Source organism: Microbacterium invictum (genome assembly GCF_034421375.1).
GTDB lineage: Bacteria > Actinomycetota > Actinomycetes > Actinomycetales > Microbacteriaceae > Microbacterium > Microbacterium invictum_A.
Genome location: NZ_CP139779.1, coordinates 1,814,122 through 1,929,115 on the forward strand (window position 1 = coordinate 1,814,122; position 114,994 = coordinate 1,929,115).

The 114,994-nt window shown below is 69.6% G+C and carries 103 protein-coding genes, 6 tRNA genes and 1 other RNA gene (2 of these 110 running past the window's edge); 70 read left to right on the forward strand and 40 right to left on the reverse strand.

Annotation, left to right across the window (positions count from 1 at the left end):
- Window positions 1–334, forward strand: partial view of an amidohydrolase gene (locus tag T9R20_RS08795; protein ID WP_322408922.1) — the final stretch only. It extends 1,172 nt beyond the left edge of the window; only the last 334 of its 1,506 coding nucleotides appear in the window; the start codon falls outside the window, past its left edge; it ends in the stop codon at window positions 332–334.
- 83 nt (window positions 335–417) lie between these two features.
- On the opposite strand, the gene T9R20_RS08800 is transcribed toward T9R20_RS08795, so the two are convergent.
- Entirely contained in the window at window positions 418–903 is a 486-nt protein-coding gene (locus T9R20_RS08800; RefSeq protein ID WP_322408923.1) for a DNA starvation/stationary phase protection protein, read from the reverse strand.
- 152 nt (window positions 904–1,055) lie between these two features.
- On the opposite strand from T9R20_RS08800, the gene T9R20_RS08805 reads away from it, so the two are divergent.
- The gene (locus tag T9R20_RS08805) at window positions 1,056–3,191 is read left to right on the forward strand and encodes an acyltransferase family protein (protein ID WP_322408924.1); all 2,136 of its coding nucleotides are present in this window, start codon (window positions 1,056–1,058) and stop codon (window positions 3,189–3,191) included.
- Window positions 3,192–3,230: 39 nt separating this feature from the next.
- Entirely contained in the window at window positions 3,231–3,770 is a 540-nt protein-coding gene (locus tag T9R20_RS08810; protein ID WP_322408925.1) for a gamma carbonic anhydrase family protein, read from the forward strand.
- 5 nt (window positions 3,771–3,775) lie between these two features.
- Here the strand turns inward: T9R20_RS08810 and T9R20_RS08815 are convergent.
- Window positions 3,776–3,849, reverse strand: a tRNA-Gly gene (locus T9R20_RS08815).
- Between the two features lie 128 nt (window positions 3,850–3,977).
- Here T9R20_RS08815 and T9R20_RS08820 point away from each other — a divergent pair.
- The 7 genes from T9R20_RS08820 (at window position 3,978) to T9R20_RS08850 (ending at window position 10,612) form a co-directional block, all read left to right on the forward strand.
- Window positions 3,978–4,054, forward strand: a tRNA-Pro gene (locus T9R20_RS08820).
- A gap of 70 nt (window positions 4,055–4,124) precedes the next feature.
- A complete protein-coding gene (gene tig, locus T9R20_RS08825; RefSeq protein ID WP_322408926.1) occupies window positions 4,125–5,558 on the forward strand; it encodes a trigger factor in 1,434 nt (477 codons plus the stop codon).
- Window positions 5,559–5,734: 176 nt separating this feature from the next.
- Window positions 5,735–6,325, forward strand: coding sequence for an ATP-dependent Clp protease proteolytic subunit (locus T9R20_RS08830; RefSeq protein WP_322408927.1), 591 nt, complete (start codon window positions 5,735–5,737; stop codon window positions 6,323–6,325).
- A gap of 29 nt (window positions 6,326–6,354) precedes the next feature.
- The gene (locus tag T9R20_RS08835) at window positions 6,355–7,038 is read left to right on the forward strand and encodes an ATP-dependent Clp protease proteolytic subunit (protein ID WP_322408929.1); all 684 of its coding nucleotides are present in this window, start codon (window positions 6,355–6,357) and stop codon (window positions 7,036–7,038) included.
- 144 nt (window positions 7,039–7,182) lie between these two features.
- Window positions 7,183–8,451 (forward strand): ATP-dependent Clp protease ATP-binding subunit ClpX, encoded by a 1,269-nt coding sequence (gene clpX, locus T9R20_RS08840; protein ID WP_322408930.1) that lies wholly within the window; start codon window positions 7,183–7,185, stop codon window positions 8,449–8,451.
- Window positions 8,452–8,467: 16 nt separating this feature from the next.
- Window positions 8,468–9,454 (forward strand): serine hydrolase domain-containing protein, encoded by a 987-nt coding sequence (locus tag T9R20_RS08845; protein WP_322408931.1) that lies wholly within the window; start codon window positions 8,468–8,470, stop codon window positions 9,452–9,454.
- Window positions 9,455–9,493: 39 nt separating this feature from the next.
- Window positions 9,494–10,612: an epoxide hydrolase gene (locus T9R20_RS08850; protein WP_322408932.1), complete on the forward strand. Its 1,119-nt coding sequence runs from the start codon at window positions 9,494–9,496 to the stop codon at window positions 10,610–10,612.
- A gap of 2 nt (window positions 10,613–10,614) precedes the next feature.
- On the opposite strand, the gene T9R20_RS08855 is transcribed toward T9R20_RS08850, so the two are convergent.
- Window positions 10,615–12,666, reverse strand: a complete 2,052-nt coding sequence (locus tag T9R20_RS08855) for a M3 family metallopeptidase (protein ID WP_322408933.1) — start codon at window positions 12,664–12,666, stop codon at window positions 10,615–10,617.
- A 91-nt stretch (window positions 12,667–12,757) separates the two neighbouring features.
- Here T9R20_RS08855 and T9R20_RS08860 point away from each other — a divergent pair, with 91 nt between their 5' ends.
- From T9R20_RS08860 to T9R20_RS08870, 3 genes are read left to right on the forward strand one after another with little or no spacing between them, the layout of a single operon-like run.
- A complete protein-coding gene (locus tag T9R20_RS08860; RefSeq protein WP_322408934.1) occupies window positions 12,758–13,393 on the forward strand; it encodes an ArsR/SmtB family transcription factor in 636 nt (211 codons plus the stop codon).
- A complete protein-coding gene (locus T9R20_RS08865) occupies window positions 13,390–13,599 on the forward strand; it encodes a hypothetical protein (RefSeq protein ID WP_322408936.1) in 210 nt (69 codons plus the stop codon). Before T9R20_RS08860 ends, T9R20_RS08865 begins: the two co-directional genes overlap by 4 nt.
- 25 nt (window positions 13,600–13,624) lie before the next feature.
- Window positions 13,625–14,914, forward strand: coding sequence for an MFS transporter (locus T9R20_RS08870; RefSeq protein ID WP_322408937.1), 1,290 nt, complete (start codon window positions 13,625–13,627; stop codon window positions 14,912–14,914).
- Here the strand turns inward: T9R20_RS08870 and T9R20_RS08875 are convergent.
- From T9R20_RS08875 to T9R20_RS08890, 4 genes are all read right to left on the reverse strand, one after another.
- Window positions 14,887–15,126: a hypothetical protein gene (locus tag T9R20_RS08875; protein WP_322408939.1), complete on the reverse strand. Its 240-nt coding sequence runs from the start codon at window positions 15,124–15,126 to the stop codon at window positions 14,887–14,889. The genes T9R20_RS08870 and T9R20_RS08875 overlap by 28 nt on opposite strands.
- 1 nt (window position 15,127) lies before the next feature.
- Window positions 15,128–17,698 (reverse strand): valine--tRNA ligase, encoded by a 2,571-nt coding sequence (gene valS, locus T9R20_RS08880; protein WP_322408940.1) that lies wholly within the window; start codon window positions 17,696–17,698, stop codon window positions 15,128–15,130.
- Between the two features lie 95 nt (window positions 17,699–17,793).
- Window positions 17,794–18,603 (reverse strand): MFS transporter, encoded by an 810-nt coding sequence (locus tag T9R20_RS08885; protein ID WP_322408941.1) that lies wholly within the window; start codon window positions 18,601–18,603, stop codon window positions 17,794–17,796.
- A gap of 60 nt (window positions 18,604–18,663) precedes the next feature.
- Window positions 18,664–19,140, reverse strand: coding sequence for an MFS transporter (locus T9R20_RS08890; RefSeq protein ID WP_322408943.1), 477 nt, complete (start codon window positions 19,138–19,140; stop codon window positions 18,664–18,666).
- 279 nt (window positions 19,141–19,419) lie between these two features.
- Between T9R20_RS08890 and ileS the strand changes: the two genes are divergently transcribed.
- From ileS to ndk, 4 genes are read left to right on the forward strand one after another with little or no spacing between them, the layout of a single operon-like run.
- Window positions 19,420–22,782, forward strand: a complete 3,363-nt coding sequence (gene ileS, locus T9R20_RS08895) for an isoleucine--tRNA ligase (protein WP_322408944.1) — start codon at window positions 19,420–19,422, stop codon at window positions 22,780–22,782.
- Entirely contained in the window at window positions 22,782–24,134 is a 1,353-nt protein-coding gene (locus T9R20_RS08900) for a folylpolyglutamate synthase/dihydrofolate synthase family protein (protein ID WP_322408945.1), read from the forward strand. The genes ileS and T9R20_RS08900 overlap by 1 nt, the downstream gene beginning before the upstream one ends.
- Window positions 24,110–24,550, forward strand: coding sequence for a DUF4233 domain-containing protein (locus tag T9R20_RS08905; protein ID WP_322408946.1), 441 nt, complete (start codon window positions 24,110–24,112; stop codon window positions 24,548–24,550). The genes T9R20_RS08900 and T9R20_RS08905 overlap by 25 nt, the downstream gene beginning before the upstream one ends.
- Window position 24,551: 1 nt before the next feature.
- The gene (gene ndk / locus T9R20_RS08910) at window positions 24,552–24,965 is read left to right on the forward strand and encodes a nucleoside-diphosphate kinase (RefSeq protein ID WP_322408948.1); all 414 of its coding nucleotides are present in this window, start codon (window positions 24,552–24,554) and stop codon (window positions 24,963–24,965) included.
- Here ndk and T9R20_RS08915 read toward each other — a convergent pair whose 3' ends face one another.
- Window positions 24,966–25,568: a vitamin K epoxide reductase family protein gene (locus T9R20_RS08915; RefSeq protein ID WP_322408950.1), complete on the reverse strand. Its 603-nt coding sequence runs from the start codon at window positions 25,566–25,568 to the stop codon at window positions 24,966–24,968.
- Between the two features lie 295 nt (window positions 25,569–25,863).
- Here T9R20_RS08915 and T9R20_RS08920 point away from each other — a divergent pair, with 295 nt between their 5' ends.
- Window positions 25,864–28,263, forward strand: a complete 2,400-nt coding sequence (locus T9R20_RS08920) for an Rne/Rng family ribonuclease (RefSeq protein ID WP_322408952.1) — start codon at window positions 25,864–25,866, stop codon at window positions 28,261–28,263.
- On the opposite strand, the gene T9R20_RS08925 is transcribed toward T9R20_RS08920, so the two are convergent.
- On the reverse strand, window positions 28,257–28,538 hold the full coding sequence (locus tag T9R20_RS08925; RefSeq protein WP_322408953.1) for a DUF4031 domain-containing protein: 282 nt from the start codon (window positions 28,536–28,538) through the stop codon (window positions 28,257–28,259). The two genes, T9R20_RS08920 and T9R20_RS08925, sit on opposite strands and share 7 nt — an antisense overlap.
- Window positions 28,539–28,695: 157 nt before the next feature.
- On the opposite strand from T9R20_RS08925, the gene rplU reads away from it, so the two are divergent.
- The 11 genes from rplU (at window position 28,696) to T9R20_RS08980 (ending at window position 36,501) form a co-directional block, all read left to right on the forward strand.
- A complete protein-coding gene (gene rplU / locus T9R20_RS08930) occupies window positions 28,696–29,004 on the forward strand; it encodes a 50S ribosomal protein L21 (protein WP_322408954.1) in 309 nt (102 codons plus the stop codon).
- An 18-nt stretch (window positions 29,005–29,022) separates the two neighbouring features.
- Window positions 29,023–29,277, forward strand: a complete 255-nt coding sequence (rpmA, locus tag T9R20_RS08935; protein WP_322408955.1) for a 50S ribosomal protein L27 — start codon at window positions 29,023–29,025, stop codon at window positions 29,275–29,277.
- A 94-nt stretch (window positions 29,278–29,371) separates the two neighbouring features.
- Window positions 29,372–30,877 carry a GTPase ObgE gene (obgE, locus tag T9R20_RS08940; protein ID WP_322408956.1) on the forward strand — a complete coding sequence of 502 codons (1,506 nt, stop codon included), beginning with the start codon at window positions 29,372–29,374 and terminating at the stop codon, window positions 30,875–30,877.
- Window positions 30,874–31,698, forward strand: a complete 825-nt coding sequence (gene proB, locus T9R20_RS08945; RefSeq protein ID WP_322408957.1) for a glutamate 5-kinase — start codon at window positions 30,874–30,876, stop codon at window positions 31,696–31,698. Before obgE ends, proB begins: the two co-directional genes overlap by 4 nt.
- A 110-nt stretch (window positions 31,699–31,808) precedes the next feature.
- Complete coding sequence (locus T9R20_RS08950) at window positions 31,809–33,035, forward strand: glutamate-5-semialdehyde dehydrogenase (protein WP_322412148.1); 1,227 nt, start codon at window positions 31,809–31,811, stop codon at window positions 33,033–33,035.
- A 48-nt stretch (window positions 33,036–33,083) separates the two neighbouring features.
- Window positions 33,084–33,311 carry a hypothetical protein gene (locus T9R20_RS08955; RefSeq protein ID WP_322408958.1) on the forward strand — a complete coding sequence of 76 codons (228 nt, stop codon included), beginning with the start codon at window positions 33,084–33,086 and terminating at the stop codon, window positions 33,309–33,311.
- Between the two features lie 9 nt (window positions 33,312–33,320).
- Window positions 33,321–33,917: a nicotinate-nucleotide adenylyltransferase gene (gene nadD / locus T9R20_RS08960; protein ID WP_322408960.1), complete on the forward strand. Its 597-nt coding sequence runs from the start codon at window positions 33,321–33,323 to the stop codon at window positions 33,915–33,917.
- The gene (locus T9R20_RS08965; RefSeq protein ID WP_322408962.1) at window positions 33,914–34,909 is read left to right on the forward strand and encodes a hypothetical protein; all 996 of its coding nucleotides are present in this window, start codon (window positions 33,914–33,916) and stop codon (window positions 34,907–34,909) included. Before nadD ends, T9R20_RS08965 begins: the two co-directional genes overlap by 4 nt.
- Before the next feature lie 23 nt (window positions 34,910–34,932).
- Window positions 34,933–35,310 carry a ribosome silencing factor gene (gene rsfS / locus T9R20_RS08970; RefSeq protein ID WP_416182975.1) on the forward strand — a complete coding sequence of 126 codons (378 nt, stop codon included), beginning with the start codon at window positions 34,933–34,935 and terminating at the stop codon, window positions 35,308–35,310.
- 42 nt (window positions 35,311–35,352) lie between these two features.
- Window positions 35,353–35,425 (forward strand) — tRNA-Ala (locus T9R20_RS08975).
- Between the two features lie 71 nt (window positions 35,426–35,496).
- Window positions 35,497–36,501, forward strand: a complete 1,005-nt coding sequence (locus T9R20_RS08980; RefSeq protein ID WP_322408966.1) for an epimerase — start codon at window positions 35,497–35,499, stop codon at window positions 36,499–36,501.
- On the opposite strand, the gene T9R20_RS08985 is transcribed toward T9R20_RS08980, so the two are convergent.
- Window positions 36,477–36,668, reverse strand: a complete 192-nt coding sequence (locus T9R20_RS08985; protein ID WP_322408968.1) for a hypothetical protein — start codon at window positions 36,666–36,668, stop codon at window positions 36,477–36,479. The genes T9R20_RS08980 and T9R20_RS08985 overlap by 25 nt on opposite strands.
- Window positions 36,669–37,033: 365 nt before the next feature.
- On the opposite strand from T9R20_RS08985, the gene T9R20_RS08990 reads away from it, so the two are divergent.
- Both T9R20_RS08990 and T9R20_RS08995 read left to right on the forward strand, forming a co-directional pair.
- A complete protein-coding gene (locus T9R20_RS08990) occupies window positions 37,034–38,203 on the forward strand; it encodes a PQQ-dependent sugar dehydrogenase (RefSeq protein ID WP_322408970.1) in 1,170 nt (389 codons plus the stop codon).
- A gap of 41 nt (window positions 38,204–38,244) precedes the next feature.
- On the forward strand, window positions 38,245–39,474 hold the full coding sequence (locus tag T9R20_RS08995; protein WP_322408971.1) for a glycoside hydrolase family 3 N-terminal domain-containing protein: 1,230 nt from the start codon (window positions 38,245–38,247) through the stop codon (window positions 39,472–39,474).
- Here the strand turns inward: T9R20_RS08995 and T9R20_RS09000 are convergent.
- Genes T9R20_RS09000 through T9R20_RS09015 form a run of 4 tightly spaced genes read right to left on the reverse strand, consistent with a single transcriptional unit; the run spans window position 39,357 to window position 42,813 of the window.
- Window positions 39,357–40,325, reverse strand: a complete 969-nt coding sequence (locus T9R20_RS09000) for a 3-methyladenine DNA glycosylase (protein ID WP_322408973.1) — start codon at window positions 40,323–40,325, stop codon at window positions 39,357–39,359. The two genes, T9R20_RS08995 and T9R20_RS09000, sit on opposite strands and share 118 nt — an antisense overlap.
- Entirely contained in the window at window positions 40,306–41,046 is a 741-nt protein-coding gene (locus T9R20_RS09005) for an SOS response-associated peptidase (protein WP_322408975.1), read from the reverse strand. The genes T9R20_RS09000 and T9R20_RS09005 overlap by 20 nt, the downstream gene beginning before the upstream one ends.
- A 44-nt stretch (window positions 41,047–41,090) precedes the next feature.
- Window positions 41,091–42,125, reverse strand: a complete 1,035-nt coding sequence (locus T9R20_RS09010) for an App1 family protein (RefSeq protein WP_322408977.1) — start codon at window positions 42,123–42,125, stop codon at window positions 41,091–41,093.
- A 4-nt stretch (window positions 42,126–42,129) separates the two neighbouring features.
- Window positions 42,130–42,813 (reverse strand): DedA family protein, encoded by a 684-nt coding sequence (locus tag T9R20_RS09015; RefSeq protein WP_322408979.1) that lies wholly within the window; start codon window positions 42,811–42,813, stop codon window positions 42,130–42,132.
- A 42-nt stretch (window positions 42,814–42,855) separates the two neighbouring features.
- Between T9R20_RS09015 and T9R20_RS09020 the strand changes: the two genes are divergently transcribed.
- From T9R20_RS09020 to holA, 5 genes are all read left to right on the forward strand, one after another.
- Window positions 42,856–44,193 (forward strand): anthranilate synthase component I family protein, encoded by a 1,338-nt coding sequence (locus T9R20_RS09020; RefSeq protein ID WP_322408980.1) that lies wholly within the window; start codon window positions 42,856–42,858, stop codon window positions 44,191–44,193.
- 99 nt (window positions 44,194–44,292) lie between these two features.
- Window positions 44,293–46,884, forward strand: a complete 2,592-nt coding sequence (gene leuS / locus T9R20_RS09025) for a leucine--tRNA ligase (protein ID WP_322408982.1) — start codon at window positions 44,293–44,295, stop codon at window positions 46,882–46,884.
- 102 nt (window positions 46,885–46,986) lie between these two features.
- Window positions 46,987–47,622 carry a ComEA family DNA-binding protein gene (locus tag T9R20_RS09030; RefSeq protein WP_322408984.1) on the forward strand — a complete coding sequence of 212 codons (636 nt, stop codon included), beginning with the start codon at window positions 46,987–46,989 and terminating at the stop codon, window positions 47,620–47,622.
- Window positions 47,619–50,027, forward strand: coding sequence for a ComEC/Rec2 family competence protein (locus tag T9R20_RS09035; protein ID WP_322408986.1), 2,409 nt, complete (start codon window positions 47,619–47,621; stop codon window positions 50,025–50,027). The genes T9R20_RS09030 and T9R20_RS09035 overlap by 4 nt, the downstream gene beginning before the upstream one ends.
- A 10-nt stretch (window positions 50,028–50,037) precedes the next feature.
- The gene (holA, locus tag T9R20_RS09040) at window positions 50,038–51,093 is read left to right on the forward strand and encodes a DNA polymerase III subunit delta (RefSeq protein WP_322408988.1); all 1,056 of its coding nucleotides are present in this window, start codon (window positions 50,038–50,040) and stop codon (window positions 51,091–51,093) included.
- A gap of 77 nt (window positions 51,094–51,170) precedes the next feature.
- Here holA and rpsT read toward each other — a convergent pair whose 3' ends face one another.
- From rpsT to T9R20_RS09055, 3 genes are all read right to left on the reverse strand, one after another.
- Window positions 51,171–51,431: a 30S ribosomal protein S20 gene (rpsT, locus tag T9R20_RS09045; RefSeq protein ID WP_322408990.1), complete on the reverse strand. Its 261-nt coding sequence runs from the start codon at window positions 51,429–51,431 to the stop codon at window positions 51,171–51,173.
- Between the two features lie 115 nt (window positions 51,432–51,546).
- Window positions 51,547–52,362, reverse strand: coding sequence for an alpha/beta hydrolase (locus tag T9R20_RS09050; protein ID WP_322408992.1), 816 nt, complete (start codon window positions 52,360–52,362; stop codon window positions 51,547–51,549).
- 88 nt (window positions 52,363–52,450) lie between these two features.
- On the reverse strand, window positions 52,451–56,716 hold the full coding sequence (locus T9R20_RS09055; RefSeq protein WP_322408993.1) for an ExeM/NucH family extracellular endonuclease: 4,266 nt from the start codon (window positions 56,714–56,716) through the stop codon (window positions 52,451–52,453).
- Window positions 56,717–57,044: 328 nt separating this feature from the next.
- On the opposite strand from T9R20_RS09055, the gene lepA reads away from it, so the two are divergent.
- The 12 genes from lepA to leuA all read left to right on the forward strand — a co-directional run bounded on the left by lepA (window position 57,045) and on the right by leuA (window position 69,836).
- Complete coding sequence (gene lepA / locus T9R20_RS09060) at window positions 57,045–58,892, forward strand: translation elongation factor 4 (RefSeq protein ID WP_322408994.1); 1,848 nt, start codon at window positions 57,045–57,047, stop codon at window positions 58,890–58,892.
- 10 nt (window positions 58,893–58,902) lie between these two features.
- A complete protein-coding gene (locus T9R20_RS09065) occupies window positions 58,903–59,553 on the forward strand; it encodes a DUF1990 family protein (protein WP_322408997.1) in 651 nt (216 codons plus the stop codon).
- A 2-nt stretch (window positions 59,554–59,555) separates the two neighbouring features.
- On the forward strand, window positions 59,556–60,767 hold the full coding sequence (hemW, locus tag T9R20_RS09070; RefSeq protein WP_322408999.1) for a radical SAM family heme chaperone HemW: 1,212 nt from the start codon (window positions 59,556–59,558) through the stop codon (window positions 60,765–60,767).
- 101 nt (window positions 60,768–60,868) lie between these two features.
- The gene (hrcA, locus tag T9R20_RS09075) at window positions 60,869–61,909 is read left to right on the forward strand and encodes a heat-inducible transcriptional repressor HrcA (protein WP_322409000.1); all 1,041 of its coding nucleotides are present in this window, start codon (window positions 60,869–60,871) and stop codon (window positions 61,907–61,909) included.
- Between the two features lie 49 nt (window positions 61,910–61,958).
- Entirely contained in the window at window positions 61,959–63,074 is a 1,116-nt protein-coding gene (gene dnaJ, locus T9R20_RS09080) for a molecular chaperone DnaJ (protein WP_322409001.1), read from the forward strand.
- Window positions 63,075–63,077: 3 nt separating this feature from the next.
- Complete coding sequence (locus T9R20_RS09085) at window positions 63,078–63,806, forward strand: 16S rRNA (uracil(1498)-N(3))-methyltransferase (RefSeq protein WP_322409003.1); 729 nt, start codon at window positions 63,078–63,080, stop codon at window positions 63,804–63,806.
- 23 nt (window positions 63,807–63,829) lie between these two features.
- The gene (locus T9R20_RS09090) at window positions 63,830–64,177 is read left to right on the forward strand and encodes an HIT domain-containing protein (protein WP_322409005.1); all 348 of its coding nucleotides are present in this window, start codon (window positions 63,830–63,832) and stop codon (window positions 64,175–64,177) included.
- Window positions 64,178–64,220: 43 nt separating this feature from the next.
- Window positions 64,221–65,249, forward strand: coding sequence for a PhoH family protein (locus tag T9R20_RS09095; protein ID WP_322412149.1), 1,029 nt, complete (start codon window positions 64,221–64,223; stop codon window positions 65,247–65,249).
- Window positions 65,246–65,716 (forward strand): rRNA maturation RNase YbeY, encoded by a 471-nt coding sequence (gene ybeY / locus T9R20_RS09100; RefSeq protein ID WP_322409007.1) that lies wholly within the window; start codon window positions 65,246–65,248, stop codon window positions 65,714–65,716. The genes T9R20_RS09095 and ybeY overlap by 4 nt, the downstream gene beginning before the upstream one ends.
- Window positions 65,713–67,026, forward strand: coding sequence for a hemolysin family protein (locus T9R20_RS09105; protein ID WP_322409009.1), 1,314 nt, complete (start codon window positions 65,713–65,715; stop codon window positions 67,024–67,026). Before ybeY ends, T9R20_RS09105 begins: the two co-directional genes overlap by 4 nt.
- A complete protein-coding gene (era, locus tag T9R20_RS09110) occupies window positions 67,023–67,940 on the forward strand; it encodes a GTPase Era (protein ID WP_322409010.1) in 918 nt (305 codons plus the stop codon). The genes T9R20_RS09105 and era overlap by 4 nt, the downstream gene beginning before the upstream one ends.
- Before the next feature lie 135 nt (window positions 67,941–68,075).
- Window positions 68,076–69,836, forward strand: a complete 1,761-nt coding sequence (leuA, locus tag T9R20_RS09115; RefSeq protein ID WP_322409012.1) for a 2-isopropylmalate synthase — start codon at window positions 68,076–68,078, stop codon at window positions 69,834–69,836.
- 7 nt (window positions 69,837–69,843) lie between these two features.
- Here leuA and T9R20_RS09120 read toward each other — a convergent pair whose 3' ends face one another.
- Window positions 69,844–70,530, reverse strand: a complete 687-nt coding sequence (locus T9R20_RS09120) for a trimeric intracellular cation channel family protein (protein ID WP_322409013.1) — start codon at window positions 70,528–70,530, stop codon at window positions 69,844–69,846.
- Window positions 70,531–70,566: 36 nt separating this feature from the next.
- Between T9R20_RS09120 and recO the strand changes: the two genes are divergently transcribed.
- Genes recO through T9R20_RS09135 form a run of 3 tightly spaced genes read left to right on the forward strand, consistent with a single transcriptional unit; the run spans window position 70,567 to window position 72,844 of the window.
- Entirely contained in the window at window positions 70,567–71,295 is a 729-nt protein-coding gene (recO, locus tag T9R20_RS09125) for a DNA repair protein RecO (RefSeq protein WP_322409014.1), read from the forward strand.
- Entirely contained in the window at window positions 71,292–72,119 is an 828-nt protein-coding gene (locus tag T9R20_RS09130) for an isoprenyl transferase (RefSeq protein WP_322409015.1), read from the forward strand. The genes recO and T9R20_RS09130 overlap by 4 nt, the downstream gene beginning before the upstream one ends.
- Window positions 72,120–72,148: 29 nt before the next feature.
- The gene (locus T9R20_RS09135; protein WP_322409016.1) at window positions 72,149–72,844 is read left to right on the forward strand and encodes a DsbA family oxidoreductase; all 696 of its coding nucleotides are present in this window, start codon (window positions 72,149–72,151) and stop codon (window positions 72,842–72,844) included.
- 22 nt (window positions 72,845–72,866) lie between these two features.
- Here the strand turns inward: T9R20_RS09135 and T9R20_RS09140 are convergent, their stop codons facing one another.
- Window positions 72,867–73,373 carry a glutathione peroxidase gene (locus tag T9R20_RS09140; protein ID WP_322409017.1) on the reverse strand — a complete coding sequence of 169 codons (507 nt, stop codon included), beginning with the start codon at window positions 73,371–73,373 and terminating at the stop codon, window positions 72,867–72,869.
- A gap of 57 nt (window positions 73,374–73,430) precedes the next feature.
- Here T9R20_RS09140 and dusB point away from each other — a divergent pair, with 57 nt between their 5' ends.
- The 5 genes from dusB to T9R20_RS09165 all read left to right on the forward strand — a co-directional run bounded on the left by dusB (window position 73,431) and on the right by T9R20_RS09165 (window position 78,828).
- Window positions 73,431–74,597: a tRNA dihydrouridine synthase DusB gene (dusB, locus tag T9R20_RS09145; protein ID WP_322409018.1), complete on the forward strand. Its 1,167-nt coding sequence runs from the start codon at window positions 73,431–73,433 to the stop codon at window positions 74,595–74,597.
- A 4-nt stretch (window positions 74,598–74,601) separates the two neighbouring features.
- Window positions 74,602–75,987 (forward strand): deoxyguanosinetriphosphate triphosphohydrolase, encoded by a 1,386-nt coding sequence (locus T9R20_RS09150; protein ID WP_322409019.1) that lies wholly within the window; start codon window positions 74,602–74,604, stop codon window positions 75,985–75,987.
- Window positions 75,987–77,861 (forward strand): DNA primase, encoded by a 1,875-nt coding sequence (dnaG, locus tag T9R20_RS09155; protein ID WP_322409020.1) that lies wholly within the window; start codon window positions 75,987–75,989, stop codon window positions 77,859–77,861. The genes T9R20_RS09150 and dnaG overlap by 1 nt, the downstream gene beginning before the upstream one ends.
- Before the next feature lie 44 nt (window positions 77,862–77,905).
- Window positions 77,906–78,691 (forward strand): ATP-binding cassette domain-containing protein, encoded by a 786-nt coding sequence (locus T9R20_RS09160; protein WP_322409021.1) that lies wholly within the window; start codon window positions 77,906–77,908, stop codon window positions 78,689–78,691.
- 64 nt (window positions 78,692–78,755) lie between these two features.
- Window positions 78,756–78,828: transfer RNA gene (locus T9R20_RS09165), tRNA-Asn, on the forward strand.
- Window positions 78,829–79,042: 214 nt separating this feature from the next.
- Here T9R20_RS09165 and def read toward each other — a convergent pair.
- Window positions 79,043–79,609, reverse strand: a complete 567-nt coding sequence (def, locus tag T9R20_RS09170) for a peptide deformylase (RefSeq protein ID WP_322409022.1) — start codon at window positions 79,607–79,609, stop codon at window positions 79,043–79,045.
- A gap of 42 nt (window positions 79,610–79,651) precedes the next feature.
- Here def and T9R20_RS09175 point away from each other — a divergent pair, with 42 nt between their 5' ends.
- A complete protein-coding gene (locus T9R20_RS09175; protein WP_322409023.1) occupies window positions 79,652–80,731 on the forward strand; it encodes a DMT family transporter in 1,080 nt (359 codons plus the stop codon).
- A 19-nt stretch (window positions 80,732–80,750) separates the two neighbouring features.
- On the opposite strand, the gene T9R20_RS09180 is transcribed toward T9R20_RS09175, so the two are convergent.
- Window positions 80,751–80,824, reverse strand: a tRNA-Ile gene (locus T9R20_RS09180).
- 35 nt (window positions 80,825–80,859) lie between these two features.
- Entirely contained in the window at window positions 80,860–82,896 is a 2,037-nt protein-coding gene (locus T9R20_RS09185; RefSeq protein WP_322409024.1) for a DUF262 domain-containing HNH endonuclease family protein, read from the reverse strand.
- 152 nt (window positions 82,897–83,048) lie between these two features.
- Between T9R20_RS09185 and T9R20_RS09190 the strand changes: the two genes are divergently transcribed.
- Together T9R20_RS09190 and T9R20_RS09195 are read left to right on the forward strand one after the other, a co-directional pair.
- The gene (locus tag T9R20_RS09190; protein ID WP_322409025.1) at window positions 83,049–83,822 is read left to right on the forward strand and encodes a hypothetical protein; all 774 of its coding nucleotides are present in this window, start codon (window positions 83,049–83,051) and stop codon (window positions 83,820–83,822) included.
- Between the two features lie 179 nt (window positions 83,823–84,001).
- Complete coding sequence (locus T9R20_RS09195; RefSeq protein WP_322409026.1) at window positions 84,002–84,505, forward strand: DUF3145 domain-containing protein; 504 nt, start codon at window positions 84,002–84,004, stop codon at window positions 84,503–84,505.
- A gap of 157 nt (window positions 84,506–84,662) precedes the next feature.
- Here T9R20_RS09195 and T9R20_RS09200 read toward each other — a convergent pair whose 3' ends face one another.
- The 9 genes from T9R20_RS09200 to T9R20_RS09240 all read right to left on the reverse strand — a co-directional run bounded on the left by T9R20_RS09200 (window position 84,663) and on the right by T9R20_RS09240 (window position 94,737).
- A complete protein-coding gene (locus T9R20_RS09200; RefSeq protein ID WP_322409027.1) occupies window positions 84,663–85,901 on the reverse strand; it encodes a beta-ketoacyl-[acyl-carrier-protein] synthase family protein in 1,239 nt (412 codons plus the stop codon).
- Between the two features lie 61 nt (window positions 85,902–85,962).
- Complete coding sequence (locus tag T9R20_RS09205; protein ID WP_322409028.1) at window positions 85,963–86,211, reverse strand: acyl carrier protein; 249 nt, start codon at window positions 86,209–86,211, stop codon at window positions 85,963–85,965.
- A 68-nt stretch (window positions 86,212–86,279) separates the two neighbouring features.
- Window positions 86,280–87,281, reverse strand: coding sequence for a beta-ketoacyl-ACP synthase III (locus T9R20_RS09210; RefSeq protein WP_322409029.1), 1,002 nt, complete (start codon window positions 87,279–87,281; stop codon window positions 86,280–86,282).
- Complete coding sequence (locus tag T9R20_RS09215; RefSeq protein WP_322409030.1) at window positions 87,278–88,192, reverse strand: ACP S-malonyltransferase; 915 nt, start codon at window positions 88,190–88,192, stop codon at window positions 87,278–87,280. Before T9R20_RS09215 ends, T9R20_RS09210 begins: the two co-directional genes overlap by 4 nt.
- 91 nt (window positions 88,193–88,283) lie before the next feature.
- Window positions 88,284–89,477 carry a helix-turn-helix domain-containing protein gene (locus tag T9R20_RS09220; protein WP_322409031.1) on the reverse strand — a complete coding sequence of 398 codons (1,194 nt, stop codon included), beginning with the start codon at window positions 89,475–89,477 and terminating at the stop codon, window positions 88,284–88,286.
- Between the two features lie 25 nt (window positions 89,478–89,502).
- A complete protein-coding gene (aceE, locus tag T9R20_RS09225) occupies window positions 89,503–92,229 on the reverse strand; it encodes a pyruvate dehydrogenase (acetyl-transferring), homodimeric type (RefSeq protein ID WP_322409032.1) in 2,727 nt (908 codons plus the stop codon).
- A 170-nt stretch (window positions 92,230–92,399) separates the two neighbouring features.
- Window positions 92,400–93,617: a M23 family metallopeptidase gene (locus T9R20_RS09230; RefSeq protein ID WP_322409033.1), complete on the reverse strand. Its 1,218-nt coding sequence runs from the start codon at window positions 93,615–93,617 to the stop codon at window positions 92,400–92,402.
- 49 nt (window positions 93,618–93,666) lie between these two features.
- A tRNA-Val gene (locus T9R20_RS09235) sits at window positions 93,667–93,739 on the reverse strand.
- A 32-nt stretch (window positions 93,740–93,771) separates the two neighbouring features.
- Window positions 93,772–94,737, reverse strand: a complete 966-nt coding sequence (locus T9R20_RS09240) for an LLM class F420-dependent oxidoreductase (protein WP_322409034.1) — start codon at window positions 94,735–94,737, stop codon at window positions 93,772–93,774.
- Between the two features lie 130 nt (window positions 94,738–94,867).
- Between T9R20_RS09240 and T9R20_RS09245 the strand changes: the two genes are divergently transcribed.
- From T9R20_RS09245 to rnpB, 3 genes are all read left to right on the forward strand, one after another.
- A complete protein-coding gene (locus tag T9R20_RS09245) occupies window positions 94,868–95,599 on the forward strand; it encodes a zinc ribbon domain-containing protein (RefSeq protein ID WP_322409035.1) in 732 nt (243 codons plus the stop codon).
- Between the two features lie 34 nt (window positions 95,600–95,633).
- Entirely contained in the window at window positions 95,634–97,367 is a 1,734-nt protein-coding gene (locus tag T9R20_RS09250; RefSeq protein WP_322409036.1) for a bifunctional 3'-5' exonuclease/DNA polymerase, read from the forward strand.
- Window positions 97,368–97,409: 42 nt separating this feature from the next.
- Window positions 97,410–97,770: RNase P RNA component class A (rnpB, locus tag T9R20_RS09255), an RNA gene on the forward strand.
- A gap of 27 nt (window positions 97,771–97,797) precedes the next feature.
- Here the strand turns inward: rnpB and T9R20_RS09260 are convergent.
- Complete coding sequence (locus tag T9R20_RS09260) at window positions 97,798–97,980, reverse strand: hypothetical protein (protein ID WP_322409037.1); 183 nt, start codon at window positions 97,978–97,980, stop codon at window positions 97,798–97,800.
- 96 nt (window positions 97,981–98,076) lie between these two features.
- Complete coding sequence (ppgK, locus tag T9R20_RS09265; RefSeq protein ID WP_322409038.1) at window positions 98,077–98,874, reverse strand: polyphosphate--glucose phosphotransferase; 798 nt, start codon at window positions 98,872–98,874, stop codon at window positions 98,077–98,079.
- A 78-nt stretch (window positions 98,875–98,952) separates the two neighbouring features.
- Here ppgK and T9R20_RS09270 point away from each other — a divergent pair, with 78 nt between their 5' ends.
- The 6 genes from T9R20_RS09270 (at window position 98,953) to T9R20_RS09295 (ending at window position 105,097) form a co-directional block, all read left to right on the forward strand.
- On the forward strand, window positions 98,953–99,174 hold the full coding sequence (locus T9R20_RS09270) for an SPOR domain-containing protein (RefSeq protein WP_322409039.1): 222 nt from the start codon (window positions 98,953–98,955) through the stop codon (window positions 99,172–99,174).
- A 63-nt stretch (window positions 99,175–99,237) separates the two neighbouring features.
- On the forward strand, window positions 99,238–100,575 hold the full coding sequence (gene glnA / locus T9R20_RS09275) for a type I glutamate--ammonia ligase (RefSeq protein WP_322409040.1): 1,338 nt from the start codon (window positions 99,238–99,240) through the stop codon (window positions 100,573–100,575).
- 7 nt (window positions 100,576–100,582) lie between these two features.
- Window positions 100,583–103,585, forward strand: coding sequence for a bifunctional [glutamine synthetase] adenylyltransferase/[glutamine synthetase]-adenylyl-L-tyrosine phosphorylase (locus T9R20_RS09280; RefSeq protein ID WP_322409041.1), 3,003 nt, complete (start codon window positions 100,583–100,585; stop codon window positions 103,583–103,585).
- A 58-nt stretch (window positions 103,586–103,643) separates the two neighbouring features.
- Window positions 103,644–103,856, forward strand: coding sequence for a three-helix bundle dimerization domain-containing protein (locus tag T9R20_RS09285; protein ID WP_322409042.1), 213 nt, complete (start codon window positions 103,644–103,646; stop codon window positions 103,854–103,856).
- A 24-nt stretch (window positions 103,857–103,880) separates the two neighbouring features.
- Window positions 103,881–104,555: a hypothetical protein gene (locus tag T9R20_RS09290; RefSeq protein ID WP_322409043.1), complete on the forward strand. Its 675-nt coding sequence runs from the start codon at window positions 103,881–103,883 to the stop codon at window positions 104,553–104,555.
- The gene (locus T9R20_RS09295) at window positions 104,552–105,097 is read left to right on the forward strand and encodes a hypothetical protein (RefSeq protein ID WP_322409044.1); all 546 of its coding nucleotides are present in this window, start codon (window positions 104,552–104,554) and stop codon (window positions 105,095–105,097) included. Before T9R20_RS09290 ends, T9R20_RS09295 begins: the two co-directional genes overlap by 4 nt.
- A gap of 437 nt (window positions 105,098–105,534) precedes the next feature.
- Here T9R20_RS09295 and T9R20_RS09300 read toward each other — a convergent pair whose 3' ends face one another.
- From T9R20_RS09300 to glnA (T9R20_RS09310), 3 genes are all read right to left on the reverse strand, one after another.
- Complete coding sequence (locus T9R20_RS09300) at window positions 105,535–106,881, reverse strand: hypothetical protein (RefSeq protein WP_322409045.1); 1,347 nt, start codon at window positions 106,879–106,881, stop codon at window positions 105,535–105,537.
- Between the two features lie 31 nt (window positions 106,882–106,912).
- Window positions 106,913–107,146, reverse strand: coding sequence for a hypothetical protein (locus T9R20_RS09305; protein WP_322409046.1), 234 nt, complete (start codon window positions 107,144–107,146; stop codon window positions 106,913–106,915).
- A 143-nt stretch (window positions 107,147–107,289) separates the two neighbouring features.
- Window positions 107,290–108,714, reverse strand: coding sequence for a type I glutamate--ammonia ligase (gene glnA / locus T9R20_RS09310; protein WP_124293277.1), 1,425 nt, complete (start codon window positions 108,712–108,714; stop codon window positions 107,290–107,292).
- A gap of 136 nt (window positions 108,715–108,850) precedes the next feature.
- Between glnA (T9R20_RS09310) and T9R20_RS09315 the strand changes: the two genes are divergently transcribed.
- Window positions 108,851–109,243 (forward strand): RDD family protein, encoded by a 393-nt coding sequence (locus T9R20_RS09315; protein WP_124293268.1) that lies wholly within the window; start codon window positions 108,851–108,853, stop codon window positions 109,241–109,243.
- Between the two features lie 19 nt (window positions 109,244–109,262).
- Here T9R20_RS09315 and T9R20_RS09320 read toward each other — a convergent pair whose 3' ends face one another.
- Window positions 109,263–109,973: a DUF4191 domain-containing protein gene (locus T9R20_RS09320; RefSeq protein ID WP_322409047.1), complete on the reverse strand. Its 711-nt coding sequence runs from the start codon at window positions 109,971–109,973 to the stop codon at window positions 109,263–109,265.
- 121 nt (window positions 109,974–110,094) lie between these two features.
- Between T9R20_RS09320 and T9R20_RS09325 the strand changes: the two genes are divergently transcribed.
- A complete protein-coding gene (locus T9R20_RS09325; protein WP_322409048.1) occupies window positions 110,095–111,420 on the forward strand; it encodes a hypothetical protein in 1,326 nt (441 codons plus the stop codon).
- 36 nt (window positions 111,421–111,456) lie between these two features.
- On the opposite strand, the gene sucB is transcribed toward T9R20_RS09325, so the two are convergent.
- From sucB to T9R20_RS09340, 3 genes are all read right to left on the reverse strand, one after another.
- Window positions 111,457–113,256 carry a 2-oxoglutarate dehydrogenase, E2 component, dihydrolipoamide succinyltransferase gene (sucB, locus tag T9R20_RS09330; protein WP_322409049.1) on the reverse strand — a complete coding sequence of 600 codons (1,800 nt, stop codon included), beginning with the start codon at window positions 113,254–113,256 and terminating at the stop codon, window positions 111,457–111,459.
- A 94-nt stretch (window positions 113,257–113,350) separates the two neighbouring features.
- A complete protein-coding gene (gene lpdA / locus T9R20_RS09335) occupies window positions 113,351–114,739 on the reverse strand; it encodes a dihydrolipoyl dehydrogenase (protein ID WP_322409050.1) in 1,389 nt (462 codons plus the stop codon).
- Window positions 114,736–114,994, reverse strand: the final stretch of a protein-coding gene (locus T9R20_RS09340) for a leucyl aminopeptidase (RefSeq protein WP_322409051.1). 1,214 nt of this gene lie beyond the right edge of the window; the window shows 259 of its 1,473 coding nt (coding positions 1,215–1,473); the start codon falls outside the window, past its right edge — the gene reads right to left on this strand; its stop codon occupies window positions 114,736–114,738. The genes lpdA and T9R20_RS09340 overlap by 4 nt, the downstream gene beginning before the upstream one ends.

Genomic DNA, 114,994 nt, shown 5'->3' on the forward strand with positions numbered 1-114,994 from the left:
TCCGCTCCGCGCCCTCGCCGACGCCGGCGCCACCCTGCTGTTCGGGTCGGATGCCCCGGTCTCGCCGTTGGACCCGTGGGCGGCGCTCGCGGCGGCCGTCCACCGGACGCGGGGAGGCCGGCCGGCGTGGCGCCCCGAGCAGGCACTGGATCCGGAGACGGCGCTGGCGGCGTCGACGCGCGGCGGGTCGACCGATCCGACAGCGGTCCGCCCCGGCGCTCCGGCCGACCTCGTCCTGTGCGAGACCGATCCGCTCGTCGCGTCCGAAAGCGAGATGCGCGGGATGTCGGTAAAGGCGACACTCCTCGCGGGTCGACTCACGCACCTGGGGTGAGCACCGATCCGACGCGCTTCCTCGGACACAGCCGAAGGCCCCGACCCTCCGAAGGGGAATCGGGGCCTGTCATGCCCGTGGGATCACTCCGCGAGGTGGGCGAAGAGGAACCAGCGGTCCTTCTCGAGCGTCTGCATGATCGCCAGCGCAACGTCCTGGCTGGTGAGGTCGACCTCGTCGAGCCCCTCGATCGCCGCCTTCACGTCGACGATCACGGCGTCCATGTCGGCGATCATGTCGCGCACGATCTCCTGCCACGGGGTGAACCCGGCGGGGACGGCGGTGGGCGCCACCTTCTGCGCGATGGTCGAGGTGCGGGCGTCGATCGGAAGGCCGAGGGCCACGATCCGCTCTGCGGCGTCGTCCGCGGCCTGCCGGGCGTGATCGACGATCTGATCGAGCAGCTCGTGGATGGCGATGAAGTTCGCGCCCCGCACGTTCCAGTGCGCCTGCTTGCCGTTCACGGCGAGGGCCTGCAGCCCCAGCACGACGGGGGCGAGGAACTGCGCCGAGCCGGCGGCGACCGTCGGATCTGCGGCGGTGGCGGGGGTGGTCTGAATGTCGGTCATTCTGTCGGCTCCCTTCGAACCGCCACACGGCGGTCCAGTGATGCCAACGCTAGTGCGCGCCCGCTATTCCGCAAGCAAGTGAAGGCTCGGCTAACCCGTCACACTGGCAGGTCGCTGAGCGAGGAGATGTCGCCAGGGGTTACCGTCTTACCGTGCCATCCGCCGATCCCGCCCTCGAACCGCGCCTGCCCGGCGGTACGGAGGACAGACGGCGCCGCCCGGCCGGGGGATCGCCCGAGCACGCCGAATCCGCCCGCTTCCTCCCGCACGTGCAGGGGCTGCGGGCGATCGCCGTCCTGTGTGTGGTGCTCTACCACTTCTGGCCGGGGCGGTTCCCCGGCGGCTACATCGGCGTGGACATCTTCTTCGTCATCTCGGGCTTCCTCATCACCTCGCATCTGATGCGCGAGCTCACCACCACCGGCACCGTGCGCCTCGGTCAGTTCTGGGCGCGCCGGGCGCGCCGGCTGCTCCCGGCCTCGCTGTTGGTGCTGCTCTTCTGCGCGCTGGTCGCGATGACGCCCTACCTCACCCCGACCTCGGCACTGCCGAACGAGGTGCGCGAGATCCTCGCCTCGACCTTCTACGTCGAGAACTGGTATCTCGCGATCACCTCCGCCGACTACCTCAACAACGGCGGCGAGCCCACCACGGTGCAGCACTACTGGTCGCTGTCCCTGGAGGAGCAGTTCTACGTCATCTGGCCGCTGCTGATGCTCTTGGCCGCGTGGGCGGCCGTGAAGTGGGTGCGCGGCGCCGTGCGTCGCAGCGTCATCACCGTCCTGGCGGTCGTGTCGGCCGCGTCCTTCGTCTTCTGCGTCGTCTTCACCATCACCGACCCGGCGCCGGCCTACTTCGTGACCTTCGGGCGGATGTGGCAGTTCGGAGTAGGCGCCCTGATCGCCCTCGTCCCGCTCCTGCGTCTGCGCTCCGCCGTGGCGAGCTTCGTCGCCGGCTGGGCGGGCATCGCCGCCCTCGTGTGGGCGACCTTCGCGTACGACGGACAGACCCCTTTCCCGGGGTACGCCGCTCTGGTGCCGACGCTGGGTGCAGGACTGATCATCGCGGCGTCGAACACCGACCGGTGGTGGTACCCCACCCGTGTGCTCTCGGTCCGACCCGCCCAGTTCGTCGGCGGGATCTCCTACTCCCTGTATCTGTGGCACTGGCCGCTCATCATCATCGCGCCGTCCGTGCCCTTCTGGGGGCTGACGATCTACCACCGCGTAGCCCTCCTCGCCCTGTGCTTCGTGCTGGCATGGCTGACGAAGACCTTCGTTGAGGATCCGTTCCGCAGCTGGAAGGTGCTCACCGCCCGACCTCCCCGAGTCACCCTGTGGGCCGCGCTCGCGGCGATGCTGCTGGTGGCCGGCACCGCCGGTGCCGCGTGGGCGGTGAATGCGCCGGCCTACAACGCCGGGGTGCGAGCCCTCGCCGAGCTGCGGGCGGACCCGCCGGAGTGCTTCGGCGCGGCATCCGTGCTGGACCCGGCGTGCGAGGAAGCGGCGGCGCCCGACACGATCCTGCCCGCGCCGGGCTTCGCGGGCGCCGACCGTCCCTCCGACGATCAGTGCTTCGTGCAGCTCAACGACGCGCGTCCGGTTTCGTGCGAGTTCGGATCGGACGCCGTCGACGCGCCGCGCGTCGCCCTGATCGGCGACAGTCACGCCTTCCAGCTGCTCCCCACTTTCGAGCGGATGGCGGAGCGCAACGGCTGGCATCTGACGACCTTCTTCAAGGGTGCCTGCCCGTGGAACACCACCCCGCTCTCGACGCCGGGCGCCTTCGGCGCAGCGTGCACCGAGTGGCGCGAGGGCGTCGCCTCGGCCCTCGCTGACCGCGAGATCGACGTCGTCTTCACCTCGGCCCTCGCGACGACGCCGTACTCGTCGGCCGGATTCGACTCCTCGCAGGACGCCGCCGTCGCGGGGTACCGCGAGGCGTGGAGCGAGATGATCGACCGCGGCACGCCCGTCGTGACCGTCGTCGACAACCCGGTGTGGGAGACCGACCCGAACAAGTGCCTGCGCACCCGCGATGCGTCCGAATGCGACGGCCTGCGCGCCGACGTGCTCGTCGCGGACGATCCGCTGCGCGAGGCCGCGGAGGGGATGGCGGGGGTCACGCTGCTGGACTTCACCGACGTCTTCTGCGATGACGAGGTGTGTCGCCCGGTCGTCGGCGGCGCGAACGTCTACCGCGACCAGGACCACCTGACCGTCACCTTCGCCGACACCCTCGAACCGTGGTACGAAGCGGCGATCCGCGACGCCCTGGCCGCACGGTGACCGGACCCGCGCCCACATGAGCCGTTTAGGCTCCCTGGCATGAGCATCGACCCGACGGCATCCGTCCTGGCACTCGGCGACGCGCGCCCGTCGCTTCACCCGTCGGTCTTCGTGGCCGCCGGCGCGCGCGTCGTCGGTGACGTGACACTGGGTGAGGGCGCGAGCGTCTGGTACAACGCCGTCCTCCGCGGCGACAGCGCCCCCATCACGATCGGTGCGGGCAGCAACCTGCAGGACAACGTGTCGGTGCACGTCGACGCCGATCACCCCGTCGTCCTCGGTGAGAACGTCTCGGTCGGGCACAACGCCGTCGTCCACGGCTGCTCGATCGGAGCCGATTCGCTCATCGGCATGGGGAGCGTCGTGCTCTCGGGGGTGCAGATCGGCGAAGGATGCCTCGTGGCGGCCGGCGCGGTCGTGCTCCAGGGAACGGTGGTGCCCGCCGGATCGCTCGTGGCGGGCGTGCCCGCGAAGGTCCGCCGCCCGCTCAGCGACGAGGAGCGGGCGGGCATCCGCCGGAACGCGGCGACCTACCGGGCGCACCTGTCGACCCACGAGGGCGCGGAACCCCGCGCCTGAAGCTGTGGAGGGGATGACGGGAATCGAACCCGCACCATCAGTTTGGAAGACTGAGGCTCTACCATTGAGCTACATCCCCGCGGCGGAACGATCCGCGGCTCGACCAGTCTAATGGACGCGCGAGGCGCCGCCTGTCGATGAGCCTTCCGGGAGTGTCGGCTAGACTGCAACAGGCCCGATCGGCGCACGCGTGCGTGCGCACCCGCCCGGGGCGTAGCTCAGCTTGGTAGAGCGCCCGCTTTGGGAGCGGGAGGCCGCAGGTTCAAATCCTGTCGCCCCGACCATCGGCCCCCCATCACGAAGACCTACGCCCACGCGTCCGCGTGCGGTGGCAGACGAGGAGAGACACAAGGCATGGTCACCACCACCGTCGAGAAGCTGAGCCCGACTCGCGTGAAGCTCCGCATCGCGGTCAGCCCGGAAGAGCTGAAGCCCAGCATCACCCACGCGTACGAGCACATCGCCCAGGACGTGCAGGTGCCCGGTTTCCGCAAGGGCAAGGTTCCGGCGCCGATCATCGACCAGCGCGTCGGTCGCACCGCCGTGCTCGAGCACGCCGTCAGCGAGGGGCTGGACGCGTTCTACCGCGAGGCCGTCACCGCGAACGAGATCCGCGTCATGGGACGTCCGAGCGCCGACGTGGTCGAGTGGCCCGACGCCAAGGACTTCAGCGGCGACCTGCTCGTCGACGTCGAGGTCGACGTGCGCCCCGAGTTCGACCTCCCCGCCTTCGAGGGCACGACGCTCGAGGTCGAGGCCGTCGAGGTCGACGAGACGGCGGTGGACGCCGAGCTCGACAAGCTGCGCTCGCGCTTCGGCACACTCGTGACCGTGGACCGCCCGGCCGCCACCGGCGACTTCGTCGAGCTCGACCTCATCGCCACGATCGAGGGCAACGAGGTCGATCGTGCCGAGGGCGTCTCGTACGAAGTCGGCTCCGGTGAGCTGCTGGAGGGCATCGACGAGGCCGTCGAGTCGCTCACCGCGGGGGAGGAGACGACCTTCCGCTCCACGCTGATCGGTGGCGACAACGCCGGCCAGGAGGCCGAGGTCGCCGTCACCGTCAAGGCCGTGAAGGAGCGCGAGCTTCCCGAGGCCGATGACGACTTCGCCCAGATGGCGTCGGAGTTCGACACGATCGCCGAGCTCCGCGACAGCCTGCGCGAGCGGGCCGGCGAGCAGTCGGTGTTCACCCAGGGCTCCGCCGCCCGGGACAAGCTCATCGAGACGCTCCTCGCCGACGCCGAGATCCCCGTGCCCGCGCAGCTCATCGAGGACGAGGTGCACAACCACCTCGAGGGCGAGGGTCGCCTCGAGGACGACGTCCACCGCGCCGAGGTCACCGAGGCCAGCGAGAAGCAGTTCCGCACCCAGATGCTGCTGGATGCCATCGTGGAGAAGTACGAGGTCCAGGTCTCGCAGGACGAGCTGACCCAGTACCTCATCCAGTCCTCCGCCCAGTACGGCATGTCGCCGCAGGACTTCATCAACGCGCTCCAGCAGGGCAACCAGCTGCCGGCGATGGTCGGCGAGGTCGCCCGCAACAAGGCCCTCGCCGTGGCGCTCGGGAAGGTCACCGTCGTCGACACCGCGGGCAAGACGGTGGACCTGACCGGGTTCGTCGCCGTCGACGACGAGGAGACCGCCGAGGACGAGGTCGTGGAAGAGGCGGAGGAGATCGCCGACGCCGCCGCCGAGGCCGACGAGGTCATCGCCGCCGAAGAGGCCGAGGTCCCGAAGAAGCCCGCACGGAAGAGTCGCGCGAAGAAGGCCGACACCGCCGAGTAGGCGTTCACGCTGACGCATGAGAGGGACGGATGCCCGCGGCATCCGTCCCTCTCTCGTGCGGTGCTACGGCTCTCCCGGGGAGTGCGACGCGCCCGATCTGCCGACGGCGAACACGGGCGGGGCGCGGGAGAGGCCCCGGTAGATTCGAGGACACGACCACGGAAACAGGAGTACACATGGCCGAACCACTTGTCGCGACGAGCGTCTTCGACAGGCTGCTGAGGGACCGGATCATCTGGCTGGGCTCGGAGGTGCGCGACGAGAACGCCAACGAGATCTGCGCGAAGATCCTCCTTCTCGCCGCGGAGGACTCCGAGAAGGACATCTACCTCTACATCAACTCGCCTGGTGGGTCGATCACGGCCGGCATGGCGATCTACGACACGATGCAGTTCGTGCCCAACGACATCGTCACCGTCGGGATCGGGATGGCCGCCTCGATGGGGCAGCTGCTCCTGACCGCCGGCACCAAGGGGAAGCGCTACATCACCCCCAACGCCCGCGTGCTGCTGCACCAGCCGCACGGTGGCTTCGGCGGTACGGCCAGCGACATCCAGACGCAGGCTCAGCTCATTCTCGACATGAAGAAGCGCCTCGCCGAGATCACGGCGAAGCAGACGGGCAAGACGGTCGAGCAGATCAACGCCGACGGTGACCGCGACCGGTGGTTCGGTGCCGAAGAGGCGCTCGAGTACGGCTTCGTCGACCACATCCGCGAGTCCGCCAGCGACGTCATCGGCGGCGGCGGCACCGCCACCGACAGCTGAACTCGAAGGCGAAAGAGAGAGAAGAAGGAATGCAGACCCCTACCTTCGGAGGCGCCCCGTCGGCGCCGCAGGGCCTTCAGATGCCCGGCAGCCGCTACGTCCTGCCCCAGTTCGAGGAGCGCACGGCCTACGGCTACAAGCGGCAGGACCCGTACAACAAGCTCTTCGAGGACCGCGTGATCTTCCTCGGCGTGCAGGTCGACGACGCGTCGGCCGATGACGTCATGGCCCAGCTCCTCGTCCTCGAGAGCCAGGATCCCGACCGCGACATCGTCATGTACATCAACTCGCCCGGTGGTTCCTTCACGGCCATGACGGCGATCTACGACACCATGCAGTACGTCTCGCCCCAGATCCAGACCGTCGTGCTCGGCCAGGCGGCCTCGGCCGCGGCCGTCCTGCTCGCCGCCGGCGCGCCAGGCAAGCGCCTCGCGCTGCCCAACGCGCGCATCCTCATCCACCAGCCGGCGATGGGGGAGGCCGGTCACGGGCAGGCCTCCGACATCGAGATCCAGGCGGCCGAGATCATGCGCATGCGCACCTGGCTCGAGCAGACCCTGGCGGCGCACTCGAACAAGTCCGTCGCAGAGGTGAACAAGGACATCGATCGCGACAAGATCCTGTCGGCCGAGGAGGCCGTCACCTATGGTCTGGTCGATCAGGTCCTCACCACGCGCAAGCGCACCGCGGGCGCCCCGGCGCTGACCCGCTGACCACCGCGATGACGCCTCCGCGCTTCGGCGACGGGGGCGTCATCGCGTTCACCTCGACTCAATCCCCGCGCATGTCCTCACCAGAGGTTAGGCTCGACGGAGACGGCGGGGAAGGCAACCCCGAGGCGACGAAGAGGAGCCGTGATGGCACGCATCGGTGAAAGCGCCGACCTGTTCAAGTGCTCTTTCTGCGGAAAGAGCCAGAAGCAGGTGCAACAGCTGATCGCCGGACCGGGCGTGTACATCTGCGACGAGTGCGTCGAGCTGTGCAACGAGATCATCGAAGAGCGGATGGCCGAGTCGTCCACGGGTGTCGTCTCGGAGTTCGACCTCCCCAAGCCCCGTGAGATCTTCTCCTTCCTCGAGGAGTACGTCGTCGGTCAGGACGACGCCAAGCGGGCCCTGTCGGTAGCCGTGTACAACCACTACAAGCGCGTTCGCGCACAGGGCACCCTCCAGCCCGCCGAGCAGCGCGCCGACGAGGTCGAGATCGCCAAGAGCAACATCCTGCTGCTCGGTCCGACCGGGTGCGGAAAGACTTATCTGGCGCAGACGCTCGCCAAGCGGCTGAACGTGCCGTTCGCCGTGGCCGACGCCACCGCCCTCACCGAGGCAGGCTATGTCGGCGAAGATGTCGAGAACATCCTCCTCAAGCTGCTGCAGGCGGCCGACTTCGACACCAAGCGCGCCGAGACCGGCATCATCTACATCGACGAGGTCGACAAGATCGCTCGCAAGGCGGAGAACCCGTCCATCACACGCGACGTCTCGGGCGAGGGCGTGCAGCAGGCCCTTCTGAAGATCCTCGAGGGCACGGTGGCCTCCGTACCGCCGCAGGGCGGCCGCAAGCACCCGCACCAGGAGTTCATCCAGATCGACACGACGAACGTGCTGTTCATCGTCGCGGGGGCGTTCGCCGGGCTCGAGGACATCATCTCCTCCCGCGTCGGCAAGCACGGCGTGGGGTTCGGTGCGCCCCTCCACAGCAAGGGGCAGGACCTCAACCTGTTCAGCGAGGTGCGTCCCGAAGACCTGCACAAGTTCGGCCTGATCCCCGAGTTCATCGGGCGCCTGCCCGTCGTCGCGTCCGTGAACCCACTGGACCAGACCGCTCTGATGGAGATCCTCACCGAGCCGAAGAACGCCCTCGTCAAGCAGTACCAGCGCATGTTCGAGCTGGACGGGGTGTCCCTCGAGTTCGACACCGAAGCCCTCGAGGCGATCGCCGACCTGGCCGTCGATCGGAAGACCGGTGCGCGTGGTCTGCGCGCGATCCTGGAAGACGTCCTCGGCCCGATCATGTTCGAGATCCCGTCGAGCGAGGACGTCGACAAGGTCATCGTCACCCGCGCCGCGGTCGAGGAGCGCGCCGCACCGACCTTCGTTCTGCGAGAGAAGCGCAAGAGCGCCTGATCCGCGGGTCGGCGCGATGCGCACTCCCCACCCGCTCATCGCGGACTATCACGGCGTCCTCAGTGTTCGGCGCGGCGACGCCGTGCTGGGAGAATGGGCCCGAGGATTCGCCGATCGCACATCGCAGACGCCGAACTCCGCGGCGACGCGCTTCGGGCTGGCCAGCGGCACGAAGATGTTCACCGCGACGCTCATCCTCACATTGGTCGGAGATCGAGCGCTCTTGCTGGACACGCCGGTCCGCGACATCCTCGGCAGAGACCTTCCGCTCGTGCCCTCCGACGTCACCGTCGATCACCTCCTCACCCACACCTCCGGCATCGGCGACTATCTCGACGAGGAGGTCGACGCTCTCGCCCCGTTGTCGATTCCCGTTCAGAAGCTCGACTCGACAGCGGCCTACCTTCCGCTTCTCGACGGACATCCCCCGAAGTTCGACGCGGGGGAGCGGTTCTCCTACTGCAACAGCGGCTACGTGCTCCTCGCCGTCATCGCAGAACGTGTCTGCGGCCAACACTTCGGCGACCTCGTCGGGAACCGCATCTTCCGGGTGGCCGACATGGCCGACTCCGGCTTTCCCCGATCCGATCAGCTCCCCGCGGTCACGGCGACCGGCTACCGGGATGACGGGCGGACGAACGTGTTCGCGCTGCCCGTCGTGGGATCGGGTGACGGCGGTGCGCATTCCACCGTCGCCGATCTGCACCGGTTCTGGGAGGCGCTCTCAGCCGGCCGCATCCTGGACCCGGCCCTGGCGCGGCTGCTCACCACACCGACGACGGCAGACGCCGACGACGGCCTCGGTTACGGGCGCGGGGTGTGGATCGACGGCGAGGATCTCGTCTTGGCGGGCGGTGACCACGGCGTGACCGCGGTCAGCCGGCGCCATCCCGGTTCCGGCACCACGGTCACCGGCCTGGCGAACGTCGCCGTGCCCACGTTCACGCGCACCCGTGACCTGATGGACGAGGTCCTCGGACGCAACCGTGATGGGGCCGACTGACGCGCGGAGTCTGTCGGAGGTCCCCGATACGGTCGAGCGATGACGATCATCCGACCCTTCGAGCTGCACGTGTCCGACGTCGAGCTGACAGATCTCCGACGCCGACTGAGGGACACCCGGCTGCTGCCCGACTCACCGCGGCGGATGACGTCGGGGATGACGGCGGCGTACCTCGGCGATCTGGTGGAGTCGTGGGCGGCCTTCGATTGGCGGGAACGGGAACGGTGGCTCAATCGCCATCCGCAGTTCACGGTGCAGATCGATGGCTGCCTGCTGCACTTCGCCCATCTTCGTTCGGCGCGAGCGGATGCGCCCGCGCTGCTGGTGATGCACGGGTGGCCTCACACGTTCGCTCTTCAGCTGGAGTTCGCCGATCTGCTCGACGACTTCCACGTCGTCCTCCCCAGCTTCCCTGGTTTCGCCTTCTCGACGCCGTACGAGGACCGACCCGTGGGCGAGCGCGAGCTCGCCGCCACCATGCACCGGCTCATGACCGAGGTGCTCGGTTACGAGCGCTACTTCACCTACGGCGAAGACGTGTCGACGAATGTCAACGAGTTGCTTGCGGCGACCCATCCCGAATCGGTCCAGGGGATCGTCGTCACGCACGCCCATTTCCCCACCCGTGAGGAGCGCGCTCACCTCACCGACGAGACGGAGCGTGCGTTCTTCTCGCGCATCGACGCCGATCACGGTCCTCACGGCGCATACGGTCATGTGCAGGCCACCAGGCCCGACACACTGGCCGTCGCGCTCAACGACTCGCCCGCCGGACTTCTGGCCTGGCTGATCGAGAAGATCGTCGAGTGGAGCGACACCCCCGCCGACGATCCGCGGACGGTCGAGCGGCGCATTTCTCGCGAACGGCTCTTGACCGAGGCGATGATCTATTGGGTCACGCAGAGCATAGGCACGTCGTTCCGTCCGTACTACGAGGGCGCTGACACACCCCACCCGATCCCGCCCATCGACGTGCCTGCCGCCGTGTTCATCCAGCGGCATGAGGCCGACTACCCCGAATCCCTCGCTCGCAGGTTCTACAACCATCTCCGGACGTTCGATCGGCTGACCGAGGGCGGGCATTTCGCGATCGCCGAAGTGCCCGCCTCGATGGCGGATCGGGTGCGCGCCTTCGCGAGGGAGCTCGGAGCGTTGTGAACTCAGGCGGTGAGACCGCGGCGTCGCAGCAGCGGTGCGATGTCGGCATCCCGACCGCGGAAGTCGCGATAGGCCTCGAGCGGATCCTTCGAACCGCCGACTCCGAGCAGCCGCTGCCGGAAGCGTGCGCCGTTGGCGCGGGTGAGCCCGCCGTTCTCTCGGAACCACTCCACCGTGTCGGCGTCGAGCACCTCACTCCAGATGTACGAGTAGTACCCGGCGCTGTAGCCGCCGGAGAAGACGTGGGCGAAGTACGTCGAGGAGTAGCGGGTCGGGACCGCGGGATCGTCCAGGCCGATCTCCGCCAGCGCTCCTGCTTCGAACTCGGCCACGTCGAGGTCCTCGGCCGCAGCGTCGGCTCCGAGCCGGTGCCAGGCCTGGTCGATCCAAGACGCCGCCAGGTATTCGCTGGTCGAGAAGCCCTGGTTGAAGGTCTCCGATGCGTGCAGTCGCTCGACGACATCCGCCGGAAGTGGCTCGTCGCTGTCGACGTGGCGCGCATAGGCGCTGAGGATCTCCGGCCAGTAGATCCACATCTCGTTGACCTGGCTGGGGAACTCCACGAAATCGCGGAAGACGTTCGTTCCTCCGAAGGACGGGTACGTCACCGTGGCGAAGAGGCCGTGCAGGGCGTGCCCGAACTCGTGGAACAGCGTCGTCACCTCGTCCAGGGTGAGAAGTGTCGGCTGCCCGGGGGAGGGCTGGGGGACGTTGAGGTTGTTCACGACGACGGCCGCCGTACCGCGCAGGCGCGACTGCACCACGATCGAGTTCATCCACGCCCCACCGCGCTTGGTGTCTCGGGTGTACAGGTCGAGGATGTAGAGCCCGATCGGCGTCCCGTCTGCATCGTGGACCTCGAAGACCCTCGCTTCGGGGTGGTAGGCGGGGATGTCGGGGCGCTCGGTGAAAGTGATGCCGTAGAGGTCGGTGGATGCTCGGAACACACCGTCCTGCAGGACGCGCTCGGCGTCGAACCACGGGCGGAGGGCCGCCCGGTCGAGGTCGTACTCGGCTTCGCGCACACGCTCGGTGTAGAAGGCCCAGTCGTGGGCGGCGAGCGGGAACGGGTCGCCGGAGGCGTCGATGATCCGCTGCAGGGCATCCCGCTCCCGACGGGCGTTGCGGGCGGCCGGCCGCGCCAGGCGAAACAGGAGTTCGCGCACCGCCTCGGGAGACCCCGCGGTCTCATCCGCCGTGACGTACGCCGCGTGCGAGTCGTACCCGAGGATCCGGGCGCGATCGGCGCGCAGTCGCACGATCTCGCGCAGCACCTCCCGATTGTCGTTCGCGTTCCCACGGGAGCCGCGCACCCGTGAGGCGGCCATGATCCGGCGACGACTCTCGCGGTCGGTCAGACTCGAGAGGTAGGGGTGACCCGTGAACAGGGTGAGGGTGACGACGTACTTCCCCTCCAGGCCCCGGTCCCCTGCGGCTCGGCCTGCGGCGGAGAGCTCCCCCTCGGTGAGGCCGTCCAGCTGTGCGGCGTCGTCGAAGACCACGGCGAGGTCGTTGGTGTCGGCGAGCAGGTTCTTCTCGAACGTGGTCGTAAGCGACGACAGACGCTGGTTGAGCTGCGTCAGCCCGTCCTTCGCGTCCTCTCCGAGAGCCGCGCCGGCATGCGTCATCTCGCGGTAGCGCCGCTCGACGAGGTACCGGTCCTCGGGGGAGAGGTCGAGGTCCTCGCGACGGTCGTAGACGTGGCGCACGCGCGCGTAGAGCGCGGGGTCGAGCTGGATCGCGTCCTGGTGCGCCGCCATAAGGGGCGCGAGCTCCTCTTCCACGGCCTGGATCGCTTCGGTGGCGTCGGCCGAGGAGACGGTGTAGAACGTGCGGGCGATGTCGCCGAGCAGACGACCGGACTGCTCCAGCGCGACGAAGGTGTTGGCGAATGACGCCTCCGAGGGGTCCGCCGCGATGCGTGCGACCTCGTCGCGGTGAGCGGCGAACGCGGTCCGGAACGCCGGGAGGTAGTCGTCCGCGGTGATCCTGCGGTAGTCCGGCAATCCGTAGGGCAGAGAGGAGGGCTCGAGCAGCGGGTTCGCGTCGGTCATCCTTCCACCCTAAGTGAGCCTGCTGAATCTGCAGCCATACGTTTGCAAAATAGTCATTGCAAAGACTTCTTTGCAGAGATACCATCGACGCATGAGCACGTCGGAGGAGCACGAGTCGGATGCCGCGGCGCGAGTCGAGTCCCGCCACGCGGGCGATCGCGTGCTGGACGCGCCTGCGCTACGCGCCCTGGCGCATCCCCTACGGGTGAAGATCTACGACATCCTCAGTCAGTACGGTCCGCAGACCGCCAGTTCTCTCGCAGAGCGCCTGGGCGAGTCGACGGGCTCGACGAGCTACCACCTTCGCGCGCTGGCGAAGCAGGATCTCATCCGCGAGCGCCCCGGACAGGGGACCGGCCGCGAACGCTGGTGGGAGCGTCCGGTCGGGGGAGTGTCGATGAGCGCCGCGGGCACGGCGAAGACGCCCGCCGCGCGCGCCGTGACTCAGCTCGTCACCAGCGAGTTCTTCCGCCTCCGTCAGCAGGCTCTCCTGGACTTCCACGACCACGCGATCGGGTTGGAAGACGACGAGTGGAAGCACGCGAGCCTGATCTCGACGGCCACCGCGCGTCTGACTCCGGCCCAGAGCGCGGACCTCACCCATCGCATCATGGCGATCATCGACGAGACCGTCGATCGCTACCGCAACCAGGAAGGCGAGGACGTGCGACCCGTCACGATCCGCGCCGACGTCTTTCCGCTTCCTGATATCGGAGGTGTCTCATGACCACTCTCACCACCCCCATGCAGGCGACCACCGGGGTCGAGCGCCTGATCCTCGTCGCTGCCGATGCTGCCCGGGGCGCCGTGGCGCGTCGTGTCCGGCGTCGCACCGATGTGATCGGCAGGCACAGCGCTGCCGTTCTCGTCGCTGCCGCCGAGCGACGTCATCTCGCCGTCGCGCGCGGCGCCGTCGGCATCTTCCCCGGCTGATCCGGTGAGCGGCGCGGCACCAGGGGTGACCCGCGACCTCGGGCCGGCACCATCGGAGCGCCCGCCGCTCGGGAGAGCCTTCGGTCGGCTCTGGACCGCGGCCGCCTTCAGCAATCTGGCCGACGGACTCGTTCGCACCGCCGTGCCGCTGATCGCGACGACGCTGACGACCGACCCGCTCGCGATCGCGGCGATCGGAGCCTTGGCGTTCCTGCCGTGGCTGCTGTTCGGCCTGCCCGCCGGCATGCTCGTGGATCGCTTCGATCGACGCGTCATCATGGCCGGGGCGAATGTGCTCCGGGGAGCCGCCGCGGTCGCTCTCGCCGTTCTCATCGTCGCCGATCAGATCACGATCTGGGCGCTGTTCGCGGGCGTGCTGGTGTTCGGGCTGGGGGAAACCCTGTTCGACAACGCCACGAACGCCGTCATCCCCGCGCTCGTCGCACCCGTCGGGTTGGACCGGGCCAACGGGCGGGTGCAGGCGGCGCAGATCACCATCGACAGCTTCCTGGCCCAGCCGGTGGCTGGGCTCCTCTTCGCCCTCTCGCTGGCTCTGCCGATCTGGCTCGGCGCCGCCGGATACGTGGTGCCCGTCATCCTCGCCCTGCTTCTGCCTTCCGCCGCCGGACGACCTCTCCGGGCCCGGGGCGACGCCCGGCCTGCCGCGGCGATCTCCACGCGCAGCGCGCTCGGATACCTGTGGCGGCACCGCTACCTCCGCGCCCTGGTGCTCTTCACCGCGGTGGTGGGGTCGGCCTTCTCCTTCGCGCAGGCGGCGACGATCCTCTACTTCCTCGATACGCAGGGCGTGCCGCCCGCGGCCATCGGCTTCGTGACCGCGGGTATCGGAATCGGCGCCCTCGCCGGTTCTCTGGTCGCCCCGTTCCTGGTGGACAGGTTCGGCCGGGGCGCCGTCATGCTGGGCGCCAATCTGTTGGCCGCGGTGAGCCTGGCACTCGTCGCCGTGGCTCCCGGGGTGATCCTCGCCGTGGTCTTCTACGCCCTCATGGCCTTCGCCGTCTCCACCTGGAACGTCCCCTGGGGCGCGCTCCGGCAGCTCATCGTGCCCGGCGACATCTTCGGACGCGTCCTCGGCGTCATCCGCAGCCTCACCTGGGGGTTGTTCCCGATCGCGACGCTCGCAGGCGGGCTCGTCGCGCGGGTCGACCTCCGGCTGCCCTACGTCATCGCCGCCGGTGCCACCCTGATCGCCACCCTGCTGGCCGCGCGGCTCATCCTCGCCGCCAGCCGACAGACCGGCCCCGCGCCCGTGGGCGCGGACTCGGCTCAGCCGAACTCGTCCTCGTCGTCGTGACGCACCACTGCGGCGCCCTCTGCGTCGAGCTCGACGATCACGCCGCTGTCGAGTTCGGCGATCGGCCGGCCCTCCAGCCACGTCAGCGTCCACCGGGGGCGAGGGCCGCCCGAACCCAGCGTGGCGTCGACGTCGCGCACGGCCGCAGCCACGGCAGAGGGCACCGACGTCGGCGGTTCGTCCCCGGAGGTCCATCGCGTACCCAGCTGCATCTCAGGCCTCCTCGGCGAAGCGGATGTCGGTGACGGCCGTCTCGGCACCGTCGACGTAGCGGATCTCGGAGATGCGACCGACGGCCTTCAGATCGTCCTCGGCCCGTCGAAGGAGCGCTGCGGTCTCGGACGGGCTCTGGATGGTGAGTTCGGCCACCGGGGTCTTCTGCGAGACCTTCGCCTCGGTCTTGCCGCGCCGGATGCCGATGAGCGCGCGACTCACGGCCGAGAGCACCGCCGGGTCGCCGTCGATCCCCCGGACCTCGGGCCACGCGGCGGTGTGGACGGAGCCGTCGTGGAACCACGACCACGCTTCCTCGGCGGCGAACGAGAGCACGGGGGCGAAGAGGCGCAGCAGGATGTCCAGGGCCTGGCGCAGAGCAAGCGCCGCCGATGCGCCGCCGGCGGTGGACCGGTCGTACGCGCGCTCCTTCACCAGCTCGAGGTAGTCATCGCAGAAGGTCCAGAAGAACGACTCGGTGATCTCCAGCGCGCGCGCGTGGTCGTAGTCCTCCCACGCCGCCGTCGCGTCGGCGACGACCCGGTCGAGGCCGGCGAGCATGCTCGCATCCAGGGGGTGGATGATCTCGGCGCCGTCGGGAACGGGGAAGGACAGCACGAATTTCGCCGCGTTCAGGATCTTGATGGCGAGGCGACGACCGATCTTGATCTGCGTCGGATTCTGCGGGTCGAACGCGGCATCGGTTCCCAGGCGGCTGGAGGCCGCCCAGTAGCGCACGGCATCGGACCCGTGCTGGGCGAGGATGTCGGCGGGGGTGACGACGTTGCCCTTGGACTTGGACATCTTCTTGCGGTCGGGGTCGACGATGAAGCCCGAGATCGCCGCGGTGCGCCACGGTGACCGGCCGTCCTCCAGGGCGCTGCGCAGCATCGTGGAGAAGAGCCAGGTGCGGATGATGTCCTGACCCTGCGGGCGCAGATCGAAGGGCGAGACGAGGTTCCACAGCTCCGGGTCGCGCTCCCACCCACCGGCGAGCTGGGGGGTCAGCGACGACGTGGCCCACGTGTCGAAGATGTCCTGCTCACCCTCGAACCCGCCGGGGACGCCGCGCTGGTCGGCGGTGAAGCCCGCGGGCACGTCGATGGTGGGGTCCACCGGAAGCTGCGAGACCTCGGGCAGGATCACACGGTCGTAGTCGCGCTCGCCGTCGGCATCCAGTCCGTACCAGACGGGGATCGGCACGCCGAAGAAGCGCTGGCGCGAGACCAGCCAGTCGCCGGTGAGGCCGTTGGTCCAGTTCTCGTACCGCACGCGCATGAAATCGGGATGCCAGCTGAGCTCTCGTCCGAGCGAGATGAGCTGATCCCGCAGCGCCGCATCCCGCGCGCCGTTGCGGACGTACCACTGCCGCGTCGAGACGATCTCGAGCGGGCGGTCGCCCTTCTCGTAGAACTTCACCGGGTGCGTGAACGGTTTGGGCTCGCCGATCAGCTCTCCCGATTCCTGCAGGAGTTCGACGATGCGCTTCTTGGCGCTGAAGACGGTCTTCCCCGCCAGCTCGGCGTAGGCGGACACGCCGGCGTCCGAGGTGACGACATCGGGGACGTCGGCGAGGACGCGGCCGTCCTTACCCAGGATCGTACGGTTGGGGAGGTCGAGCTCGCGCCACCAGATGATGTCCGTCACATCGCCGAACGTGCAGATCATGGCGATGCCCGATCCCTTGTCGGGCTGGGCGAGCGGGTGGGCGAGGACGGGCACCTCGACGTCGAACAGCGGCGTGCGCACGGTCGTGCCGAACACGTCGCGGTAGCGCTCGTCGTCGGGATGCGCCACGAGCGCGACGCAGGCCGGGAGGAGCTCGGGGCGCGTGGTCTCGATGTGGATGTCGCCGTGGCCGTCCGTGCGGTGAAAGGCCACCCGATGGTAGGCCGCCGGTTGCTCACGGTCCTCGAGCTCGGCCTGCGCGATCGCCGAGCGGAAGTCGATGTCCCAGAGGGTCGGGGCGAGGGCCTGATAGGCCTCGCCGCGCTCGACATTGCGGAGGAACGCCAGCTGGCTGGTGCGCATCGTCTCGTCGGAGATCGTGCGATAGGTCTGATTCCAGTCGACGCTGAGGCCGAGGCTCCGCCACAGCGCCTCGAAGTGCTTTTCGTCTTCGACGGTGAGCTTCTCGCAGAGCTCGATGAAGTTGCGCCTGCTGATCGGGATCTGATCGGCCGCCCGCGACGACTTGTTGTCGCCGCCCTCGTAGGGCGGGGTGAAATCCGGATCGTAGGGAAGGCTCGGATCGCACCGCACCCCGTAATAGTTCTGCACCCGTCGCTCCGTGGGCAGACCGTTGTCGTCCCATCCCATGGGGTAGAAGACGACCTTCCCGCGCATCCGCTCGAAGCGGACCTTCACATCGGTGTGGGTGTAGCTGAAGACGTGGCCGATGTGCAGACTCCCCGAGGCCGTCGGAGGGGGAGTGTCGACGCTGTAGATGCCCTCGCGCCCCACCTCGGCGGCGCGCAGGCGGTCGAAGGCGTAGGTGCCGTCGGCGGTCCACCGTTCGTCCCAGATCTTCTCCAGCCCCTCGAGCGCGGGCTTGTCGGGAATGGTGGCCATGGTGTCTCCTCGGCGCTATGTGCGGCACTGTGTGAGCGTGCCTGAGTGTGGGTCCGCCCGATTCTACCGGGCGGACCCACGGCCTCTCGGCGACGCTAGCGCGCGGACGCGACGAGCTCGGGGGTCGCCTCGGTCTCGGCGTCGGGTCGACGACGGATCACCGCGTTGGCCGTCACCGCCGAGACGAGGGTCACCGCGGACATCACGGCGAGGACGACGCCGGGGTGCCACCACGCGAACGCGGTCGTCTGACCGAGCGACAGGGTCAGGTAAGGCACGAAGCCGCTGATCGTCGCGGCGAGGGCGTACGAGAACGACAGCGCCGAATAGCGGAAGCGATCCGGGAACAGATCGTTCATGAGTCCCCCGAGCGCCGCCCACGACATGGTCGGGAGGATGCCGCCCACGATCATCGTCGCCACGAGGATCGGGAACGAAGAGAACTGCAGCAGGTAGTACATCGGGAAGGTGATGAGAAGCGTGCCGAGTGCGCCGGCGGCCACGACGCGCGCCGACCCGATGCGGGTGGCCCAGACGCCGAAGAGCGGGATGGTGATCAGCTGCAGCAGACCGCCGACGGTGGTCGCCACCAGCAGGTCCTGATAGCTGAATCCGAGTTCGGCCGTGCCGTAGTTGATCGTGTAGGTGTTCATCAGCGAGTAGGACCCGATGCCCAGGAGAGCGGCGCCGATCGCGATCACCAGAGCCCCCGGACGCTGGCGCAGCATCGACACCACGGGTGTCCGGTCGCGGCGGCCCTCGGCGACGAGCCCCTCGAAGACCGGGGTCTCGGTGATCGACCAGCGCAGATACAGCGACACCAGAAGAAGCGGGAGGGCGAGGAGGAACGGGATGCGCCAGCCCCACGCCGCGAGCTCCTCGGCGGGAAGGACGAGGGTGAGCACGATGAAGACCGCGGCCGACAGGATCGAGCCGACCGGGGAGCCCAGCTGGGGGATCGCGGCCTAGAAGGCGCGCTTGACCGGCGAGGAGTGCTCCGTGGCGATGAGGATCGACCCGCCCCACTCGCCGCCGAGCGACAGCCCCTGTGCGATGCGGAGAGTGACGAGCAGCACCGCCCCGAGCCATCCGGCCTGGGCATAGGTGGGGAGGAGCCCGATCAGGCCGGTCGCGACACCCATGATGCCGACCGTCCACAGCAGCGTCGTACGCCGTCCGAGTCGGTCGCCGAGGTAGCCGAAGATCACCGCTCCGACCGGGCGGACGACGAAGGCCACCGCGATGGTGAGGAACGACAGCGCCGTGCCGCCGACCGCACCGAGGGGTTCGAAGAAGAGCGGACCGACGAAGAACGCCGAGAAGTAGGCGAAGAGGTAGAAGTCGAAAGACTCCAACGAGGTGCCGACCATCGACGCCCAGGCGACGCGGGGGGTGGGGGAGCGGTCGGGGGCGGACGGGGACGTAACGGAGACGGAAGACACGGGGGATGATTCTGGCACGAGTCCAGAAACCCCCGACACCACCCGCGCATTCCCCGCGGCCGCGAACGGATGGGGGCGATATGATCGAGGCACACGCATTGATCCGGCCATCACCGGGGAGCACTCGGAAGAACATCCCCTCCGGGGACCAGTAGAACCGAGCGGGGCAGGCCCGTCACAGCCGCTGTGAGAGGGGCGGGGAGACCCGCAAGCAGGGTGGTACCGCGGCTCCAGAGGAGTCGTCCCGGCGTCCGGAACGAGCGACGACTGCGAGACGACATGACCTACCCGAAGCCCACCTCCGCCGGCGCCTCCTTCGGCCCCGCTGCGATCGTTCCGAGCCCGCGGTTCCCCGACATCGAGAACGAGGTCCTGGCCTTCTGGCGCGAGGACGACACCTTCCGCACCTCGGTCGCCCAGCGCGACGGCGCCGAGGAATGGGTGTTCTACGACGGCCCGCCGTTCGCCAACGGACTCCCGCACTACGGGCACCTGCTGACCGGATACGCGAAGGACCTCTTCCCTCGCTTCCAGACGATGCGCGGAAAGAAGGTCGACCGCGTCTTCGGCTGGGACACGCACGGCCTGCCCGCCGAGCTCGAGGCGATGAAGCAGCTCGGCATCACCGAGAAGACCGACATCGAGGCGATGGGCATCGACGTCTTCAACGACCGCGCCCGGCAGTCGGTGCTCGCCTACACCCGGGAATGGCAGGACTACGTCACTCGCCAGGCGCGGTGGGTCGACTTCGAACGCGGCTACAAGACCCTCGACACCACCTACATGGAATCGGTCCTCTGGGCTTTCCGCACGCTTTACGACAGGGGGCTCGCGTACGAGGGATACCGAGTGCTGCCGTACTGCTGGCGCGACGAGACGCCGCTGTCGAGCCACGAGCTGCGGATGGACGACGACGTCTACCAGATGCGTCAGGACCCGTCCGTCACCGTCACCTTCCCCCTCGTGGGAGCCAAGGCCGAGGCGCTCGGGCTGACGGGCGTGCGCGCCCTGGCCTGGACGACGACGCCCTGGACGCTGCCGACGAACCTCGCGCTGGCCGTGGGCCCGGACATCCGCTACGTCGTGCTGCCCGCGGGTCCCCACGGTGCGGCGGATGTGCACACCGCACCCGACGGCACACCGGACGATGCCGTGGAGGCGAGCGCGCACCGCTACCTCCTCGCCGAGGATCTGCTCGGCGGGTACGCCAAGGACCTGGGATACGAGTCGGCCGATGAGGCCCGTGCCGCGGTCGACGCCCGCATCACGGGATCCGAGCTCGAGGGTGTCGCCTACGACCGCCTCTTCGACTACTACGCCGACGCCGAGACCTGGGGAACCCACAACGCGTGGCAGGTCCTCGTCGACGACTACGTCACCACCAGCGACGGCACCGGCATCGTCCACCAGGCACCCGCCTACGGCGAGGACGACCAGCGGGTCGCCGACGGCGTCGGCATCCCGACGATCCTCTCCCTCGATGACGGCGGTCGCTTCCTGCCGCAGGTGACGGATGTCGCCGGGCAGCTGTGGATGGAGGCCAACCGGCCCCTCATCCGCCTGCTGCGCGACGCCGGACGCCTCCTCCGCGAGGCCAGCTACGAGCACTCCTATCCCCACTGCTGGCGATGCCGGAACCCCCTGATCTACAAGGCCGTGTCGAGCTGGTTCGTGCGCGTGACCGAGGTGAAGGAGCAGCTGCTCGCCGGGAACGAGGAGATCACGTGGGTTCCCGACAACGTCAAGCACGGACAGTTCGGCAAATGGCTCGAGGGTGCGCGCGACTGGTCGATCAGCCGCAACCGCTTCTGGGGTTCACCCATCCCGGTGTGGAAGAGCGACGACCCCGACCACCCGCGTGTCGACGTGTACGGCTCCCTCGCCGATCTCGAGCGCGACTTCGGGCGCCTGCCGCGCAACCCCGATGGCGAGGTCGACCTGCACCGGCCGTACATCGATGAACTGACCCGTCCGAATCCGGATGACCCGACCGGGCGCAGCACCATGCGTCGGATCGAGGACGTGCTGGACGTCTGGTTCGACTCCGGCTCGATGCCGTTCGCCCAGGTGCATTACCCCTTCGAGAACCAGGAGTGGTTCGACGCGCACGCACCGGCCGACTTCATCGTGGAGTACATCGGGCAGACCCGCGGGTGGTTCTACGTCATGCACGTGCTCTCCACCGCGCTCTTCGGACGTCCGGCGTTCAAGGCCGTGTCGGCGCACGGGATCGTCCTGGGCAACGACGGTCAGAAGATGTCGAAGTCGCTGCGCAACTATCCCGACGTCCGCGAGGTCTTCGACCGCGACGGATCCGATGCTATGCGCTGGTTCCTGATGGCGAGCCCGGTGCTGCGCGGAGGCAACCTCGTCGTGACCGAGGAGGGGATCCGGGCGGGGGTGCGGGAGTTCCTGCTGCCGCTGTGGAACGCGTGGTACTTCTTCGCGACTTACGCCAACGCATCGGACGGGTACGAGGCGAGCTGGCGAACCGACGCCCAGGACGTGCTCGACCGCTACATCCTCGCCCGCACCGGCGATCTCGTCCGGGGGGTGACCGCCGACCTGGAGGGCCTGGATTCGACCTCGGCGGCGGCGAAGCTCCGAGACTTCGCCGAGGTGCTGACCAACTGGTACATCCGACGTTCACGCGACCGCTTCTGGGCGGGGGTGTCGCCGGACGACCCGCGCACGACCGAGGCGTTCGACACCCTGTACACGGTGCTCGAGACCCTCACCCGGGTCGCCGCGCCGCTGATCCCGCTCGTCTCCGAGCGGGTGTGGCAGGGGCTCACGGGCGGGCGGAGCGTCCACCTCCAGGACTGGCCGGACGCCGCAGCGTTCCCCGCCGCCGACGAGATCAGAGACGCCATGGACGCCGTGCGGGAGGTGTCCTCGGTGGCCAACGCCCTCCGCAAGAAGCACGGACTGCGCGTGCGTCTCCCGCTGCCGAGCCTGACCGTCGTCACGCACGACGCGGCGGGCCTCGCCCGCTTCGAGGGGATCGTCCGCGATGAGCTGAACGTGAAGGCCGTGACCACGGTCGAGCTCGACGACTCCGTCGCGGAGCGCTACGGCATCAGCAAGCGACTCACCGTGAACGCCCGGGCCGCGGGGCCGCGCCTGGGCAAGCAGGTTCAGCACGTCATCGCCGGCGCCAAGGCCGGCGTGTGGGAGGAGCACGACGGCGGCGTGGTCGTCGACGGCATCGCCCTCGAGCCCGGCGAGTACGACCTCGCGCTCGAGGCGGGAGGAGCGGCCGAGGGCACTGCGATCGCGCTGCTCACCGGGGGCGGGTTCGTGCTGCTCGACACCGCCACGACCCCCGAGCTGGAGGCGGAGGGGCTCGCCCGCGACGTCATCCGCGCGGTGCAGGACACGCGCAAGGCCGCCGGGTTCGAGGTCAGCGACCGCATCGAACTCTGGCTGAGCTTCGACGAGGCCGACGACCGTGTCGCCGTCGAGTCGGCCTTCGAGACCGCGGGTGTCGCCACCGAGACGCTCGCAATCGCCCACGGCCTGTACGGGCCGCGGGGCTCGAGGCCCGCCGATTCCGAGCCGGAGCACACCGCCCGATTCGAGGCGGGGACGTTCGCCAACCGCGGCGCGTTCGAAGTCGCCGTGTCACGACGGGAGGCATGATGGGGCACCGCGAACGCGCCGACCGCGTCTACGAGGCGCTTCTGACCCGCCAGGGGGAGCAGTGGGTGCAGCCGCGCGTGGAGCGCACCAGACGGGTGCTCGAACTGCTGGACGATCCGCAGCGCACCTACCGCGTCATCCACGTCACCGGCACGAACGGCAAGACCTCGACCAGCCGCATCATCGAGAGCCTCGTGCGCGCTCACGGCCTGCGGACCGGCCTGTTCACCAGCCCGCACCTGACCCGTTTCACTGAACGGATCATGATCGACGGACAGCCCGTCGACGATGCCGCGGTCGCCGATGCGTGGGACGAGATCGCACCGATCGTCGATCTCGTCGACGCCGAGCTCGCGGCCGCCGGTGACGCTTCGCTGACCTTCTTCGAGCTGCTGACGGTGCTCGCCTTCGTCGCTTTCGCCGACGCGCCGATCGACGTCCTCGTGCTCGAGGTCGGGATGGGCGGATCGTGGGATGCGACGAACACCGCCGACGGAGATGTCGCCGTCTTCGCTCCGATCGACCTCGACCACGCCGATCGCCTGGGCGAGACCATCACCGAGATCGCGACGGTGAAGTCGGGCATCATCAAGCCGGGCGCGGCCGCGGTGTCCGCCCGCCAGCAGCCGTCCGCGGCGGCCGTGCTGCGGCAGGCCGCCGCGCGGCAGGGCGCGACCCTCGCCGTCGAGCAGGAGGACTTCGCTCTGGAAGACGCCCGGCTCGCCGTCGGCGGGCAGCTCGTCACCATCCGGGGCCTGCACGCGCGGTACACCGACGTCTATCTGCCGCTCTACGGCGCCCACCAGGCCGAGAACGCCACCCTCGCCGTCGCCGCCGTCGAGTCGCTCCTCGCACCCGGCGACCGCGGACTCGATTCCGACGTCGTCGCCGAGGGTCTCGGTTCTGCGACATCCCCCGGCCGGGTGCAGGTCGTCGGCGCCGATCCCACCGTGGTCGTCGATGCGGCGCACAACCCCCACGGCGCCCGCGCGCTCGTGGCCGCCCTCGGGGCATTCTTCGATTTCGACGAGTGGGGTGTCGTGCTCGGCGTGCTGGACGACAAGGATGCCGTGGGCATCCTCGAGGCCCTCGCGACGGTCGAGGGCCCGGTGTTCGCCACGGTGCCGGACTCCGAACGCGCGCGCGATGCCGATGCGCTGGCCGACATGGTCGAGGCCGCCGGTCGGCGTGTCACGGTTCACCGCGACCTGCAGGACGCCGCCGACGCTGCGAGGGAGTGGGCGGCGGCATCCGCGCGTCGGGCCGTGGTGATCACCGGCTCGGTCGTCCTGGCGGGAGAGGCGCTCACCCTCGCCGAGGACGAGGGATGGCGCGAGGGGTGGCGGTCGTGACCGCGGCGGCCGCAGATCGACCACGTCGTCCCCGGCGGCAACGGGGCGCGGAGGAGTCGCTCGGGTCGATCGTGCTCGGGTTCGAGTCGCTCATCGCCTTCCTCGGCGGGCTGGTCGTCTATGGGCTCCGCGCCCTTCCCGAGCCGATCCCGGCGTGGTGGGGGATCGTCGCAGGAACCGTCGTCGCGCTCCTGATGATCGTCACCGCGGGGCTCCTGCGCCACCGCTGGGCGGTCGTCGTCGGATGGATGCTGCAGGTCGTCGTCGCGCTCGGGGCCATCCTCGTTCCGGCGCTGCTATTCGTCGCCCTCATTTTCGGTGGGATGTGGGGGTATGCCACCATCAAGGGTGCCTCCCTCGATGCACGCAACGCGCGCCGGGCGGCGGAGCTCGGGAACGGAACGGAGACTGACTGACATGGCCACGCAAGAGACCCTCGTCCTGGTGAAACCCGATGGCGTCGCCCGGGGACTGACGGGCGCGATCCTCGCCCGCATCGAGGCGAAGGGCTACGCCCTGGTCGACATCCGCCTGGTCGAGCCCGACCGTGAGCGTCTCGAGGCGCACTACGCGGAGCACGCGGGCAAGCCGTTCTACGAACCGCTTCTGGAGTTCATGATGTCGGGGCCGTCGGTGGCCATCCGTGTCGCCGGGAACCGTGTCATCGAGGGATTCCGTTCCCTCGCGGGTGCCACCGATCCGACCACGGCGGCACCCGGGACCATCCGCGGCGACTATGGGCGGGACTGGGGCCTGAAGGTGCAGCAGAACCTCGTGCACGGTTCGGACAGTCCCGAGTCGGCCGCGCGGGAGCTGGCGATCTGGTTCTGATCAGAAGACCGAGCCGAGGACGTCCAGCCGGATCTGGGCGAGGATCGCCACGACCGCGTAGCTGACCACTGCCAGGAGCGGAACCCAGCCCATGAGCCGATCCGCCGAGCGGCGGAGCGCCCGCGGAGCCGGCAGCATTCCGGTGCGGATCACGTGGAGGGTCACGGCGTAGAACGACGGGATCGCCACGACCCACGTCACCATGCACCAGGGGCAGAGGGTGCCGAGCACGAAGATGCTCTGGGCGATGAGCCAGACCACGAAGACGAAGGCCAGCGTCATCCCCAGCTCGAACAGAAGCCAGAACCATCGGCCGAAGCGCGCACCGGAGAGGATGGCCGCCCCCACCACGATCGGTGCGATCCATCCCGCGAGCCCCAGGATGGGGTTGGGGAACCCGAACACCGCCCCCTGGGCGGATTCGAGGTTCTTGCCGCACTGCACGAGCGGGCTGAAATCGCAGGATGCGGTCGATCCGGGATTCTCCAGCAGATGGAATCGCTCCATCGTGAGGGAGAAGGCCGCCCACCAGCCGACGACACCGGCGACGAGGAGCCAGATCGCCAGGGCACGGGGCTGGGTGCGCGGAGACGCAGCGAACATTGCTCGATTCTGTCACCGGCATCCTGGGTGCCCGCCGCAGGCGCGGCGTGCAGCCCCGCCGATCCCCGACGCCGGGCCACCCGCACCCGATCGGCGCCGTGTGCGATAATGGCCGGTGATGCGTGGCGGCCGCGCCGCCTCACCGCATCACGAAGACTTCGGGCGATGACCGCCCTCGCAGCCCGAGCCGCGGGCCGGCTGCAGACCGTAGTGAGTTCGCGGCACCGCAGGTGCGGCGCCGCCAGAGATTTCGCCGGACGACGCGCGGTGTCGCCCCGCAAGGAGTAAGCCAGTGATGGCCGATGAGAACGAACAGCAGATCGAAGCCTCCGCAGACGCTCCGGCCAACGCGACCCCCGATGCAGCCGACGGTGAGACGCAGGCTCTGATCGAGTCGATCGCGGTCTACGAGGAGGGCGCTCCCGCGCCGGAGACCGACGCATCCGACCCGGCAGGGGAAGGCGGGGAGTCTGCGGAGACGGTCGCGGCCGGGCAGACGGCAAGCGCCGCAGAGACGGACAGCGCTGCGGAGACGGACAGCGCCGTAGAGACGGACAGCGCCGAAGACGGGGAAGCGGGCGACGCGTCGGCTGCGACGGATGCGGACCAGTCGCCGCAGGGTCCGCCCACCGCGGTGAGTCTCGGCCTGCTCCCCGAGGTGTTCGTGTCGTCGGTCTCGACCACCCTGCACTTCTACGCCCCGGATCTGCCGCCGCTGCCGGCTCTCCCGTCGCGCCCCGCCCGGCCCGAGCAGAGCGCACCGACCACGACGTCGTCGAAGCGTCGGCGGCGCCGAGGTGGGTCCGACGGCCGAGACGACGACGGAGACCAGGGCCGGGAACGGGACGAGCACCCGCGTCAGCGTGCGGTCGAACTCGTCACCGAACCCCAGCGCATCAAGGGATCGACGCGGCTGGAGGCCAAGAAGCAGCGCCGCCGCGATGGCCGGGAGGCCGGGCGACGACGGGCGGTGGTGACCGAGGCCGAGTTCCTCGCACGCCGAGAGTCCGTCGACCGGGTCATGATCGTGCGGTCGAAGTTCGGCCGGATCCAGATCGCGGTCCTCGAGGACGATGTCCTCGTCGAGCACTACGTGGCCCGCCACCAGGACGCGTCTCTGATCGGCAACGTCTACCTGGGGCGCGTGCAGAACGTGCTCCCCAGCATGGAGGCCGCCTTCGTCGACATCGGGCGCGGGCGCAACGCCGTGCTCTACTCCGGCGAGGTCGATTGGGACGCCGTTGAGACCGGCAACCAGCCGCGTCGGATCGAGCTGGCGCTGAAGTCGGGCGACAAGGTTCTCGTCCAGGTCACGAAGGATCCGGTCGGGCACAAGGGCGCGCGTCTGACCAGCCAGATCAGCCTTCCCGGACGCTACCTCGTGTACGTGCCCGGCGGCGCGATGAACGGGATCTCACGGAAGCTCCCCGACACCGAGCGCGCCCGGCTCAAGCGGATCCTGAAGGAGGTGCTGCCGGAGTCGTCGGGAGTGATCGTCCGGACGGCTGCCGAGGGCGCCACCGAAGACCAGCTGACGCACGATGTGCAGCGCCTCACCAGTCAGTGGGAGCACATCAGCCGCCAGGTCGAGTCGATTCCGGCCCCGGCACTGCTGCACGCCGAGCCCGACCTGCTCGTGAAGATCGTCCGAGACGTCTTCAACGAGGACTTCTCGAAGATGCTGATCCAGGGGGACGACGCGTTCCAGACGATCACGTCGTACCTGCAGAGCGTCGCGCCCGATCTGTTGGAGCGCGTCACTCGCTATGAGAGCGACGCCGACCCGTTCGACGAGTTCCGCATCACCGAGCAGATCGAGAAGGCGCTCGACCGCAAGGTGTGGCTCCCGTCCGGCGGCTCGCTCGTGATCGACCGCACCGAGGCGATGACGGTCATCGACGTCAACACGGGCAAGTTCGTCGGCTCGGGCGGCAACCTCGAGGAGACCGTCACGAAGAACAACCTCGAGGCAGCCGAGGAGATCGTCCGTCAGCTGCGTCTGCGCGACATCGGCGGGATCATCGTCGTCGACTTCATCGACATGGTCCTCGAATCCAACCGCGACCTCGTGCTGCGACGGATGGTCGAGTGTCTCAGTCGCGATCGCACCAAGCATCAGGTCGCCGAGGTCACCTCGCTCGGCCTCGTCCAGATGACGCGCAAGAAGCTCGGACTCGGGCTGCTCGAGACCTTCAGCGAGCCGTGCGAGGTCTGCGCGGGCCGCGGTGTCATCGTCCACCACGATCCGGTCTCCAAGCACCGAGCGCCCGCAGGCGGCTCGGGCGGCCGCCGGCCGCGCAACGGCTCATCGGCCAACGGCGGTTCGCAGGGTACCCACGTGATCACCGAGGGCGTCAAGTCGGCTCTCGCACAGATCGCCGCGTCCACCATCCAGCCGCAGGCCGAGGAGGAGCGTCCCGAGATCCCGGCGGCGGTGGTCGAAGCGGTCGCCGAGGCCATCGTCGAGGACAGCGTGGATCGGGCGGGGGAGCGGGAGCGGGCCAAGAAGCCCCGGAAGAAGCGCCCGGAATCGGGCAAGGGTCCGAAGTCCGAGGCGGAGCTGCTGCTCGACTCGGTTCTGGATGCTCTTCCCGAGCCCAAGGCGCCGGGCCAGGGTCGCGCGCGTCGGCGGGTCACCACCGCCGCGCTGACCGGGACCCCCGTCCGGCACGCCCCGGTCGATCCGCCTCAGTGAGAGCGGCGCTCCCGCCGCTCTCGCGCGGTGACGCGCAACCCCGAGGCCAGCAGTGCGCGCACGAGCGCGTGGCCGTCGACCGGGCGGGCACCTGCCCGCACCAGCCGGTCGTAGGCGTCTTCGGGCACGTCGTAGTGATCCACGTCGAACCCCCGACGCGGGATTCCGGCCGCTGCGGCGAAGGCATGCAGTTCGTCGAGGTCGCTGTCGCTGATCAGATGCGACCACAGCCGCCCGTGAGCGGGCCAGCGGGGCTCGTCGATCAGGATCGCCATCCGCTGATCCTACGGGCGAGACCGGACGCGCGGGCGCGAGCTTTTGCCTGAGGTCCCGGCATCCGGTAGTGTATTCCTTTGGTGCGTCGAGAAATCCGCACCGCGTCTTGTGTGACATCCCGAGCGCGTGCGCTCCCAGAAGAAAAACAGGTGTGAAGTGGTTTACGCAGTTGTGCGCGCCGGCGGCCGGCAGGAGAAGGTGGAGGTCGGCACCATCGTCGTCCTCGACCGCCAGAAGGCGAACGTGGGCGACAAGCTCGAGCTCCCCGCGGTCCTGCTCGTCGACGGCGACGCCGTCACGACCGATGCCGACAAGCTCGCGAAGGTCACCGTGACCGCCGAGGTCCTCGGCGAGGAGCGCGGCCCGAAGATCGTGATCCAGAAGTTCAAGAACAAGACCGGTTACAAGAAGCGCCAGGGTCACCGTCAGGACCTGACCCGCGTCAAGATCACCGGCATCAAGTAAGCCCAGGGAGACGTAGAGATGGCACACAAAAAGGGCGCAAGCTCCACCCGCAACGGTCGTGACTCCAACGCACAGCGCCTGGGCGTGAAGCGCTTCGGCGGCCAGAAGGTCCTCGCCGGCGAGATCATCGTGCGTCAGCGCGGCACCCACTTCCACCCCGGCGCGAACGTCGGGCGCGGCGGCGACGACACTCTCTTCGCACTGTCCGCCGGCGCCGTGGAATTCGGCACCAAGGGCGGCCGCAAGGTCGTCAACATCGTCGCGGCCGAGTAACGGCCGCCTCGAGCAGTTCTCCGGGAGGGGGCGGGCGGATGCTCGCCCCCTTTCCCACTTCACGGCGATGCGTCGCCCGACCGCAGGGAGCATGATGGTCACCTTCGTCGACCAGGTGACGCTGCACCTGCGCGCGGGCAAGGGAGGCAACGGCTGCGTCTCGGTCCGGCGCGAGAAGTTCAAGCCCCTCGCCGGTCCGGACGGCGGCAACGGCGGTCACGGCGGTGACATCATCCTCGTGGCCGACCCGCAAGTCACGACGCTGCTGTCGTACCACCACTCTCCCCACCGCAGCGCAGGCAACGGCGGGTTCGGGATGGGAGATCACCGCTCCGGTGCCGCCGGTGAGTCCCTCGAACTCGCCGTCCCGGTCGGGACCGTGGTGAAGGAACCCTCGGGCGAGACCCTCGTCGACATGATCGAGGCGGGGATGCGGTTCATCGTCGCTCCCGGCGGTCGCGGCGGCCTGGGCAACGCGTCACTGGCCTCGCCGAAGCGCAAGGCGCCCGGCTTCGCGCTGCTGGGCACCCCCGGGTGGGAGGGCGATGTCGTCCTCGAGCTGAAGACCGTCGCCGACGTCGCACTGGTCGGATTCCCCTCCGCCGGCAAGTCCAGTCTCATCGCTGCGGTCTCGGCGGCGCGACCGAAGATCGCCGACTATCCGTTCACGACGCTGCATCCGAATCTCGGCGTGGTGCAGGCCGGCGACGTCCGTTACACCGTCGCCGACGTCCCCGGTCTCATCGAAGGCGCCAGCGAGGGCCGCGGCCTCGGACTGGAGTTCCTCCGCCACGTCGAGCGGTGCACCGCGCTCGTGCACGTCCTGGACTGCGCGACCCTCGACCCGGGACGGGACCCGCTGACCGACCTCGACGTGATCCTCGCCGAACTCGCGGCCTACCCTGTTCCCGACGATCAGGTCCCGCTGTTGGAGCGTCCGCAGCTCGTCGCTCTGAACAAGGTCGACGTGCCCGAGGCGAAGGACCTCGCCGAGCTCGTCCGTCCCGAGCTCGAGGCGCGCGGGTTCTGGGTGTTCGAGATCTCCACCGTGTCCCGCGAGGGTCTGCGGCCGCTCACCTTCGCGCTCGGCGAGGTGATCGCCGCGCACCGCGTCGCGAAGGCGTCGCAGCCGCCCGTCGAACGGGTCGTCATCCGTCCCAAGGGATCGGATGCCGACTTCACCGTGCGCGTGGAGGGGGGCACCTACGGTCCGGTCTACCGGATCCTCGGTGAGAAGCCGGTGCGCTGGGTGCAGCAGACGGACTTCCAGAACGAAGAGGCCGTCGGCTTCCTCGCCGACCGCCTCGACCGACTCGGTGTCGAGGACGAGCTGTATCGGGTCGGCGCGACCGCCGGCGCGACCGTGGTCATCGGCGAGGGGGAGAGCGTGGTCTTCGACTGGCAGCCCTCGCTGAGTTCCGCCGCCGAGCTCATCGCCGCACCCCGCGGCACCGACCCACGGTTCGATCAGAGCACCCGTCGCACCACCTCCCAGCGACGCGAGCGCTATCACGAGCGGATGGACGCCAAGGCGCAGGCGCGCGCCGACCTCGAGACCGAACGCCGAGCAGAACGGCAGGCTCCCGGGGAGTCCGAGTGACGCTGATCGATCGCGCCGGCATTCCGGGCGCGCGCCGCGTCGTGGTGAAGGTCGGGTCATCCTCGATCAGCGGCGACAACGCCGCGAAGATCCAGCCCCTGGTCGAGGCCCTGGCCGGTGCACATGCCGCCGGCACCGAAGTGGTGCTGGTGTCCTCCGGCGCGATCGCCACGGGCATGCCGTTCCTCGCTCTCGACGAACGGCCGAGCGATCTCGCCACCCAGCAGGCCGCCGCCGCCGTGGGGCAGAACGTCCTGATCTACCGCTATCAGGAGGCGCTGCGGCCCTTCCGCATCGTGGCCGGTCAGGTGCTGCTCACCGCGGGTGACCTCGAGAATCCCACCCACCGATCCAATGCCCGACGCGCCATGGAGCGCCTGCTGGGGCTGCGGATCCTCCCGATCGTGAATGAGAACGACACCGTCGCCACGCACGAGATCCGCTTCGGCGACAACGACCGCCTCGCCGCCCTCGTCGCGCAGCTGGTCGGCGCGGATGCGCTGATCCTGCTGAGCGACATCGCCTGCCTCTACACCCGACCACCGGACGAGCCGGGCGCACGCCCGATCGTCGATGTCGGGACGGGCGACGACCTGTCCGGATACGAGTTCGGCTCGGTCGTCGTCAACAGCGTCGGGACCGGGGGGGCCGCGACGAAGGCCTCCGCGGCCAAGCTCGCCGCAGCGTCGGGGATCGCCACCCTGGTGACGAGCGCCGATCTCGTGCAGGCCGCTCTCGCCGGCGACCAGGTCGGCACATTCTTCGTTCCGCAGCCCGTGCGGACGCCCGTGCCGACCGGCGCCATCCGTACGACCGCGTGACCGGAGGATCCCGAGCGCATCGGTACCCTGGAGAGATGTCGACCCTCTCCGCCTCCACGGCTCCCGATACGACAGCCGGTTTCGGCTTCGACGACGGCGCGGAATCCCGGATGCGCAGGGCCAAGGATGCCGCGCGCTCGATCGGTCTTCTCAGCGATGCGCAGAAGCGGGAGGCGCTCCAGGCCATCGCCTCCGCGATCGCCGGAGCCGCCGACGAGATCATCGCGGCCAACGCCGACGACCTCCGTCGCGGTCGCGACGCCGGCCTCTCCGAGGCGCTGCAGGACCGACTGTCGCTGGACGAGTCCCGCGTGGCGGCGTTGGCGGCGGCGGTCCGCGAGATCAGCGTCCTTCCCGACCCCGTCGGACGCGTCCTCGACCGCCGCACTCTGCCGAACGGCGTGGCCCTGACGAAGGTCTCGGTGCCGTTCGGGGTCGTCGGCGCCATCTACGAAGCCCGTCCCAACGTGACCGTCGACATCACCGCGCTCGCTCTGCGTTCGGGGAACGCCGTGGTGCTGCGCGGCGGGAGCGCGGCGGCGTCGAGCAACGCGGCGATCGTGTCGGTCATGCAGCAGGCCCTCGCATCCGTCGGTGTGGACCCTGGGGCGATCCAGACCGTCGATCCCTTCGGCCGTGACGGTGCTCGCGCGCTGATGACCGCGCGAGGGCTCGTCGATGTGCTCGTGCCGCGGGGGAGCGCGGACCTCATCCGCACCGTCGTCGCCGAATCCACCGTTCCCGTGATCGAGACGGGAGCGGGGGTCGTGCACATCGTCCTCGACGAGACCGCTCCCCTCGAGTGGGCGCGGGACATCGTGGTCAACGCCAAGGTGCAGCGTCCGAGTGTGTGCAACGCGGTGGAGACGGTGCTGATCCACCGAGCGGCGGCCGATCGGCTGGTGCCCGCCGTCGTGGAAGCGCTCGTCTCGAACGGCGTCACCGTCCACGGCGATGAGACCATCCTGGAGCTCGCGGGACAGGGCGTTCCGGCGACCGAGGAGGACTGGGAGGCGGAGTATCTGAGTCTGGATGTCGCAATGCGCGTCGTGGACGATCTGGATGCCGCGTTGGATCATATCCGGCGATACTCGACCCAGCACACCGAATCGATCATCACGATGAACGAGGCCAACGCCGCGCGATTCACCGCCGAGGTCGACTCGGCGGTCGTGATGGTCAACGCCTCCACGCGCTTCACCGACGGCGGCGAGTTCGGTTTCGGCGCGGAAGTCGGCATCTCGACCCAGAAGCTGCACGCCCGCGGTCCGATGGGCCTGGCAGAGCTCACCAGCGCAAAGTGGATCGCGCGGGGTGCCGGGCAGGTGCGCGGCTGACCGCCTAGACTGGGAACTCCCGCACCCGGGAAAACGAACGGAGCCCGAATGACGACCTTCGCGACGCTAGTCAGCTTCGCCGCCGAAGAGGCAGAGTCCCACGGCAACGTGGCGCTGGAGACGGTGTGGTACGGCATCGTGGCGATCGTCGTCTTCGCGGCTCTCGCCCTCGTCACGGCTTCCTACCGCAACGTGGCGAATCGTCACGCGCACAAGGCCGAGGCCTACTCCCAGGCCCACGCGAACGACATCGTGAAGGCGGGGCACGGCCACTAGGCCGCGCGCATGGGCTCGGCGCGTCCCCCGAGGATCGGGGTGATGGGGGGGACTTTCGATCCCATCCACCACGGCCACCTCGTCGCGGCCAGCGAAGTGGCGCAGTCCTTCGACCTCGACGAGGTCGTTTTCGTGCCGACAGGAAACCCCTGGCAGAAGACGCGGGTCAGCGACAGCGAGCACCGCTACCTGATGACCGTGATCGCCACCGCGTCCAATCCGCAGTTCACCGTCAGTCGCGTCGACATCACCCGCTCGGGTCCGACCTACACCATCGACACGCTGCGCGATCTGAAGAGTCAACGCCCCGATGCGCAACTGTTCTTCATCACCGGGGCGGACGCCATAGCGCAAATTCTCAGTTGGAGGGACCATGATGAGCTGTGGGATCTCGCCCACTTCGTCGCTGTCTCTCGTCCCGGCCACGTGCTCGACACCGCGGGACTGCCGACCGAAGACGTGAGCCAGCTGCAGATCCCCGCGCTCGCCATCTCGTCGACCGATTGCCGAGAGCGCGTTCGTCGAGGCCACCCGGTGTGGTATCTCGTGCCGGACGGCGTCGTGCAATACATTGCCAAGCATCACCTCTACCGGAGCAAGGAATGACGGACAATCCAGCGAATCCCCCGCTGACCCGCAAGCAACTGCGTGAGATCCGCAATACCGGCGCGACTCCGGTCGTCAGCCGGGAAGCCATCGACGCGGCCCGCCAGGATGCCGTCGATGTGCCCGCCGAGCGCGCGGCGCCGGAGAAGACGGAGGTCGCCCCGGCACCCCTGGCGCGGGCCGCGGAACCCGCTGTCATCGGGGCACCGCCCGTGGCCGACTCCGCGGTCGACCTCGGCGTCTCGCCCCTGACGCGTCGTCAGGCGAGGCAGCAGGAGCGGATCCGCACGGCGTCGGTGCCGGTGATCGCGCCGGACCTGCTCGAGGCGCCGACGCATCACGCCCATGCAGCCGAGCGGACCTCGGAGACCGGCGAGGCTGCGGCACCCGCGGACCGCGCGAGCGTCGAGGGTGTCGTCGCCGAATCGACCGCACACGAAGACGGCACCGTCGCCGACGAGTCGCCTGCCGAGGCCACCGACACCGCCACCGAGCGTGCGACGGTCAGCCCGAAGCTCGGTGCCGAACTCCTCGAAGCCGAGGCGGTGCAGGTCGATCTCCCGCCCTCCTTCGATCAGCTCCTCACCCGCGCGCCGGCCTCGACCTCGAGCACGCCGCACGCGCTGATCGTCTCGCAGACCCCCTCCCCGCAGATCATGGCCCCGGTCAATGCCACCGGCGAAGTGATCATCACCGGGATGCTGAACCTGCCCGACGGTCTGGGGTCCACCGGCCACGCTCCGGGCTCGACCGACGGCAAGGACGTCGACAGCGTCCTCGTCGACGGCGAGCTGCCGGCGCACTCGTCCCCGACACCGATCGCCGCAAGCGCGGCGATCAGCACGGTCAAGCTTCCCGGCGAGATCATCCAGCCCCCGGCGCCCGAGAAGGGCAGCCGCCTGATGATCGCGCTGGCCATCACTGCCGGCGCTCTCGCGCTCGCGCTGGCCGCCGTCCTCATCCTCGCCTTCGTCAGCGGTGTGTTCGCGTGACGGCCACCGAGAACTCCCGAGAGATGCTCCAGATCGCCGCGGCGGCCGCGGACTCGAAGGGCGCCGAAGACCTCGTCGCCCTCGATGTGTCCGAGCCGTTGCCCCTCGTCGACATCTTCCTGCTCGCCACCGGGCGCAGCGAGCGCAACGTCGCGGCCATCGCCGACGAGGTCGAGCAGAAGCTGCTCGAAGCGGGACACAAGCGACTCCGTCGCGAGGGCCGCCAGGAGGCGCGCTGGGTGCTGCTGGATTTCGGCGACCTGGTCGTCCACGTGTTCCACGAGGAGGAGCGCATGTTCTACGGCCTCGAGAGGCTGTGGAAGGACTGCCCCGTCGTCCCCATCGAGCTGCCCGCCCACGTCGGCGAGGCGGACGCCGCCCGTGGTTCGAGTCACCGGTGACGATGTAGTAATCTTGTGGGGTTGCCTCGTGAGGCAGCATCCGGGCCTGTGGCGCAGCTGGTAGCGCACCTGCATGGCATGCAGGGGGTCAGGGGTTCGAGTCCCCTCAGGTCCACCGAGAAAGCCCCCGAGAGATCGGGGGCTTCGTCGTAGAACGACCAACACACGATTGCGAGGGGAGAGCACATGCCCCGGGCCGTCGTGGCCGGCGCGAGCGGGTTCATCGGTGCCGCAGTGTGCGAGGCTCTGTCCGAGGATGGCTACGACGTGGTCCGCATCGGTCGGCGGGACGCCGTCTCCTGGGACGACCCGGACCGCATCGCCGCGGCCGTCGACGGGGCCGAGGTCGTCGTGAACCTCGCAGGGAAGAGCGTCAACTGCCGCTACACCGACGCCAACCGCGACGAGATCCTCCGTTCCCGCATCCAGACCACCGCTGCTCTCCGCCTCGCGATCTCCGCGGCGGGACACCCGCCGCGACTGTGGCTCAACGCATCCACCGCCACGATCTACGCCCACACGATGGACAGGCCCCACACCGAGGCCGATGGCAGGATCGGCGAAGGGTTCTCGGTCGATGTCGCCCGCAGCTGGGAGCGGGAGTTCTTCGCGGGGGACCTTCCCCGAACCCGCCGTGTCGCGATGCGCATGGCCATCGTGCTCGGCGACGGTCCCGCGACGCGTCTGCTTCTCACGCTCGCCCGCGTGGGCTTCGGCGGTCCGCAGCACGATGGTCCGTGGTTTCCCCACCGACGCTACCGAGGGATCGGTGACGACCCGTCCGGACCCGACGTCGGGCCGCCCGTTCATCGGACGCGAGGGCGGCAGAAGTTCAGCTGGATCCACCTCGACGACGTCATCGGCGCGATCCGGTTCCTCATCGCGCGCGACGACCTCCACGGTCCGGTGAATCTGTCCAGTCCCCGGCCGAGCGACAATGCCGAACTCATGCGCACACTCCGCCGCGCCGTCCACGTGCCGCTCGGGATTCCGTCCTGGCGGTGGATGCTAGAGCCGGCCATGTGGCTGCTGCGCACCGAACCGGAACTCGTCCTGAAGAGCCGGTGGGTGCTTCCCGGCGTCCTCGTGGACGCGGGCTACGAGTTCTCGCACGTCGATCTCGTCGACGCCGTGGATGCCGTCGTCGCCGAACGCGCCGCGTCGGGTCAGGCGCCCCGCGCGGCGTCGTGAGCGGCCTCGGTCGCCGTCGACTGGAGCTGCATCACCGCGACCGCCTCGCGCAGCGACGCCAGCGGCGTCTCGATCTCGTCGAAGTGGTGGACGAATCCGTTGGCATCGCGCGCCGTGATCGTGACGAATGCGTACCCGTGCCGCGGCACCCGCACCGTCGACTTCATGCGTTGTCTCCGCTCGCCCATGCGGCCCCCTCTCACCGCTTCGACGGTACCGCTGCCTCCGGCTCGAATCGGGCCGCGACGCGCAGGAGCCGCTTAGACTTCAGGAACGGGCGGGGTTCCCGGCCAGGACGGACGGTGTGGCGATGGCGGCGAAGCGATCTCTCTGGCAGCGACTGATTCACGTGCTGCGGCCGGAGGCGGAGACCTACGAGACCCGCCGCCCACGTCCGGGAGGGGCAGACCCCGGTGTCATCGACGCATCTCCGATGGATCAGCGCCGCGACGCAGGGTCCGGGGGCTTCGGGGGCTGAGAGGGCTGTCGTGTCCGCGGACGCTGCGCGCTGTGGAAGGCCGGGGGCTCTTCCGTGACGATTCCGCGACGACGGCGAACGCTCGCCCTCTGGATCGTCGTCCTGACCCTCGCAAGCGCAGGGTGTGCGCCGGCTCCCGCCGCCGCCCCGACGAGCGACCCGCGGACGGTGGATCCGGTCGCGCCACGCGCGGAAACGCCGTCCGCCGCGCCGTCGGTGTCTTCGCCGACAGGTCGATGGCGCCCCGCCGAGGGCGTCGCCGCGATCGCGGGAGGGTTGACGGCGCCCTGGTCGGTCGCCGCCTTGCCCGACGGTGCACTGGCCGTCTCCGAGCGTGACAGCGGGGTCATCCGGGTCCTCGGCACCGACGGGACGGTCAGGGAACTCGGACGCGTCGAGGCTGTGGTGTCGGGTGGGGAGTCAGGACTGCACGGCCTCGCCGTCCTCGAGGAGGGCGGCCGAACGTGGCTGTACGCCTACCACGGTGCGCCTGACGACAACCGCGTCGTCCGAGGGCTCGTGACCTCGGACGGCGGCGACTGGGCACTGGGCGAGATGGAGACCGTCTTCACGGGCATCCCGCGAGCGAACACCCACAACGGCGGCCGCATCGCGTTCGGCCCTGACGGGCTCCTCTACGTCGCCACCGGAGACGCCCAGAACGTGGGGGCGGCGCAGGACCCTGCGGAGCTCGGTGGCAAGATCCTGCGTCTCACCGCAGAGGGGGACCCGGCACCGGGCAATCCGTTCGGCACCGCGGTCTACTCCCTCGGGCACCGGAACGTGCAGGGGCTCGCGTGGACGGCGGACGGCACGATGTGGGCGAGCGAGTTCGGCCAGAACACCTGGGACGAACTCAACCGCATCGAGGCGGGCGGCAACTACGGGTGGCCCGATGCCGAGGGCCGTGTCGGAGACGCGCGGTTCGTCGATCCGGTGGCCGTGTGGTCGACCGCGGAGGCCAGCCCCAGTGGGATCGCGGCGGTCGGCGAGACGGTGTTCATGACGGGCCTGCGTGGCGAGCGTCTCTGGGCGATCGACGTGTCGGCGACGGCAGCCGCCGCAGCACCCGTCGTGGTCCTCGACGGCTACGGACGCCTCCGCGACGTCGTGGCGGACGGGAACGGCGGCCTCTGGGTCCTGACGAACAACACCGATGGACGCGGGGATCCGCGCGACGGCGACGACCTGCTTCTGCGCGTTCCGCTGGGACGGGTCGACTGACCCGACCCCGGCGTCCGCGCATCGGGACGTAGGCTGAACACGTGACAGACCGGCGTGGCGAGAGGGCGATGCGCGGGATGCCCGTGCTCGCCTTGGCGCTCGGTCTGAGCGTCGCCACCTCCGGCGCGGCGGTCGCCGACGACACCCGCGCGGACGCCGCCTCCGGGTCTGCCGCGACCTCCGAGGTGTCGGTCGAGCCGGCGCCCCCCGACGCGCTCGGGCGGCTGGCGGCCGAGCGCGTCGCGTCGATGAGCGTCCAGGAGAAGGCGGCGAGCGTCGTCATGGGTCACGTCCCCGGAACGGACTCGTCGATCCTGGGCGCATACATGTCGCAGACCGGCATCGGCGGATTCATCCTGATGGGCGCGAACATCCCGGCGGACGAGGCGGCACTCGCCCAGGTCACCACCGCCCTGACGACCGACCCCGCCTTCCCGCCGCTCATCGCTGTGGATCAGGAGGGCGGCGATGTCTCGCGCCTGCCGTGGGACAGGCTGCCCGCCGCCCTGACGCTGAAGAACGCTCCGGCCGCCGACACCGCCGCGGCCTTCGCGGCGCGCGCCGCGCTCTTGCAGCGGGTCGGGATCGGTGTCAATTTCGGGATCGTCGCGGACGTCGCACCGGCGCCGGGGGAGTTCATCTTCCGCCGGGCGCTGGGGACGGATGCCGGCGGCGCGGCCGAGCGCGTCGGCGCCGCCGTCGCCGGCGAGTCGGGCGGTGCCCTGTCGACGATCAAGCACTTTCCCGGCCACGGAGCCGCGCCCGGGGACTCCCATGCGACCATCCCGACCACTAGTATGCCGAAGGCGGAATGGACCGCTGCCGACGCCCGGCCTTTCGCCGCAGGGATCGACGCCGGGGCGGAATTGCTGATGTTCGGGCATCTGTCCTACACCGCCGTGGATCCGTTGCCCGCCTCGCTGTCGGCCGAATGGCACCGGATCGCGCGTGAAGAGCTCGGCTTCGACGGCATCGCGATCACCGACGATCTAGGGATGCTCCAGGCGGTGGGGGATCCCGCGTACCTCGATCCGGTCGCGAACTCGGTCGCCGCGCTGCGCGCCGGGAACGACATGGTGCTGACGGTGGTCTCGTCGACGGCCGAGACGGCCCCAGCCGTCGTGGCCGGCATCGTTGCCGCCGTCGAGTCCGGTCAGCTCTCCGAGGACCGGCTGGATGAGGCGGCGACCCGGGTCGCGGAAGCGCGGCTTCTGCTGGCCGCTGAGGGTCGGGGGATGTCGCCCTGCGCCTCGTGCGAGCCGGCCGGCTGAGTCGCTGTGCGCAGAACGTCACACAGTCGTATCCGAAGCCCCTGGGCCCGATCGCTGAGCTCGCGCTGCCGCCGCACGTATTCGGCCTTGCCGGGCGCCGTCTCGATAGCGACGGCCTCATAGCCCCATTCGCTCAGGTCGTAGGGTGATGCGGCCATGTCGAGCGCGCGGATGTCGCGTGCAAGCGTGAACGAATCGAGCAGCAGCTCACCGGGAACCAGGGGGCCTGCCTTCACGGCCCACTTGTACAGGTCCATCCCGGCGTGGAGGCATCCCGGCTGCTCGAACTCGATCCGGCTCGAACGATCGAGCGGATCGCGGTTTCGCGGCACCGCATCCGGAGTGAAGAACCGGAAGGCATCGAAGTGGGTGCACCGCAGCTCATGGGCCTCCACCACCTCGTCGGTACCACGTGATCCCAGGCGCAGGGGAAGGGCGTGCCGTCGCTCGGCAGACCGGTACAGCATCGCCCATTCGTGGAGCCCGAAGCAGCCGAACAGCGGTGTCCGGCTCTGCGTGCTTCGCAGGAGGCCCTCGATTCCCCGCAGGAGCGCGGCGTACGCGCGGCGGAACCCAGGCGCATCCACCCGCAGCGAGTTCGGCGTCTCTCCCGGCTCGTACCACCGCCAACCCGCGCGCGGCTCGCGACTCGCGTCGGCGAGGTCGACCGCCGCGCCGGGGTGCCACCGGGAGAGGATCGCGGGCTTGTAGGAGTAGTACGTGAACAGGAAGTCCTCGACGGGATGCTTCTCCCCGCGTCGCGCCCGCGCTCGGTGGGCAGCCGTCAGATCCTGCGCCCTCTCGCGGTGGATGCGCTCGCGCGCGGACCACTCAGGACGTTCGAGGAGCATCGTCGTCCGCGTCCGTGGCGGGTTCGATGAGCTGGGGGCTGTTGTTGCGGACGTTCCCGACGGCGCGGTCGACGACGTGGTCGTCCAGTGTCTCGGCCACGGCGGGGGCGGCGTCGATCGCCGCGTCGAGAACATCGCGGACGTTCTCGGTCGTCGGGTCCAGCCACGCGTCGGCATGATCGGGATCCATGAAGAGGGGCATGCGGTCATGGATGGATCCGAGTCTTCCGATCGAATCCCGCGTGAGGATCGTGAAACTCAGCAGCCAGCGCTCCGGATCGTCGTCCTGCTTCGACGGATCCTTCCACCATTCGTAGAGACCACCGAAGAACAGGGGCTCGCCGCCGGCGGGGTGGATGTAGTGCGGGATCTTCGCGCCGTCCACCTGCTTCCACTCGTAGTAGCCCGTCGCGGGGATGATCGCGCGGCGCTTGGTGAGCGCCTGGCGGAACATCGGCTTGTCCTCGAGCTCCTCGGAGCGAGCGTTGAACGCCCGGGCGCCGACCTTGACGTCCTTCGCCCACCCGGGCACCAGGCCCCAGCGCGCCGGCTCGAGGCGACGGGTCGGGGGTTCGGTCTTGCCCGAATCGAGCACGATGGCCACCGACGAGGTCGGCGCGATGTTGTAGGACGGGGCGGGAAGATCCTCGCTCTCGACGTCCACCCGCAGCACCCCCACGAGTTCCGAGCCGACGTTTGCCACCACGAACCGACCGCACATGCGATCAGCCTACGACCGGCGTCGGACGTGGCAGACCCCGGCCGTTACGAGACGACGACGCCGACCGCCTGCAGTCTGTCCAGGAGCTCGGCGCCGTCTCGGCCGGTGACCCAGGGGACGCCTGCTGCGGAGTGATCGTTCACGGCGGTGCGCCCACCGGCCAGGACCGCCTCCGCGGGGGAGAGGCGCCGGATGGCGACGGCGATCACGCTCCCGGGGTTCTCGCTGGTGAAGGTCGTGTAGATCTCGTCGTCGTGCTGTCCGTCGTCGCCGATGAGGAGCCACTTGACATCCGGGAACTCCCGGCCGAGGCGGCGCAGATTCTCCAGCTTGTGCTCTTTGCCGCTGCGGAACCAGCGGTCGTGGGTCGGACCCCAGTCCGTGAGGAGGATGGCGCCCGCCGGGTAGACGTGACGACGAAGGAAGCGCATGAGAGTCGGGGCGATGTTCCACGCGCCCGTGGAGAGGTAGACGAACGGCGACCCGGGATTGTCACGGACCAGTCGCTCGGCGAGGACCGCCATCCCCGGGACGGGTTGGCGGGCGTGCTCGTCGACCACGAAGGAGTTCCATGCAGCGAGGAGAGGACGCGGGAGAGCGGTCACCATGACGGTGTCGTCGACGTCCGAGATCACGCCGAAGCGCACCTGCGGCGCGACGATGAAGAGGCGGGTCTCGACGGACTCTCCGCCCTCGACCGACATCGTCACGGTCTGCCAGCCGGGCTCGAGGGCTGCGGGGAGGACGGTGTCGATCACGCCGCCCCGGTCGGCGACGACCTCGTGCTCGGTGCCTGCGATCGTCACCCGCACCTGGGCGTAGCCCACCGGCACCGAGGCGAAGCTGCGCCATCCGCGAACGCCCGCGTACTCGCCGGACTCGGTGGTGCGGGCGGGAGGCACGATGAGAACGCGGCCGAGCACCCTCACCCAGTCCACGCCCCCGTAGCCGGGGAACGGCGCGACCGTGGGTCGCTGACCGCGGCGACGGGCGCGTCGTTCCCGCCACGCGTGGAAACGGTACTCCAGGCGAGCGAGCCACAACACCTTCGCCCCGGGCGACGGAGTGGTCTCGGACATCACCTCAGTCTTTCACGGTGTCGACCTCACCCGTCGACTCCGCGACCGGATCCGGTTCGAAGTGCCGGCGCTCCAGGCGTTCGACGATCTTCTCCACGGCGAAGACGAGGAGGAGGAAGACGACGATGGCTCCGACGAAGAGATACCCCGCGAAGTGCAGCTGATCCGCCAGTTCGCGATAGGTCCCCGCCGCGGCGGATGCCACGCTGACGTAGAGCGCCGCCCACAGGATGCAGGCGGGCGCCGTCCAGGCGAGGAACCGTCGGTACGCGAAGCCGCTCATCCCGACCGTGAGCGGCACGAGCGAGTGCAGGACCGGCAGGAAGCGCGAGAGGAAGATCGCAGGCCCGCCCCGGCGCTGCAGGTAGCGCTCGGACCGCGCCCACTTCTCTTCGCCGATCCACCGGCCCAGTCGCGATCGTCGGATCCAGGGGCCGAGGAAGCGTCCGAGATAGAACCCGATCGTCTCGCCGGCGAGCGCTCCGAGCACGACGACGACCGCGAGGATCACGCCCTCCCACGGCGAGGAGACGGCGGTGGCCGCGACGATGACGATCATGTCGCCGGGAACGACGAGACCTACCAGCACGCTCGTCTCGAGCATGATGGCGATCCCCGCCAGCACCGTCCGCACGATGGGGTCGACGCTCTGGACGGCGTCGAGGATCCCGGAGAGGATCTCGTTCACGGCTCGAGCCTACGGCTCGGACGCGTCCTCTAGCCTGAGAACATGTCGGTGCACCCCGTGGCCGTCGAGCTCGACGCGTGGATCGACCCGAGCCTTGCGTTCGCCCAGTGGGCAGGCAGACACGACCATTGCTTCTGGCTCGACGGCGAGGCCGACCAGTCCGGGGGGTGGAGCTGGGTGGGGATCGGCCGTCCCGCTGATCCTCGTGAGGTCACGAGCGCCTCCCTCGGCGCCGGTGTCGCACGTCCCGACGGATGGCCCGCCGGCCGGTTCCGCGGGGGATGGGTCGGGTGGTTCGGCTACGAAGAGGGAGCCGCCGTCGCGGGCGCCCCCGTCCATACGGATGCCGCGGACGCGCCGCCCGCGCTGTGGCTCCGCGCATCGGAGTGGTTCGCCTTCGATCATGGCCGGCGACGAGCCTTCTTCGTCGGCCATGACGACGGCGAAGGCCCCGTCGCCCCGGTCTTCGCTCCGCCGACGGAGGACGGGCCGCCCCGGCACCCATCCGAGGGATCCGCTCTCCACGACACGCCGACGCCCGCGATCGCGGTCGCGCGTCACGGCGCCGACGAGTACGCCGGCCTCATCGAACAGTGCCGCGGGCACATCCGCGAGGGCGACGCCTACCAGCTGTGCCTCACCACCCGCTTCACGGTCCCGGGCGCGCCCATCGACCCGCTGGCGGTCTATCTGCGGCTGCGGGCCGGCTCACCCGCTCCGTTCGGCGCCCTCGTCCGGTCGGGCGGCATCGCCCTCCTCAGCGCCAGCCCCGAGCGGTTCCTCGACGTCGACGGGACGCGGGTTCGCACGAGTCCGATCAAGGGCACACGCCGACGCTCGGCCGACCCCCGCGAAGACGCCGCCCTGGCCGCCGAGCTCGTCCGAGACGAGAAGGAGCGCGCCGAGAACCTGATGATCGTCGATCTGATGCGCAACGACCTCTCCCGGGTCTGCGAGCCCGGATCCATCCGCGTGGAGGAACTCTTCGCGGTGCACTCCTACCGCCAGGTCCATCAGCTGGTCAGCACGGTGTCGGGGACGCTGCGCCCCGGCATCCTCGTCTCGGATCTCCTCGAAGCCACGTTCCCGGCCGGGAGCATGACGGGAGCGCCGAAGCTGTCGGCGATGACGATCCTCCACCGACTGGAGGGGGCACCCCGGGGGGTCTTCTCCGGGTGCCTCGGGTGGATCGGCGAGGACGGCGGTCTGGACCTCGCGATGATCATCCGCTCGATCGTGGCGCATCCGACAGGCGCCTACGTCGGAGCGGGCGGCGGGATCACCTGGCGGTCGGTGCCGTCGGCGGAGGTCGCCGAGGTGGCGCTCAAGGCCCGCGGCCCTCTCTCAGCGCTCGGCGCCGTCCTGCCCGATGGCTGGTGACGACACCGTCCCCGCCTGACCCTGCGGCTCGGCTACCCTGGGAATCTCGCGCTCCGCGCGCTCGATGTCCCGTTCGAGCACCACGATTGGCATCTCTCCGTGAGTCAGACTTCCCCCAGCGACACCACCGCGACCACCGACGGCAGCGGCTTCGATCCCTTCGCCATCCAGCAGAAGTGGCAGCAGCGGTGGGAGGAGGCAGACCCGTTCCGCGCCGGCGACGAGGGCGACACGCGCCCCCGCAAGTACGTTCTCGGCATGTTCCCCTACCCCTCGGGGGACCTGCACATGGGCCACGCCGAGAGCTACGCCTACGTCGACATCGTCGCGCGCTTCTGGCGGCACCGCGGCTACAACGTGCTGAACCCGATCGGCTGGGACTCGTTCGGCCTGCCCGCCGAGAACGCCGCCATCCAGCGCGGTGCGGATCCTCGCGAGTGGACGTATGCCAACATCGCGCAGCACAAGAAGAGCTTCCGCGAGTACGGCTCCTCGTACGACTGGAGCCGCATCCTCCACACCAGCGATCCCGAGTACTACCACTGGAACCAGTGGCTGTTCCAGCAGCTGTACGAGCGCGACCTCGCCTACCGCAAGGAGAGCCCGGTCAACTGGTGTCCGAACGACCAGACGGTCCTCGCGAACGAGCAGGTCGTCGACGGGCACTGCGAGCGATGCGGCGCGGAGGTGATCAAGAAGAAGCTCACCCAGTGGTACTTCAAGATCACCGCCTACGCCGATCGACTCCTCGATGATCTGAACCAGCTCGAGGGCTTCTGGCCGCAGAAGGTCATCCGGATGCAGCGGAACTGGATCGGCCGCTCGGTCGGCGCCGACATCGACTTCGAGATCGAAGGACGTGCCGAGAAGGTCACGGTCTTCTCCACCCGCCCCGACACGCTGCACGGCGCGACCTTCATGGTGGTGGCCCCCGACAGCGACCTCGCCGCCGAGCTCGCCGCCGGCGCCTCCGCCGAGGTGCGGATGCGCTTCCAGGACTACGTCGACTCGGTCGCGCGGGAGAGCGAGATCGATCGTCAGAACACCGAGCGCCCGAAGACCGGGGTGTTCCTGGAGCGCTACGCGATCAACCCCGTCAACGGCGAGCGGCTGCCCATCTGGGCGGCGGACTACGTGCTGGCCGACTACGGTCACGGTGCGGTGATGGCCGTTCCCGCCCACGATCAGCGCGACCTCGACTTCGCCCGGGCGTTCGATCTCCCCATCACGGTCGTCGTCGACACCACGGCACCGATCACCGGCGCCATCCCCGTCATCGAGACCGATGACGACGGCGAGCCGATCATGCCGGAGGACAGCGGCCCGAGCCTGGCCGACGTCGACCCCGCACGCACCGGCATCGCCCTGACGGGCGAGGGGCGGATGATCCACTCCGGGAGCCTGGACGGGCTGTCCAAGCGCACCGCAATCACCCGCATCATCGAGGAGCTCGAGGCGGCCGGCACCGGGCGCGCGGCGAAGTCGTACCGGCTGCGCGACTGGCTCATCTCCCGGCAGCGCTTCTGGGGGACCCCCATCCCCATGATCCACACCGAGGACGGGCGCATCGTGCCGGTGCCCGCATCGGAGCTGCCGCTGCGGCTTCCGGATGCACAGGGGCTCGACCTGGCACCGCGCGGCACGTCCCCGCTGGGTGGTGCAGACCACTGGATCCAGACGACCGATCCCGAGACCGGACGCCCCGCCCGCCGCGACCCCGACACCATGGACACGTTCGTGGACAGCTCGTGGTATTTCCTGCGGTTCCTGACGCCGAACGACGCCACGCAGGCCTTCTCGCCGCGCGAGGCCGACCGGTGGGCTCCCGTCGACGCCTACATCGGCGGCGTGGAGCACGCGATTCTGCACCTCCTCTACGCGCGGTTCATCACCAAGGTGCTCTTCGACATGGGCCTGATCGACTTCACCGAGCCCTTCACGAGTCTGGTGAACCAGGGGATGGTGCTGCTCGGCGGGTCGAAGATGTCCAAGAGCAAGGGCAACCTCGTCGAGTTCGCCGCGAGCATGCGCGACCCCGGTGCCGACGTCGTGCGCGTCGCGATCGCCTTCAGCGGTCCGGCCGAGGACGACATCAACTGGGAGGACGTGTCGACCACGGGCGCCCAGAAGTTCCTCGCGCGCGCCTGGCGCGTCGCGAAGGACGTCACCAGCGAGCCCGACGTGGTGTGGGCCGAGGGCGATGTCGCGCTCCGCCGCGTCACTCACCGTCTGCTGGCCGACGCCCCCGGCCTCATCGAGCAGACGAAGTTCAATGTCGCCGTGGCGCGATTGATGGAACTCGTCAACGCCACGCGCAAGGTGATCGACTCCGGCGCCGGGCCCGCAGACCCCGCTGTCCGCGAAGCAGCCGAGGCGACGGCGATGATCCTCGACCTGTTCGCACCCCACACCGCGGAGGAGATGTGGGAGATGCTCGGATACGCCCCGTTCGTCGGGCTCGTGCCGTGGCGGCATCCGGATCCGACGCTCCTCGTGGACGAGACGGTGACCGCCGTCGTCCAGATCGACGGCAAGGTGAGAGCGACCCTCGAGGTCTCGGCGCGCATCGACTCCGCGGCCCTGGAGGCTCACGCCAGGGCAGACGCCAAGGTGCAGCGGGCGCTCGCCGGCCGTGAGATCACGCGCGCGGTGGTGCGTCCGCCGAAGGTCGTGAGCTTCAGCACCCACTGAGGCACGCACCACCTCTCCTGCACACACGCGACCGGCCACGATCCCTCCACGGATCGTGGCCGTCGCCGTGTCCGGTCGACCCGGCCCACCTAGCGTGTGAGCGTGACGGCAGACGGCGCAGAGGGTCGCCCCACCGTGCGGCGCCTGGGCCTCGGTGCGGCCGTCGTCGTGGTCCTCGTCGCCATCGCGATCACCGTCGGGATAGGCATCTTTCGCAGCGCCCTCGCGCCGGTCGATGAGATCCCCCTGCCGCCGCCGACCGATCTCACGTCAGAGCCGGGCGCGGCCGCAGCGCCGTCCCCGGCGGGTCTCGTCGTGCACATCACGGGAGCCGTCGCCGCGCCCGGCGTCTACATCCTGCCGGACGGCGCGCGCGTGCTCGATGTCGTCGCGGCGGCAGGCGGACTCCTCGAGACCGCGGAGCCACGCTCCGTGAACCTTGCGCGCCCCGTCGTGGACGGCGAGCAGCTGGTGGTGTCGCAGGTCGGAGAGGCCGCCCCCGGAGAGCCCGTCGCCCCCGTCGATGCGACGACGGGGTCGGCCGGCGGCAAGGTGAACCTGAATACCGCCGACGAAGCGATGCTCGACACCCTGCCCCGGATCGGCCCCGCCCTGGCCCAGCGGATCATCGCGTGGCGAGAGGAGAACGGCCCGTTCACCAGTGTCGACGATCTGCTCGCCGTCTCGGGCTTCGGGGAGAAGATGGTCGAGTCGCTGCGCGATCTGGTGGTGTGGTGACCGTCTCGCGCTGGCCGGAGGCCATCAGGCGGTCGCGGATGCCGGCGGCTGCGGTGCTCGTGTGGATCGCCGCGACACTCGCCACCCTTCGCCCGCAGGCCGCTCCGGCGCTCGCGGGTCTGCTGTGGGCGGCCACGGTCGTCATCCTCTCGGTGGGCGGCGTGGTAGCCGCCCGCGCGCACCCCGCTCGCGCGCGACGGCGCGGGCGCCTCTGGCTGGCCGCACTGGTGCTCGGCGTGTCGGCCGGCGCCGTGGCTTCGACGACCGTCGCGCTCGCGGCCCCGAGCGCACTCCAGGCCCAGGAGCGCATCGGGTCGGGCCGGAGCGTGGCTGCCGAGGTCATCGTCACCGGAAAGGTCGAGCGCCGCGGTCTCTCCGACTGGGCCTTCGATGCCGTCGCCGTCTCGCTCGGCACCGGAGGCGTCGATGCCGAGACCGGAACCGTACCGGTGAGCGTCATCATCGGCGATGCCGAACGCGGCAGCGAGACGCGGCTCGACGTCGGCGCCCGTATCGGGATCACGGCGATCGCGGGTCCGCCGCTTCCCGGCGACCGCGCGGCGCTGGTCCTTCGCGTCAGCAGCGACCCGGTGATGATCCAGCCGGCGACGGGCGCGCTGGCCGCGGCCTCCGATCTCCGGGCCGGACTCGTCGCCGCCGTCGACGGGCTTCCCGACCCAGGACGGACGCTCATCCCGGGCCTCGCCGTCGGCGACACGCGCCTGGTCACCGAGGAACTCGAGACGGCGATGATCTCATCGTCTCTGTCGCACCTCACCGCGGTGTCGGGCGCCAACTGCGCGCTCGTCGTCGGTGTCGCCTACCTGCTGGCAGCGGCCATCGGGCTCAGGCGCGGGGCGCGCACCCTCGCAGCCCTCATCACCCTCGGCGGGTTCGTCCTCCTGGTCACACCCGAGCCGAGCGTGGTGCGCGCCGGGGTCATGGCGGCGGTGGCGATGATCGCCGTACTGCTCGGCCGTTCGGGCATCGGCCTCGCGGTGCTGAGCCTGGCGGTACTCGTGCTTCTCGCTCTGGATCCCTGGCTGTCGACCTCCCTCGGCTTCGCCCTCTCGGTGGTGGCGACCGCGTCGCTCCTCGTGCTCGCGCCACCGCTCGCCGCCGGACTCCAGCGCGCTCTGCCCGCGCCCCTCGCCCTCCTCCTGTCCGTCCCGATCGCCGCACAGATCGCCTGCGGCCCGCTCCTCGTCCTCGTCGAGCCGACGGTCCCCGTCTACGGGGTCGTCGCCAACGTGCTCGCCGCCCCCGCAGCACCCGTCGCGACCGTCGTCGGTCTCGTGGTGTGCCTGACCCCCATGGCGCCGCTGCTGCAGTCGGGTGCGGCCGCTCTCGCCTGGATCCCCGCTGCGTGGATCGCCGGGGTCGCCGAGACCGCCTCCGCGCTCCCCGGCGCCCAGTCCCCGTGGATCGGGGGAGTCGGGGGGCTGCTGACCCTCGCGACCGCCGGTGGTGCGGTGTGGATCCTGGTGGCATGCGGGCCACGGCGCCGGGGGAGTGTCCGTCTCCTGCGGCTCGCATCCGGGCTGGTTCTCGCCGTGGTGATCGGGATCGTCGCGGGAACCACTGCGCTCCGCACGGTCGCAGGCCCCCTCACCCTTCCCGGCGCCTGGAGCGTCGTGGCCTGTGACGTCGGGCAGGGTGACGCGGTGCTCGTCCGATCCGCCGGCGCGGTGGCCTTGGTCGACACCGGGCCCGATCCCGATGCGGTCCGCTCGTGTCTGGACCGGGTCGGCGTGGAGCGCATCGACCTCCTCGTGCTGACGCACTTCGACACCGATCACACCGGCGGTGTCGACGCGGTCGTCGGGCGGGTCGACACCGTCATCCACGGTCCCCTCGACGGCTCGGCGGCCGAACGCGTGCGTGCCGATCTCCTCGCCGGCGGCGCCACGGTCCGGGAGGTCCATCAGGGCATGTCGGGCCGCCTGGGCGACGCGGTCTGGCGCACGCTCTGGCCGCGACCCGACTCGCCGGCCTTCCCCCCGGGCAACGACGCCAGCGTGGTCATCGATCTCGTCGGTCCCGATCTTCCCCGGGTCGTGCTGCTCGGCGACCTCTCGGCGGCACCGCAACGGGCGTTGATCGCCGACGATGTGCTGAGCGATGCGTACGACGTGGTCAAGATCGCCCATCACGGCAGCGCCGATCAGCACCTGCCGCTCTACGACGGCATCGACCCCGCCGCCGCGCTGATCACCGTGGGGCGAGGGAACGCCTTCGGACACCCTCGGAGCGAGATCCTCTCGGCTTTGGCCGCGATCGGGACCGCGGTGGCGCGGACCGACGAGGACGGTCTGATCGCGCTCTGGCTCGACCACGGTCGTCTTCGCATCTTCCGGGACGATCGTCGTGACGAATCGCACGGCACCGTCGGCGGCGGTGGCTAGGCTGGGATCCATGCCGGCCTGCTCCTCGTCACGCTCAGGTGGGCGCTCGACGGGCACGCGCAGCGCCATCCCGCAGCTGTCCTGGCGCGAGCCCCAGCCCGCGCCGATCGTCCTCGTCTCCGGTCCCGAGGAGGTCTGCGCCGAACGCGCCATCGCGGGGGTCCGCGACTATCTCCGCGCGGAGGATGCCAGCCTGGAAGTGTCCGACATCCGGGCCGACGACTACGCGGCCGGAACCCTTCTCGCCCTGACGTCGCCATCCCTCTTCGGCGAGCCGCGCCTGGTCCGCGTCCTCGGGGTCGAGAAGTGCTCCGATGCGTTCCTCACCGAGGCCCTGTCCTATCTGTCCCACCCGCAGGACGGTGCGACCGTGCTCCTCCGGCACACCGGCGCGAGCGTCCGTGGCAAGAAGCTGCTCGATGCCATCCGGGCCGGGCAGGGTGGGGGTGTCGAGATCGCCTGCCCGGCGCTCAAACGCGAGTCCGATCGTTTCGACTTCGCCGCTGCGGAGTTCTCGCAGGCGCGGAAGAGAATCGCCCCCGGTGCTCTGCGCGCGCTGGTGTCGGCCTTCGCGGACGACCTCACGGAGCTGGCGGCCGCATGCCAGCAGCTCATCTCCGACGTCGCCGAGGACATCACCGAGCAGACCGTCGTGCGCTATTACGGCGGCCGAGTCGAGACCTCCGCCTTCACCGTCGCCGATACCGCGATCGCCGGTCGCTACGGCGAGGCCCTCATCGCCCTGCGGCATGCCCTCGCCTCGGGAGCCGATCCGGTGCCCCTCGTGGCGGCGATCGCCTCGAAGCTGCGCACGATGGCGCGGGTTGCCGGCCATCGCGAGCCGTCGGCGGCGCTGGCGGCCCGCCTGGGACTGAAGGACTGGCAGGTCGATCGCGCGCGACGGGACCTGTCGGGATGGACGGAGTCGACGCTCGGGATGGCGATCCAGGCGGCCGCTCGCGCGGATGCGGAGGTGAAGGGGGGGTCTCGGGACTCGGTGTTCGCCCTCGAACGCCTCGTCACGGTCATCGCCACCCGAGAGCCGTTCGCCGGCGCCTCCCGCTGATCACGGCGCCCGTACGCCCCTCAACAACGACGAACGGCCCGTCTCCGAGGAGACGAGCCGTTCGATGTGCCGGGGCGTCAGAGCGACGCGACCTGCTTCGCGATGGCCGACTTGCGGTTCGCGGCCTGGTTCTGGTGGATGACACCCTTGCTGACGGCCTTGTCGAGCTTCTTCGTCGCCTTGGCCAGCGCCTTCTCGGCGGCGGCCTTGTCGCCGGCGGCGACGGCCTCGCGCGCACGGCGGACCTCGGTCCGCAGCTCGCTCTTCACGGCCTTGTTGCGCTCGCGCGCCTTCTCGTTGGTCTTGTTGCGCTTGATCTGCGACTTGATGTTCGCCACGTGTCGACGTTCTTTCGTTCGGAGGTTGGATGAGATGCCCGGCGACAGGAGAGGGCCGTCGCGAGGCGGTCGTGAGGGCGAACCCACACGCAAGCCAAACAAGGAGTCTACCAGGTCAGGCGGGGGCTCCCCGGCCACTGCCCTCCCCGGCACTGTCTTCCCCGGCTCTGTCTTCTCCAGCACTGTCCTCTCCAGCACTGTCTTCTCGAGCACTCTCACGTTCGATCGTGGCGACGGCGAGACTCAGCACGGCGTTGAACACGCGGGGACGCATCGCGGTGACGAGATGACTTGTCCGCGGCACCACGATGAGCTCGGCGTGCGGAGCGATCCGGATGAAGAGCCGCTCGTTCACCCGCAGCTGGTCGTATTGTCCGTTCACGAACCACAGCGGCACCTCGATCCGAGCGAGGGCGGTCAGCAGGTCGAGCACGGAGAGGCTCCGCAGGGCGACGTCCTGTGCATCGAAGGCGTAGCCGCCGGCGCCGAAATCCGGGCGCGTCTCGGTCGGAAGAGTGCGGTCCAGCACGTAGTTCGTCAGCCACATACCGCGATCGGGGAGCGAGTCGAAGCGACGGGCGAGGAACCGGTAGGTCGCGAGCCCCATGCCCCGGGGAATCGCCGTGCACGAGGCGGCGACGAAACCGGCGACGGGAGGCGGATCCTCCTGCCCGACGTAGTCGATGCTGACGAGGCCCCCCATCGAGTGCGCGACGAGGAGGACGGGTCCGCGCGCCGCAGCCTCGCGGACGGCGTGATCGATGGTCTCGAAGGCCCCGTCCAGGGTGAACACTCCGTCTCGACGTGTTCCGTGTCCGGGGAGGTCGACCGCGGTCGCGGTCACTCCGCAGGACGTGAGGTACTCCGTCTGGGCGCGCCACATCGTGGCCGACGTGCGGATCCCGTGGACGAAGACGACCTGGACCCCCATGGAATCCACGATACGGTCGGGCGCCGACGGCGACGGCCCCCACCCCGAGGGATGAGGGCCGTCGCACCGTGGATGCGCCGTCAGCGGCTCACTGCTCGGTCGGCAGCGTCCGCCGCCGGAGGGCGAAGAACACCCCGCCGGCGACCAGGAGCAGTGCCCCGCCGAGGGCGATGCCGAGCGGCAGCTGGGCGCCGGTCACCGCGAGCGGATCGCCCGCCTGGCCCCCCGCACCGGGCTGGCCGGGCTGACCCGGCGTGCCAGGCTGACCCGGCTGACCCGGCGTACCCGGCTGACCCGGCACGGTCGGCACGTCCGTCACGAGGACGGCGCGGCCGAGCGGCGCCGGATCGACGGTCTCCAGGGCCTGGAAGTACGCCAGGGTGGCATCCAGGTCGATCTGGCCCGTGTCGGTCCGGTCGGTCCCCTCGGTGAACGTCGGGAACCCGTCTCCGCCATTGGCGAGGAAGGAGTTCGTGACGACCGTGAAGGTGTCGGTCGGCTCGATCGGCTCGCCCTGGTAGCTCATCGAGACGATGGTCCCCGACCGGGCGACCGTCTGACCCGCCGGCGGCTGGCCCTCGACGTACTCGTAGCTGAAGCCCTCCGACACACCGAGGTGCAGCTTCGGACGATCGCCCGTGGCCTTCCACTGCTGCGTGAGGATCTCCTCCAGCTGCGCACCGGTGAGGGTCACCGTGACCAGCGTGTTGGCGAAGGGCTGGACGTCGGCCGCCTCCTTGTAGGTGACGACGCCGTCCTCGCCGACCAGCAGATCGGCGCGCAGGCCGCCCGGGTTCATCAGCGCGATCTGCGCCGGGGTTCCGCCGAACGAGGGGTTCTCGCTGGTGGCCCAGAGGTAGACGTCGGCGACCCAGTTGCCCATCGACGACTCCACGCCGCGGTCGGCACCGGGAGGCGTACCACCACGCAGGATGTCACCGGTGATGGAGCCGATCGGGGCGGATCCGAGCTCGTCGGCGGTGGCCACATAGCCGGCGACCTGGGCGGCGATCTCCTCATCGGCGGGGAAGGCGTCCTTCAGCGGGAAGGTCGTCCCCTCGATGGAGATCAGCTCGTCGGCCTCGACGTCGTAGCTCAGCGAGAGCTGACCCATGGCCTTGCCGTACTCCGAGGCCTGAATGACCGGACGGGTGCGGTCGGTGCCGTCCACCGGAACCTCGCACGCGTACGTCTGATGCGTGTGAGCCGAAACGATGGCGTCGATGAGCGGCGAGGCGCCCGTCGCGAGGTCGCCGAACCCGGCCGCATCCGCAGCGAGCTGAGCGCAGTCGCCGGTCGCGGCACCCGAGTGGGTCAGCAGCACCATGACATCGGGATCGACGGTGTCGGCCAGTTCGTCGGCCACCCGGTTGGCGGCCTCGAGCTGGTCTCCGAACTCGATGTCGGCGATACCCAACGGGTCCACCATCGTCGCGGTGTCGGGGGTCACGGTGCCGATGAAGGCCACGCTCACCCCGTCGATCTCGCGCAGCGCGTACTCCGGGAGCACCGGGTCGGTGGTGCCGGCGGCGTAGACGTTGGCACCCAGACCGAAGTCCTGACCGGCCAGGCGCTCGGCCTCGGTGACGTTCTCGGGGTCGGTGTTGCCGCCGTAGCGCGGGAGCACGCGGTTCAGCAGGTCGTCGAAGCCCCGGTCGAACTCGTGGTTGCCGACGACCGAGAGGTCCAGCCCCGACGCCACGAGGGTGTCGATGGTCGGGTTGTCCTGCTGGATGAAAGAGGTGAAGGTCGAGGCGCCGATGTTGTCTCCGGCGGAGACGAACAGGGTGTTGGGGTTCTCGGCCTTCTTCGCCTCGACCGCACCCGCGATCACCGCAGCGCCCGCCTCGGCGCCGGAGGGGTTGGCCTCCAGGCGACCGTGGAAGTCGTTGATCGTGAGGATGTCGAGCTCGACGGGCGCAGCGGCCCCGGCGCTCAGTCCGACCTTGACCGGGTCGTGGTCGCTCGAGCGGTACGGGTCGTCGGCGTGGAACTCGGTGCCGTGGTACCCGAACCGCGAGTACTCCAGGGCGAGGGCCTCACCGGCGTTGATGTTCCAGACGTCGGCACCGGTCTGGCGGGCGGCCGCGGCGTCGTTGACGAGGATGTGGTCCAGCGAGCCCGAGAGCCCCTGGAACACGTAGCTGTACTCGTCGCCCTGCTCCGCGTCCGTATAGCCGGCCTCATAGAGGACCTGCATCGGGTCTTCCTGCCCGTAGGAGTTGAAGTCACCCGCGAGGATGACGGACTCGGTGTCGCCCTGGATCGCGCCGACCCAGTCGGCCAGCGCGGTCGCCTGGCGCACGCGCGACTCGTTCGACGCTCCCTGACCGTCGCCGGTGTCGGCGTCGCCCGGCCAGGGGCCGGCGGAGCCCTTGGACTTGAAGTGGTTCACGACGAAGAGGAACTCCTCGCCGCCGTCGACCGGCGCGAAGACCTGACCGATGGGCTCGCGCGCGTTCTGGAAGGCGCCATCCGCTCCCGACTCGTCGCCGAGCGCACGGGCGTCACCGACAGTGACCACCTCGGCGGGCTGGTAGATGATCGCGTTGGTGATCACGTCCAGTCCCGAGGCGTCGGGAAGCTCGTCCGAAGACGCGACGAAGTCCCAGCGATCGGTGCCGGCATCGGCGTTCAAGGCGTCGACGAGGCTCGACAGCGCCTCATCGGTCTCCTCGCCGAGGGCCGCAGAGTTCTCGATCTCCATGAGGCCGACGACCGAAGCGTCGAGGGCGTTGATCGCCGAGACGATCTTGGCCTGCTGACGCGCGAGATCGGCGTCATCCCACGCTCCGCGCTGGTCGCATCCGTCGCGCACGTTGTTCAGCTCCGAGCCGTCCGGGCTCTGGAACGCCGTGCACGAGGCGCTGTCGGTGCCGAGGGTCGTGAAGTAGTTCAGCACGTTGAAGGATGCGACGCTGACATCGCCACCGACCTCTTCGGGGGCGGCGGTGCGGACGTCTTCGAACTCCACCCCGTCACCCTCGCCCGATCCGTCACCGGTGAGGGGGGAGGTCGGGTTGAGCTTGAAGGCGTTGTTGCGATAGTCGACGATCACCGGCTCGGTGAAGGTGACCGAGGCCCCCACCACGACAGGCTCGGTGAGCGAAACGTAGGGCGGGGTCAGAGCGGCGTTGGCAGCCGAGAGGAAGTTCGTGCTCGCCCCGTCGTCGAGGACGACGCGACGCGCGGCGTTGTCGGCGGTCACGGCGGCGGCCTCGGGCGAACCGGGGAGCGCCACCTCGGTTGGCTGTACGAGCGGGCCGTCGCCGAAGGCGAGGGGAACCTCGCCGTACTGGTTCGTGCCGTAGGTGTCGGTGACGGTGAACGCACCCTCGGGCTGGATCAGCATCGACTCGAGCGCTTCGCGACCCGCGTCGTCGGCCGGCCATCCGGTGACGAGCGGCGTGACCCGGGCGCCGTCGGCGATGACCTCGACACTGCCGGTGCGGATGTCGACCTGGGTGAGGCCGTTGAACTCGGTGGCGAGCCCCGTGACGCGCACCGTCTGACCCTCGGCGACCTGACCGACCGTGGTCGGCGCATAGACGAAGACCGCATCGGACGCGGTGCCCGCAGCGGCGCCGGTGCCGGGCGTCTGGATGACGAAGCCTGCGAGGCCTCCGGTGGGGTAGTGCGCCGTGACGACGCCCTCGGTGACCACGGTCTGACCGTTCAGCGGCGTCGAGGCGCCGGTGCCCTGGATCTCGGCGATCGTGACCGTGCTCGGGCCCGTCGGCTCCGGGTCGGGTGTCGGCTCCGGGTCGGGAGTCGGCTCCGGGTCGACGGCGCCCGCCGCGCCCTCGGGTGTCGGCGTGCCCGCGGTGAAATCGGCGGAGTTGACCGCGGTGTGCGAGCTCCCCGCGTCACGCGAGACGCTCTGCGCGTTCGTCGTCGCGGGAGCCGGGCTCCCAGCGGAATCGCTGGGCGCGCCCCACCCGAGATAGTCCACGACCTGAGGAAGGACCGCCATGTTCGTGCTGCCCGAAAGCGCCTCAATGGAGTCGACGAGTGCGACCTTGCCGCGCTCGCCCGACATCGGGATGGTCCCCTCGACATCGGCGTCGAACCCGGGAAGGGCGGTGTTGTTGCCGGTCGCCTGGCCGACGAGCACCTTCCCGCCCGGCTGGATCGTCGTCCCCGTCAGCGGGGTGACCTGCCACGAAGAACCGCCGGCGGACGCGTACTGCACGCTCCACGACCCGAGGTCGACGGCGGTGTCTCCGGTGTTGACCAGCTCGACGAAGTCGCGGGAGAACGCCGCGCCGCCATTGCCGCCGCCGCCGTAGACCTCGTTGATGAGCACGGTGGCGTCGATGCTGACAGCCGCCTGCGCGGGCAGGGCGAGACCCACGCCGCTCAGGGCGAGGGCACCCGAGAGGAGACCGACGCCGAGCGTCCGCGCCCTCCGTCTCGGCTCGCGTGGTGGGGGGGATGGGACACCGGATGACACGGTCACAGACACTCTCCTGGTTTCGTATGCACAGCCGAACAGCGTCCCTGGGCACGACGAGACCATCGTCCGGGGGCACGCCGTTCGATCCTGGCCGATTTCGCGATCGCGTGGGTGACGCCTGTGGAAACTCCTGGTGACGCTCTGCGCGACGCCGCGGTCGGCGGCATCCGCTCCTGTCCCTCTGCGGCGCGGACGGCGGGCGGCGCGCCCGTAGAATCGAGGGAACATGTCCCCGCGCGCCCTTCAGCCCCTCGAGCCCAGTGCGACCCCGCCCGAGCTCATTCGCAACTTCTGCATCATCGCCCACATCGACCACGGCAAATCCACCCTGGCCGACCGCATGCTGCAGATCACCGGCGTCGTCTCCGATCGCGACATGCGCGCGCAGTACCTGGATCGGATGGACATCGAGCGGGAGCGCGGCATCACGATCAAGAGCCAGGCTGTGCGGATGCCGTGGGCCACCGATGCCGGGACCTTCGCCCTCAACATGATCGACACCCCCGGCCACGTCGACTTCACCTACGAGGTGAGCAGGTCGCTCGCGGCGTGCGAGGGCGCGATCCTCCTCGTCGACGCCGCACAGGGGATCGAAGCCCAGACCCTCGCCAACCTCTACCTGGCGCTGGAGAACGACCTCCACATCATCCCGGTGCTGAACAAGATCGACCTCCCGGCTGCCGACCCCGAGAAGTACGCCGCGGAGCTCGCCGGACTCATCGGCGGAGATCCCGAGGATGTGCTGCGGGTCAGTGGCAAGACCGGTGTCGGCGTCGAGGAGCTCCTGGACCGCATCGTCGAGCAGATCCCCGCGCCGCAGGGGAATGCCGACGCGCCGGCCCGCGCGATGATCTTCGACTCCGTCTACGACGCCTACCGCGGCGTGGTCACCTACGTCCGGATGATCGACGGCAAGCTGCAGCCCCGTGAGCGCATCCAGATGATGTCGACCCGGGCCACGCACGAGCTCCTCGAGATCGGGGTGTCCAGCCCCGAGCCGATCCAGACCCGCGGCCTCGGCGTCGGGGAGGTGGGGTATCTCATCACGGGTGTGAAGGACGTTCGGCAGTCCAAGGTCGGCGACACGATCACCGATCAGCGAAAGCCCGCCAGCGAGGCCCTTCCCGGCTACACCGACCCGAAGCCGATGGTGTTCTCGGGCATCTACCCGATCGACGGCAGCGACTACGCCGAGCTTCGCGAGGCCCTGGACAAACTGAAGCTCTCCGACGCCTCGCTGCAGTACGAACCCGAGACCTCCGTCGCCCTCGGCTTCGGTTTCCGCTGCGGGTTCCTCGGCCTGCTGCACCTCGAGATCATCACCGAGCGGCTCTCCCGCGAGTTCGGGCTGGACCTCATCACCACCGCGCCGTCCGTCACATACGAGGTGCACACCGACACTGGCGAGACGATCTCGGTCACGAACCCCAGCGAATACCCCGACGGCCGGGTCGCGGAGGTGTCCGAGCCCATCGTGAAGGTGGGCATCCTGCTGCCGAAGGACTACGTCGGCACCGTGATGGAGCTCTGCCAGTCCCGCCGCGGCTCGCTCCTCGGGATGGACTACCTCAGCGAGGACCGGGTGGAGCTGCGCTACAACATGCCCCTGGGCGAGATCGTGTTCGACTTCTTCGACCACCTCAAGAGCCGCACGCAGGGGTACGCGAGCCTTGACTACGAGCCCGCCGGCTCGCAGACCGCGGATCTGGTGAAGGTCGACATCCTGCTCCAGGGCGAGAAGGTGGATGCTTTCAGCTCGATCGTGCACCGCGAGAAGGCCTATGCCTACGGCACCATGATGACCGAGCGGCTGCGCAAGCTCATCCCGCGTCAGCAGTTCGAGGTGCCGATCCAGGCCGCCATCGGTGCGCGCATCATCGCGCGCGAGAACATCCGCGCGATCCGCAAGGACGTCCTGGCCAAGTGCTACGGCGGTGACATCACCCGCAAGCGCAAGCTGCTCGAGAAGCAGAAGGAGGGCAAGAAGCGCATGAAGATGGTGGGCCGCGTCGAGGTGCCGCAGGAGGCCTTCATCGCCGCGCTCTCGGGGGATGTCGAGGGGAAGCAGAAGTAGGCTGACAGCCATGCGCCGCGGAACCTTCAGGGACGACACGGTCGACTACGCCGCCGTCGGGGCCACCCAGGCCGCCGATCTCATGCACTTCCCGCCGGAGCGGAGCATCCCGGCGGAGGAATCGTGGCGGATCGGCAGTGGCGAGGAGCGTTTCCGCGCCGCCGGCGAGTCGCTGCTGTCGTGGAGCGCGCAGCGCGGAGCCGGCCTGGAGCTGACCGACGTCCGCCCCGCCGCCGGCCCCATGTACGCCGGCGTCAGCTTCGATGAGAACGGCGCACCCATCGCCCCGAGCAAGCTCGAGGTCGAGCAGCGCTACGACTCCGACGGCACCCCGTTCGTCACCGCCGGGGCGACCGTGCACCTCGGCGGGCGCATCGCCGGGATGCGCGCCGACGGGGAGCTCCGGGTGATCTTCGCCGTGGAGGAACCGCGCCGCATCGGCTTCGCCCTCGGCACCGTGCAGGGATCGGTCGTCAGCGGGGAGGAGTCCTTCATGCTGGACTGGCGCGACAACGACGAGGTCTGGTTCACGGTGCGCGCCTTCGACGCGCCGCAGGCGCTGGTCTACCGGCTCTTCCCGGCACTGACGCGGCGCCGGCGACGGGAGCTGTTCACGCGCTACCTGCGTGCCATCTCGCCGCTGTACGCCACCCCCGCCTGAGCGTGGGAGCCGCGCTTCCCCTCGCCGACCCGGCACCCGCCGACGGCGCGCTCCCCGCCGGGACGGTCATCGACCCCACGGTGCCGTTTGGCGCGTACCTCCACATCCCGTTCTGCCGTGTGCGATGCGGGTATTGCGACTTCAACACCTACACCGCCACCGAGTTGCGCGGTGCGCGCCAGGAGGACTACGCCGACACCCTGCTGCGGGAGGTGGCGCTCGCGCGGCGCGTGCTCTCCGAGACGGGCCCGCTGCGTCCGGTCGAGACGGTCTTCTTCGGCGGGGGCACCCCCACGCTCCTTCCCGCCGACGACCTCGTCCGCATGCTGGACGGCGTGCGCGCGGCCTTCCCGGGCGCTGCCGACCTCGAGGTCACCGTCGAGGCCAACCCCGATACCGTCGACGCCGGGGTCGCGCGGCGGCTCGCCGCAGCCGGAGTGACCCGCCTGTCCATCGGCATGCAGTCCGCCGTTCCGCACGTGCTGGCGACACTCGACCGCTCGCATCGCGCGGACGCCGTCGCCACGGCCGTCGCGGCTGCCCGCGAGGCGGGGTTGGGCGTGAGCCTCGACCTGATCTACGGAGCGCCGGGGGAGTCCCTTGCCGACTGGCGCGCATCGCTCGAGACCGCGCTCGCTCAGAACCCCGATCATCTCTCCGCCTACGCCCTCATCGTCGAGGACGGAACGGCGCTTGCCCGTCGCATCCGGCGAGGAGAACTCGCCCTCCCCGACGACGATCTGCAGGCGGAGATGTACGAACTCGCCGACGATCTGCTCACCTCGGCGGGACTGTCCTGGTACGAGGTGTCGAACTGGGCGCGGACCCCCGCCGACCGCTGCCGCCACAACGGCGCCTACTGGCGGGGGAGCGATTGGTGGGGATTCGGACCCGGGGCCCACGGTCACATCGCGGGCACGCGCTTCTGGAACGTCCGCCACCCGGCCGCATACGCCGGCCGACTCGCGGAGGGGCTGTCGCCCGCGGCGGGGCGCGAGGTGCTCTCACCGTCGTCCCGCGTCCTCGAGACGGTGCTCCTCCGCGTCCGCACCCGGGAGGGCCTCGCGGCATCCGCCCTGCCCCCCGGTGCAGATGACCTGCTGCCGGAGCTCGTCGCCGACGGTCTGATCGAGCCGTACACGCGGGACCGCGTGCGGCTCACCCGACGGGGTCGACTCCTGGCCGATCATGTCGTGCGCATCCTGACCGCCTGACATGCCGCGACCCGACCGTCCGGCATCGGGGGTGTTCCGATAGAATTGGCACTCGGATCCCGTGAGTGCCAGGGGAGCGTCGGATCGCCGGAGGGGGTGTCATGGTCAGCGAACGAGGGTTGCAGGTGCTGCGCGCCATCGTGCAGGACTACGTCGACACGCGCGAACCCGTCGGCAGCAAGGCGATCGTGGAACGTCACGCCTTCGGCGTCTCAGCCGCCACCATCCGCAACGACATGGCGCTCCTCGAGGACGAAGAGCTCATCGTGGCCCCGCACACGTCGTCGGGGCGCGTTCCCACCGACAAGGGATACCGCGTGTTCGTCGACCACCTCGCGCAGGTGCGACCGCTCAGCCCCGCGCAGCGGACGGCCATCTCCTCGTTCCTGGAGGGTCCGTCGGATCTCGACGAGGTGTTGACCCGCACGGTGCGCGCGCTGACGGTCCTCACCGGGCACGTGGCGATCGTGCAGTACCCGTCCTTCGCACGGGCCACCGTCTCGCACGTCGAACTCGTCCGACTCGACGCGCAGAAGGTGCTCGTCATCGTCGTCACCGACACCGGCCGGGTCTCGCAGCGACTCGCCTTCCCGGGGGTGGAGATCGACGAGGAGCGGATGCAGCGCATCCGCGGCCGCGTCTCCGACCTCGTCGTCGGGGTGCCGGTGCGGGAGGGCGTCGCCGGCGTGGCGCTGGCCGTGGCGGACGGCGAGACGGCGGGGGACCCCGACGGTCCTGCCCTGCAGGCGATCCTGCGGGTGATCGGGGAGGAACTGGACGACTTCCGCCAGGATCGACTCGTTCTGGCCGGGAGCGCGAACCTCGCCCGCAGCGAAGGCGACTTCCGTGGCAGCATCTACCCGCTGCTGGAAGCCATCGAGGAGCAGGTGACGCTGCTGAAGCTCATGAGCGAGATGGTCGCGGACGATCAGGGCCTGGCCGCGAGTATCGGCCGCGAGAACGAGCCCTTCGGTCTGAGCGAGGCCTCGGTCGTCGCGAGCGAGTACGACGCCACCGGGTCGCGTGCCCGCGTCGGCGTGCTCGGCCCCACCCGGATGGATTACCCGACGAACCTCGCGGCCGTGCGGGCCGTGGCGAGGTACCTCACTCGTCTCCTGGACGAAGACGACATCGCCCGCTGACGACAGCATTCCGCAGACCCCCCGCGCTCGGCGCGGCAGGAAGGTGAAAGTGGCTGACCACTACGAAGTACTCGGTGTGGCGCGTGACGCCAGTTCCGACGACATCAAGCGTGCCTACCGACGGCTGGCGCGAGAGCTGCACCCCGACGTCAACCCGGGGGAGGACGCCGCGGAACGGTTCAAGCTCGTCACGCATGCCTACGACGTGCTGAGCGACCCCGACCAGCGCGCCCGCTACGACATGGGCGGAGACAGCGCGTTCGGCGGGGCTCCCGGCGGATTCGGCGGGTTCAGCGACATCTTCGAGACGTTCTTCGGCGGTGGAGGAGGAGGGGCACGGGGTGCCCGACCGCGCTCGCGTCGGGAACGCGGCCAGGACGCGCTCGTCCGGATCACCCTCGACCTGAAGGACGTCGTCTTCGGTGTGCATCGCGACATCGAGGTCGACACCGCCGTGCTGTGCGAGACCTGCTCGGGGTCGTGCTGCCAGCCGGGCACGTCGCCGGTCACCTGCGACATCTGCCACGGAACGGGGCACGTCCAACGGCAGGTCCGCAGCCTCCTCGGCAACGTCGTCACGTCGCAGCCGTGCTCGGTGTGTCAGGGCTACGGGACGACGATCCCCTATCCCTGCGCCACCTGTCAGGGCCAGGGACGCGTCCGATCGCGCCGGACGGTGTCGATCGACGTTCCGGCCGGGGTCGAGAGCGGCCTGCGGCTGCAGCTGCCCGGGTCGGGTGAGGTGGGCCCCGCCGGCGGCCCGAACGGCGATCTCTACCTCGAGGTGAACATCGCACCCGACCCCGTGTTCTCCCGCGACGGCGACGATCTGCTCGCGACGCTGGAGGTCTCGATGCCGGACGCGATCCTCGGCACGCACACCACCATCGATTCGCTCGACGGTCCGGTCGATCTCGAACTGCGGGCCGGCGTGCAATCGGGTGACGTGCTGACCATCAAGGGGCGCGGGATCACGCCGCTGCGCGGTTCGCAGCGCGGGGATCTCCGGGTGGGTGTGCAGGTGGTGACGCCCACGCGGCTTGACCATCGCGAGCGCGCTCTGATCGAAGAGCTCGCCAAGCGCACCAAGCCCGCGCCGCCGCGGCTGTCGGAGTTCCACCAGGGCCTGTTCGCCAAGCTCCGGGACCGGTTCCGGAACGGCTGAGCGGTGGCGCTGCACTTTCTGACGGCGGAGGCCTCCTCCGCGGCCGTCGGCGACGTCGTGACCCTGACGGGAGCCGAGGCGAAGCACGCCGCGACGGTGCGCCGCGTCCGCGTCGGCGAGACGGTGACGGTCGGCGACGGCGCCGGGGTGTGGGTCGAGGGCGCCTGCGAGTCGGTGTCGCCGTCCGAGGTGGTGGTGCGGGTGGCGGAGCGTACCGAGATCCCCGCACCGGTTCCCCGCGTCATCCTCGTTCAGGCCTTAGCCAAGGGCGACCGCGACGAACTGGCCGTGCAGGCCGCCACCGAGCTCGGGGTGGACGAGATCATCCCCTGGCAGGCGGCGCGGAGCATTTCGCGCTGGGACGCGGCGAAGGCCACCAAGGGCCGCGAACGCTGGCAGACGATCGCGCGGGAGGCCGCCAAGCAGGCCCATCGCGCCTGGGTCCCCGTCGTCTCTGCGCCGATCACCACCGCCGCGATCACCTCCCGCGCCGGCAGTGACCTCGTCGTGGTCCTCGAGCCGACGGCCACCGAGCGGTTGAGCGCCCTCACCCCTGCCGGTCGGGACATCCTGGTCGTCGTCGGCCCCGAGGGAGGCATCGCCCCGGAGGAGCTCGCGAGCCTGGATGGGGCCGGGGCCACCCTGCGGAGGATGGGGGAATCGATCCTGCGCACCTCGACGGCGGGCCCTGCCGCCCTCGCGGTGATCAGCGGCGCCCTCGGTCGCTGGTGACGCCCCGTCGGTAGACTTCCCGTATGAGCGAACCGTCGGTCTTCAGCCGCATCCTCGCCGGCGACATCCCCGGAGAGATCCTCGTCGAGACCGAGAACGTCTTCGCGATCCGCGACATCGCCCCTCAGGCACCGCTGCACCTGCTGGTCATACCGAAGACCGAGCGCTATCGCGACGTCGGAGAGCTCGCTGCGGGCGACCCGGCCCTCCTGAGCGAGATGGTCGCGGTGGCGGGGTCCCTCGCCGCGGAACACGCCGACGGCGACTACCGCCTGGTCTTCAACACCGGCGCGAACGCCGGGCAGACCGTCTTCCACGTGCACGCGCACGTCCTCGCCGGGGGCCTGCAAGAGAAGGAGCTTCGTGCCTGACACCCCACCCGCCGTCGAGCGGATTCTCGCCGACGGCGTCGCCATGGTCCAGCTGCTCGGTCCCCAGGATCGCCTGCTGCGCATGGTCGAGAAGGAGCATCCCGAGGTCGACGTGCACGTGCGCGGCAACGAGATCACCCTCACCGGCGAGGCCGGCGCCGTCGCGGCCGCCCGCGTGCTCGTCGACGAGCTCGTGGAGATGACCCGCTCGGGGCAGAGCCTCGGTCCCGCCGACGTCGCCTCGGCCGACAGGATCCTGCGCAGCGACGGTGGACCCCGCCCGTCCGAGGTGCTGGGCGAACCGCTGCTGTCCACGCGGGGGCGCGTCATCCGCCCGAAGACGCTGGGTCAGAAGTCCTACGTCGACGCGATCGACGACCACACGATCGTGTTCGGAATCGGGCCGGCGGGCACCGGCAAGACCTACCTCGCCATGGCGAAGGCCGTGCAGGCGCTCCAGCGCAAGGAGGTCAACCGGATCATCCTCACCCGTCCCGCCGTCGAAGCGGGGGAACGGCTGGGCTTCCTCCCCGGCACTCTCACCGACAAGATCGACCCCTACCTGCGCCCGCTCTACGACGCCCTCAACGAGATGATGGACCCCGAGGTCGTGCCCAAGCTCATGGCAAGCGGCACCATCGAGGTGGCACCGCTGGCGTACATGCGCGGGCGGACGCTGAACGACTCGTTCGTCGTCCTCGACGAGGCTCAGAACACCACGCCGGAACAGATGAAGATGTTCCTGACCAGGCTCGGGTTCGGGACGAAGATGGTCGTCACCGGTGACATCACCCAGCTCGACCTCCCGCAGGGCACCTCGGGGCTCCGCCTGGTCACCCGCGTTCTCGATCGCATCGACGACATCCACTTCGCGTACCTCACGAGCGACGACGTCGTCCGCCACACCCTGGTCGGGCGCATCGTCGACGCGTACAGCGAATTCGACGAGCGGCGCCTCGCCGCACGCCGCGAGCGCGACGAGGCGACCGAGCTCGCCAATCGTGCAGAGCGCCGCGGAGCGACCCGCGCGACCGGCCCTCGCGACCGCCTGCCGAAACGGGGACGCCAGTGACGATCGAGATCACGAACGAGTCCGGGATGACGGTCGATGAGACCGTTCTCCTGCGCCTCATGGAGCACAACTTCGGCGAACTCCACGTCAGCCCCGAGGCCGACGTCGCGATCCTGCTGGTCGACGAGGGCGCGATGGAGTCGCTCCACCTGCAGTGGATGGACGAACCGGGGCCGACCGACGTCCTCAGCTTCCCGATGGACGAGCTGCGACCCGGCACCGAGGAATCCCCGACCCCCGCGGGCCTCCTCGGCGACATCGTGCTGTGCCCCCAGGTCGCCGAGACGCAGGCGACCGCTGCTCGCCACTCGACGATGGACGAACTGGTCATGCTGACCACACACGGCCTGCTGCACCTCCTCGGCTTCGATCACGCCGAACCCGAGGAGGAGAAGGAGATGTTCGGGCTCCAGCGCGACCTCATCGTGTCGTTCCAGATGAGCGAGCGCCGTCGCGCGCGGTCATGACCCCCGTCCTCCTCCTCCTTCTCGCGCTCGTCCTGGTGGCCTTCGGCGCCCTCATGGCCTCGATCGACGCCGCCCTCGGGGTGACGTCCCGCGGCGATCTCGCCGAGCTCGCCGAGCAGTCGCCCCGGAACGCCACCTCGCTCCGCCGGATCGCCGCCGATCCCGATGCCCACGCGACCGCGGTGGTCTTCATCCGTGTTCTCGCCGAGACGGGTGCTGCGGTGCTCGTGACGGTGTCGTTCGTCATCCTCTTCGGCAGCATCCCCTGGGCCATCGTGGCGGCGATCGTGCTCATGACCGGGATCTCATTCGTGCTGGTCGGCGCCAGCCCTCGCGGTGTCGGCCGCCGTCATGCTCGCGGCCTGCTCCGAGGCGCCGCACCGGTCATCCGCGGCGCGCGCCTCGTGCTCGGACCCCTCGCCCACGGACTCGTGGTGCTCGGCAATCGGGTGACTCCCGGCGCGCCTCGCGGCGCCTCCTTCGCCTCCGAAGAGCAGCTGCTCAGCATCGTCGACGAGGCGGCATCCCACGATCTGATCGAGCAGGACGACCGCGATCTCATCCACTCGGTGTTCGACTTCACCGACACCTTCGTCCGCGCGGTCATGGTGCCGCGCACCGACATGGTCACCGTCGAGGCCACCACCTCCACCCGCGAGGCGATGCAGGTCTTCCTCGATAAGGGCGTCTCACGTGTGCCCCTCGTCGACGAGGACGCCGACGACGTGGTCGGGGTGCTGTACCTCAAAGACCTCGTGCAGTTCGGGTTCCGCGACGAATCCGGCTGGCGCGACGCGCCGGTCACGCGCATCGCCCGAAAGGCCGTGTTCGTCCCCGAGTCGATGCGCGCCGAGACGCTGCTCCAGCAGATGAAGCGGGATGCGGTGCACGTCTGCCTCGTCGTCGACGAGTACGGCGGCGTCTCGGGCCTTGTCACGCTCGAGGACATCATCGAAGAACTCGTGGGAGAGATCTCCGACGAGTACGACCCCCGCGCCGACGAGGTCGTCGAGGTCGATCCCGGCCGCTACCGGGTCAGTGCCCGGCTGGGTCTGGACACGGTGGGGGACCTGTTCGGGATCGAACTGGAGGACGAGGACGTCGATTCGATCGGCGGCCTCCTGGGCAAGGCGCTGGGGCAGGTGCCGCAGCCCGGTGCGACCGCCGAGTATCTCGGGCTCGTGATGACGGGCGGCACGTCCCGGGGGCGCGGGCGCGGGCTCGCCACCGTCTTCGTCGAGCGCACCGACGAGGCCGACGCGCGGGAGCGGGAGCGCGAGCACACTGAACGGGAAGCAGGAGCACGATGACCGCCGACCCCTCCGATCAGACGACCCCCTCGCGGTCCGGTTTCGTGACCTTCGTCGGTCGCCCCAACGTCGGGAAGTCCACCCTCATGAACGCTCTGGTCGGGGAGAAGATCGCGATCACGAGCGAGAAGCCCCAGACCACGCGCCGCGCGATCCGCGGCATCGTCAACCGCCCGGGCGGCCAGCTCGTGATCGTCGACACCCCCGGCATCCACAAGCCCCGGACGCTCCTGGGACAGCGGCTCAACGACCTCGTCGACGACGTGCTCGGCGACGTGGACGTGATCGGCTTCTGCGTCCCCGCCACCGATCCGGTCGGCCCCGGAGATCGACGCATCGCGGCGTCGCTCTCGGGGTACCCCCGCGCGAGGAAGATCGCACTCGTCACCAAGATCGACGCGGCCACCCGCGAGCAGGTCACCGAGAGGCTGATGGAGGTCGACGCGCTGCGCGAGGACTGGGCGGCCGTCATCCCGCTCTCCGCCCTCACCCGGACGCAGCTCGACGTCCTCAGCGACGAGGTGCTTGCCCTCCTGCCGGAGGGACCAACGCTCTACCCCGACGACGTGGTCACCGACGAGTCGATCGACGACCGCGTGGCGGAGATCATCCGGGAAGCAGCCCTGGAGGGGGTGCGGGACGAACTGCCGCACTCCATCGCGGTGGTCGTCCAGGACATCGCACCCCGCGAGGACAGCGACCTGACCGACGTCTTCGCCGACATCGTCGTCGAGCGCGACAGCCAGAAGGCGATCATCATCGGCCACCGCGGTTCTCGGCTGCGGGATGTCGGTGCCCGCGCCCGGGCGCAGATCGAGCCGCTGCTGGGCACGCGCGTGTACCTCTCCCTGCACGTGCGCATCGCCAAGGAGTGGCAACGCGACCCGAAGCAGCTGCGGCGTCTGGGTTTCTGAGCCTGCTACCATGGCCGCATGCGCGCCGGCATGCTTCTTCTCCTTAGCCGCCGCGGCGAGGCCTCGATCTAGGGCCACCCTCGTCGCGGAGCTCGGCGTCGGCCCGTCCCTCAGACGTGGAAGAGAAGAAGCGACATGAAGAACACCCAGCGCCCCTCGGGCATGCCGACGCACAAGTACCGGCCGTTTCACGAGCAGATCCGCGTCGACCTGCCCGACCGCACGTGGCCGGACGCCCGGATCACCCAGGCGCCGCGCTGGTGCGCGGTCGACCTCCGCGACGGCAACCAGGCCCTCATCGACCCGATGAGCCCCGAGCGCAAGCGCATCATGTTCGACCTGCTGGTGAGCATGGGGTACAAGGAGATCGAGGTCGGCTTCCCGAGCGCCAGCCAGACGGACTTCGACTTCGTGCGTCACCTCATCGAAGAGGACGTCATCCCCGACGACGTGACGATTCAGGTCCTCACGCAGGCGCGCGAGCACCTCATCGAGCGCACCTACGAGTCGATCGCCGGCGCGAAACAGGCGATCGTCCACCTGTACAACTCCACGAGCGTGCTGCAGCGCGAGGTGGTCTTCCGCACCGACAAGCAGGGGATCATCGACATCGCGCTCGAGGGCGCGCGGCTGTGCCGCGAGTTCGAGAAGCGCGTGCCCGAGACGAAGGTCTACTACGAGTACTCGCCAGAGAGCTACACCGGCACCGAGCTCGAGTTCGCCGTCGACGTCTGCAACCAGGTCATCGAGGTCTTCGAGCCGACGCCCGACCGCAAGGTGATCATCAACCTGCCGGCGACGGTGGAGATGGCCACCCCGAACGTCTACGCCGACTCGATCGAGTGGATGAGCCGTCACCTGGCGCACCGCGAGAACGTCATCCTGTCCCTGCACCCTCACAACGACCGCGGCACGGCGATCGCGGCCGCCGAGCTCGGCTACATGGCGGGCGCCGACCGGATCGAGGGATGCCTGTTCGGAAACGGCGAGCGGACCGGAAACGTCGACCTGGTCGCGCTCGGCATCAACCTGCTGACCCAGGGCATCGACCCGATGATCGACTTCAGCGATGTCGACCAGATCAAGCGGACCGCCGAGTACTGCAACCAGCTGCCCGTGCACGAGCGCAGCCCCTGGGCCGGCGACCTGGTCTTCACCGCCTTCAGCGGCTCGCACCAGGACGCGATCAAGAAGGGCTTCGAGGCGATGGATGCGCGCGCGGCGCGCGAGGGCGTCTCGGTCGACGAACTCGACTGGGCGGTGCCCTACCTGCCGATCGACCCGAAGGACCTCGGGCGCTCGTACGAGGCGGTCATCCGGGTCAACTCGCAGTCCGGCAAGGGCGGGGTGGCGTATCTGCTGAAGAGCGACCATGCCATCGATCTGCCCCGACGCCTTCAGATCGAGTTCTCGGGCGTCGTCCAGGCCAAGACCGACGCGGAGGGCGGCGAGGTCACGAGCGATGAGATCTGGCGCATCTTCTGCGACGAGTATCTGCCTGCCGCAGACCCCGACGAGCGCTGGGGCCGGTTCGAGCTCCTGAGCACACGAACCCAGAGCGACATGTCCGGCGACGTGGTGCTCGAGGTCACCCTGCGCGACGGCGAGGAGCGGGTCTCGGCCTCGGGTCACGGCAACGGGCCGGTGGCGGCGTTCCTCGAGATCGTCCGTGAGCAGGGTTTCGATGTGACCCTGTACGACTACGTCGAGCACGCGCTGAGCTCGGGAGGCGACGCGCAGGCCGCGGCCTACATCGAGCTGCAGGTCGACGGTCAGCGGCTCTGGGGCGTCGGCATCGACGGGGACATCTCGACGGCGTCGCTGAAGGCGATCGTGTCGGGCGTGAACCGATCAATCCGCACGCGTGAGCAGTCGGGCGTGCTCGCCGGCGTCTGAGGCGGATTCACGTCTTGATGATCGGGATCCCGGTCGTCTCGACGGCGACCTTGCGACGGTAGAGCGCGCGCTGCTCGGGCAGTGAGATGTCGAAGATCACCGCGAGGAGGCGGATGACGGCGGTCACCGCGATCCCGATGATCGCCGCGATGACGAGGTTCGCGCCCAGCGCGTGCACGACGGCCAGTGCGGAGCACCCCACCCCGGCGGCGACCGCATAGAGCGATCCGACGTGCATGATGGCGATCGGCACGCCCATGAGCATGTCGCGGAGGATGCCGCCGCCCACCGCGGCGCACACCCCGACGAACACCGCAGGCACCACCGGGAGCCCGAGCGCCAGGGCCTTGCTCGTGCCGAAGGCGCCGAACAGTCCCATCGACAGAGCGTCGAGACCGACGATCACGGCGTTCAGACGCGCGAAGACGCCTGACAGCAGCATCCCGACGAGGGCGGCGACGGTCGCGGTGAGGAGGTACCAGTTGCTCTGCAGCGTGACCGGGGTGGTGTTCAGCAGCAGGTCGCGGATGAGCCCGCCGCCCATCCCCAGCACCACGCCGATGATCGCCACGCCGAGGAAGTCCAGGCGCCGCTGACCGCGGAAGCCCGAGGCGAACAGGGCGCCCTGGATGCCGCCGAGACCGACCGCGGTCAGGTCTGCCCAGAGCGGAATCACGAAGAGCGGCTCGTCCACGCGTCCATTCTGGCCCGGCGGACGCGATAATCGAGTGTGCCCACCTATCGCGACGAGGTCGTGGTCCTGCGGACCCACAAGCTGGGGGAGGCGGACCGCATCGTCACCGCCCTCGGTCGCCGCAGCGGCAAGATCCGCGCCGTCGCGAAGGGGGTGCGCCGGACCTCTTCCCGGCTGGGCGCACGCCTGGAGCCCTTCATGGTCGCCGATGTGCAGTTCTCGCGCGGCCGTTCGCTCGACATCGTCCAGCAGGCCGAATCGCTCGGCTCGTACGGCGCCGACATCTCCCAGCACTACGACCGCTACACCGCCGCCCACGCGATGGTCGAGGCGGCCGACCGGCTGAACGACCCCGAAGCCGCCACCGCGCACTACCTGCTGCTGGTCGGCGGACTGCGCGCGCTCGCGCGTGGGGATCATGCCGCGCGCAGCATCCTTGATTCCTATCTTCTCCGCGCCATGGCCCTCGCCGGGTGGGCCCCCGGTCTCGTCGAGTGCGCACGCTGCGGCGCGCCGGCACCGCACGATCAGTTCGTCGCACAGCTCGGGGGCGTGGTCTGCGCCGCGTGCGCCCCCACCGGCGCCGCGCGCATCGATCCCGCCACGATCGGTCTGCTCACCGCACTCATGGCGGGGGAGTGGGAGATCGTCGACGCCGCCTCCGCCCACTCCGCGGGTGCCGCGTCGGGGCTCATCGCCGCGTACGCGCAGTGGCATCTCGAGCGCGGCATCCGCTCCCTGCAGCACGTCGAGGCCGCCCGATGACACCGAAGCCCTACACGCACCGCGACACGGTGCCCTACCGACCGCTGGACTGGACCGGGGTGCAGCCGCCGTCGTTCCCGGGGTCCGTTCCGCGCCATGTCGCGATCGTGATGGACGGCAACGGCCGCTGGGCCAACCGGCGAGGACTCACGCGCGTCGAGGGGCACAAGGCGGGCGAGGAAGTGCTCCTGGACGTCGTCGCCGGTGCCATCCAGGCCGGAGTGCGGCACCTGAGCGTCTACGCGTTCTCGACGGAGAACTGGGCGCGGTCTCCCGACGAGGTCCGCTTCCTGATGGGGTACAACCGCGACGTGCTGCACCGTCGCCGCGATCAGCTCAACGAATGGGGCGTGCGGATCCGCTGGGCGGGGCGGAAGCCGCGGCTGTGGACCTCGGTCATCAAGGAGCTGCAGTTCGCCGAGAAGCTGACCGCCGGCAACGACGTGCTCACCCTGACGATGTGCATCAACTACGGCGGGCGCATCGAACTGATCGACGCCATGCGTGCGATCGCCGGCGAGGTCTCCGCAGGGCGCCTTCGACCGTCGGCCATCAATGAGAAGGTCATCCGCCGTCACCTGTACCAGCCCGATATGCCCGACGTCGACCTGTTCATCCGCTCCAGCGGCGAGCAGCGGACGTCGAACTTCCTGCTGTGGGAGTCGGCGTACGCCGAGTTCGTCTTCCTCGACACGCTGTGGCCGGATTTCTCCCGCGAGCACCTGTGGCGGGCGATCGACCTCTACCTCGACCGTGACCGTCGCTTCGGCGGAGCGGTCGATCAGCCGACATCCGACATCGCCGATCACGATCCGCAGGAATAGCCGAGCGGACCACGGCGGTTGTGGTCGATATGACTGAACCCCTCCGGCTCGACGTATGGAGCGACATCGCCTGCCCCTGGTGCTACATCGGCAAGCGGAACCTCGAAGCTGGTCTCGCGCAGACCCGCGAAGACGGGGACGCCCCCGAGGTCGAGATCGTCTACCACTCGTACGAGCTGGCCCCCGACACGCCGCCGGACTACGACGGCAGCGAGGTGGACTACCTCGCCGAGCGGAAGGGCGTGAGCCGCGAGCAGGCGCAGCAGATGATCGATCGCGTGACCGAGGTGGCGAAGGGGTCGGGTCTGGCCTATCGCTACGATCTGCTCCACCACGCCAACACCGGCAAGGCCCACCGGCTGCTGCACTTCGCCAAAGAGGAGGGGCGGCAGCTCGATCTCGTCGAGCGCCTCATGTCGGCCTACTTCACCGAGGGTCGTCACATCGGCGATGACGACGAGCTGGTGACGCTGGCCGTGGACGCGGGCCTGGACGCCGGTGCGGCGCGGGACGTGCTGACGACCGACCGGTTCGATGTGGACGTCCGCCGCGACCAGGCGCAGGCCCAGGCCTACGGCATCACGGGGGTGCCGTTCTACGTCATCGACGGCACCTACGGCGTGTCGGGAGCTCAGCCGCCCGAGGCCTTCGCGCAGATCCTGCGCCAGGTGTGGTCGGAGCGCCGGTCGGCTGCAGAGACCGAACCCGCTGCCAGCACCGGCTGACGACGAGCCGCCGCCGGGGGTCTCAGCGGGCGAGGTTGGCCTCGATGAGCGAGATGATGGCGGGATCGTCCGGCGTGATGTTCGGACGGAATCGGTGGACCTCGCCGGAGGGCGTGATGAGGAACTTCTCGAAGTTCCAGATGATCGGTCCCTTCTTCCCCTCGAGGTCCTTGGCCCGCTTCAGCGCCTTGTATACCGGCGCTGCGGCGTTGCCGTTGACCTTCACCTTCTCGTGGATCGGGAAGGTGACGCCCCAGGTCGTGGAGCAGTATTCGAGGATCTCGTCCATCGAACCCGGCTCCTGACCCATGAACTGGTTGCAGGGGAAGCCCAGCACGATGAACCCGCGGTCGCCGTAGGCGCGCTGCAGCTCCTCCAGCTGCTCGTACTGAGGCGCCAGCCCGCACCGCGAGGCGACGTTGACGACCAGGACCACCCGGTCGGCGTAATCGCCGAGCGTCGCCGTGCCGCCGTCGGCGGTCGTGAACGGGATGGAACGAAGATCGCTGAGGGTGGCTTCCGAGGTCATATCCCCAGGCTAAATCCGCTTTCGCGACCCCGGCCGCGAGGATGGGAGAATACAGAGGTGTCCCTTGCCGTCGCTCCCGCCCCGACCCTCCGGATCGGTCCGCTGTCCCTGGACGCACCCGTGGTGCTCGCGCCGATGGCCGGCATCACCAACACCGCGTTCCGCCGGTTGTGCCGCGAGTACGGCGCCGGGCTCTATGTCAGCGAGATGATCACCTCACGGGCGCTGGTCGAGCGCAACGCCACCACGATGCGGCTGATCACCCACCACGAGTCCGAGGTGCCGCGTTCGATCCAGTTGTACGGCGTGGATCCCGCCACCGTCGAAGCCGCCGTGCGACTCCTCGTCGAGGAGGACCGGGCAGACCATATCGACCTGAACTTCGGGTGCCCGGTGCCGAAGGTCACGCGCAAGGGCGGGGGTGCGGCGCTGCCCTGGAAGCGCGACCTGTTCCGTGACATCGTCACCCGCGCGGCCCGCGCCGGGGGCGACGTCCCGGTGACGGTGAAGATGCGCAAGGGCATCGACGACGATCACCTCACGTTCCTCGAGGCCGGCCGCATCGCCGAGGACGCCGGCATCTCGGCGGTGGCCCTCCACGCGCGCACGGCCTCGCAGTTCTACTCCGGTACCGCCGACTGGGCAGCGGTCAGCGCGCTGAAGGAGGCCGTCACCAGCATCCCGGTCCTCGGGAACGGTGACATCTGGTCGGCCGAGGACGCGGTGCGCATGATGGCGGAGACCGGATGCGACGGGGTCGTCGTCGGGCGCGGTTGCCTCGGCCGCCCCTGGCTGTTCGGAGACCTCGCCCGCGCCCTGGGCACGGAGGGAAGCGCCGCCGGGGATCCCGTCGACGCCACCCTCGCGTTCGTCGCCCGCGCCTTCCGACGTCATGCCGAACTGCTCGTGGAGTTCTTCGAGGACGAGGGCCGCGGCTGCCGCGACATCCGCAAGCACGTCGCCTGGTACTTCAAGGGGTACCCCGTCGGGGGAGACACCCGCGCGAAGCTCGCGACCGTGTCGACGTTGGACGAGATCGATGCTCTCCTGGCCACCCTCGACCTCGACGCGCCCTACCCCGGAGCGCCCGCCGAAGGGCAGCGCGGCCGTGCCGGGACGCCCAAGAAACCTGCGCTTCCCGACGGCTGGCTGGACTCCCGCGACATCGGAGCGGCTGCCACCACCGCCCTCGCCGAAGCCGAACTCGACCACAGCGGTGGCTGACCCCGTGAGGGTGGGCACCGCACCCGGTCCCGGCGCGCCCGCATCCTGGAACGGCGGCGCGGGGCTCGGGGTCGCCCCCGGTCGACCGACCGGGTACGACGACGTCGACGCCGAGCGCTTCCACACCGAGACCCACCGGTCCCAGCGCGACGACTTCGCGCGGGACCGCGCTCGGGTGCTCCACTCGGCGGCCCTCCGGCGCCTGGCCGCCAAGACGCAGGTGCTCAGTCCCGCCAGCCCCGCGGACTTCGCTCGCAACAGGCTGACGCACTCGCTCGAGGTCGCGCAGGTCGGCCGCGAACTCGCCACCGCCCTGCGGCTCTCACCCGATGTCGTCGACACCGCGTGCCTCAGCCACGACCTGGGGCATCCCCCCTTCGGCCACAACGGCGAGCGCGCCCTGAACGACTGGGCGGACGACATCGGGGGCTTCGAGGGGAACGCCCAGACCCTGCGGATCCTGTCGCGACTCGAGCCCAAGGTCTTCGACCCCGCGGGTCGCAGCGTCGGGTTGAACCTCACCCGCGCGAGCCTGGACGCCACCTGCAAATACCCTTGGACCGCCGATCACCCCTTGCCCGATCCCGGGGGTCGGATGAAGTTCGGCGTCTATCCCGACGACGAGCCGGTGTTCCGCTGGATGCGCGAGGGCGCCCCGGGCCGGGTGCGATGCATCGAGGCGGAGGTGATGGACCTCTCCGACGACATCGCCTACTCCGTCCACGACTTCGAAGACGCCGTGGTCAACGGCTACCTCGACCCGGCTCGGCTGGCAGACCCCGCCGAGCACGAGGGCCTGCTCACGGCCATCCAGGCCTGGGTGGGGTTCGACTTCGCCCGGGACGAGCTCGCCGATGCGCTCTACCGCCTCATGCGTCTGCCGGAGTGGATCACAGAGTTCCGCGGAACCCGCCATGACCTCGCGCGGCTGAAGAACCTCACCTCCGACCTCATCGGCCGGTTCGCCCGGGCTGCCACGACGGCCACCCGCGAGGCGTACGAGACCTCGGTCCTCACCCGGTATCGCGCCCATGTCGTCGTGCCGCGCGTCATCGAGGCCGAGATGGCGGTGCTCAAGGGCACCATCGGTGCGACGGTGGTGTCGATCGACGGGCGGAAGGCCCTGTACAAAGAACAGCGTCGCGCGCTCAAGCGCCTCGCCACTGCGCTGTGGGACGAACCGGCTCACCTCGACGCGATGCATGCCGAGGACTTCTCGGCCGCCGAGAGCGAGGCGGCGCGCCGTCGCGTCATCGTCGACCAGGTCGCGAGTCTCACCGACCAGCTCGCGATCGCCTGGCACACCCGGCTGGTGGGCGAGATCGACGCGGCCGCCCTCGGCATCTGGGCTCCGGGGTCGCGACACGCAGCAGCAGACGTGGATCGCTGATGGCCGGTCGCATCCGTCAGGCCGACGTGGAGGAAGTGAAGGCGCGGACCAACATCGGCGACATCATCGGCGAGCGGGTGGCGTTGAAATCCGCCGGGGTGGGATCTCTGAAGGGTCTGTGCCCGTTCCACGACGAGCGCAGTCCGAGCTTCCACGTCCGCCCGCAGGTCGGCTTCTACCACTGCTTCGGCTGCGGCGAATCCGGCGACGTCTACACGTTCCTGCGGAAGATGGACCACGTCTCCTTCACCGAGGCCGTCGAGCGCCTCGCCGGGCGGATCGGCTTCGCGCTGCACTACGAGGACGGCGGCGCGGCGCCGGAGACGACCGGACGCAGCCGACTCTATGCGGCCAACGCCGCGGCGGCGGAGTACTTCCGTTCCCAGCTCGGCACGTCCGACGCCGCGGCCGCACGCACCTTCCTCGGTGAGCGGGGGTTCGACGCCGGTGCCGCCGCGCACTTCGGTGTGGGGTACGCGCCCCGCGGGTGGTCGCATCTTATGGACCACCTCACCGGCCAGGGCTTCAGCCGCGAGGAGCTCACCACCGCCGGTCTCGTCTCGCAGGGTCAGCGTGGCGTGTACGACCGGTTCCGCGGGCGCCTGGTCTGGCCGATCCGCGACGTCACCGGGCAGGTGATCGGATTCGGTGCCCGGAAGCTCTACGAGGACGATGGCGGTCCGAAGTACCTCAACACGCCCGAGACCCCGATCTACCGCAAGGCACAGGTGCTCTACGGGCTGGATCTCGCGAAGCGCGACATCTCCCGCGACCACCGCGTGGTGGTCGTCGAGGGATACACGGATGTCATGGCCTGCCACCTCGCGGGCGTGACCACCGCGGTGGCCACGTGCGGCACCGCGTTCGGGACGGATCACATCACCGTGCTGCGTCGGGTCATGGGCGACGACAGCGCGGCGGGGGAGGTCGTGTTCACCTTCGATCCCGACGCCGCCGGGCAGAAGGCGGCTCTTCGGGCGTTCGGGGACGAGAAGCGGTTCGCCGCGCAGACATACGTCGCCGTGGCGCCCGACGGGCTGGATCCCTGCGACCTCCGCATGGCCAAGGGGGATGCCGCGGTGCGCGCGCTCATGGACCACAAGGCCCCCATGTTCGAGTTCGTGATCGATCAGCGATTGGCGGGATTCGATCTCGCCAGCGTGGAGGGACGCGCGGGGGCGCTCGGCGCCGCGGCGCCGATCGTGGCCGAGATCCGCGATCCCGCGCTCCGCCCGGGGTACACGCGGGTCCTCGCGCGGCGGCTCGGACTCGACCTGACCGAGGTTTCGGCCGCCGTCGAACGTGCCGCGCGCGGAGCGAGCCGCGACGCCGACGCACTGCGTCGCGGCGTCGAGACCACACGATCGACCGAGCGGCATCCGGCGGAGGGGGAGGACCTCGTCCGTCCGACGGTGGACACACTCCCTCGCACGGCTGACGCCGCCCTCGAGCGCGACGCCCTGACGGGGTTCCTGCAGTTCGGGCACCGCATCGACACGACACTGAGGTCGCGCGCCCTCGCCCAGCCGTTCCGGACGCCCGCTCTCGAGGCGGTGCGCCGGACCCTCAGCACGGTGCCCGATATGGACCGCGCGGGTTGGGCCGCGGACGCCGTCTCGGCCGTGCGCGAGCCCTACCGCTCGCTCGCCGCCGAGCTGCTGACGCGCGCATTCCCCGCTCTGACCGATGACGCCGCCGTCGCCTCCACCGCCGACCTCGCCCGCCGCGTCGTGCTGCGCGGTCTCGAGGACGACAAGCGCGAACTCCTCGGGGCCATCCAGCGGGTGGCCCCGGATTCCGAGGAGGGGCGCGCCGTACGGCTGCGCCTGCGCGAGCTCGACCACGACCGGCAGCTCCTGACGACCGAAAGCTGAGCTCGACGGTCGCCGACCGGCCGGCGACGAGGCATGATGGGGCTATGGCCCCGCCGCGAGACGACGACGTCGCGATCCACAGCCGCGACCTCTCCTTGGCGTGGAATCCCCGCCCCGGCGCCCTGCGTGTCGTCGAAGGCGTCTCGTTCCTCCTTCCGCGCGCCGGAACGCTCGCGATCATGGGAGCCACGGGCTCGGGCAAGTCGAGCCTGCTGACGGTGCTCGCCGGACAAGCCCCGGCCGATCTCGGGGTGGTCGGCGGCGACGCCGTGGTCGAGGGCATCTCGGTCCGTCACCCGGGACGCAAGCACCGCGTACTGACCTACGTCGCCGGGTACTTGCCGCAGAGCGCCGGCGCGAAGCTGCCTGCACGGCTGACGGTGTCGGAGACGATCGCCGAGCCCGTGACGAGCCGGGATCGCCGCGTCAATCAGCGAGCGCTGTCGATCCGGGTCGCCGCGCTGCTGGACGAGATGATGCTCCCCCTGGGTGCGGCGGCGAAGTACCCGTACGAACTCAGCGCAGGCATGCGCCAGCGCGTCGCCTTCGCGCGCGCCCTCATGCTCCAGCCGAAGGTCTTCCTCGCCGACGAGCCCTTCGCCAACATGGACATCGAGGTGCGCCGGGCGGCACACGACGCCATCCGCCGGCGTCGCGACGACGCCGGGATGGCCAGTGTGATCGTCACCAATGAGGAGGATGTCGCGCGCGACCTCGACGCGCAGGTGCTCGTGCTGCGCGGAGGGCACCCGGTGGCGGCCGGGCGGCATCTCGACGACCTGCTCTGGACGCCCGGAGGCGCCGACGACCGGCGGCACGCCGCATCCTGATGTCACGGGCACCCTCGCGGGTTTGCTAGCATGGTCGGGTTGCCCGCGCTTCGGCGAGGGACATTCCTCCATAGCTCAATTGGCAGAGCAATCGGCTGTTAACCGATAGGTTCTTGGTTCGAGTCCAAGTGGGGGAGCGCAAACGGCTCGGGGCTCCACCCCCGGGCCGTTTCTTCGTATCCGCCACGACGTACGGACCGACTTCCGTCGCTGTAAGCGATCGCGACCCGTCGATGGATGCTGTGGCGGACGGCGGTGGGCGACATTTCTTGACGGGTCGCATGTGGGGCGGACGGCGACGTCGCCCTGTGGCCGCCCCGTAGCCGCCCTATGGCCGCACGACGGCTGTTGTCAGGCGTCGAGGTCGTCGACGCCGGGCATCCACGACGAGCCGGGGCGTCCCCAGCCGCGCTTGCGAGCGATCTTCTGCACCGTCTTCCACTCCCCGTCGTCCAGTCGGTCGATGTACAGGACGCCGTCGAGGTGGTCGAACTCGTGCTGGAGGATGCGGGCGCGCCATCCGTCCACCTCGAGCGAGACCGACCGCCCGTCGAGGTCGTGCCCGGTGACGCGGACCCGATCCGAACGGCGGAGCGGGAACCGTTCCCCGGGGAACGAGAGGCAGCCCTCCGACTCCTCGTCGGGGTCGGGCTCACCAGGAACCGTCGGCAGCATCCAGAGGTCGGGGTTGATGATCACTCCGCGCCAGGGGAGACCCTCGTCGTCCTCGTAGGAGTAGGTGAAGATCCGCAGCGGCACACCCACCTGGGGGGCGGCGAGCCCGACACCGGGGGCGGCGTCCATGGTGTCGAACATGTCCGCCACGAGCGAGCGGATGTCTTCGGTGATCTCCTCCACGGGGGCGGCGGGGGCGTGGAGCACCGGGTCTCCCATGATGCGAATCGCTCGAACGGCCATGTCTCGAGCCTATCGACGGGACTCGGCAGGTATGGTCGAGGGGTGCTGAGCGCGGACGTACAACTGGACGATGTGGGCGAGGTCCTCGTCGGCGTGTTCCAGAATCCCGGACTGCTCATCGGCATCCCCCTGGCGCTTCTCGGCGCGGTGTTCATGTCGTTCGGCGCGCAGTATCAGCACCGCGGCGTGGCGAAGGTCGAGCAGATCAGCGGGGCCGGCGGCGCGGGGGGCCTCAGCGGCGGGCAGCTGCTCCGCCTGCTCTCGCGGCCGTCGTGGGTCATCGGCACGGCGATGCTCGTCCTTGCGATCCTGTGCCAACTCGCCGCGCTGTCGTTCGCCCCCCTGATCGTCGTCCAGCCCCTCGGCGCGATCGCCCTGGTGATCACCACGTTGCTGAATGCGCGCATCAGCGGCCACAAGCCCACGAAGCGCTCGCTCATCGCCATCGGCGCGTGCGTGGGAGGCATCTTCATCTTCGTCACCATCGCCGCCTTCTTCGCCACGGAGTCGCCGATCTCCGACGGGCAGCTCATCACGATCCTGCTCATCCTCGCCGCGGTGACCGTCGCCTTCGCGGGCCTCTGGGTGTGGCTCCGCAAGCGGATGGGCGCCCTGTTCTACATCATGGCGGCCGGCGTGATCTACGGCTTCGTCGCGACGCTGGCGAAGGTCGTCATCGTGCGGATCCAGAATCAGAACTTCGAGTGGCTCACCCTCCTCTGCCTGGTGGCGCTGCTCGTCGGCACGGGCGTGGGCGCCTACTTCGTGCAGACCGCGTATTCGTCTGGACCGCCCGATCTGGTCATCGCCGGACTGACGGTGATCGACCCGATCGTCGCGATCCTGATCGGTCTCATCGTCCTCGGCGAAGCTGCCACGGCACCGCTCTGGGCCAACATCGGCTTCCTCGTCGCCGGCGTGATCGCGGTCTGGGGCGTCTTCCAGCTGGCGCGATATCACCCTCAGATCGTCAGCGACAGCAAGGAGATCCCTATTCCCCGAGGCTCCGGGGGAGACGGCACGGTCACCGGCCCCAGCACGGGATCCATCCGCGTCACCGAGGCGGTGGCCAAGGTCTGGCCCGAACCGCCCGTTCGCGATCGTGACGACCCGCGCCGCTGAGCCTCCGCGGCGACATCTGTAGGGCGGGTGGGACTTGAACCCACGATCGTCGGGTTATGAGCCCGCTGCCTTCACCAGCTTGGCCACCGCCCCTCGCCTCCGAGCCTAGCGGCCGGACGCATCCGTGTTCATCGGCGCACGCCGGTCGACATCACCGCCCCGATGTATGAGTACTTCACGAAGACCTCCTCGGCGATGCCGGCTTCGGTCAGCACGCCCTGCACGGCACTGAGCATGTAGCTGGAGTCCCAGCCGAGATACAGGTGGTGATCGGCGTCCAGCGCGTCCCACTGCCCGGTCCACGCCCGCTCCGGATAGACCGGGCCGCCCCGGCGCGCACTGTAGGCGACCACTGCGTCCCGCTCATCGGCCCACAGACGCGCGAAGACGCGGTGGAAGAGGTACCGGACGTCCTTGACCTCCCAGTGCTCACCGCGGTACTCGACATAGTCCCACTCGCGCTCCCAGCCCCGCGGCCAGCCGCGTCGGCGGACGGCGTCCAGGACCGGGGTCAGCCCGTCGTCATCGATGCCCGAGACATCCGGGCGCGGCCACACGCGCACGAACTGCGCGGTCAGCGCGGCCGAGCGGGCCGAGATCTCCCTGGTTCCCCACCTGTCCCGGGCTGCCACCTCAGCCGTGGCGGGCACGGCTGAGCGCCGGTATCCGTCGCGCTTGACGGGGAACGACGCATCGAAGACCTGCATCCCGTGCTCCTCCTCGATGAGCACCAGGTTCCCGAGGGTGCGTGCGAGGGCCCGGTGACTGTTCTGCTCGTCCTCCGAGTACTCGATCCAGGGGCGGACGCCGTCGCCGCTCCAGCCCTCTCCGGGCGTGAGGGGCACGATGTGATCGACGTCCCACCCGGCGCCCGCGTCGACGTCGACGTCGACGTCGACGTCGAAAAGCCTTGTGAGCACGTAGTCAGGGTGGGGGAGATCGGAGTACTTCAGGGCCACTGAGACGCGCTCGTCGCTGGGCATTATGCGAGCCAGCGCCCGGGTGAGCGCCCCCGCCCCTTCCTGCTCGGCGCGACACAGTCGCGCGACGATCCGGTCGGTCCCGATCCCGACGATCGTCCGGCGAAGCAGCAGCGATTCCACCTGCTGGAGCAGGGCGAGGAGCGCCTCGCGCGTGAGGTCGCCGGCGCGGAAGCGGCGGTAGACCCGCATCACGAGCGGGAACGCGACCGAACCGAAGACGCCCACACCGGCCAGGCGTCGCGAGATCCGATCGTCCGGTTCGCGGCCCGGCTCGCGAAGGGTGCGGTGGATCTCGGCGTACTCCCGCCACTCGGCCGCGTGGGCGTCCAGCGATCCGGGCTCCAGGCGCGGGAACTCGTGCCGGAAGACGTCGTAGACGCCTCGACCGCCCGCATCCTCGCTCTCGCGGCCCGTCCGCATCACGAGGTACTGCTGCCAAAAGGCGGCGATGCTCTCGCCGGTCGCCTGCTCGATCGGGAGCCAGTACTCCTCTTCGATCCGCACCTGCTCGGCATGGGAGAGTCCCATCAGCACGTAGTTGTGGATCAGCTCGTGGTCGCGCAGCGGCTCACCGGTGGAGTTCAGGCTCTCGAAGATCTGCTGCGCGTTGGCGCCTGAACCCAGGCTGATGGCGACGTGCTCGAGCTTCTGCAGGCCCCGCCAGATGTGCGGCGCCTCATCGGGGGAGACCTGGCTCCGGAAGAACGCATAATTGTCGGCGAAGCGCGATGCGCGCACCGCCGGGTCGGCGTCGTCGCCCAGGACGACCGCGCGGAAGACGTCCGCCCAGGCGCGGTGGGGGCGCAATGTCGTCCGCGGTCCGGCGCCCGGTTCCCCCTCGCGAAGGAGGACATCCCGCAGCTGCGCGGACAGCGCGGGGTCGGCATCGCCGACGGCATGCTGGAGGGCTGCCACGAGAAGCATCAGCGTCGTGATGCGCTGCTGACCATCGATGAGGACGAGCTCCTCGTCCGAGACCGCCGAGAGGACGGAACCGATGAAGTGCATGTGCCGGTCATCGAGGTCGGCGACGGCGCGGATGTCGGTGAGCAGCTGTTCGCAGTTTCCGATGTCCCACCGGTACTGCCGCTGATAGACCGGGACGACGATCGTGCGGTCGCCGGCGGCGAGCCACCGCAGGGTGTTGACGGCGGTGGCATCGACGTTCGTGGCGGTGACCATCGGCGCGGTTCTCTCCTCCGGATGTCGCGGGCGGACCGCGTCGAGTCTAATGAACGCGTGCCGCCTCCCCGGGCTCCCGCGCCCGCCGGAGGTAGGCTTGCCTTAGTTGGCCTGTTAAAACGTGCTGGCCACCTACGAAAGGGCATAACGCTATGGGTTACATCAAGTCGGCCGCTCTCGAAGAGACCGGCTACGTGGTGCTGGACAGCTACGGCAAGGAGATCGACCCCAAGGAGTGGCTCGACCTTGAGTACGTCGACTGGAAGTCCTCGGGCGACACCCGCTTCGCACCCCTCGCCTCGGCGAAGGGCGAGATCGAGTGCAACGGCTTCTGGAACCACAAGCCGCCGCGCACCGACAAGGACGGCGTGTGGATCGACGCGCAGACCGCGATCGCACCGACCCTCACCGAGCGGGCCCTCGAGCCGGGTGCGAACGTCGGCCGCTGCCGGATCATCGAGCTGCAGCCGAACTCGTACGCGGACTGCCTGTACAACCTCCACCAGGACGACAACAACCGCCTGAACCCGGATGGCACCGGGTGGGTCGTCCGCGGGTTCTTCAACCTCACCGACGATAAGGACAGCTTCTTCGTCCTCCGCGAGAACCGCACCGACCCGCAGGGCGAGGTGCGCATCGCGCTCCCGGCCGGAGCTCAGCTGATCATCGACACGCAGCGCCTCTGGCACGCCGCGACGCACCTCGGCAGCGAGCCGCGCTACTGCCTCATCACGTCATGGGAGTCGGGCGCGGAGCTGGACGCCTACATCGAGAAGTACAACGGCGTTCCGCACGCCGACAACGTCGAGGTCGCGCAGGACGTGCTGGAAGCCGGCCAGGTCGAGCAGGCTCGCCGCGACGCCGCGCGCGCCGCGTACTACGCCGCGAAGGGTCAGCAGGAGAAGCTGGCCATGAGCGAGGCCTGAGTCGCCCCACCCCTCCAGAAGGTCCCGGTGCGCTTCTGCGCCGGGACCTTCGGCGTGTCGGGAATCACACGCTTGTGATTCCGCAGATGGTCGGGTGATAATGGCCGCACAACCGAACACGCCGGACATGTCGTTTCACAGGTCGTAGGGGAAGACGTACCTGAGGAAACGGAGACATCATGGCGACAACCACTGCGCGTGGAGTGATCTACATCCACTCCGCGCCACGCGCGTTGTGCCCCCACCTCGAGTGGGCGGTAGGCCGCGCCCTGGGTCGGCCCGTCACCTTCGAGTGGGCCGACCAGCCCGTGCTGTCGGGAAGCCGACGGGCGGAGTTCTACTGGGAGGGTCCGGCGGGCACGGGAGCCGCCCTCGCCACGGCGATCCGCGGGTGGGAGCACCTGCGTTTCGAGGTGTCCGAGGACCCCACCCCCCGCAGCGACGGCGGCCGCTGGCTCCACACCCCGGGCCTGGGAATCCATTACGCCCAGACGGATGCCGCGGGCAACATCGTCATCGGAGAGGACCGCCTGCGCTACGCGATGGAGATCGCCGCCGGCGACGCACAGGAGCTGCAGCGTGAGCTGAACGTCGCACTCGGCGCCGCCTGGGACGACGAGCTCGAACCCTTCCGTCACGCCGGCGACGAGGCATCCGTCGTCTGGCTGCACAAGGTGGGATGACGCGCCCGATGGTGTGACGGATGAATCCCGTGCGCGAGGCGCCACTACCGGTGGATCGGTGACTGCTCCCGGGGATCGGGACCGCGAATCGGCGCACGGAGACAGGTGAGGCCCCCGACCGAGGTCGGGGGCCTCTGCCTTCGCAGGACGGCGGCACTCAGACGGTGGCGAAGGCGGCGACGGCGTTGTGTCCGCCGAAACCGAACGAGTTGCTGATCGCGAGCTGGTCGCCCTGATCGAGCGCAACCGGCTCACCCGAGATGCGGAAGGGGACCGCGGGGTCCTGCGTGGTGATGTTGATGGTCGGCGGGGCGACGCGGTCCCGCAGTGCCAGCACGGTGAAGATCGCCTCGAGGGCGCCCGTGCCGCCGAGGAGGTGCCCGGTCGAGGCCTTCGTAGCAGAGACCGGGATCTCGTCGATCCGGTCGCCGAAGATCGCCTTCAGCGCCGTGTACTCGTTGGGATCTCCGACCGGAGTGGATGTGGCGTGGGCGTTGATGTGCGTGACATCATCGGGCGACGCATCCGCCATCTCCAGCGCCATCCGCACGGCCCGGGCGGCGCCCACCCCCTCGGGGTCGTTGGCCGTGATGTGATACGAATCCGCCGTCACACCGCCGCCGACGACGGCGGCGTAGATCTTGGCCCCGCGGGCGCGCGCGTGCTCCTCGGTCTCGAGGATCAGAACCCCGGCTCCTTCGCCCATGACGAATCCGTCGCGGTCGACACTGCAGGGGCGCGAGGCGGTGGCGGGGTCGTCGTTCCGACGCGAGAGGGCCTGCATGGAGGCGAAGGAGGCGATCGTGATCGGATGGATCGCCGACTCGGTGCCCCCGGCGATGACGACGTCGGCCAGACCCGCGCGCAGATGCTCGACGGCGTTGACGATCGACTCCGTGCTCGAGGCGCAGGCGCTGGCCACGGTGCGCGCGAAAGCTCGAGCGCCGAAGTGCAGCGAGAGGTTGCCCGCCGCGGCGTTCGGCATGAGCATCGGAACCGTCATCGGCATGACCCGACGCGGACCCTTCTCGCGCAGGGTGTCCCAGGCATCGAGCAGTGTCCACACGCCGCCGATGCCCGTGGCGAAGTCGATGCCCAGCCGCTCGGACGGCACCTCGGGTCGCCCTGCATCCTCCCACGCCTCCATCGCCGCGACCATGGCGAACTGCGATGCCGGATCGAGCCGCTTGGCGACCGGACGCTCGAGGACGGTGTCAGGACGCACCTTGGCCTGCGCGGCGAACGTGACCGGCAGCTGATACTGCTCGACCCACTCGTGCTCCAGAGTCCGGGTTCCGGACGCCCCGTCCAGGAGCGCCTCCCAGCTGTCGGGCGCGGTCGCGCCGATGGGGGAGGACGCGCCTATTCCAGTGACGACGATGCGTGACGTGCTCATGCGAAGGTGAATTCCTCGGTGGATCGTGCCGGTGGGGGCCGAAGGCCCCCACCGGAGGGCGCTACGCCTGGTTCGACGTGATGTAGGTGACGGCGTCGCCGACGGTCTTGAGGTTCTTGACCTCGTCGTCGGGGATCGTCACGCCGAACTTCTCCTCGGCGTTGACGACGATCGTCATCATCGAGATCGAGTCGATGTCGAGGTCGTCGGTGAACGACTTCTCCATCGCTACCTCGTCGGCCGAGATTCCGGTCTCGTCGGTGATGAGCTCAGCGAGCCCGGCGAGGACCTCGTCGTTGGTGAATGCCATCGTTTCTCCTGTTTTCTCGGGGGAAGCCCGGTCGGGCCCCGTTCAGTTTAGGGTCGTGGGTCCCGCGCTCACGGGAGCACGATCACCTGCGCGCCGAAGACGAGTCCCGCGCCGAACCCGATCTGCAGCGCCAGTCCGCCGCTGAGCTCGGGGTGTTCTTCCAGCAGCCGGTGCGTGGCGAGCGGGATCGACGCGGCCGACGTGTTGCCGGTCGTCTCGATGTCGCGCCCGATCAGCACCGTGTCGGGGAGCCTCAGCTGCTTGGCGAACTCGTCGATGATGCGCATGTTGGCCTGGTGGGGGATGAAGGCGGCGAGATCGGATGCCTCGACACCGGCCGCCTCCAGCGCTTCGCGGGCGACCTTCACCATCTCCCACACCGCCCAGCGGAAGACGGTGGGACCCTCCTGACGAAGCGTCGGCCACGGCGCTTTCCCGTCACGGAAATCGGTCAGCGTGTGGTTCATCCCGACCGCGTCCGACTTGGAGCCGTCCGATCCCCACACCGTCGGTCCGATCCCGGGTGTCTCACTCGGGCCGACGACGACGGCTCCGGCTCCGTCGCCCAGCAGGAAGGAGATGCTGCGGTCGGCGGGGTCCACGACGTCGCTGAGCTTCTCGGTTCCCACCACGATCGCGTAGTGCGCCGCTCCGGCGCGGATCAGCGCGTCAGCTTGAGCGACCCCGTAGGCGAAGCCGGCGCACGCCGCGTTGACGTCGTAGGCCGCCGCGGGATTGGCGCCCACGCGATCGGCGACGATCGCCGACACCGAGGGGGTCTGCTTGGGGTTGCTGATCGTCGCGCAGATCACCAGATCGATTGCGCCGGGATCGACACCCGAGCGTTCGATCGCCTCCCGCGTGGCTTCGGCGGCCAGGTCGATGGCATCGGTGCCCGCTCCGGCGCGCATGCGGGTGACGATCCCGGTGCGCTGACGTATCCACTCGTCGCTGGAGTCGATCGGACCGACCAGGTCGTCGTTGGGGACGGTGAGCTCGCCGCGGGAAGCGCCGTAGGAGAGGATGCGGGTGTGCGCGGCGCCGGTGGGCTGGCGGAGGGAGACGGTCATTCGGAGGATCCTTCCCAGAGCTCGACGGCGGCGGCGAGGTCGTCGGGGGTCCTCACGGCCACGGTCGGGATGCCGCGGAGCGCCCGCTTGGCGAGCCCGGTCAGGGTACCCGCAGGGGTCAGTTCGATGATGCCGGTGACCCCGGCGGCAGCGAAGCTCTTCATGCACAGATCCCATCGGACCGGCGAGGCCACCTGCTCGACGAGAAGATCGATGAACGCCCGCCCGGACTCCACGGCGGCGCCGTCACGGTTCGTCCAGATCGTCCGCAGCGGATCACCGCCCACGGTCTGCGAGGCGGCGTCCCGGAGCGTCGTCACCGCGGGTGCCATGTAATCCGTGTGGAAGGCGCCCGCGACCTGCAGGGGGATGACCCGCGTGCCTGCGACGGGCTCGGCCGCCAGGCGATCGAGGTCGGCGCGGGCTCCGGCGGCGACGATCTGTCCGGCGCCGTTGTGATTGGCCGGCGTCAGGCCCAGCGAAGCGAGCTTCTCGAGGACCGCGGCCTCGTCGCCGCCGATGACAGCGCTCATCCCGGTGTCGGCCTGCGCCGCGGCATCCGCCATCGCCCGACCACGGACGCCGACGAGGCGCAGCACCTCGGCGTCGGGGAGGATCGCGGCAGCGGCGGCCGCGGTGAACTCACCGACGGAGTGCCCGGCGACGCCCGCCACCTGACGGGGCCGGCCCAGCTCGCCCCAGGCGAGGAGGCCGGCGGCGACGATGAGCGGCTGCGCGATCTTTGTGTCTCGGATGCGATCGGCGTCCCACTCCGTTCCGGCCGCGACGAGGTCGACCTCGGCGGCGTCGGAGTAGATCTCGATCGTCTCTCGGGCGCCGGGGATCTCCAGCCACGGGGCGAGGAACCCCGGTGTCTGCGAACCCTGCCCGGGGAAGACGGCGATGATCACGGTTCCATCCTTTCAATGATCGTGCGGCGGCTTCTGGAGGTCACGACACAGAAATGGCCAGAGGCTTTGTGCGTTTCGCACAGGAAGGGGGTCACCCGACCCGTCGCGGTCCAGGAGAACGTCGACGCGTGGCATCCGTTCCGATCGATCCGAGGATCAGGGCCGTCTGCAGGATGAGGGCCTCACGGGGTCCCGTGGCATCCCACCCGATGACCTCCGACACCCGCTTGAGCCGATAGCGGACGGTGTTCGGGTGCACGAAGAGCTCGCGCGCCGTCGCCTCGAGCGACCGGCCGTTGTCGAGGTAGCTCCACAGCGTCGTCACGAGGTCGGAGCTGTGGCTCTGCAACGGGCGGTAGATCCGCTCCACCAGCGTCTGCTTCGCCAGCGGATCGCCCGCCAGTGCGCGCTCGGGGAGCAGATCGTCGGCTTCGACGGGCCGCGGGGCATGACGCCACGCGCGGGCGACGGCGAACCCGGCGAGGGCGGCCCGGGCGCTCTGACTCGCGTCGACGAGGGCGGGTACGGCAGGACCGAGCACGAGGTAGCCCGTACCGAAACCGGGTTCGAGACGCCGCGCGATCTCATCGAAGGGCAGATCGGTGGGGGTGTCGTCACCGCGCGGCGAATCGGCGCGGCCGACGACGAGCACGAGCCGCGACCCCTGCACCCCGATGAGCACGTCGACGCCGAGCTTGCGGGCGGTGCGCCGCAGCTGGTCGACGTCGAACTGCGGGGGGGTCGTGCCGACGAGGACCGCGACCTCGCCGTGACCGTGCCAACCGAGCGCGGCGATCCGGCTCGGCAGTTCCTCATCGGCCTCGCCGGTGAGGATGGAATCGACCACCAGCGCCTCCAGGCGCGCGTCCCACAGGCCACGGGCCTCCGCCGCGCGAGCGTAGACGTCCGCGGCGGCGAAGGCGACCTCGCGTGAATAGAGCAGGATCGCCTCGCGGAGATTCTCGTCCTTGCCCGCCACCCGCTCCTCGGTCACCTCCACGGTGACGCGGATCAGCTGCAGCGTCTGCGTCAGCGACACGCTTCGCAGCAGCTCACGGGGTGCGGCGGCGAAGATGTCCGCGGCGATCCAGGGCGTGGAATCCGGATCGTCGTACCACTGGATGAACGAGCTGATACCCGCCTGGGCGACCAGTCCCACTGCCGACCGGCGCGCCGGGGGCATCTCGGCGTACCACGGCAGCGAATCCTCGAGACGCTTGATCGTGGCCGTGGCGAGGTCGCCCGAGATGCGCCGGAGCCATGCGAGGGTTTCGGCCTTGTCCATCTTCGGAGGCGTCACGGCGTCGGGATCAGCTCTCGCCGCCCGCGTTCCCGCTCGTGCCTGCGCTGACGTCGTGCAGGCGGTACTTCTCGATCGCCTGCACCGAAAGGGAGCGATCCACCGTGCCCTCGGCGGCGAGGGCCTGAAGGGTCTTCACGACGATCGACGGTCCGTCGATCTTGAACCACCGCCGCGCCGCCGGGCGGGTGTCGGAGAATCCGAACCCGTCGGCGCCGAGGGTGTGGAAGTTGTGCTGCACCCAGGGGCGGATCTGATCCTGCACGGCGTGCTCGAAGTCGCTGACCGCGACCACCGGTCCCGGCGTGCCCGCGAGCTTGTCGGTGACATATGCGGTGCGCTGCTCGCCGTCGGGGTGGAGGAAATTGTGCTCGTCGGCGGCGAGGCCGTCACGGCGCAGCTCGCCCCACGAGGTCACCGACCACACGTCGGCCTGGACGCCCCAGTCGTCGCGGAGCAGCTGCTGCGCCTCGAGGGCCCACGGCACGCCGACGCCCGAGGCGAGGATCTGCGCGCGTGCGCCCTCGCCGGTGGCGGGGGCGATGCGATGGATGCCGCGGACGATGCCCTCCACGTCGACGCCCTCCGGCTCGGCGGGCTGGACCATCGGCTCGTTGTAGACGGTGAGGTAGTACATGACGTTCGGGTCGGGATGGTTCCCGCCGTACATCCGCTCGATGCCCGCCCGCACGATGTGGGCGATCTCGTAGCCGTAGGCGGGGTCGTAGCTGACCACCGCGGGGTTGGTCGAGGCCAGGAGCGGAGAATGCCCGTCGGCGTGCTGGAGACCCTCGCCGGTCAGCGTCGTCCGACCCGCGGTGGCTCCGATCAGGAAGCCCCGCGCCATCTGATCGCCGGCCGCCCACAGAGCGTCGCCGGTGCGCTGGAAGCCGAACATCGAGTAGAAGACGTAGACCGGGATGAGCGGCTCGCCGTGGGTGGAGTAGGTCGTCCCGGTGCCGGTGAACGCCGCCAGGGCCCCCGCCTCGTTGATGCCGACGTGGACGATCTGGCCCTGCGGGCTCTCCTTGTAGGCCAGCAGCAGCTCGCGGTCGACCGAGGTGTAGTGCTGCCCGTTGGGGTTGTAGATCTTCGCGGTGGGGAAGTAGGCGTCCATGCCGAAGGTGCGCGCTTCGTCGGGGATGATCGGTACGATGCGGTGGCCGAAGTCCTTCACCCGGAGCAGATCCTTCAGCAGTCGCACGAAGGCCATCGTCGTGGCGACTTCCTGCGTGCCCGAACCCTTCTTCGGCAGGGCGTAGGCCTGGTCGCCGGGGAGCTCGAGGCCGACGTGGTGCGTGCGCCGCTCGGGCAGGTACCCGCCGAGGGCACGGCGACGCTCGTGCAGGTACTGGATGGTCTCGTCGTCGGGTCCGGGGTTGTAGTACGGCGGGAGGTAGGGGTTCTCCTCGAGCTGCGCGTCGCTGACCGGAATGTGCATCGCGTCGCGGAAGAGCTTGAGGTCGTCGAGCGTCATCTTCTTCATCTGGTGCGTGGCGTTGCGACCCTCGAAGTGAGGACCCAGGCCGTACCCCTTGATGGTCTTGGCGAGGATGACGGTCGGCTGGCCCTTGTGCTCGGCGGCGGCCTTGAACGCCGCGTACACCTTGCGGTAGTCGTGTCCGCCGCGCTTGAGGTTCCAGATCTGCTCGTCGCTGTAGTCCTTCACGAGGGCGGCGGCGCGCTCGTCGCGCCCGAAGAAGTGCTCGCGGACGTAGGCGCCGTTCTCGGCCTTGTAGGTCTGGTAGTCGCCGTCGGGCGTGACGTTCATGAGGTTCAGCAGCGCGCCCTCGCTGTCGCGGGCGAGGAGGTCGTCCCACTCGCGGCCCCAGATGACCTTGATCACGTTCCACCCGGCGCCGCGGAAGAAGCTCTCCAGTTCCTGGATGATCTTGCCGTTCCCGCGCACGGGGCCGTCCAGACGCTGCAGGTTGCAGTTGATGACGAACGTGAGGTTGTCCAACCCCTCGTTGGCGGCGACCTGGAGCTGACCGCGGCTCTCGACCTCGTCCATCTCGCCGTCACCGAGGAACGCCCAGACCTGGCTGTCGGAGACGTCCTTGATCCCGCGGTTGGTGAGGTACTTGTTCGTCATCGCCTGGTAGATGGCGTTGATGGGACCCAGGCCCATCGACACCGTCGGGAACTGCCAGAACTCCGGCATCAGGCGAGGGTGCGGGTAGGAGGGGATCCCGTTGGGGGCCGCCGACTTCTCCTGACGGAAGCCGTCGAGCTGGGCTTCGGTGAGACGGCCCTCGAGGAAGGCCCGCGCATAGGTGCCGGGCGAGGCGTGACCCTGGATGAAGATCTGGTCACCGCCGGATGGGTGGTCCTGCCCGCGGAAGAAGTGGTTGAATCCGACCTCGTACAGCGCGGCCGAGGACGCGTAGGTCGAGATGTGGCCGCCGACGGCGATGCCCGGGCGCTGCGCCCGGTGCACGGTGATCGCCGCGTTCCAGCGGATCCACGCACGGTAGCGCCGCTCGATCTCCTCGTCACCGGGGAAGTCCGGCTCGTTCTCGGCCGCGATGGTGTTGATGTAGTCGGTGGTGGGAACCATCGGGACGCCGAGGTGCAGCTCCTTCGACGCCTTCAAAAGGCTGAGCATGATCTCGCGACCGCGCTGGGGTCCCTTGGCCTGGACCAGCTGCTGGAGCGATTCCTGCCACTCCGAGGTCTCTTCCGGATCGCTGTCCTGCGGGCCCTGAGAGTACGGATCCTGGTCGTGAACAGTCACAAGAGACCTTTCTTCGGCTGGCAGATCGTGCCAGATAATCACCATGGACGTGCGGATCGCTTTGTTCGCTCCGCACAACACACCGTCGACAAGCCTAGCGACTCCCTGGTTCGTCGAGAGCGCGGGCGGGCCACGGGCGCGCGAAAGTCTCGCCGTCGAGGAAATCGCGCTCAGCGGTAGGTCATCACGTCGCCCGACAGCGGTCCGACCGCCTCCCGTGCTCCGGCCTCAGCCGTCTCGACGTCGCACGGCTCCGGCTCCGAGGCGCACGCGTCGATGCCGTCCTCGGGGACGATCCCCTCGAGCTCGAACGATTCGAACACGAAGGGCCGGCCGTTGGAGGCAAGGGGGAGCGGCGAATCCATTACGTGGAAATGCAGGTGCGGCTCGTCGGTGTTGCCGGTGTTCCCCAGGCGCGCGATGACGTCTCCTGCCTGCAGCTCCTGACCGATCTCCACGCCCAGCGGGTTGTCGGGCTGGAGGTGGGCGTAGAAGGCGTAATGGCCGCCGCCGATGTCCTGCACGATGTGATTCCCGCCGTACTCGGCGACGCTCAGCCCGGTCGGATTGGCCCCCGGCGTCTGCTCCGGCAGGTCCCACACCATCGCCACGATCGGACCGTCGGCGACGGCGTGGATGTCGGCGCTGTAATAGGCGTAGCTCTCCAGCTCGTCACGCGGCCCGTCGAAGATCTGGCCGTCGGCGTTGAGCTGGGCGTAGTCGATCGCGTAGCGCTCGGGGGCGTGAAGGGCCCCGTTGATCGGATTGATCGCGGCACGATGCGGCGTCACCCCGCAGCAGCTGTTGCCGTCGAACCACCCCTCACCGCGAAGCGGCGGGCTGATGACGATGGGTTCGGTCGACGAGACCGCCGTGGGCGCGATCGTCTCGGTCATCGGGGAGGTGACCACCGGTTCGATGGTCGTCTCGGGGGAGATCTGCACCTCGTGCACGATGGTCTCGGGGATCTCGTCCATCGATGGAACCGTGACATCGAGCCAGACCAGCGCACGCTGCCCGGGCCCCATCACCAGCGATCCGGCATCGCCGCCGTAGATACGCACCCAGGGCGCCAACGCGTCGCCGCCGAGTTCGAGGAGCGTGTCCTCACCGTCCGTGACTCTCACGACGTCGAGGGTGACGTCCTGACTGAGCACGTTGCTGAGCACGAGTTCGTAGGCGATGTGAACGAGACCGTCCGTCGCCGGGTACGCCTCGGGCTCGGCGAGCACCGATCCGAGGACCGGTGTGAAGACCTCCTCGAGGCCCGCGTCGGGCGACGCCTCGGGACTCGGCGTCGACGTCGACGCGGCGGGCGTGGTGCACCCCGTGAGGGTGAGGGCTGCGATGGCGGCGACGGCGGCCAGCCGGGTACGACGGTGTGACACGCGGCCCAGTCTGAACGGTGAAAGTCAGCGTGGCAAGAGATTTCCGCGGTGGGCCCTGCCGGGATCGAACCGACGACATCCACGGTGTAAACGTGGCGCTCTACCAGCTGAGCTAAAGGCCCCTCAGCTCAGTCTACGAGGCTGCGAGAAGCCCTTACAGCGCGCGCAGCCGTTCCAGCAGGGGACCGGCGGCCTCGGCGAGGAAGCGCTCCTGGTGGTCGCCGCCGATCTGCACGAGGGCGACGTCGGTGAACCCCGCCTCGATATAGGGCCGCACGCTTTCGGCGATCTTGTCGAGGTCGGGCCCGCAGGCGATGCCGTCGGCGACGTCCTCCGGCCTCACGAACTGGCTCGCGGCGGCGAAGCTCGCCGGCGTCGGCAATTCGGAGTTCACCGGCCAGCCCAGCCCGAACCACCGGAACTGCTCGTGAGCGCGTTCGATCGCAGCATCCTCATCGGGATCCCAGCAGATGGGGATCTGGCCGATCTTGCGCGACGGGGTCTCGTGGGCCTCATCCCACCCGGACACGAGCTCGGTCTCGGGTTCGACGGCGATCATGTGATCCACGAGTGAGGCGAACCGCGCGATGGACTTCGGCCCCGACACCGCCGTGGCGAGCGGCACGCCGCCGTCGGGGGCGTCCCAGACGCGGGCGGAGTCGACCCGGAAGTACTGTCCGTCGTACGTGACGAGATCACCGGTGTGAAGGGCCCGGATGATCTCGATCGCTTCGACCAGCATGTCCTGGCGCACGTCCACGCCGGGCCATCCCTCGCCGACGACGTGCTCGTTGAGGCTCTCACCCGACCCGAGTCCCAGCGTGAAGCGGCCGTCGGAGAGAAGCTGCAGCGTGGCCGCCTTCTGCGCGACGACGGCCGGGTGATAGCGCACGGTCGGGCAGGTGACGTACGTCATGAGCTCCACCCGCTCCGTCACGGCAGCCACCGCCCCCAGCATGGTCCACGCGTAGGGGGCGTGCCCCTGCGAGGTCAACCAGGGCGAGTAGTGATCGCTGGATACTTCGAAGTCGAAGCCGACGTCCTCGGCCTGCGCCGCGTGGCGCACCAGGTCCTTCGGTCCGCTCTGCTCGGTCATCAGGGTGTAGCCGAAGTTCGTCATCGCTTCTCCTCAGGGTCGATGGCGCCCACGCTACGGACCGGCCCGCGCCCCGGCAGGGGGTTGCGTTCGTGGACGTGATGGGGAAGGGGACTCCCGACGGCAAGAGGGAGGCGGCGGGTAGGTTGGTCACGTGAACGCCACTCCCGCCGATCAGCGCCGACTCCTCGAGGTGTCCGACCTGGACACCCGTATCCGTCAGGCCGAGCACGCCCGGCGCAACCCGCCGCAGGCGGAGCGGGTCAAGGAACTCCTCGCCCGCCGCACCGAGCTGACGCAGGAGCTCAGCCGCCGTGCCGGGGCTCGCGACGACCTGCGGGCAGAACTGGCGCGGATCGAATCCGATGTCGCCGTCGTCGACGCCCGCCGCGCACGTGATGAGCAGCGACTGGCGGCCAGCTCGAACTCGCGGGAGGCGCAGGGGTTCGAAAGCGAGCTCGCCTCGCTCGCGCGTCGTAAGCGCGACCTGGAGGACGCCGAGCTCGAGGTCATGGAGAAGCTCGATGTCGCGGAGGCCGCGGTGGTCGAGCAGGAGGAGCTGATCCGCGCCACGAACGAGGAGGGTGCCCGGCTCAGCGCCGAGGCCAAACGCGCGGTGGCCGAGGCCGAGGCTTCGCTCACCGCCGCCCAGCGCGACCGCGACGCCGTGGCCGGATCGATCGCATCCGACCTGTTGGCGATGTACGAGCGCCTCGCCGCCCGCGGCGTGGGTGCGGGTCTCCTCCGCCGTCAGACCTGCGAGGGGTGCCACATGGTGCTGTCCGGCACCGATCTGCAGCGGATCCGGCAGACCCCGGATGACACGGTGGTCACGTGCCCGGAATGCGGTGGCATCCTCGTCCGCACCGAGGAGTCCGGAGTCTGAGACCGCCCCGGACCCCGCGACCGGCGGCCGCGGCATGAGCGCGCCGGCGACGGACATCGCCTGGGTGGCACTCGGCACCATGGCCGACGGCTGGGAGGCGGTGATCCTCGATGCGGCCGGGGCGGAGTGCGAGCGACGCGCGATCGCCTCGACCGACCTTGCGCCCTGGGTGGCGGAGACGGAGGTTCGGCGCGCGCCGCGCTGGGTCTGGTCGGACACCGCGGCGCTGTATCCTCCGCTGCTCGCCGTCGGCGTGCGCATCGCGCGATGTCATGACCTCCGCCTCGCGCACGCGATCCTGCGCGGGCGCAGCGACCTGCCCGAGGACCTGTCGGCGATGACCGACCCGAGGTGGGACGCGCCGGCCGAGGTCGCCGAGGCGGAGAGCGCCGACGCCCTGTTCTCCCTCGATTCCGACGCCGGGGGGTCGTCTCCGACGGACGCGATCCCCGCTGTGCTGCGCGAGTTCGCATGGCAGCGCGACGCGATCGCGGCGAGCAGCTCGCCGCGCGACCTGCGGCTGCTCCTCGCCGCCGAATCGGCCGGGGCTCTTGCGGCGGTCGAGATGAGGCAGGCGGGTCTGCCGTGGGATGTCGACACGCATGACCGCGTGCTCGCGGAGATCCTCGGCCCTCGCCCGCGCACCGGCGCGCTGCCCGACCGGATGCGACGGCTGGCCGACGAGATCCGCGGCGCGCTCGGGGACCCCGGGGCGTCGCTCGACTCGCCTCCCAAGCTCCTTCGTTCACTGCACCGGGTCGGGATCGAGGTCGAGACGACGACCCGCTGGGAGCTCGAGCGGCACACGCATCCCGCGATCGCACCGCTGGTCGAGTACAAGCGGATGTCCCGGCTCCTCACGGCCAACGGCTGGTCATGGCTCGACGACTGGGTGCAGGACGGGCGCTTCCGACCGGTGTACGTGCCCGGCGGCGTGGTGACGGGGAGGTGGGCCTCCTCCGGTGGGGGCGCCCTGCAGATCCCCCGGGTGCTGAGACAGGCCGTGCGCGCTGATCCCGGATGGTGCCTCGTCGTCGCCGATGTCGCTCAGCTCGAACCGCGCGTACTCGCCGCGATGGCCGGCGATCTCTCCCTGGCCGCCGCGGCCCGGGGACGGGATCTCTACGAGGGTGTGGTGACGACGGGCGCGGTGGCGACGAGATCGGACGCCAAGATGGCGCTGCTCGGCGCGATGTACGGCGCGACGACGGGGGAGAGCGGGCGCCTGGTGCCGAGACTGCGGCGGTCGTTCCCGCGGGCGATGGCCCTCGTCGACGAGGCTGCTCGGGTGGGGGAGGACGGCGGTGTCGTCCGGACGAGGTGGGGAAGGACCTCCCCGCCACCAGGGCCGGGATGGCGTGCGGCGCAGAAGCGCGCCAGCGAATCCGACGCGTCGTCGGCGGAGCAGCAACGGGCCAGGCGCAGCGCCCGCGACCGAGGACGATTCACCCGCAACTTCGTCGTGCAGGGCACCGCCGCCGAGTGGGCACTGGCCTGGATCGCAGACCTGCGGGGGCGCCTCCACGCACTCGGCGGCGACGCGGTGGATCCTCCGGCAGAGGCTTCCGGACCGGTGTTCTCGCGACATCCTCACCTCGCGTTCTTCCTGCACGACGAGATCATCGTCCACGCCCCGCTCTCGCACGCCGAGGACGTGGCCGATGCGGTGCGCGCGGCATCCGTCTCGGCCACTCGGCTGCTGTTCGGCGACTTCCCGCTCGATTTCCCCCTGGATCTTCGGATCACCGAGACTGCTGCCAAGGCCTGACCCCGGACGCGTCGCGGGTCGGCGATAGACTCGGACCGCGAATGGGTCGGCTAGACGGTCGCGTCGCGGGTTCGCCCGCGCCGAGGAACGTCCGGGCTCCACAGGGCAGGGCGGTGGGTAACACCCACCCGGAGTGATCCGCGAGACAGTGCCACAGAGAACAGACCGCCGGGGGAGACCCCGGTAAGGGTGAAACGGCGGTGTAAGAGACCACCGGGGTCGTGGTGACACGACCCGCACGGTAAACCTCGCCCGGAGCAAGGCCAGACAGAGGATGCTGACGCGGCTCGCCGAGTCCTCGGGTAGGCCGCTGGAGCGGCACGGCAACGTGTCGCCGAGAGAGATGACCGTCCACGGGGCTCACGCCCCCGGACAGAACCCGGCGTACAGGCCGGCCCATTCGCCTCTCCCCACCCCGGGCGAGGGCGGATCAGTCGGTCATGCCGCAGCGGATCCAGTTCTGGATGGACCAGATGACGTTGTACAGGTTCAGCGGCGCGACGTCGTAGGTGTCCCAGCGCTGACCGACGTGAGCGGTCCATTCAGGGATCCGACCGCAGCAGGCACGGTGGCCGAACAGGCGGAAGAGGGTGTTGCAGAGCACAGCACGCACAGGGGCGTCCCTTCGTCATGGGCGGCCCCGGGATGGGGCTACCGTTGACGGGCCTGCGGGATCCTCTCCATCGTCATGACGTCAGCCTGCCTCATCTCAATCGGCCACGGTGACGTCGGCCAGCTGCGGTGCCGCACCGAGCGACAGGGCGGCGGCGCCGATGATCCCCGCGTTGTTGCGGTGCGTCGCGGGCACGATCGGCGTCTTCAACGACAGCAGGTGGAGGAATTTGTCGGCGTGCTTGCTGACGCCGCCGCCGACGATGAACAGGTCGGGGCTGAAGAGGAACTGCACGTAGTCGTAGTACCACTGCAGCCGCTCGGCCCACTGCTCCCACGAGAGCTCCTCGCGCTCCATCGCCGAGTAGGCGGCGAACGCCTCGGCGTCCTTTCCGTGCTTGGCGCGCTGGAGGTGACCGAGTTCGGTGTTGGGGATGAGCACTCCGCGGTACATGACCGCCGAGCCGATCCCCGTGCCGAGGGTGGTGAGGATGACGAGCCCGTTCTGGTCCCGCGCGGCGCCGTAGCGCATCTCGGCGACCCCTGCGACATCGGCATCGTTGGCGAAGTAGATGTCGCGACCGAGGCCGTCCTCGAAGAACTTCTCCGCCTCGAACCCGATCCATTTGTCGGACACGTTCGCGGCCGAAAGGGTCGTGCCGTTCTTCACGATGGCGGGGAAGGCGACGCCGAGCGGAATGGCGTCCTCGCTGATCTCCAGGCGCGAGAGCACCTCTTTGACCGCCTCGAGGACATCCGGCGGTTCGGCACCCTTCGGAGTGGAGACCTTCACCCGATCGGTGAGGAGGGTCCCGTCCTTCAGGTCCACCACCGCACCCTTGATGCCCGTGCCGCCGATGTCGATGCCGACGGCGCGCGTCGCGTCAGAAGCCATGGCGCAAGCCTATCGACGCCACCGTCGATCAGTAGGATCGACCCAGCGGATGATCCGTGGGCGATCCGAGGAGTCAACGTGGCACACGACAGCGAGAAGTACTGGTACAACCTGACCACCGGCGAGGTCGAGAAGGGCTTCGAGTCGCCCGCGATCGACCGCGCGGGGCCCTTCGACACCCCGGAGGAAGCGGCGAAGGCGCCCGACGTCCTGCGTGAGCGCTCCCGCGCGTGGGCCGAGGACGAAGCCCGCGAGGACGGCTGGGAGAGCCGTCCGGCCGGCAGCGACGGCGCGAACTAGTCTGACCTCGGCGCGGCGGCCGGCACGGCCCCCGCGCCCGCGAAACCTGGCGGAAGGGAACCCATGGACAAGCAGCGGGACTTCGTACTGCGCACGATCGAGGAACGCGGCGTCAAGTTCGTCCGCCTGTGGTTCACCGACGTCATCGGCACGCTGAAGTCGGTCGCGATCGCGCCGGCCGAGGTGGAGGGCGCGTTCTCGGAGGGGCTGGGATTCGACGGTTCCGCCATCGAGGGGCTCACGCGGTCGTACGAGTCGGACCTGCTCGCCCACCCCGACCCCAGCACCTTTCAGATCCTGCCGTGGCGCGGCGAGATCGACCCGACCGCTCGCATGTTCTGCGACATCACGACCCCCGATGGCCAGCCCGCCGTGGCCGACCCCCGCCACGTGCTCAAGCGCGCTCTGGCGAAGGCCGCCGACGCGGGGTTCACCTTCTACACGCACCCCGAGATCGAGTTCTACCTGCTGAAGTCGTCGTCGTTCGGCACCGAGGGCCCCGAGCCGGTCGACTCGGCAGGATACTTCGACAACGTGCCCGGTGGGACCGCCCACGACTTCCGTCGCCGGTCGGTGCGGATGCTGGAGGATCTCGGCATCTCGGTGGAGTTCAGCCACCACGAGGGCGGACCCGGTCAGAACGAGATCGACCTGCGCTACGCCGACGCCCTGGCCACGGCCGACAACATCATGACCTTCCGCACGGTCATCAAGGAGGTGGCGATCGAGCAGGGCGTCTACGCGACGTTCATGCCCAAGCCCCTCGGCGGCAAGCCCGGCAGCGGGATGCACACCCATATGTCGCTGTTCGAGGGCGACGTCAACGCCTTCTACGAAGAGGGTGCGCAGTACCAGCTGTCGAAGATCGGGCGTCAATTCATCGCCGGGCTGCTCCGACACGCCAACGAGATCTCCGCGGTGACGAATCAGTTCGTCAACTCCTATAAGCGCCTGTGGGGCGGGGACGAGGCACCGAGCTTCATCACGTGGGGCCACAACAACCGCTCCGCGCTCGTGCGAGTACCCCTGTACAAGCCGAACAAGGGTCAGTCCTCCCGCGTGGAGTACCGCGCGCTGGACTCGGCGGCCAATCCCTATCTCGCCTACGCGCTCATGCTGGCGGCGGGCCTCAAGGGCATCGAAGAGGGCTACGAACTGCCGCCGGAGGCCGAGGACAACGTCTGGTCTCTCACCGACGCCGAGCGCCGTGCCCTCGGTTACGCACCGCTGCCCGCGAGCCTCGACCACGCCCTGGAGTACATGGAGGAATCCGAGCTCGTCGCCGAGACCCTCGGTGAGCAGGTCTTCAGCTATGTGCTGCTGAACAAACGGCGCGAATGGCAGGAGTACCGCTCGCAGGTGACCCCCTTCGAGCTGAAGAGCAACCTCGAGATGCTCTGATCCCCGCATGAGCACGGGCGAGCGCACGTCGTCTCTCACCGAGCTCGCTCGGCTGGGCTTCAGCGCTCTCTCCGAGAGCGCGGAGATGCTGGATGAGCTCGCGACGGCGCTCGACGTGCCTCGCGGCGACCTGCTCCGAGCCGCGGCGGCGGCCGCGGACCCCGACGGTGCGCTTCTCGCCCTCACGCGGATCGCCCGTCGCGACGCGCAGCCGGTGCGCGCCGTCCACAGCGACCCGCAGGGATGGCGTTCGCTCTGGGCGCTCCTGGGGGCATCGACGGGGTTCGCCGAGTTCTTCCTGCGTCGCCCCGACGAAGTGGCCCAGCTCGCCGGCGCCGGTCTGGGCCTGCCGAGCCCCGAGACGCTCCGCGAGGAGATGCTCGACGCGATCGGAGCGGAGGACGGATTCGCGGCGGAGGGCGGGGAGGAGGCCTGGGTACGACTGCGCGTGCGCTATCGGCGTCTCCTCGCCCGGATCGCCGCGTTCGACCTGCTCCACCCCGACCCCCTCGAGGTGATGCCCGATATCGCCGCGCGCCTGGCCGACGCGGCGGGGGCGGCCCTGGAGGCATCGCTCGCGATCGCACGGACGCGGGTCTCCCGCGGTGCCGCAGGAGCGAGCCTGTTCCCCGCAGAGCAGGTGGCCCGGACGAACCTCGCCATCATCGGCATGGGGAAGGCCGGCGCCCGCGAGCTCAACTACGTCAGCGACGTCGACGTCATCTTCGTCGCCGGCGCCGATGACGACACCCTCGCGAAGATCGGCGAGAGCCGGGTCGTCGATATCGCCACGCGGCTGGCCGTGCAGACCATGCGCGGCATCTCAGGGGCCGAGATCGAGCCGCCGCTCTGGGAGGTCGACGCCAACCTCCGGCCCGAGGGCAAGCAGGGGGCGCTCGTGCGCACCCTCGGGTCGCACCTGTCGTACTACGACCGATGGGCCAAGAGCTGGGAGTTCCAGGCGCTGCTCAAGGCCCGACCGCTCGCGGGCGACGCCGCGCTCGGCGAGCAGTACGTCGCGGCTCTCGCGCCCAAGGTGTGGACCAGCGCCGCGCGAGAGAACTTCGTCGACAGCGTCCAGCGCATGCGGGAGCGAGTGACCGACCACATCCCCGCCGAGGAGGTCTCCGTTCAGATCAAGCTCGGGCCCGGCGGCATCCGAGATGTGGAGTTCACCGTCCAGCTCCTGCAGCTCGTCCACGGTCTGACCGACGACCGCATCCGGCAGCGCGGAACCCTCCCGGCATTGGAGGCGCTGGCCTCCGAGGGGTACATCGGCCGCGCCGAGGCCTCCGCCTTCTCGCGCGACTATCGTGCTCTCCGTGTGCTGGAGCACCGGATGCAGCTGCGGCACCTGCGCCGCACGCACCTCATGCCTCGGACGCCCGACGAATTGCGCGTGCTCGCCCGTGCCACCGGACTGGCGGAGACGGGGGAGCGGGTCTGGCAGACCTGGGAGGCGATCAAACGCGAGGTCCGCGACATCCACGTCCGCCTGTTCTACCGTCCCCTCCTCTCGGCCGTCGCGAGCCTCCCCGAGGCCGAGCGTTCCCTGTCGCCGGCGCAGGCACACGATCGTCTGGCGGCGATCGGATTCACTGATCCCGCGGGCGCCCTGCGTCATATCGGCGCGCTGACGAGCGGTCTCAGTCGGAAGGCCACGATTCAACGGCATCTGATGCCGGTGATGATCCGCTGGTTCGCCGACGGCGTGGATCCCGACTACGGGCTCCTCGCCTTCCGCCGTATCAGTGAGCGGCTGGGCGACACGCCCTGGTTCCTCCGCATGCTCCGCGATTCGTCGGGCGCCGCCGAGAGTCTCACCCGCGTGCTGTCGGGTTCGCGATACGTCGGCGAGCTCATGGAGTGGATCCCCGAATCCGCGGCCTGGCTGGACGACCCCGATCTGCTGCGCCCCCGAAGCGGTCTCGCCTTGCAGGAGGAGGCGCGAGCGATCCAGACCCGACATGACAATGCGGATGACGCGATGCGCGCCGTGCGGGCGCTTCGCCGCAGAGAACTGCTGCGCACCGCGATGGCGGCGATCCTCGGCACCCTCACGATCGAAGAGCTCGCGGACGCCCTCACCACGATCACCGAAGTCACCATCCAGGCGACGCTCCGTGCCGTACGGCGCGACGTGCTGGAGCCCGAGGACGCGCCACTGGACTTCTCGGTGATCGCGATGGGTCGTTTCGGCGGCGCCGAACTCGGGTTCGGATCGGATGCCGACGTCATGTACGTCTACAGACCCAACGGCATCGACCCCGAGCGTGCGGCGCGAAAGGCGCTGCAGCTCGTCGGAGCGCTCCGGCAGTACTCCGAGGATCATCGCGCACCGCTCGACCTCGACGCGGGGCTGCGCCCCGAGGGACGCAACGGACCGCTCGCGCGCTCCTTGGACGCTTTCGAGGAGTACTACCGGCGCTGGTCGCTGTCGTGGGAGGCCCAGGCGCTCCTGCGTGCCCGTGGCGTGGCGGGCAGCGTCAAGCTCATCACCGCCTTCACCGGCCTTGCCAACGAGGTGCGCTACCCCGCTGCGCCCGACCCGGCGGGACTCCGCGAGATCAAGCGCATCAAGGCTCGCGTCGAGAACGAGCGCCTGCCGCAGGGGGCTGATCCGGCCAGGCATCTCAAGCTCGGACCCGGCGGCCTCAGCGACGTGGAATGGCTCGTGCAGCTGCTGCAGCTGCAGTACGCCCACACCGTGCCGGCACTGCGCACCACGTCGACGACCGTGGCCCTGACGGCCGCCAGAGACGCCGGCATCGTGCCCGAGGCCGACGCTGCGCGCCTCTTCGAGGCGTGGCGGCTCGCCAGCCGTCTGCGCTCGGCCAACACGCTCCTGTCCGGGCAGACGAGCGATGTGCTGCCGACGGACCGGAAGAAGCTGGACGGGATCGGCCGACTGCTGGAGTACCCCCCTCGATCTGCCACCCAGGTCGAGGAGGACTGGCTTCGCACCGCGCGGCGGGCACGGCGGAGCTTCGAGCGTCTCTTCTACGGCTGAGGCGCACGAGCCGCTGTCGACCTTGCGCCGCCGACCGATTCAGGCGCATCCTTCTGACATGACTCGTGAGATCCCCGACGAGGATGTCGTCTTCACCGAGATCGCCGACCGCCTGCGCGAGCGCTACCCGCAGGCATCCCCCGACGATATCGAGCAGGCTCTCGATGTCGCTCGACACCATTTCGACGGCGCCAAGGTGCGCGACTTCGTTCCCGTTCTGGTCGAACGCGAAGCACGCGCCGCCCTCGATCAGACGCTGTCATCGGGATGATGTCTCCCGGGATAGGGTGTCGGCGTGACGGTCCCACCCGCGGCACCCGCCCCCGACGCGCCGCCCCCCTCCCGGAGTGCATGGATCGCCCGCACCTGGGATCGCATCCCGACCGGCTGGTTCGCCGGCATCCTCACGGCTGTCTTCCTCGCCGGCACCGCGGCATTCGGAGGCCTCGCGCAGGCCGCCGTGCCCCCGCTTCCCGAACTCGAACCGGGTGAGACCCACGTCAACGAGCAGTTCGCCCTCACGGTGGAACGGGCCGTCCTGATCGACGAACTGCCGGAGGCGGGGATCACCGTCGAACCCGGTCAGCGAGTGCTTGCGGTCGTCCTGACGGCCGAGAACGTCTGGGACCGCGCCCTTCCGTCCGAGAGCTCCGGCGGGCTGAGTGCGGGGATGCGCGTCGCGGAGCTGGCGGACGCCCCTCCTGCAGCGATCGCCCGGTTCGACGACACCACGTTCGCGCCGTACCTGCAGCCGCGCGTTCCGGCTGAGCTGGTGGTGACGTGGGCGGTAGATCGGAACGCCCTCGCGGAGGGCGATGAGATCGAGATCGTGCTCCGGGATCTCAGCCTTCGCGAGGGCGCACTCGTCGTCGCCGGCGAGTACTGGGAGTCGCCCGTCACGGCCGCGACGATGACCCTCGAGGTCACAGACGTCGGCGCAGGATCAGACGCCGAGGGGGATGAGGGATGAGGCGGTGGCTGGCGTGGACGATCGGCGTCGCGCTCGTCGTGTCGGCCTGGGGAGTTCTCCAGATCACTCCCTCTCAGGATGACGCCGAGGCGCCCTTCCCTCTGGCGGCAGCGATCGACGAGGCGACGTCCGCGCGCGGATTCGTCGTGACCGTCACGGACGTGCGACTGGCCTCACGAGCCGTCGCCGGCGGCTGGTCGGCCGAAGGCACCTGGCTGGTCGTCGATCTCCGGGCCGAGGCGACCCAGGACGAGACCGGCACGATCCTGGCGCACGCCGAGCTCGTGATCGAGGGCGTGGCCTACCGCGCCAGCGAGCGACCCGCATCTCTTCTCCGCGGCGGTCTCACCCCGGGCATCCCGCGGGAGGGAAGCCTCGCCTTCGAGCTTCCGGGCGACGTCGCGCGCGACACCGCGACTCTCGAGCTGGGCATCAGTGACGATCCCCGTCTCGACAGCCTCGTGACCCTCGACCTCGACCTCGGTACGCTCGACGCCGAAGACGAGGTCGAACTCCTCGAGACCGGGTGGACGGAGCGATGACACCCGACCAATCCACGCAGGCGCCGCCGACGCCGACCCCATCGAGGCAGGGATGGTGGCGACGCAACGCCCTCGCCCTGGGTGCGATCGCGATCCTGCTGCCGGTGGGAGTCCTCGTCCCGACGGGCGTCGAGTGGTGGCGCTGGAGTCAGGCCGACCCCGTGTTCCCCACCACGGCCGCCCAAGGCGAGAGCGTCGACTGGGCGGGCGCGTCGTGGGGTCCGGCCACCGCGGTCGACGAGACCGGCACGTTCGCCGCCGACGCACCGGCCGGGACCCGCGTACTCGTCGTCGAAATCCCCGTGGATCCGGCCGACGAGACCCCCGGGTGCACCACCCCGGTCCTTCGCGAGCTCGGCGGCGCGGGCCGCGAGTGGGGTGCCGCGATGACCGAGGTGGATCGGCGCTATGAGCAGCCGAGTTACTGCGAGACGGGTTCAGGGGCTTCGTTCACCCTCGGGGTGCCCTTTCTCGTCCCCGACGACGCTCGCGGTCCGTTCGGCGTCGAGCTCACCGTCCCGGACGAGCTGCCGGGCTTCCTCCGACTCGAGGTCGTCCCCTGACGACACCACCGGCGCCCCGATGAGCGCACCCACCGTCGCGTCATACGTCGCGGCGATGAGGACGGTGCGCAGCGGCTCGACGACGAGCGGGACGATGAGGAAGACGGGCGTGGCGGCGATGACCCAGAAGCCGAAGAGGTCATGGGGCCCGACCAGTCGGGTGAGGAGCACACGGAGCCCCTCGCCGACGAAGAGGATGACGGTGTAGATCAGCACGTACCCGCCGACGAGAATCGGTCCTCCGCGCCACATGAGGAGGATCGCCTGCCAGATCGGACGGAATCGGCCACCGACCTCCGAGCCGAGATCGACCAGGCGGCGGCGAAGCCGCTGGGGGAGCGAGCCGTAGCGGCTCCGGGCGCGGTCGACCAGCGCACCGCGCAGCTGCACCCCCTGCGGCGAGACGGTGCGACCGTAGATGACGCCGGCGATCGTCAACCAGGCCAGGGGCACGAAGAGGACCGCACCTGCCTGGCCGAGCAGCCACTCCACGGCGTCCCAGGTCCACCCGAGCGGTGCGAACAGCTCACCGACCGCCCGCCGCAGATCGGCGAGCCAGACCATCGCCTGGCGGGTGTCGATCCACGCGGTGACCTGCCCGAAGGCCTCACCGAGGAAGTAGGCGGCCAGGAAGATCCAGAGCGCCTCGAGGTACGTCGCTCCGAGCGCGGTCCAGCGGGGAAGCGCCTGCTGCCAGCGCTTCCATGCCCAGCGTCCGCCGAAGGCCAGGGCCACGACGATGATCGTCCAGGGCTCCCACGTCAGGCTGTCCACCGCACCCGAGGTGTCGAGCGTGGTCTCCTCGAGGATTGCCGCCCACTGTCGATCCGTCTGGACTGCGAGGGCGACCTGAAGATATGCGGCGACGTCATCGATGAGGAAGCCCAGGATGGCGTACACCGCGATGAACGGCAGCACAGCCGACAGCAGCGCGTCGCGGAACGAGCGCAGGCGCTCCCCACGGTCCACCGGGTTCGGCGCGATCGCGCTCAATCGCAGCATCCCGTCTCTGAGAACGAGGAACATCGCCACGACGCTGACGAGCTTGGCGAGGATCGCCAGCGGGAGGAGCAGGATGCCGCCGAGCGCCGTGTACCCGCCCACGTAGCCCGCCAGCTGGATCGACAGGTATCGCCCGAGCGAACCCGCGAGGTACCACGCCAGGAGCGCGGGCCAGTGGGCAGCGAGGAGCCGCAGCCCCATCCGGACGATCTCCCGCACCGTTACACCGTAGCGGTGCCGGGGCAGTGGCTCAGCAGCTGCCCACGTCGTGCGTGTGCATGCCGGCCAGGTGCCCCTCGCCGTCGAAGTCGGCGTAGACCTCCGTGAGGACGTGGTTGTGACAGACCTGACCGAGCAGGTGCCCGCCGATCCCGCCGCCGTCCTCGGCGTAGCCAGTGAAGGGGGTGCCGTCGGCGTTGACCAGCATCACGAAGGGGCCCGATGCCTTCTCGCCGGTGCTCTGTGCGTCGTCGTTGATCGTCATGATGTCGCCTTTCCCTGCGTGAGCGTGCACTCGTGCGCACACGAGGGAGAGCCCTGGAGCGGGCCGGGTGATACGCCGCGATGACGAACTCCCCCGAGCGCCCGCCGTCTGCGGGGCTCGGGGGAGTGAAGTCGCTCCGGGTGTCAGACCCCGAAGTACAGCTCGAACTCGAACGGGTGCGGGCGTTGCGCCATCGGCCGGATCTCGTTCTCGATCTTGTACTCGATCCAGGTCTCGATGAGCTCGGGCGTGAACACGCCGCCCTCGAGGAGGAACTGGTGGTCGGCCGCGAGGGCGTCGAGCGAGTCCTGCAGCGAGTTCGGCACCTGGGGGATGCCCTTGGCCTCCTCGGGCGGGAGCTCGTAGAGGTCCTTGTCGACCGGCTCGTGGGGCTCGATGCGGTTCTTGATGCCGTCGATCCCGGCCATCAGCTGGGCGGCAAAGGCCAGGTAGGGGTTACCTGAGGCATCCGGCGCGCGGAACTCGATGCGCTTGGCCTTGGGGTTGGAGCCCGTGATCGGGATGCGGATGGCCGCCGAGCGGTTGCCCGCCGAGTAGACCAGGTTCACCGGCGCCTCGAAGCCCTTCACCAGACGGTGGTAGCTGTTCAGCGTGGGGTTGGTGAACGCGAGGACCGCCGGGGCGTGCGCGAGGATGCCGCCGATGTACCAGCGGGCGATGTCGGACAGCCCGCCGTAGCCCTTCTCGTCGTAGAAGAGCGGCTTGCCGTCGTTCCACAGCGACTGGTGGGTGTGCATGCCCGAGCCGTTGTCGCCGAAGAGGGGCTTGGGCATGAAGGTCGCGACCTTGCCCCACTGCTCGGCGGTGTTCTTGACGATGTACTTGAACTTCAGGATGTCATCCGCCGCGTGCACCATCGTGTCGAAGCGGTAGTTGATCTCCTGCTGGCCGCCGGTGCCCACCTCGTGGTGCGCCCGCTCGAGCTGCAGGCCCGACTCGATGAGCTTGAGGCTGATGTCGTCGCGCAGATCGGCGGTCTTGTCCACGGGGGAGACGGGGAAGTAGCCGCCCTTGTACGGGGTCTTGTTGGCCAGGTTGCCGCCCTCTTCGACCCGGCCGGTGTTCCAGGCGCCCTCTTCGGAGTCCACCGAGTAGAAGCTGGAGTTCTGCTTCACCTCGTAGCGGACGTCGTCGAAGATGTAGAACTCGGCCTCGGGAGCGAAGAACGCGGTGTCGGCGATGCCCGTGGAGGCGAGGTACTTCTCGGCCTTCTTGGCGACCTGACGCGGGTCCTTGGCGTAGATCTCACCGTTGCGCGGGTTGTAGATGTCGAAGACCATCACGAGCGTCTTCGCCTCGCGGAACGGGTCGAGGTACGCCGTCGACACGTCGGGGATGAGCTGCATGTCGGACTCGTGGATGTTCGCGAACCCACGGATCGAGGAGCCGTCGAACAGCTGCCCGACGGTGAAGAACTCCTCGTCGACGGTGGCGGCCGGGATGTTGAAGTGCTGCTGCACACCAGGGAGGTCCGTGAAACGGATGTCGAGGAACTTGACGTCCTCGTCCTTGATGAACCGCAGCACCTCGGATGAATCACTGAACATGGAGACTCCAGAGGTAGGGCATCGGGAACTGCCGCCCGTCGAGCGGGCCTGGTGGCACGGTATCGGCAGGGGATTGCCCGACCGTGACACCTTTGTTTCCGGCATGTTACGCGCCCGGCGCGGGTAGGGTGGAATCGTGGTCGCCAGCGCACAGGACTATCCCGGAGAGCGGCTGGGGCGCCCCCGCGAGGGCGCCGGATCGATCGGTCGCCTCGGCCGCCGGGTGGGCGCGCTGTTCATCGACTACGGCGCCGCATACCTGATCTCGGGCTTCTTCGGCTGGGACGCCCTGGCGATTCTGCTGATCTTCGGCGCGATCCAGATCGTCTTCCTTCCGACCCTTCAGGGGAGCCCCGGGCACCGCATCTTCGGGATGCGACTGGTGCGCCTCGACGGCGGGTGGGTCGGCCTCTGGCGGCCGGTGCTGCGCACCATCCTGCTCATCCTCGTCATCCCCGCCGTGATCTGGGATGCCGACCAGCGGGGCCTCCACGACAAGGCGGCGGGCACCGTCCTCATCCGCGACTGACGTCGGCGGATGCCCTGGCTCAGCGGGGACGCGGGGCGCGCACGCGCTGCGGGTCGATGCCCTTCGGGATCGGGAGCGACGCGACCGACTGCGACACGGAGTCCATCCGCTTGATGACGGCCGCCATGGTGGCGCGGTCGATCTTCTTCGGGAGGGACTTGATGGCCGGCGCGAGCTTGCCGATCGGCACCTCGTCCGCGCCGTGGCCGACATAGAGCACGGTGACCGGAACACCGGATGCCACGCGCTGCGCCTTGCCGCGCTCTTCGTTGACGAGTCGGGTGAGGCGGCCGCGCGCCCCTTCACCGACGATGACGATGCCCCCGCGGCCGATCGCGCGGTAGACCGCCTCCTGGGTCTTGGGGTTGATGCCCACCGGCATCTCGGACGCACGCCAACGCCGGCCCAGCGCGCTGGAGAGCACGTAGCCGGTGGCGCCGGGCATGCCGTCGATCTTGCGGTACATCGCCTTCGTCGATAGTCGCGTCATCGACATCAGCGCCGCGAGGATGCCGAACATGAACCCCGTGACACCCCAGAGGATGATGCTCCAGATCGCTCCCGGAGGGATGAGCGCGCCGATCGCGACACCGAGCAGCGTTCCGCCGATCAGAATGCCGACGAGCGCCCAGGGGAGCCAGCGGTAGGCCTGAGCGGTGAAGGTGTACAGGGTGCGGATCTGAGAGAAGAACCCGGGACGCTTCTCGGGAGCGGTACTGCGTGCGGCCATGATTCCAGACTACCTTTCCGGTCCCCGCGACCTCTCCTGCACAAGGCGGGGAGAGAGCCTGTTCTCCACAGTTCGACGGTCGGTGAGAGAAGGGAAACGCGGTGCGGGGGAGTCTGGGGCGATGGCGATCGATTCGGCGCATGCCCTGCTGCGGTCCCTCCGACCGGTGCGGCGGGTGGATGACACCTCGGCGCCGTGGACCGGAGAGGTGGTCCGCGACCCCAGCGGTGACGCCTGCCTTCTGGTGGACGTCAACGAGCTCGGCGAGGGCTGGGCAGGATGGCGCATCGCGGATTCGGAGCACCTTCTCGCACCGCGCGACATCGTCCGCACACCGTCGGGTCATGCCGCACTGTTCCCCCTCTGCGCGGAACGGCTCATCGACGTCGTGCGGCGGCGTGTCGACGACCGCGATCCTCTGTCGGCGGGGGAGGCCCTGACCGTCGCGGTCAGTGTGCTGCGTGGCCATCTCGACGCCGAGACCGTTTCCGGCTCGGCGGAGGGGAGCTGGTGGCTCACCGACGATGGTCGCCCCGTGCTGGCACTTCGCTCCACCGGGGTCTCTGAGTCCGCAGAGATCCTGCGACTGCTCGCGGCCCGCTTCCCGTCCTGGGGCGAGGTTTTCGGCGACGTGCTCGCCGCGCTGGGACGGGAGCGTCTCTCGGATCGCGATGCGGGGAGCTTGGAGGAGCGGATGTTCGCGTTGGCTCAGCCGCAGCCACTACGCATCAGGGCGACGAGGGGGTCGCCGGCGATGCGGGACGCTGATCCCGGGGTCTCGGCCCGTCCGGTGGCAACCAGGATGGGGACGCGCGCCGCCGCTCGTGCCGCCGCCGGCGAAGCCCCGGGACAGGGGCTGCTCAGGCGCATCTCTACGCTGATGGACCGTGAACTGGGCGATGCGGTCTCGAAAGCGACCACGGGGGTATGGCGGGCTGCCCGAGAGCGAGGGCCTCGATCCCGCCGCCGCGGACTCGTCATCGCGGCCGGCGCGTCCGCGGTGGTGCTCGCCATCGGGCTCTCCTGGCCGAGCGACACGGAGCCGCCGTCCGCGGCCGAGCCCGTCGCCACGGTGTCGCAGACCGCCCCCTCGGCGCCCCTGCCGCAGCCCTCCGATGCCGCCTCCACCGCTCCGGCGGCTGCGGCGGCCGCCACGGATCTGGTGGCCCTGACCGACGGACTCCTGACCTCTCGGGCAGCCTGCGGGAGCGACCCGCAGTGCCTGGAATCGGTCATGGCTGATCCGGTGCGCGCGCTGCCGCCCGGGCCATCCGACCTCCCGAGCAGCGCGCGGACCGTGACGTTCCTCGACGATCTCGGGGGCGCCGCCGTGCTGCGGGTCGACGGGCACGCCACGGCGGAAGCCGCGTCTCAGCTGGTGATCATCGTGAAGATCGGCGAGCGGTGGCTCATCCGTGACATCCACGACGCGGGGGCGACACCGTGATCACGATGTCGCCCCCGCGTTGTTCAGATGCGCGGATCACATGCCGAGGTCGCCCTCGAAGTCCGCCTCTTCGAGACGGGCCTTCACGGCGCCGAGGAAGCGCGCGGCGTCGGCTCCGTCGATGACACGGTGGTCGTAGGACAGGGCGAGGTAGACGTAGGACCGGACCGAGATCGCGTCACGACCGTCGACCGACACGACGCCCGGGCGCTTGACCACGATGCCCGTGCCGAGGATCGCCGATTGCGGCAGGAACACGACCGGCGTATCGAACAGCGCACCCCGCGAACCGGTGTTCGTGAGCGTGAACGTGCCGCCAGCGAGCTCGTCGGGCTTCAGCTTGTTGTCGCGCGTGCGCGCGGCGAGGTCGGCGATCTCGTGGGCGATCTGCGCCAGATTCTTCGTCGCCGCGTCACGCAGGACGGGAGTGAGCAGACCGCGCTCCGTGTCCACGGCGATCGAGAGGTTCTCGGTCGGCGGGTACACGATGTTCGTACCGTCGACCGTGCTGTTGATGACCGGGAACGCCTGCAGCGCCTCCGCCGCGGCGAGGGCGAAGAACGGCAGGAAGGACAGCTTGTCGCCCGTCTTGGACTGGAACTCGCCCTTCACGCGGTCGCGGAAGCCGGAGAGCTTGGTGACATCCACCTCGACGACGGTGGTGAGCTGTGCCGTCGCCTGCATCGATGCCACTGCGCGCTCGGCGAGAACCTTGCGCAGACGCGACATCGGCTGGGTCGTCCCGCGCAGCGGCGAGACCTCCAGCGGGGTGCGGGCGGGAGCAGCGGGGGCCGACGGGGCGGCGGTCGCAGCCGGCGCCTTGGCGTCTTCGGCCGCCTTGAGGACATCCTCCTTGCGGATGCGACCGCCGACACCGGTGCCCTTCACGGATGCCAGATCGACGCCCTGCTGCTGAGCGAGGCGGCGCACGAGCGGAGTGACGTAGGCCACCTCGTCGTCGTTGGAGGACGCAGCCGCAGGGGCTGACGACGGCGCACTCGAGGGCGACGGCTCCTGCTCGGTGGCGACACCGGTCGAGACCGGCGCGTGCGCGACGACCTTCTCGGGAACGGGAGCGACCTCGGCCGGCTTCTGCGCGGGCGCAGGCTCGGCGGGCTTCTCCTCCGCGGCGGGCGCGGACTCGGCAGGCTTCTCCTCCGCCGCCGGGGCCTCCTGAGCGGGCGCGGGCGCGGCACCGTCGCCGATGCGGGCGAGAGCCGAGCCGACGGCGATCGTCTCGTCCTCTTGGACGAGGATCTCCTGCAGCACGCCCTTGACGGGGGAGGGGATCTCGGTGTCGACCTTGTCGGTGGAGATTTCCAGCAGCGGCTCGTCGACCTCGACGTTGTCGCCGACCTGCTTCAGCCAGCGGGTGACCGTGCCCTCGGTGACGCTCTCACCGAGCTCGGGAAGGACGACCTCGGTGCCGGCTCCGGCGGTCGCATCGGCGGGAGCGGCCTGAGCGGGCGCGGCCGGGCCGTCGTCGGCGGGGCCATCGGCGGGCTCCGCCTGTGCCGCCGGCTCCTCGGCCTGCGCAGGCTCCGCAGGAGCGGGTTCCTCCTGGGCGTCTTCCGGAGCCGGCTCATCGCCGCCGCCGGAACCGTCGCCGATCTTGGCGAGGACGGCGCCGACCTCGACGGTCTCGTCCTCGTCGACCAGGATCTCCTCGATCACACCGCTGATGGGGGAGGGGATCTCGGTGTCGACCTTGTCCGTGGAGATCTCGAGGAGCCCCTCGTCGGCCTGCACGGTGTCACCGACCTTCTTGAGCCAGCGGGTGACCGTTCCCTCTGTGACGCTCTCGCCGAGCGCGGGGAGGACCACGGATGTGCTCATGGGCTTGTCTCCTTCGGGGTTGCCGATGTCTTGTCTAGCTTAGTGATGCGCCCGCAGGACCGCGTCAGGTCCGCGGCGGCGCGACGTGCAATGGTCACAGCGCGTGCAGCGGCTTGCCGGCCAGGGCGAGAAAGGCCTCGCCGAGCGCTTCGCTCTGCGTGGGGTGGGCATGCACGAAGGGAGCGATGTCTTCGGGGTGGGCTTCCCACGCAACGGCCAGCTGGCCCTCGGTGATGAGCTCTCCCACGCGGTCGCCGATGAGATGGACGCCGATGACCGGTCCGTCCTTGAGACGGACGACCTTCACCAGGCCCCCGGTGCCGATGATCTCGCTCTTGGCGTTGCCGGCGAGGTTGTACTCGACGGACTGCACCGCGTCCGCACCGTGCACGTCGACCGCCCGCGCCTCGGTCACCCCGACCGAAGCCACTTCGGGGTGCGAGTACGCGACCCGGGGGATGAGCTGCTCGGGCACGACCACGGGGCTCTGCCCGGCGATCGTCTCGGCGACGAAGATGCCCTGCTGGAAGCTGCGGTGCGCCAGCTGGAGTCCCGGCACGATGTCGCCGACGGCGAAGACATGGGGGGCGCTGGTCTGGAGGCGCTCGTCGGTGACGACGAATCCGCGATCGAGGGCGACCCCGGCCTCTTCCAGACCCAGATCCGCCGTGACGGGGCCGCGTCCGACGGCGACCAGCAGGTAGTCCGCCGAGAACTGCGTCCCATCCTCGAGCGAGACGGTCACACCGTCGGCGGTCTGGGTGGCGGTGGCGAACCGGACGCCGAGCGAGAAGCCGATCCCGCGGCGGCGGAAGGCGCGCTCGAGCGCCTTGCTCATCGCGGCATCCTCGGCGGGCACCAGGTGGTCCAGCCCCTCGACGATGGTCACCTCGACGCCGAAGGAGCGCCAGACGCTGGCGAACTCGACGCCGATCACGCCTCCGCCGAGAATGATCACCCGCTCGGGGATCTCCTCCAGCTGCAGGGCCTGGTCGCTGGTGAGGATGCGGCCGCCGATCTCCAACCCCGGCAGCGTGCGGCTGTACGACCCGGTGGCCAGGACCACATCGGTACCGCGGTAGACGGTGTCGCCCACCCGCACCGCGGGACCGGCCTCGAGGCGCCCCTCGCCGTCGACCACGCGGATGCCGCGTGCCTTCAGCAGGCTCTGGAGTCCCCGGTACTTCTTCTCGACGATGCCTTCGCGGTAGGCGCGCACCCGGGCCGGGTCGATGCCGCGCAACTCCGCGTCGACCCCGATCTCCGCCGCACCGCGAACGACGTCGGCGACCTCGCCGGCGCGGATGAGGGCCTTGGTCGGGATGCACCCGCGGTGCAGGCAGGTGCCGCCCACCTTGTCCTTCTCCACGACGATCACGGACTTGCCGAGCTCGGCGGCGCGGAGCGCGGCCGCATAGCCGCCGCTCCCGCCGCCGAGGACGACGATATCCGCCGTGGTCTCCGACGTCGCCTCGGCGCTCATCGGGTGGCCTCGGTCTGCAGCAGACGCAGAAGACTGCGGACGGTCGCCCCGGTCGGGCCCTTGTCGGTGAATCCGAATCCGCCGCCCTTATTCATGCCCACCCCGGCGATGTCGAGGTGGATCCACGGGATGCGCTGCTCGCTGTCGGACGCGGTGCGGCCGACGAAGTGGCGGAGGAACAGGCCGGCGAAGAGCGACCCGCCCGCAGGGTCACCGATCTTGGCGTTCTGGAGATCGGCGATCGGCGAGTCGAGC

Bases quoted from the DNA above. Each gene is read 5' to 3' on its own strand.
- T9R20_RS08800 (WP_322408923.1), bottom strand. From the start codon at position 903: ATGACCGACATTCAGACCACCCCCGCCACCGCCGCAGATCCGACGGTC.
- T9R20_RS08810 (WP_322408925.1), top strand. From the start codon at position 3,231: ATGAGCATCGACCCGACGGCATCCGTCCTGGCACTCGGCGACGCGCGC.
- tig (WP_322408926.1), top strand. From the start codon at position 4,125: ATGGTCACCACCACCGTCGAGAAGCTGAGCCCGACTCGCGTGAAGCTC.
- T9R20_RS08830 (WP_322408927.1), top strand. From the start codon at position 5,735: ATGGCCGAACCACTTGTCGCGACGAGCGTCTTCGACAGGCTGCTGAGG.
- T9R20_RS08835 (WP_322408929.1), top strand. From the start codon at position 6,355: ATGCAGACCCCTACCTTCGGAGGCGCCCCGTCGGCGCCGCAGGGCCTT.
- clpX (WP_322408930.1), top strand. From the start codon at position 7,183: ATGGCACGCATCGGTGAAAGCGCCGACCTGTTCAAGTGCTCTTTCTGC.
- T9R20_RS08845 (WP_322408931.1), top strand. From the start codon at position 8,468: ATGCGCACTCCCCACCCGCTCATCGCGGACTATCACGGCGTCCTCAGT.
- T9R20_RS08850 (WP_322408932.1), top strand. From the start codon at position 9,494: ATGACGATCATCCGACCCTTCGAGCTGCACGTGTCCGACGTCGAGCTG.
- T9R20_RS08855 (WP_322408933.1), bottom strand. From the start codon at position 12,666: ATGACCGACGCGAACCCGCTGCTCGAGCCCTCCTCTCTGCCCTACGGA.
- T9R20_RS08860 (WP_322408934.1), top strand. From the start codon at position 12,758: ATGAGCACGTCGGAGGAGCACGAGTCGGATGCCGCGGCGCGAGTCGAG.
- T9R20_RS08865 (WP_322408936.1), top strand. From the start codon at position 13,390: ATGACCACTCTCACCACCCCCATGCAGGCGACCACCGGGGTCGAGCGC.
- T9R20_RS08875 (WP_322408939.1), bottom strand. From the start codon at position 15,126: ATGCAGCTGGGTACGCGATGGACCTCCGGGGACGAACCGCCGACGTCG.
- valS (WP_322408940.1), bottom strand. From the start codon at position 17,698: ATGGCCACCATTCCCGACAAGCCCGCGCTCGAGGGGCTGGAGAAGATC.
- ileS (WP_322408944.1), top strand. From the start codon at position 19,420: ATGACCTACCCGAAGCCCACCTCCGCCGGCGCCTCCTTCGGCCCCGCT.
- T9R20_RS08900 (WP_322408945.1), top strand. From the start codon at position 22,782: ATGGGGCACCGCGAACGCGCCGACCGCGTCTACGAGGCGCTTCTGACC.
- T9R20_RS08905 (WP_322408946.1), top strand. From the start codon at position 24,110: ATGGCGCGAGGGGTGGCGGTCGTGACCGCGGCGGCCGCAGATCGACCA.
- ndk (WP_322408948.1), top strand. From the start codon at position 24,552: ATGGCCACGCAAGAGACCCTCGTCCTGGTGAAACCCGATGGCGTCGCC.
- T9R20_RS08915 (WP_322408950.1), bottom strand. From the start codon at position 25,568: ATGTTCGCTGCGTCTCCGCGCACCCAGCCCCGTGCCCTGGCGATCTGG.
- T9R20_RS08920 (WP_322408952.1), top strand. From the start codon at position 25,864: ATGGCCGATGAGAACGAACAGCAGATCGAAGCCTCCGCAGACGCTCCG.
- T9R20_RS08925 (WP_322408953.1), bottom strand. From the start codon at position 28,538: ATGGCGATCCTGATCGACGAGCCCCGCTGGCCCGCTCACGGGCGGCTG.
- rpmA (WP_322408955.1), top strand. From the start codon at position 29,023: ATGGCACACAAAAAGGGCGCAAGCTCCACCCGCAACGGTCGTGACTCC.
- obgE (WP_322408956.1), top strand. From the start codon at position 29,372: ATGGTCACCTTCGTCGACCAGGTGACGCTGCACCTGCGCGCGGGCAAG.
- T9R20_RS08950 (WP_322412148.1), top strand. From the start codon at position 31,809: ATGCGCAGGGCCAAGGATGCCGCGCGCTCGATCGGTCTTCTCAGCGAT.
- T9R20_RS08955 (WP_322408958.1), top strand. From the start codon at position 33,084: ATGACGACCTTCGCGACGCTAGTCAGCTTCGCCGCCGAAGAGGCAGAG.
- nadD (WP_322408960.1), top strand. From the start codon at position 33,321: ATGGGCTCGGCGCGTCCCCCGAGGATCGGGGTGATGGGGGGGACTTTC.
- T9R20_RS08965 (WP_322408962.1), top strand. From the start codon at position 33,914: ATGACGGACAATCCAGCGAATCCCCCGCTGACCCGCAAGCAACTGCGT.
- rsfS (WP_416182975.1), top strand. From the start codon at position 34,933: ATGCTCCAGATCGCCGCGGCGGCCGCGGACTCGAAGGGCGCCGAAGAC.
- T9R20_RS08980 (WP_322408966.1), top strand. From the start codon at position 35,497: ATGCCCCGGGCCGTCGTGGCCGGCGCGAGCGGGTTCATCGGTGCCGCA.
- T9R20_RS08985 (WP_322408968.1), bottom strand. From the start codon at position 36,668: ATGAAGTCGACGGTGCGGGTGCCGCGGCACGGGTACGCATTCGTCACG.
- T9R20_RS09000 (WP_322408973.1), bottom strand. From the start codon at position 40,325: ATGCTCCTCGAACGTCCTGAGTGGTCCGCGCGCGAGCGCATCCACCGC.
- T9R20_RS09005 (WP_322408975.1), bottom strand. From the start codon at position 41,046: ATGTGCGGTCGGTTCGTGGTGGCAAACGTCGGCTCGGAACTCGTGGGG.
- T9R20_RS09010 (WP_322408977.1), bottom strand. From the start codon at position 42,125: ATGTCCGAGACCACTCCGTCGCCCGGGGCGAAGGTGTTGTGGCTCGCT.
- T9R20_RS09020 (WP_322408980.1), top strand. From the start codon at position 42,856: ATGTCGGTGCACCCCGTGGCCGTCGAGCTCGACGCGTGGATCGACCCG.
- holA (WP_322408988.1), top strand. From the start codon at position 50,038: ATGCCGGCCTGCTCCTCGTCACGCTCAGGTGGGCGCTCGACGGGCACG.
- T9R20_RS09050 (WP_322408992.1), bottom strand. From the start codon at position 52,362: ATGGGGGTCCAGGTCGTCTTCGTCCACGGGATCCGCACGTCGGCCACG.
- lepA (WP_322408994.1), top strand. From the start codon at position 57,045: ATGTCCCCGCGCGCCCTTCAGCCCCTCGAGCCCAGTGCGACCCCGCCC.
- T9R20_RS09065 (WP_322408997.1), top strand. From the start codon at position 58,903: ATGCGCCGCGGAACCTTCAGGGACGACACGGTCGACTACGCCGCCGTC.
- hrcA (WP_322409000.1), top strand. From the start codon at position 60,869: ATGGTCAGCGAACGAGGGTTGCAGGTGCTGCGCGCCATCGTGCAGGAC.
- T9R20_RS09090 (WP_322409005.1), top strand. From the start codon at position 63,830: ATGAGCGAACCGTCGGTCTTCAGCCGCATCCTCGCCGGCGACATCCCC.
- T9R20_RS09095 (WP_322412149.1), top strand. From the start codon at position 64,221: ATGGTCCAGCTGCTCGGTCCCCAGGATCGCCTGCTGCGCATGGTCGAG.
- T9R20_RS09105 (WP_322409009.1), top strand. From the start codon at position 65,713: ATGACCCCCGTCCTCCTCCTCCTTCTCGCGCTCGTCCTGGTGGCCTTC.
- era (WP_322409010.1), top strand. From the start codon at position 67,023: ATGACCGCCGACCCCTCCGATCAGACGACCCCCTCGCGGTCCGGTTTC.
- leuA (WP_322409012.1), top strand. From the start codon at position 68,076: ATGAAGAACACCCAGCGCCCCTCGGGCATGCCGACGCACAAGTACCGG.
- T9R20_RS09130 (WP_322409015.1), top strand. From the start codon at position 71,292: ATGACACCGAAGCCCTACACGCACCGCGACACGGTGCCCTACCGACCG.
- T9R20_RS09135 (WP_322409016.1), top strand. From the start codon at position 72,149: ATGACTGAACCCCTCCGGCTCGACGTATGGAGCGACATCGCCTGCCCC.
- T9R20_RS09140 (WP_322409017.1), bottom strand. From the start codon at position 73,373: ATGACCTCGGAAGCCACCCTCAGCGATCTTCGTTCCATCCCGTTCACG.
- dnaG (WP_322409020.1), top strand. From the start codon at position 75,987: ATGGCCGGTCGCATCCGTCAGGCCGACGTGGAGGAAGTGAAGGCGCGG.
- T9R20_RS09160 (WP_322409021.1), top strand. From the start codon at position 77,906: ATGGCCCCGCCGCGAGACGACGACGTCGCGATCCACAGCCGCGACCTC.
- def (WP_322409022.1), bottom strand. From the start codon at position 79,609: ATGGCCGTTCGAGCGATTCGCATCATGGGAGACCCGGTGCTCCACGCC.
- T9R20_RS09185 (WP_322409024.1), bottom strand. From the start codon at position 82,896: ATGGTCACCGCCACGAACGTCGATGCCACCGCCGTCAACACCCTGCGG.
- T9R20_RS09190 (WP_322409025.1), top strand. From the start codon at position 83,049: ATGGGTTACATCAAGTCGGCCGCTCTCGAAGAGACCGGCTACGTGGTG.
- T9R20_RS09195 (WP_322409026.1), top strand. From the start codon at position 84,002: ATGGCGACAACCACTGCGCGTGGAGTGATCTACATCCACTCCGCGCCA.
- T9R20_RS09200 (WP_322409027.1), bottom strand. From the start codon at position 85,901: ATGAGCACGTCACGCATCGTCGTCACTGGAATAGGCGCGTCCTCCCCC.
- T9R20_RS09205 (WP_322409028.1), bottom strand. From the start codon at position 86,211: ATGGCATTCACCAACGACGAGGTCCTCGCCGGGCTCGCTGAGCTCATC.
- T9R20_RS09210 (WP_322409029.1), bottom strand. From the start codon at position 87,281: ATGACCGTCTCCCTCCGCCAGCCCACCGGCGCCGCGCACACCCGCATC.
- T9R20_RS09220 (WP_322409031.1), bottom strand. From the start codon at position 89,477: ATGGACAAGGCCGAAACCCTCGCATGGCTCCGGCGCATCTCGGGCGAC.
- T9R20_RS09240 (WP_322409034.1), bottom strand. From the start codon at position 94,737: ATGACGAACTTCGGCTACACCCTGATGACCGAGCAGAGCGGACCGAAG.
- T9R20_RS09250 (WP_322409036.1), top strand. From the start codon at position 95,634: ATGAGCGCGCCGGCGACGGACATCGCCTGGGTGGCACTCGGCACCATG.
- ppgK (WP_322409038.1), bottom strand. From the start codon at position 98,874: ATGGCTTCTGACGCGACGCGCGCCGTCGGCATCGACATCGGCGGCACG.
- glnA (WP_322409040.1), top strand. From the start codon at position 99,238: ATGGACAAGCAGCGGGACTTCGTACTGCGCACGATCGAGGAACGCGGC.
- T9R20_RS09280 (WP_322409041.1), top strand. From the start codon at position 100,583: ATGAGCACGGGCGAGCGCACGTCGTCTCTCACCGAGCTCGCTCGGCTG.
- T9R20_RS09285 (WP_322409042.1), top strand. From the start codon at position 103,644: ATGACTCGTGAGATCCCCGACGAGGATGTCGTCTTCACCGAGATCGCC.
- T9R20_RS09295 (WP_322409044.1), top strand. From the start codon at position 104,552: ATGAGGCGGTGGCTGGCGTGGACGATCGGCGTCGCGCTCGTCGTGTCG.
- T9R20_RS09305 (WP_322409046.1), bottom strand. From the start codon at position 107,146: ATGACGATCAACGACGACGCACAGAGCACCGGCGAGAAGGCATCGGGC.
- glnA (WP_124293277.1), bottom strand. From the start codon at position 108,714: ATGTTCAGTGATTCATCCGAGGTGCTGCGGTTCATCAAGGACGAGGAC.
- T9R20_RS09320 (WP_322409047.1), bottom strand. From the start codon at position 109,973: ATGGCCGCACGCAGTACCGCTCCCGAGAAGCGTCCCGGGTTCTTCTCT.
- T9R20_RS09325 (WP_322409048.1), top strand. From the start codon at position 110,095: ATGGCGATCGATTCGGCGCATGCCCTGCTGCGGTCCCTCCGACCGGTG.
- sucB (WP_322409049.1), bottom strand. From the start codon at position 113,256: ATGAGCACATCCGTGGTCCTCCCCGCGCTCGGCGAGAGCGTCACAGAG.
- lpdA (WP_322409050.1), bottom strand. From the start codon at position 114,739: ATGAGCGCCGAGGCGACGTCGGAGACCACGGCGGATATCGTCGTCCTC.